The sequence below is a fragment of the Prevotella sp. P5-50 genome (genome assembly GCF_002251295.1).
Taxonomy (GTDB): domain Bacteria; phylum Bacteroidota; class Bacteroidia; order Bacteroidales; family Bacteroidaceae; genus Prevotella.
Window position 1 is genome coordinate 115,343 of sequence record NZ_NPJA01000051.1, and the last position, 115,343, is coordinate 230,685.

The 115,343-nt window shown below is 47.2% G+C and carries 76 protein-coding genes and 1 tRNA gene (1 of these 77 cut by a window edge); 34 read left to right on the forward strand and 43 right to left on the reverse strand.

Going from position 1 to position 115,343, the window contains the following annotated elements; genetic code table 11:
- The 4 genes from rny to CIK88_RS11020 all read right to left on the reverse strand — a co-directional run.
- Positions 1 to 1,537: the 5' portion of a ribonuclease Y gene (gene rny / locus CIK88_RS11005; protein ID WP_094390109.1), read on the reverse strand. 2 nt of this gene lie to the left of the window's left edge; only the first 1,537 of its 1,539 coding nucleotides appear in the window; the start codon lies at positions 1,535 to 1,537; only part of the stop codon is in view: it crosses the left edge, with 1 base visible at position 1.
- 44 nt (positions 1,538 to 1,581) lie between these two features.
- The gene (locus CIK88_RS11010) at positions 1,582 to 1,887 is read right to left on the reverse strand and encodes a cell division protein ZapA (protein ID WP_094390110.1); all 306 of its coding nucleotides are present in this window, start codon (positions 1,885 to 1,887) and stop codon (positions 1,582 to 1,584) included.
- A gap of 13 nt (positions 1,888 to 1,900) precedes the next feature.
- A complete protein-coding gene (locus CIK88_RS11015; protein ID WP_094390111.1) occupies positions 1,901 to 2,200 on the reverse strand; it encodes a hypothetical protein in 300 nt (99 codons plus the stop codon).
- Positions 2,201 to 2,351: 151 nt separating this feature from the next.
- Positions 2,352 to 2,981 (reverse strand): hypothetical protein, encoded by a 630-nt coding sequence (locus CIK88_RS11020; protein WP_094390112.1) that lies wholly within the window; start codon positions 2,979 to 2,981, stop codon positions 2,352 to 2,354.
- A 402-nt stretch (positions 2,982 to 3,383) separates the two neighbouring features.
- Here CIK88_RS11020 and CIK88_RS11025 point away from each other — a divergent pair, with 402 nt between their 5' ends.
- On the forward strand, positions 3,384 to 3,860 hold the full coding sequence (locus tag CIK88_RS11025; protein ID WP_144269609.1) for a DUF6359 domain-containing protein: 477 nt from the start codon (positions 3,384 to 3,386) through the stop codon (positions 3,858 to 3,860).
- Between the two features lie 14 nt (positions 3,861 to 3,874).
- On the opposite strand, the gene CIK88_RS11030 is transcribed toward CIK88_RS11025, so the two are convergent.
- Positions 3,875 to 4,282 carry a PaaI family thioesterase gene (locus CIK88_RS11030; RefSeq protein WP_094390114.1) on the reverse strand — a complete coding sequence of 136 codons (408 nt, stop codon included), beginning with the start codon at positions 4,280 to 4,282 and terminating at the stop codon, positions 3,875 to 3,877.
- A 101-nt stretch (positions 4,283 to 4,383) separates the two neighbouring features.
- Between CIK88_RS11030 and CIK88_RS12830 the strand changes: the two genes are divergently transcribed.
- Both CIK88_RS12830 and CIK88_RS11040 read left to right on the forward strand, forming a co-directional pair.
- A complete protein-coding gene (locus CIK88_RS12830; protein ID WP_094436471.1) occupies positions 4,384 to 9,057 on the forward strand; it encodes a glycoside hydrolase family 88 protein in 4,674 nt (1,557 codons plus the stop codon).
- 1,094 nt (positions 9,058 to 10,151) lie between these two features.
- Entirely contained in the window at positions 10,152 to 11,183 is a 1,032-nt protein-coding gene (locus CIK88_RS11040) for a TerC/Alx family metal homeostasis membrane protein (RefSeq protein WP_094436473.1), read from the forward strand.
- Between the two features lie 157 nt (positions 11,184 to 11,340).
- On the opposite strand, the gene ettA is transcribed toward CIK88_RS11040, so the two are convergent.
- Genes ettA through CIK88_RS11055 form a run of 3 tightly spaced genes read right to left on the reverse strand, consistent with a single transcriptional unit; the run spans position 11,341 to position 15,465 of the window.
- Positions 11,341 to 13,038, reverse strand: a complete 1,698-nt coding sequence (ettA, locus tag CIK88_RS11045; RefSeq protein ID WP_094436475.1) for an energy-dependent translational throttle protein EttA — start codon at positions 13,036 to 13,038, stop codon at positions 11,341 to 11,343.
- A 21-nt stretch (positions 13,039 to 13,059) separates the two neighbouring features.
- Complete coding sequence (gene guaA / locus CIK88_RS11050; RefSeq protein ID WP_094390121.1) at positions 13,060 to 14,700, reverse strand: glutamine-hydrolyzing GMP synthase; 1,641 nt, start codon at positions 14,698 to 14,700, stop codon at positions 13,060 to 13,062.
- A 6-nt stretch (positions 14,701 to 14,706) separates the two neighbouring features.
- Complete coding sequence (locus tag CIK88_RS11055) at positions 14,707 to 15,465, reverse strand: nucleotidyltransferase family protein (protein ID WP_094390122.1); 759 nt, start codon at positions 15,463 to 15,465, stop codon at positions 14,707 to 14,709.
- A 490-nt stretch (positions 15,466 to 15,955) separates the two neighbouring features.
- Here CIK88_RS11055 and CIK88_RS12710 point away from each other — a divergent pair, with 490 nt between their 5' ends.
- Positions 15,956 to 16,090, forward strand: coding sequence for a hypothetical protein (locus CIK88_RS12710; RefSeq protein ID WP_256387695.1), 135 nt, complete (start codon positions 15,956 to 15,958; stop codon positions 16,088 to 16,090).
- Between the two features lie 34 nt (positions 16,091 to 16,124).
- On the opposite strand, the gene xyl3A (CIK88_RS11060) is transcribed toward CIK88_RS12710, so the two are convergent.
- The 8 genes from xyl3A (CIK88_RS11060) to mscL form a co-directional block, all read right to left on the reverse strand.
- A complete protein-coding gene (gene xyl3A, locus CIK88_RS11060; protein ID WP_094436477.1) occupies positions 16,125 to 18,707 on the reverse strand; it encodes a xylan 1,4-beta-xylosidase in 2,583 nt (860 codons plus the stop codon).
- A 222-nt stretch (positions 18,708 to 18,929) separates the two neighbouring features.
- Positions 18,930 to 19,394, reverse strand: a complete 465-nt coding sequence (locus CIK88_RS11065; RefSeq protein ID WP_144007300.1) for a hypothetical protein — start codon at positions 19,392 to 19,394, stop codon at positions 18,930 to 18,932.
- A gap of 26 nt (positions 19,395 to 19,420) precedes the next feature.
- Complete coding sequence (locus CIK88_RS11070; protein ID WP_094436480.1) at positions 19,421 to 21,739, reverse strand: hypothetical protein; 2,319 nt, start codon at positions 21,737 to 21,739, stop codon at positions 19,421 to 19,423.
- Positions 21,740 to 21,778: 39 nt separating this feature from the next.
- Complete coding sequence (locus CIK88_RS11075) at positions 21,779 to 23,911, reverse strand: RagB/SusD family nutrient uptake outer membrane protein (RefSeq protein WP_094436482.1); 2,133 nt, start codon at positions 23,909 to 23,911, stop codon at positions 21,779 to 21,781.
- Between the two features lie 29 nt (positions 23,912 to 23,940).
- A complete protein-coding gene (locus CIK88_RS11080; protein WP_254046371.1) occupies positions 23,941 to 27,237 on the reverse strand; it encodes a TonB-dependent receptor in 3,297 nt (1,098 codons plus the stop codon).
- A 1,586-nt stretch (positions 27,238 to 28,823) separates the two neighbouring features.
- On the reverse strand, positions 28,824 to 30,167 hold the full coding sequence (locus CIK88_RS11085; RefSeq protein ID WP_094436486.1) for a D-alanyl-D-alanine carboxypeptidase: 1,344 nt from the start codon (positions 30,165 to 30,167) through the stop codon (positions 28,824 to 28,826).
- Positions 30,168 to 30,266: 99 nt separating this feature from the next.
- Positions 30,267 to 31,943: a SulP family inorganic anion transporter gene (locus CIK88_RS11090; RefSeq protein ID WP_094436564.1), complete on the reverse strand. Its 1,677-nt coding sequence runs from the start codon at positions 31,941 to 31,943 to the stop codon at positions 30,267 to 30,269.
- An 80-nt stretch (positions 31,944 to 32,023) separates the two neighbouring features.
- Positions 32,024 to 32,407: a large-conductance mechanosensitive channel protein MscL gene (gene mscL, locus CIK88_RS11095; RefSeq protein ID WP_094390130.1), complete on the reverse strand. Its 384-nt coding sequence runs from the start codon at positions 32,405 to 32,407 to the stop codon at positions 32,024 to 32,026.
- Positions 32,408 to 32,678: 271 nt separating this feature from the next.
- On the opposite strand from mscL, the gene gap reads away from it, so the two are divergent.
- From gap to CIK88_RS11110, 3 genes are all read left to right on the forward strand, one after another.
- A complete protein-coding gene (gap, locus tag CIK88_RS11100; RefSeq protein WP_094390131.1) occupies positions 32,679 to 33,707 on the forward strand; it encodes a type I glyceraldehyde-3-phosphate dehydrogenase in 1,029 nt (342 codons plus the stop codon).
- Positions 33,708 to 33,837: 130 nt separating this feature from the next.
- Positions 33,838 to 34,761 carry a tRNA (adenosine(37)-N6)-dimethylallyltransferase MiaA gene (miaA, locus tag CIK88_RS11105; protein WP_094436566.1) on the forward strand — a complete coding sequence of 308 codons (924 nt, stop codon included), beginning with the start codon at positions 33,838 to 33,840 and terminating at the stop codon, positions 34,759 to 34,761.
- A 44-nt stretch (positions 34,762 to 34,805) separates the two neighbouring features.
- Complete coding sequence (locus CIK88_RS11110; protein ID WP_094390132.1) at positions 34,806 to 35,732, forward strand: diacylglycerol kinase family protein; 927 nt, start codon at positions 34,806 to 34,808, stop codon at positions 35,730 to 35,732.
- 37 nt (positions 35,733 to 35,769) lie between these two features.
- Here CIK88_RS11110 and CIK88_RS11115 read toward each other — a convergent pair whose 3' ends face one another.
- Positions 35,770 to 36,477: a Crp/Fnr family transcriptional regulator gene (locus tag CIK88_RS11115; protein WP_371591578.1), complete on the reverse strand. Its 708-nt coding sequence runs from the start codon at positions 36,475 to 36,477 to the stop codon at positions 35,770 to 35,772.
- 270 nt (positions 36,478 to 36,747) lie between these two features.
- Here CIK88_RS11115 and CIK88_RS11120 point away from each other — a divergent pair, with 270 nt between their 5' ends.
- The 3 genes from CIK88_RS11120 to CIK88_RS11130 are packed head-to-tail and all read left to right on the forward strand — an operon-like array spanning position 36,748 to position 41,467.
- Positions 36,748 to 38,697, forward strand: coding sequence for a glycogen debranching enzyme N-terminal domain-containing protein (locus CIK88_RS11120; protein WP_094390133.1), 1,950 nt, complete (start codon positions 36,748 to 36,750; stop codon positions 38,695 to 38,697).
- Between the two features lie 19 nt (positions 38,698 to 38,716).
- Entirely contained in the window at positions 38,717 to 39,985 is a 1,269-nt protein-coding gene (locus CIK88_RS11125) for a glycosyltransferase family 4 protein (protein WP_094436488.1), read from the forward strand.
- A gap of 39 nt (positions 39,986 to 40,024) precedes the next feature.
- Entirely contained in the window at positions 40,025 to 41,467 is a 1,443-nt protein-coding gene (locus CIK88_RS11130; RefSeq protein WP_094436490.1) for a glycoside hydrolase family 57 protein, read from the forward strand.
- A 1,098-nt stretch (positions 41,468 to 42,565) separates the two neighbouring features.
- Here the strand turns inward: CIK88_RS11130 and CIK88_RS11135 are convergent.
- From CIK88_RS11135 to CIK88_RS12430, 7 genes are all read right to left on the reverse strand, one after another.
- Positions 42,566 to 43,531, reverse strand: coding sequence for a YitT family protein (locus tag CIK88_RS11135; protein ID WP_094436492.1), 966 nt, complete (start codon positions 43,529 to 43,531; stop codon positions 42,566 to 42,568).
- A gap of 49 nt (positions 43,532 to 43,580) precedes the next feature.
- Positions 43,581 to 45,113, reverse strand: coding sequence for a phosphotransferase (locus CIK88_RS11140; RefSeq protein ID WP_094436494.1), 1,533 nt, complete (start codon positions 45,111 to 45,113; stop codon positions 43,581 to 43,583).
- A gap of 20 nt (positions 45,114 to 45,133) precedes the next feature.
- A complete protein-coding gene (locus tag CIK88_RS11145; RefSeq protein ID WP_094436570.1) occupies positions 45,134 to 47,983 on the reverse strand; it encodes a DUF4450 domain-containing protein in 2,850 nt (949 codons plus the stop codon).
- On the reverse strand, positions 47,973 to 48,179 hold the full coding sequence (locus CIK88_RS11150; protein WP_094436496.1) for a hypothetical protein: 207 nt from the start codon (positions 48,177 to 48,179) through the stop codon (positions 47,973 to 47,975). Before CIK88_RS11150 ends, CIK88_RS11145 begins: the two co-directional genes overlap by 11 nt.
- Before the next feature lie 346 nt (positions 48,180 to 48,525).
- Positions 48,526 to 50,157: a chaperonin GroEL gene (gene groL / locus CIK88_RS11155; protein ID WP_094436498.1), complete on the reverse strand. Its 1,632-nt coding sequence runs from the start codon at positions 50,155 to 50,157 to the stop codon at positions 48,526 to 48,528.
- A gap of 35 nt (positions 50,158 to 50,192) precedes the next feature.
- Complete coding sequence (locus CIK88_RS11160) at positions 50,193 to 50,465, reverse strand: co-chaperone GroES (RefSeq protein WP_094390191.1); 273 nt, start codon at positions 50,463 to 50,465, stop codon at positions 50,193 to 50,195.
- Positions 50,466 to 50,550: 85 nt separating this feature from the next.
- On the reverse strand, positions 50,551 to 50,712 hold the full coding sequence (locus tag CIK88_RS12430) for a hypothetical protein (protein WP_158214679.1): 162 nt from the start codon (positions 50,710 to 50,712) through the stop codon (positions 50,551 to 50,553).
- 242 nt (positions 50,713 to 50,954) lie between these two features.
- Between CIK88_RS12430 and sppA the strand changes: the two genes are divergently transcribed.
- The 6 genes from sppA (at position 50,955) to coaW (ending at position 57,126) form a co-directional block, all read left to right on the forward strand.
- Positions 50,955 to 52,733 carry a signal peptide peptidase SppA gene (gene sppA, locus CIK88_RS11165; protein ID WP_094436500.1) on the forward strand — a complete coding sequence of 593 codons (1,779 nt, stop codon included), beginning with the start codon at positions 50,955 to 50,957 and terminating at the stop codon, positions 52,731 to 52,733.
- An 18-nt stretch (positions 52,734 to 52,751) separates the two neighbouring features.
- Positions 52,752 to 53,939 carry a tetraacyldisaccharide 4'-kinase gene (lpxK, locus tag CIK88_RS11170; protein WP_094436502.1) on the forward strand — a complete coding sequence of 396 codons (1,188 nt, stop codon included), beginning with the start codon at positions 52,752 to 52,754 and terminating at the stop codon, positions 53,937 to 53,939.
- Positions 53,869 to 54,633, forward strand: coding sequence for a purine-nucleoside phosphorylase (locus tag CIK88_RS11175; protein WP_254046893.1), 765 nt, complete (start codon positions 53,869 to 53,871; stop codon positions 54,631 to 54,633). Before lpxK ends, CIK88_RS11175 begins: the two co-directional genes overlap by 71 nt.
- Positions 54,634 to 54,641: 8 nt before the next feature.
- Positions 54,642 to 55,706 (forward strand): thiamine-phosphate kinase, encoded by a 1,065-nt coding sequence (gene thiL / locus CIK88_RS11180; protein WP_094436506.1) that lies wholly within the window; start codon positions 54,642 to 54,644, stop codon positions 55,704 to 55,706.
- 159 nt (positions 55,707 to 55,865) lie between these two features.
- Positions 55,866 to 55,938 (forward strand) — tRNA-Phe (locus CIK88_RS11185).
- 357 nt (positions 55,939 to 56,295) lie between these two features.
- Complete coding sequence (coaW, locus tag CIK88_RS11190; protein ID WP_094390144.1) at positions 56,296 to 57,126, forward strand: type II pantothenate kinase; 831 nt, start codon at positions 56,296 to 56,298, stop codon at positions 57,124 to 57,126.
- 1,341 nt (positions 57,127 to 58,467) lie between these two features.
- On the opposite strand, the gene CIK88_RS11195 is transcribed toward coaW, so the two are convergent.
- The 3 genes from CIK88_RS11195 to CIK88_RS11205 are packed head-to-tail and all read right to left on the reverse strand — an operon-like array spanning position 58,468 to position 61,713.
- Positions 58,468 to 59,127 (reverse strand): MgtC/SapB family protein, encoded by a 660-nt coding sequence (locus CIK88_RS11195; RefSeq protein WP_094436509.1) that lies wholly within the window; start codon positions 59,125 to 59,127, stop codon positions 58,468 to 58,470.
- A gap of 34 nt (positions 59,128 to 59,161) precedes the next feature.
- Positions 59,162 to 60,499, reverse strand: coding sequence for an MATE family efflux transporter (locus CIK88_RS11200; RefSeq protein WP_094436511.1), 1,338 nt, complete (start codon positions 60,497 to 60,499; stop codon positions 59,162 to 59,164).
- A 38-nt stretch (positions 60,500 to 60,537) separates the two neighbouring features.
- Entirely contained in the window at positions 60,538 to 61,713 is a 1,176-nt protein-coding gene (locus CIK88_RS11205; protein WP_094390192.1) for a dicarboxylate/amino acid:cation symporter, read from the reverse strand.
- 113 nt (positions 61,714 to 61,826) lie between these two features.
- On the opposite strand from CIK88_RS11205, the gene CIK88_RS12310 reads away from it, so the two are divergent.
- From CIK88_RS12310 to CIK88_RS11235, 7 genes are all read left to right on the forward strand, one after another.
- On the forward strand, positions 61,827 to 62,039 hold the full coding sequence (locus CIK88_RS12310; RefSeq protein WP_144269610.1) for a hypothetical protein: 213 nt from the start codon (positions 61,827 to 61,829) through the stop codon (positions 62,037 to 62,039).
- 196 nt (positions 62,040 to 62,235) lie between these two features.
- Positions 62,236 to 62,616, forward strand: a complete 381-nt coding sequence (locus CIK88_RS11210) for a DUF4377 domain-containing protein (protein WP_094390147.1) — start codon at positions 62,236 to 62,238, stop codon at positions 62,614 to 62,616.
- A gap of 22 nt (positions 62,617 to 62,638) precedes the next feature.
- Positions 62,639 to 65,515, forward strand: a complete 2,877-nt coding sequence (locus tag CIK88_RS11215; protein ID WP_094436513.1) for a TonB-dependent siderophore receptor — start codon at positions 62,639 to 62,641, stop codon at positions 65,513 to 65,515.
- Positions 65,516 to 65,517: 2 nt separating this feature from the next.
- The gene (locus CIK88_RS11220; protein WP_094436515.1) at positions 65,518 to 66,699 is read left to right on the forward strand and encodes a DUF4249 family protein; all 1,182 of its coding nucleotides are present in this window, start codon (positions 65,518 to 65,520) and stop codon (positions 66,697 to 66,699) included.
- A 3-nt stretch (positions 66,700 to 66,702) separates the two neighbouring features.
- Positions 66,703 to 68,253, forward strand: a complete 1,551-nt coding sequence (locus CIK88_RS11225; RefSeq protein ID WP_144269611.1) for a hypothetical protein — start codon at positions 66,703 to 66,705, stop codon at positions 68,251 to 68,253.
- Between the two features lie 143 nt (positions 68,254 to 68,396).
- Complete coding sequence (locus tag CIK88_RS11230) at positions 68,397 to 69,536, forward strand: S9 family peptidase (RefSeq protein WP_094436572.1); 1,140 nt, start codon at positions 68,397 to 68,399, stop codon at positions 69,534 to 69,536.
- 48 nt (positions 69,537 to 69,584) lie between these two features.
- Positions 69,585 to 70,685 carry a YeiH family protein gene (locus CIK88_RS11235; protein WP_094390151.1) on the forward strand — a complete coding sequence of 367 codons (1,101 nt, stop codon included), beginning with the start codon at positions 69,585 to 69,587 and terminating at the stop codon, positions 70,683 to 70,685.
- A 129-nt stretch (positions 70,686 to 70,814) separates the two neighbouring features.
- Here the strand turns inward: CIK88_RS11235 and CIK88_RS11240 are convergent, their stop codons facing one another.
- The 12 genes from CIK88_RS11240 to CIK88_RS11295 all read right to left on the reverse strand — a co-directional run bounded on the left by CIK88_RS11240 (position 70,815) and on the right by CIK88_RS11295 (position 92,630).
- Positions 70,815 to 72,758: a glycoside hydrolase family 97 protein gene (locus tag CIK88_RS11240; RefSeq protein ID WP_094390152.1), complete on the reverse strand. Its 1,944-nt coding sequence runs from the start codon at positions 72,756 to 72,758 to the stop codon at positions 70,815 to 70,817.
- A 31-nt stretch (positions 72,759 to 72,789) separates the two neighbouring features.
- Positions 72,790 to 74,151: a glycoside hydrolase family 43 protein gene (locus CIK88_RS11245; RefSeq protein WP_094436574.1), complete on the reverse strand. Its 1,362-nt coding sequence runs from the start codon at positions 74,149 to 74,151 to the stop codon at positions 72,790 to 72,792.
- Between the two features lie 32 nt (positions 74,152 to 74,183).
- Positions 74,184 to 76,568, reverse strand: coding sequence for a beta-L-arabinofuranosidase domain-containing protein (locus tag CIK88_RS11250; RefSeq protein ID WP_254046894.1), 2,385 nt, complete (start codon positions 76,566 to 76,568; stop codon positions 74,184 to 74,186).
- 23 nt (positions 76,569 to 76,591) lie between these two features.
- Positions 76,592 to 77,161: a DUF5110 domain-containing protein gene (locus CIK88_RS11255; protein WP_094436521.1), complete on the reverse strand. Its 570-nt coding sequence runs from the start codon at positions 77,159 to 77,161 to the stop codon at positions 76,592 to 76,594.
- Positions 77,140 to 78,609 (reverse strand): family 43 glycosylhydrolase, encoded by a 1,470-nt coding sequence (locus CIK88_RS11260; protein ID WP_371591582.1) that lies wholly within the window; start codon positions 78,607 to 78,609, stop codon positions 77,140 to 77,142. The genes CIK88_RS11255 and CIK88_RS11260 overlap by 22 nt, the downstream gene beginning before the upstream one ends.
- Positions 78,606 to 79,313: an acetylxylan esterase gene (locus CIK88_RS11265; protein WP_094436525.1), complete on the reverse strand. Its 708-nt coding sequence runs from the start codon at positions 79,311 to 79,313 to the stop codon at positions 78,606 to 78,608. The genes CIK88_RS11260 and CIK88_RS11265 overlap by 4 nt, the downstream gene beginning before the upstream one ends.
- A gap of 13 nt (positions 79,314 to 79,326) precedes the next feature.
- On the reverse strand, positions 79,327 to 81,927 hold the full coding sequence (gene xyl3A / locus CIK88_RS11270; RefSeq protein WP_094436527.1) for a xylan 1,4-beta-xylosidase: 2,601 nt from the start codon (positions 81,925 to 81,927) through the stop codon (positions 79,327 to 79,329).
- An 18-nt stretch (positions 81,928 to 81,945) separates the two neighbouring features.
- Positions 81,946 to 84,474 carry a glycosyl hydrolase family 8 gene (locus CIK88_RS11275; protein WP_094436529.1) on the reverse strand — a complete coding sequence of 843 codons (2,529 nt, stop codon included), beginning with the start codon at positions 84,472 to 84,474 and terminating at the stop codon, positions 81,946 to 81,948.
- Between the two features lie 236 nt (positions 84,475 to 84,710).
- Positions 84,711 to 86,120, reverse strand: a complete 1,410-nt coding sequence (locus CIK88_RS11280) for a PD40 domain-containing protein (RefSeq protein WP_094390159.1) — start codon at positions 86,118 to 86,120, stop codon at positions 84,711 to 84,713.
- Positions 86,117 to 87,268, reverse strand: a complete 1,152-nt coding sequence (locus tag CIK88_RS11285) for a DUF6057 family protein (RefSeq protein ID WP_094390160.1) — start codon at positions 87,266 to 87,268, stop codon at positions 86,117 to 86,119. Before CIK88_RS11285 ends, CIK88_RS11280 begins: the two co-directional genes overlap by 4 nt.
- A 219-nt stretch (positions 87,269 to 87,487) precedes the next feature.
- The gene (locus tag CIK88_RS11290; RefSeq protein WP_094436531.1) at positions 87,488 to 89,398 is read right to left on the reverse strand and encodes a RagB/SusD family nutrient uptake outer membrane protein; all 1,911 of its coding nucleotides are present in this window, start codon (positions 89,396 to 89,398) and stop codon (positions 87,488 to 87,490) included.
- Between the two features lie 22 nt (positions 89,399 to 89,420).
- Positions 89,421 to 92,630, reverse strand: coding sequence for a SusC/RagA family TonB-linked outer membrane protein (locus tag CIK88_RS11295; RefSeq protein WP_371591583.1), 3,210 nt, complete (start codon positions 92,628 to 92,630; stop codon positions 89,421 to 89,423).
- A 616-nt stretch (positions 92,631 to 93,246) separates the two neighbouring features.
- Here CIK88_RS11295 and CIK88_RS12435 point away from each other — a divergent pair.
- From CIK88_RS12435 to CIK88_RS11305, 3 genes are all read left to right on the forward strand, one after another.
- Positions 93,247 to 93,414 (forward strand): hypothetical protein, encoded by a 168-nt coding sequence (locus CIK88_RS12435; protein WP_158214680.1) that lies wholly within the window; start codon positions 93,247 to 93,249, stop codon positions 93,412 to 93,414.
- Positions 93,415 to 93,495: 81 nt separating this feature from the next.
- Positions 93,496 to 95,634, forward strand: coding sequence for an alpha-galactosidase (locus CIK88_RS11300; RefSeq protein WP_371591587.1), 2,139 nt, complete (start codon positions 93,496 to 93,498; stop codon positions 95,632 to 95,634).
- Positions 95,635 to 95,693: 59 nt separating this feature from the next.
- On the forward strand, positions 95,694 to 97,076 hold the full coding sequence (locus tag CIK88_RS11305; protein WP_094436537.1) for an MATE family efflux transporter: 1,383 nt from the start codon (positions 95,694 to 95,696) through the stop codon (positions 97,074 to 97,076).
- A 512-nt stretch (positions 97,077 to 97,588) separates the two neighbouring features.
- Here the strand turns inward: CIK88_RS11305 and rsmA are convergent.
- Together rsmA and CIK88_RS11315 are read right to left on the reverse strand one after the other, a co-directional pair.
- Complete coding sequence (gene rsmA, locus CIK88_RS11310; protein ID WP_094436539.1) at positions 97,589 to 98,395, reverse strand: 16S rRNA (adenine(1518)-N(6)/adenine(1519)-N(6))-dimethyltransferase RsmA; 807 nt, start codon at positions 98,393 to 98,395, stop codon at positions 97,589 to 97,591.
- Positions 98,396 to 98,572: 177 nt separating this feature from the next.
- Positions 98,573 to 99,016 carry a hypothetical protein gene (locus CIK88_RS11315; protein WP_144007293.1) on the reverse strand — a complete coding sequence of 148 codons (444 nt, stop codon included), beginning with the start codon at positions 99,014 to 99,016 and terminating at the stop codon, positions 98,573 to 98,575.
- Between the two features lie 1,060 nt (positions 99,017 to 100,076).
- Between CIK88_RS11315 and CIK88_RS11320 the strand changes: the two genes are divergently transcribed.
- The 5 genes from CIK88_RS11320 (at position 100,077) to typA (ending at position 108,084) form a co-directional block, all read left to right on the forward strand.
- The gene (locus tag CIK88_RS11320; RefSeq protein ID WP_094390167.1) at positions 100,077 to 101,102 is read left to right on the forward strand and encodes a lysylphosphatidylglycerol synthase transmembrane domain-containing protein; all 1,026 of its coding nucleotides are present in this window, start codon (positions 100,077 to 100,079) and stop codon (positions 101,100 to 101,102) included.
- A 13-nt stretch (positions 101,103 to 101,115) separates the two neighbouring features.
- Positions 101,116 to 102,573 (forward strand): aminoacyl-histidine dipeptidase, encoded by a 1,458-nt coding sequence (locus tag CIK88_RS11325; protein ID WP_094436543.1) that lies wholly within the window; start codon positions 101,116 to 101,118, stop codon positions 102,571 to 102,573.
- A 300-nt stretch (positions 102,574 to 102,873) separates the two neighbouring features.
- Positions 102,874 to 103,800: a magnesium transporter CorA family protein gene (locus CIK88_RS11330; protein WP_094390169.1), complete on the forward strand. Its 927-nt coding sequence runs from the start codon at positions 102,874 to 102,876 to the stop codon at positions 103,798 to 103,800.
- Positions 103,801 to 103,911: 111 nt separating this feature from the next.
- On the forward strand, positions 103,912 to 105,714 hold the full coding sequence (locus tag CIK88_RS11335) for a DUF349 domain-containing protein (protein WP_094436576.1): 1,803 nt from the start codon (positions 103,912 to 103,914) through the stop codon (positions 105,712 to 105,714).
- A 567-nt stretch (positions 105,715 to 106,281) separates the two neighbouring features.
- Positions 106,282 to 108,084, forward strand: a complete 1,803-nt coding sequence (gene typA / locus CIK88_RS11340) for a translational GTPase TypA (RefSeq protein ID WP_094436545.1) — start codon at positions 106,282 to 106,284, stop codon at positions 108,082 to 108,084.
- A 71-nt stretch (positions 108,085 to 108,155) separates the two neighbouring features.
- Here typA and CIK88_RS11345 read toward each other — a convergent pair whose 3' ends face one another.
- Entirely contained in the window at positions 108,156 to 108,635 is a 480-nt protein-coding gene (locus CIK88_RS11345) for an S-ribosylhomocysteine lyase (RefSeq protein WP_094390171.1), read from the reverse strand.
- On the reverse strand, positions 108,628 to 109,278 hold the full coding sequence (gene mtnN / locus CIK88_RS11350; RefSeq protein WP_094436547.1) for a 5'-methylthioadenosine/S-adenosylhomocysteine nucleosidase: 651 nt from the start codon (positions 109,276 to 109,278) through the stop codon (positions 108,628 to 108,630). Before mtnN ends, CIK88_RS11345 begins: the two co-directional genes overlap by 8 nt.
- A gap of 89 nt (positions 109,279 to 109,367) precedes the next feature.
- On the opposite strand from mtnN, the gene CIK88_RS11355 reads away from it, so the two are divergent.
- From CIK88_RS11355 to CIK88_RS11365, 3 genes are read left to right on the forward strand one after another with little or no spacing between them, the layout of a single operon-like run.
- Complete coding sequence (locus CIK88_RS11355) at positions 109,368 to 111,941, forward strand: YfhO family protein (protein ID WP_094436578.1); 2,574 nt, start codon at positions 109,368 to 109,370, stop codon at positions 111,939 to 111,941.
- Between the two features lie 39 nt (positions 111,942 to 111,980).
- On the forward strand, positions 111,981 to 112,778 hold the full coding sequence (locus tag CIK88_RS11360) for a GSCFA domain-containing protein (protein ID WP_094436549.1): 798 nt from the start codon (positions 111,981 to 111,983) through the stop codon (positions 112,776 to 112,778).
- Positions 112,775 to 115,264: a bifunctional UDP-N-acetylmuramoyl-tripeptide:D-alanyl-D-alanine ligase/alanine racemase gene (locus CIK88_RS11365; RefSeq protein ID WP_094436552.1), complete on the forward strand. Its 2,490-nt coding sequence runs from the start codon at positions 112,775 to 112,777 to the stop codon at positions 115,262 to 115,264. The genes CIK88_RS11360 and CIK88_RS11365 overlap by 4 nt, the downstream gene beginning before the upstream one ends.
- Positions 115,265 to 115,343 lie beyond the last annotated feature (79 nt).

A 115,343-nucleotide genomic window follows, 5' to 3' on the forward strand; every position in this document is an offset into this window, starting at 1 on the left:
ATTTGGCGTAAGCCACAGAACGAGTTTCACGGATGACAGTAATCTTCACCTGTCCGGGATAGGTCATCTCATTCTGAATCTTGGTAGCAATCTCACCACTGAGTGCCTCGGTCTCTGCGTCATCCATCTTATCTGCACCAACGATGACACGCAGCTCGCGACCAGCTTGAATAGCATAGGTCTTGGTAACACCGGGATAACTCATGGCAATAGCCTCAAGGTCGTTAAGACGCTTGATATATGCTTCTACGATTTCGCGTCGAGCGCCTGGACGTGCGCCACTGATAGCATCACAAATCTGTACGATAGGAGCCAACAAAGTCTGCATCTCCATCTCGTCGTGGTGAGCACCGATAGCATTGCAGATATCGGGTTTCTCTTTATATTTCTCAGCAATCTTTGCGCCATAGAGTGCATGTGGCAATTCACTCTCCTCATCGGGCACCTTACCAATATCATGGAGCAGACCGGCACGTTTAGCTTTCTTAGGATTCAATCCAAGTTCGGAAGCCATAACCGCACAGAGGTTGGCAGTTTCGCGTGCATGCTGCAATAGGTTTTGTCCGTATGATGAGCGATATTTCATCTTACCGATGATACGAATCAACTCTGGGTGTAATCCATGAATACCGAGGTCTATAGCCGTACGTTTACCTGTTTCGATGATTTCGTTCTCCAGTTGTTTTTTCACTTTGGTCACAACCTCTTCAATACGCGCAGGATGGATACGTCCATCGCTGACAAGTTGATGGAGAGCCAAACGGCAAGTTTCACGACGGATAGGATCAAACGCAGAAATAACGATAGCCTCAGGAGTATCATCTACAACGATTTCAACGCCACAGGCAGCTTCAAGTGCACGGATATTACGACCTTCACGTCCGATGATACGTCCTTTCACTTCGTCGTTATCGATATGGAATACAGAAACAGCATTCTCTACAGCAGTTTCTGTTGCCACTCGCTGAATGGTCTGTATCACAATTTTCTTAGCCTGAGCATTGGCATTCAGCTTGGCCTCATCCATAATTTCGTTGATATAGCTAGCAGCATCTGTCTTAGCTTCATCCTTCATGGCTTCAACCAATCGGGCCTTTGCTTCGTCTGCACTCAGTCCAGAGAGTTCTTCCAGCTTAGCACGCTCCTGCAATTGCATCTTCTCAAGTTCTTCGTTTTTCAGGACCAGCAACTTCTTTTCGTTGTCAATGCGCGTTTGCAGGTTGTCGAGTTCATTCTTTCTGCGACCCAGTTCCTCCTGACGTTGGTTGAGCGAGATCTCACGCTGTTTCAGTCTATTTTCGCTTTGCTGGATATGCTGGTTTCGCTGTTGCACTTCCTTTTCCAGTTCGCTTTTCTTATTGAGGAACTTCTCTTTGACCTCGAGCAGTTTCTTCTCTTTGATAACTTCGGCTTCCTTATTGGCAGCCTCTACCATTTCATTATATTTTCCTTTGATGACATGACGGAAAATCATAAAGCCACAGAGTCCGCCAATTAGAAGGGCGGCAATGATAGCAAGGATGACTAATATGTCCATAGATTAAATTTGATATATATTATTAATATTCTCGTTTCAGTATATTACTTTTCTTTCAGTGCATGTTCCACTTCGGCTGTCAACTTATCGAGAATATTCTTGAAAGGCTCTGCGTCATGGTTGGCGCGTTCCTTTTGATAGAGCAGTGCTATATCTATAAGTGTCATCAAAGATATTATGTGTTCGCTTTTACGGGTTTTGTATGCCGCAGCGTATGCATTATATCTTTCAGTGATGAGCTTTGCTGCCGAGCGATAGAACTCCTCATCGTCGCGGTTGATTACCACTTCGATTTCCTCGTCATAGACGTGCAGCTTGATATGTAACTTGTCTCGGTTTGTTTCTGCCATGGTTCGGTCTCCTCTATTCGTTTTCATCGCTAAGGATTCCAATACACTTATTCACTTCTCTGATGAGCTTCGCCAGTCTGTCTTTAGCGCTTTGCAAGTCGCCATCGGTAATACTGATCATGCGTGCCATCTTAAGGGCCTCGTAGTCTTTCTGCTTTTGATCCAACTGTTGTCGCAGCGTTTCCATTTGCTTTTCGTCCTCTTCGATTTGGGCGTATAGGTCATTGTTCTCCTTTTTCAGTTCTTGAAATCGGAGAATCATCTGCCTCATGCGGGTTTCAAACGTTGCTATAGTTTTCTCGTTAGGCGTCATTGATACTTATTTTTGTCTTCTTTGCCTTGAGCTGTTTGGTTATGCCAATCATGACCTTGGCTGCAAAACATTAAAGACACACCCTTAATCTCTACAAAGGTAACATTTTTTATACAAAGTGCAACCTTTTCTGTAATATATTTAACTTTTTTTATTTCGTTTCTTGTTGTGCTGGCTGCTTTTCTTTTTTAGCAAGCATCACTACATGATATACGAAATCGGTTACCCATCGCTGTGAGAAACCAAGTTTCTGGTTGTATTGACGGATTGCCACGATAGACTTCAGAACACCTGCATCACTATAATCGTTTTTATTGAAGATGTCATTGATAGTCTTTTCGGTCATGGTATAAAGAGCCTTTTTGAAGAATCCGGGCAAGCGAAGTTTGAACTTCATCAGGTTTCCGGTAAGCATCATCAAGTCTTGTGAGAACGCAGAAAACTGAATCATATAGGTTTGCACATCCTGCGGTTTCTTGCAGCGACGACGAATGCTTTGGTCTATCTCTTTAGTGAAGTCATCGCTCATGCCATATATCTCTTTCAGCATTTTCTTGCAGCGTGACTTTTCTCCCACACCGAGCTTATTGTTTTGAGTTGGCACGTGGAGTGTTTGTTTAAACACGCGTAAATCGGGCAATGCAGCCAGATTGGTAATGCCCAAGTCTGCTGCCATTACGGCCTGGAAATAAACGCGAATGAGAGTCATGAAGTCTTCCATGCCTCCTGTTTTCTGCTGTTCATCGGTGTTACGTCCGAATATTTTAGATAAAATTCCCATGTTTTATGTATTCTTTTAATAGATATTTACTAATGACTTGCAAATTTACGAATAAAAGTTGAAATGTCAAACTGATTTTGCAAGTTTAACGCTGTCATCATATATTTCCGACTTGTTCAACGGCAACATGAACCACATGATATGCATTGAAGGTTCAACAAAATGGGGTTGGTGCAGGACGCTACCAACCCCTAACTATGAATGATAAGATAGTTCGGCAACAGCCGACATAGGCTTATCGGTGGCAAATATAGCATTTATTTCAGAAAAGAGCAAATTTTCACGTGTTTTTTTCTCATTTTCAAGCATTTTCATTATCTTTGCCCCATGAAGCAGCACTATTTTATATGGTTCTTGGTGGCAATACTGACATGTTCCACCGGATGTGAAAAGCAGTTGGATATGGTAGAAGATCCACCTGCGAAAGAAGACCGTGACACTACAGCAACCGACTCTACCGGTACAATAGTACCAGTAACGGGCATTGATCCCACTATCAAGCAGAACGCATTGACAGTGGCAGAAGCGCAATTGACAGATGTGGACCGTCAAATCTGCGTCAAGGCATACATTGTCGGCACAGCCTACAAGAGTCTAAACAACATACTTCTATGGCCTCCCTTCACTTCGAGCACCTCTATCCTACTGTCAGATACTCCGATTGTAACCGACAGTCAGACAGACGAGACAATTGACAAAAACAGTTTTCTACCTGTCTGCTTGACCGACAGAGCATCAATACGCAAGAAACTCAACCTCAAGGACAACCCCGAACTGTGGAACCATCAAGTATATATAATAGGTACGCGAGATTACTATATGAACGTGTTGGGATTGAAAAAAGTTTTGGAATATGAGATAGTGAAGGCAAAGGAGTAGCTATGGAATAGGGATTATTCCATTACCAGTGCCTCTTTCTTACGATAAGCCACACCTGTCACCACACACAAGAGTTGTCCATTCTGATTCGTAATACGGGCTTCTACGGTTGGAATCTTCGGATGGTCTGCCACCTCTCGGGCTTCTGCACGCAGTCTATCGCCTACACGCGCCGATGCCATAAACATGATATTGTTCTCTATACCGAAGGTCAATTGCCCCCTACTGTTCATCACGGCAGCCAATGCCAAGTCGGCAAGTGTAAACAGTGCACCGCCCTGACAGACTCCGCCGCCATTGAGATGATGGGGTGTAACTGTCATTTCTGCAACAGCCCTTCCCTCTTCCATTTCCACGATACGACACCCTGCGTCTGCAGCAAAGCGGTCGTTCTTGTTTAAAAAATCTGCTATCTTAGTCATAATCTTCACATTTATATCACACAAAAGTAATACATATTTGACTTATTTCCAAATAAAATGCTTATCTTTGCACCGAAAAATCTACTAAAACACTCAAAATAATGAAAAGACTACTACAATTATTGTTCGTAGCCATCATTGTACCCATCGCCGCACAGGCCAAAGCCTGGGACGACAATGAGTATAAGCGCATCGAACAGAGCATTAAGGCTCCGACATTCCCAGAACGTGATTTTGTCATCACCAAATATGGTGCAAAGACAGGAAACACAGCTGCCAAGAACCAGAAAGCCATCAACAAGGCCATTCTGGCTTGTTCTAAGAGAGGCGGTGGCCGCGTCATCGTACCGGCAGGTACCTATCTCACAGGTGCCATCACCCTGTTGTCAAACGTCAATCTCGTAGTGGAGAAAGACGCCAAGTTGCAGTTTGTGTTTGAACCAGACCTCTACCCCGTGGTGCCTACACGTTGGGAAGGTCTCGATTGCCACAACGTCAGTCCATGCATCTATGCCTACAAGCAGCAGAACATTGCTGTGACTGGTGAAGGTACTATCGATGGTGGCGGCTCGAAAGATACATGGTGGCAATGGACGGGCGTACCCTACTTCGGAGGTGCACCCGACAAACTGCCCAACCAGCGCAGTGGCACCCGTGCCCGATTGCTGAAGCAAGCAGAAGACGGTATTGATATGAACGAGCGCATTTTCACCAAGAATGACGGTCTGCGCCCACAGCTCATCAACTTCAACCAGTGTGAGAACATCCTCTTGGAAGACCTCACCCTGCTGCGTTCTCCATTCTGGGTGATTCATCCCCTGCTATCGAAAAACATCACCGTACGTGGTATGAAGATTATCAACGACGGTCCTAACGGCGATGGATGTGACCCTGAGTCGTGCGATGGCGTGCTGATAGAAAACTGTTATTTCAATACTGGCGACGACTGTATTGCCATTAAGAGTGGGCGCAACCGTGACGGACGCCTTTGGGATCGCCCCAGTGAGAACATTATCATCCGCAACTGTGAGATGAAAAACGGTCACGGTGGTGTGGTTATCGGTTCTGAAATATCGGGCGGATGCCGCAACGTCTATGCCGAGAACAACGTGATGGACTCGCCCGAACTGGAGCGTGTGGTACGCATCAAGACCAATACTTGCCGTGGCGGTATCATCGAAAACATCAATGCCCGCAACATCAAAGTGGGTGTCTGCAAGGAAAGCGTACTGAAAATCAACCTCGACTACGAGCACAACGAGATTTGCTGTCGTGGATACATCCCCACCGTACGCAATATCAATATCGAAAACATCACTTGTGAGAAATCACAATACGGTGTGCAGATTATCGCACTCGACACTGCCTGCTATGTATATGACATCAATGTAAAGAACTGCCGTTTCAACGGTGTACGCGATGGAAACAGTATCAAAGGCATGACACGCGACGTGCGCTTCGACAATCTCTTCATCAACGGTTCGCTTGCGCTTCAGGAGAAACCTTTCAAAAACTACAGCCAATGGCTCACTTATTCTGAAATGAAGCGTGTACCCAAATCCTACCTGCTCGATTTTTCCAGCAAACCCAAATGGAGTTATGTAATGGGTATCGAACTGGAAGCCATGCTTGATACATATCTGAAATACGGCGGCGATGACATTCTCGCCTACTGCCGCGAATATACCGACACGATGATTGCCCCAAACGGAGCAATTCGAGGTTTTCGTATGGAAGACTATAACCTCGACAACATACGTACCGGCCATTTCGTAACACGTATGTACCAACTCCAACCAGAGAAAAAGAATCTGCGCGCCATGCAACTCATGATGAAGCAGTTGAAAAAACAACCACGCACCATTGCCGACAAAGTATATTGGCACAAGGCCATCTACAGCTATCAGGTATGGCTCGACGGTATCTTCATGGGATTGCCATTCTACACACTTACCGCTCGCGACCTGCTGAAGCAGAAAGATGCACAGAAGATTTACGACGATGCGGTCAACCAAATCAGCGTAACCTACCAGCGCACATTCGACCCCAAGACCGGACTCAACCGTCATGCTTGGGACGAAACACACGAGATGTTCTGGGCGGACAAGGAAACCGGACTTTCACAGCATTGCTGGGGACGTGCGCAAGGATGGTACACCATGGCACTGATCGAACTGCTTGATGCTCTACCTGAGAACTACAGTCGCCGTGGCGAAGTCATCGAGCTGTTGCGCAAAGACCTCGATGCTGTTATCAAGTGGCAAGACAAAAAGACTGGTGTGTGGTATCAGGTGATGGATTCACCCGAACGTGAAGGCAACTATCTCGAATCTACTTGTTCGTCGATGTTTGCTTATGCACTATTGAAAGCCTACCGCAAGGGGTATCTCGGAGAAAAATACCGTGATGCTGGTATCAAAGCCTATAAGGGCATCATCAACAACTTCATCCGCGTCAATGCCGACAAGACCATTTCGCTGACACAATGCTGTGCGGTAGCGGGCCTCGGTCCGGGCATCAGCGCCAAAGTGTTGAAGGCTGCGCCAAAGGTCAAAGAGAACAAACGACGCGATGGTTCGTTCCAATATTACCTTAGCGAACCAGTCAGAGACAACGATGCCAAGGGTGTAGGACCATTTATATGGGCATCACTTGAAATGGAAATGCTTGGTTTCGATACCGACAATACAACAGCCTCGATTAATCGCGAGGCTGTTCTTTTTCGTAACAACCCCATCATCACCAAAGCCGACAATCTCGCATCGCTCACAGTAGGCAACGGCCATTTTGCCGCCACCGTCGATGTGACCGGACTGCAAAGTTACACCACCGATTATGAGCAAGGCATCCCCCTCACCACCATATCTGATTGGGGTTGGCACTCATTTCCCAACACCGAGAAACTGACACCTGCTGATACTGAAAAATCCTACGACTTAGGACATGGTCATCAGGAAGTGTATGCTGTAGAATACAAACAGAACGGACGCAACAAGCAGGCAACCGAATATTTCCGCGTCAACCCACATCGGCTCAACCTCGGCGCCATCGGTCTTCAACTCACCGACAACCAGTCAAAACCCATCGCCCTCAACCAGCTCACCGATATTCATCAGGAGCTTCACCTCTGGGATGCTCAGATTGATTCTCATTTCCTGGCAGACGGAAAACCGGTTGATGTCATCACTTTCTGCCGTCCAGACCGCGACCAGTTGGTAGCACGAGTCAAGAGTCCACTACTCAAAAACCAGCAAGCAAAGGTTGCCATACGACTCCCCTATCCCACAGGAAAGCATGCCGACCATGCAGCCGACTGGAGCAAAACAGACCGTCACACCTCATCAATCGTCAAACAGGATGCACAATCTGCTCTGATTCAACATCAACTCGACTCCACCACCTATTATATATATGTGAGATGGAACGGCATTGCCGACCTGAAGCCCATGGGCAACCATCAGTATGCCCTATCAACCACCGACGATGTGTTGGAATTTTCTGCAGAATACTGTCTTAAGCCCATCGACCGTCCCGCATCTGAAACCTTTGCCGACCACATGAAGCGCAACCAGAAATTCTGGCACCGCCATTGGTCAGCAGGTGCATTTGTTGATTTCGGACAATGCACCGACCCAAGAGCCAAGGAACTGGAGCGTCGCGTGGTCCTATCACAATATCTCACCTATATCAACTGCGCAGGCAACATGCCCCCACAGGAAACTGGCTTGACCTACAACAGTTGGTTTGGTCGTCCGCATCTGGAGATGACTTGGTGGCACGCAGTAGATTTCTGTCTGTGGAATCAACCCGACGTAGTGGCTCGCATGTTACGCTGGTACGACGATGTGGCAGCTCCCGTTGCACGCAATATAGCTAAGCGTCAAGGATTCAAAGGACTGCGCTGGATGAAGATGACCGACCCTTGGGCTGGCGAAGCACCGTCAAACGTTGGTTCGTTTCTGCTCTGGCAACAACCCCATTACATCTATCTCGCAGAAGAAATGTATCGTGCCAACCCATCAGACCATACGCTCAAGACCTATGCTGAACATGTGGAACAGACTGCTGAATTTATGGCAGACTTTGCCAAAGCCTGCGATCGCGGCGGGCAGTACATTCCACTCACTGGCGCCACTGCCATGCAGGAATGTATGCGCAAGGACTTTTCCTACAACCATCCCTTCGAACTCAGTTACTGGCGCTATGGACTCACAGTAGCACAAAAGTGGCGTGAGCGCATGGGCAAAAGCCGTAATGCTGACTGGGACAACATCATCAAGCGACTTGCACCATTGCCTGAGAAGAACGGCATCTATCAGGCAGGTCTTCCATCAAAGGAAGAACCGCGCTTTGACGAACATTGCTACAGCGACCATCCTGCCGTGCTGGGTGCTTTCGGCCTCATCCCAACTCAGGGTATCGACAGCATCAAGATGAGACACACACTTGACGCCGTGATGCACAACTGGCATTGGGGGACCACTTGGGGATGGGATTATGGCATGATAGCCATGACTGCTGCCCGATTGGGAGAACCCGAAACCGCACTTCAGGCATTGCTGATCGATACACAGAAGAATACTTATCTGCCCAATGGTCACAACTTCCAGACTCCAGACCGTCTGCGACTTTATCTGCCAGGCAACGGATCTTTGCTCACAGCCATTGCCATGATGTGTTGCGGATGGGACGGATGTCAACAGCCGCTCAACCCCGGTTTCCCCAAAAATGGCAAATGGAATGTGCGTTGGGAAGGCTTCAATCGCATGCAATAAGTTGCTATAGATAATTGAAAACGAATGATAGATAGGCAGGGAACAGCCTTTGTGGATTACATCACAAGGATAACACGCGAGAGTCGCATACAGTTATTTTAGTTTTCAGAAAAATTCGACCACTCGACCACAGAAATGTGTATCCCGCTATCCATCAACACATTAAACGGTGGTCGATTATAAAGACATCGACCACCAATCGACCACCAATCGACCACCAAATTGTAAGCGCATCCACGATACTCATATATGATTATCAAAAAATAAAGAATATCGCTCAGAAATAATACTGAGCGATATTTTTTGATAACGTTTTGCCAAGGTTTGTCCAACGATTAGCAAAACTATTGCCTAACGGTTGGCAAAACTATTGACTAACATTTGGCAAAACTATTGTCTGACGCTTGACAAAAGTATTTTCAACGTTTGACAAGAGTATTATTCAACGTTTGATAAGAGTGTTATCCAACGTTTGACAAGAGTATTATCCAACGTTTGACAAGAGTGTTATCCAACGTTTGATAAGAGTATTATCCAACGTTAGATAAGAGTATTATCCAACGTTAGATAAAAATATTATCAAGGTTTGAAAAAGTTGTGATAATCACCACACCCCCATTTAGGCATCGATATAGCTTATTCACATTGCTGTTTCACGTTGATGACATTTAACAATAAGTGTGGTCGAAGTGTGGTCGTAAATTCCAAATCACAGGAATCGACCACACGTGTAAGAGTTTGACTGATAACATGATGCAGACATCTGTGGTCGTGTGGTCGAAATTTTATAAAAACTCAAATAACTATATGCTGATGCGCTAACCGTATTTACTCAATATCCATCAATTTTTCGTTTTTGGAATATTGCACAACTATACACTATTCACAATATGCTACGTAGCGTAGCAGACTATTTCAAGAAAACATGCATTTGAAATAGGTTGATGGCAAAGTGGTGTTCGATAACCTAACGTTCGCGAATACCATTGGTACTTAAAAAACACTAAATATTGAGCATGATAAGCTCTGATGTAACAGGTTTGTAATATGCAATGAGTAACTTTGCGCTTTCTAAATGATAAAATGAGAAACAAATGGTAATGACAGAAACTATGTTCTTGGTAGGATTCGTGGCATTCATAGCCGCTATTCTCCTGCTTGATATGTTTGTAATCGACAGAAAAGCTCATGTGGTGTCTATTCGCGAGGCAACAGTATGGACTTTTGTATGGATTGGTTTGGCACTTTTGTTCGCTGTGTTTTTGTGGTTTCATGGCGACATGGTGCATGGCATAGAGAATTTTAATGACCTACAGACGGTTGCTTCGAAGTATGCATCACACCTGAAACTCCATCCCGACGATTTTGAAATGAGTTTGCAGCAATACCGACATTACATGACGGTATCATACATTTCTGGTTATCTGATAGAAAAGACGCTATCTGTTGACAACCTGTTTGTCATGATGATGATATTCACATCGTTTGGAGTTGGGAAAAATGAGTATCAGCATGTATTAAACTGGGGAATACTCGGTGCCATTGTATTGCGCTTTGTGTTTATCTTCCTCGGTTCTGCCATTATCAGTCGCTTCGACTGGGTATTGCTCGTCTTTGGCGTAGTGCTTGTGTATAGTGGTGTGAAGATGTATCTCAATCGGAACGACAAGGCGGAAATGAACGTGGAAAAGCATCCGCTCGTACGTCTGCTGTCAAAGACCGGACGCATACATACTCAGTTTGAAGGAGATAAGTTCTTTGTGCGACGAGCAGGACGACTCTTGCTCACTCCGCTGTTTGTCACGGTACTCGTTATTGAGTTTAGCGACTTGATATTTGCTTTCGACAGCATTCCTGCTATATTCTCTGTATCGCTTGATCCCTACGTGGTGTTCTTCTCTAATATTTTTGCTATACTTGGATTGCGTGCCATGTTTTTCCTACTGGCAGCCATATCCGACAAATTCAGATACCTGAAATTGGGAGTATGTGTGCTCTTGGTGTTTATTGGTGTAAAAATGCTTATCCATGAGTATGTGGAGATAGATGCCGTGGCATCTCTTGTGTTCATACTGGGAGTATTGGGAATAAGCATAGGTGCTTCACTTTTTGCGAAGAAGTCATAGTAGGCCCCATAGACGTCAGGTATAAATCGTCTGATTATAAAGATTCAGCCCGACCGTTGATACTGCATCTATAGGCAGGACAACGGTCGGGCTGGATATTGTTACGTTACTGAATAACGCCTGTGGACTTGTCAGAATGTTGTTGACAACGGGCTGTTTACTCTTCCATCAACTTGCGGTAACGGCCTTTCTTGATTTCGGTGTCACCCAAGCGGCGGGCTTTGTTGATTTCGTATTCCGAATAACTGCCCTCAAAGAAGAATACTTCGCCATTGCCCTCAAAGGCCAAAATGTGTGTACAGATACGGTCCAGGAACCAACGGTCGTGGCTGATAACTACGGCACAACCTGCAAATGTCTCCAAACCTTCCTCCAAAGCACGGAGTGTGTTCACGTCGATATCGTTGGTAGGCTCGTCGAGCAACAGCACGTTACCCTCTTGTTTCAATGCCAAAGCCAATTGCAGACGGTTGCGTTCACCACCAGACAATACGCTACACAGCTTGCTCTGGTCAGTACCAGAGAAGTTGAAACGGGAAATATAAGCTCGTGCATTCACATCGCGACCGCCCAGACGCAACGTTTCGTTGCCTTGCGAGATAACCTCATAGACGGTCTTTTTCGGATCGATGTCCTTGTGTTGCTGGTCAACGTAAGCCAACTTCACGGTATCGCCCACTTCAAAGGTGCCGCCATCTGCTTGGTCGAGCCCCATAATCAAACGGAACAAGGTAGTCTTGCCGGCGCCGTTAGGACCGATGACACCCACAATGCCATTGGGAGGCAACATGAAATTGAGGTCGTTGAAGAGCACTTTCTCACCGAAAGCCTTCTTCACATGCACAGCCTCTATCACCTTATTGCCCAAACGGGGACCATTGGGAATGAATATCTCCAACTTGTCTTCACGCTCTTTCTGCTCTTGGTTCAGCATCTGCTCATAAGAGTTCAGACGCGCCTTACCTTTAGCCTGTCGTGCCTTCGGGGCCATACGCACCCATTCCAATTCGCGTTCCAGAGTCTTGCGACGCTTGGAAGCTGTCTTTTCTTCCTGCTCCATGCGCTTAGTCTTCTGGTCAAGCCATGAAGAATAGTTACCCTTCCAGGGAATACCTTCGCCACGGTCAAGTTCAAGAATCCATTCGCTCACGTCGTCAAGGAAGTAGCGGTCGTGGGTTACTGCTATCACAGTACCCTCATATTGCTGCAAATGCTGTTCGAGCCAATCGATGCTCTCGGCGTCAAGATGGTTGGTAGGCTCGTCGAGCAACAACACATCGGGTTTTTGGAGTAGCAAACGGCAGAGCGCCACACGGCGACGCTCACCACCAGAGAGGTTGGTAACAGCCCAATCGCCCGGCGGACAATGTAAAGCATCCATAGCGCGTTCCAGTTTGGAGTCGATGTTCCAAGCATCTGTAGAGTCGATGATGTCCTGCACCTCGGCTTGTCGTTGCATCAGCTGGTCCATCTTGTCGGGGTCGCCATAGTACTCTTCCAGCCCGAACTTATTGTTGATATCCTCATATTCAGCGAGCGCATCATAGATGTGCTGTACACCTTCCATCACATTTTCCTTCACCGTCTTCTGTTCGTCAAGGGGAGGATCCTGTGGCAGATAGCCTACCGAATAACCAGGACTCCATACCACTTCACCACGTGAAGGCTGTTCGAGTCCGGCAATGATTTTCATCAGCGTAGATTTACCAGCACCATTCAGACCGATGATGCCAATCTTTGCGCCATAGAAGAACGATAAGTAGATGTCCTTCAGTATTTGTTTTTGGTTTTGTGGGATGATTTTCGACACTCCCACCATCGAAAAGATTATCTTCTTGTCGTCAACTGTTGCCATATTGATGTCGTGTTATTAGGGTTATTCCCACTCGATTGTTGCAGGTGGTTTTGACGAGATATCGTAGCAAACGCGGTTTACGCCCTTCACCTTATTGATAATCTCGGTAGATACTTTAGCCATGAAGTCGTAAGGCAGATGTGCCCAGTCGGCGGTCATGGCATCGGTAGATGTCACGGCACGCAGAGCAACAGGATGCTCATAGGTGCGCTCATCGCCCATTACTCCTACGGAACGAACCGTGGCAAGGAGAACGGCACCTGCCTGCCATACTTGGTCGTAGAGTGATACTTCTATCTCGCCATCGGTCATTTCTGCAGGTACTCCTGCTGCAAGCACACGGCGTGCTTCATCACCAGAGAGTTTGACCTTATAGTCGCGCAGACCGCGGATGAAGATATCGTCGGCATCTTGCAAGACGCGTACACGTTCGGGAGTGATGTCACCCAGTATGCGCACAGCCAGTCCGGGACCAGGGAAAGGATGTCGGGTGATCAGGTGTTCGGGCATTCCCAACGAGCGTCCGACACGGCGTACTTCGTCCTTGAAGAGCCATTTCAGCGGTTCGCAGAGTGAGAGGTGCATCTCTTCGGGCAGTCCACCCACGTTATGGTGACTCTTGATGACCTTACCGGTGATGTTGAGCGATTCGATGCGGTCGGGATAGATAGTGCCTTGTGCAAGCCATTTGGCATCGGTAATCTTCTTAGCTTCGGCATTGAACACCTCAACGAAGTCGCGACCGATGATTTTGCGCTTTTGTTCGGGATCGGTAACGCCTGCCAAATCAGCAAAGAACTTCTCGCTGGCATCTACACCAATCACATTCAAGCCAAGCACCTTGTAGTCTTCCATCACCTGAGAGAACTCATTTTTGCGGAGCATACCATGATCAACAAAGATACAGGTCAGCTGATTGCCAATGGCACGATTGAGAAGTACGGCAGCAACGGATGAATCAACACCGCCAGAGAGACCGAGGATGACACGGTCGTTGCCAATCTGCTCTTTCAGTTCCTTAACTGTTGTCTCGATGTAGTTGTCGGCACTCCAGTCCTGACGGCCACCGCAAATATCAACCACGAAGTTTTTGAGCAACTGGGTGCCCTGAACCGAATGGAATACTTCGGGGTGGAACTGCACACCCATCACAGGCTGATGACCATCGTATGATCCCATCAATGTGGCATCGGGACAGTAATATGCTGCATTCTCTACAGTTTCGGTAGAGGCAACTACCTCTGAACCTGTTGGGATGGCGGTAATGGTATCGCCATGACTCATCCATACCTGAGAGTTGTTGTCGAAGCCTCGGAAGAGCGGACACTCCTTGTTGATGGTGGTAAGATTCTGTCGGCCATACTCGCGACTTCCTGCAGGCTCTACATTTCCGCCGTTGTTGTAGGAAATGAACTGTGCACCATAGCAGATGCCGAGCACCGGAAGGCGTCCCAGGAACTGTGTGAGATCGACCTTGAAAGCTTCGGGATCGTACACGCTGTAGGGGCTGCCGGCAAGAATCACTCCGATGACTTCTTTGTCATCCTGTGGAAACTTGTTGTATGGCAAAATCTCACAGAACGTGTCGAGTTCGCGCAGACGGCGAGCGATGAGCTGTGTCGTCTGACTTCCGAAGTCGAGGATAATGATTTTCTGTTGCATACAGTATTATTTATTATTGTTTAGAAATTTCTCTGCTTCATCCAGCGCATTGAGTTTGCCTACGTCGAGCACTTTCAAGTCAGACTTGACGCATCCGTATATATGTGCACGGTGGCATATGCTGAGATAGAAATCGATAATGCTGAATTTATCGGGGAAGCGTTCCATCAATCGGAACAGTCTGGGAGAGAAAGAATGAATGCCAGAGAAGGCATACATATTGAGCGGTTCGCCATGCTGTGAGAGTCCTGTGCGACGGATATATTCGTAGGGACTTTTGATTTCGCCAGTCTCTATATTCTTCCATCCCATCAGGCGCATGGCATTGTCGAAGAGCAGGTAACGCTTGGTTTTGCGTTCACTTACCAGCAATACTGCATCGTCTTCGTCGTTGTGTTGCCGGGCAAACCAGTCGTAACAGACATTGTCAAGGATATCTACGTTATGAATAAGGATGGGCGATTGCTCATCGTCGAAACATGTAGCAGCCTTTTTCAGTCCGCCTCCTGTATCGAGCAACATGTCGCTTTCATCGCTGATGCGAACCAGCGGAGCATAGTCCTGTTGCGCCACATGATCTATGATCATTTGTGCAAAATGATGCACGTTGACCACAAAGCGTTCGTAGCCTTGGGTCATCAGTCGGCGGATAATAAGATCGAGTAAAGGCACACCATTTACTGGCACCAATGCCTTAGGCATCGTGTCGGTCAAGGGCTTCAGTCGGGTTCCCAGTCCCGCTGCAAATATCATAGCCTGCTTCATTCTGCCTACAAAGGTACGAATAAGCGAGCGTAATACAAAGAAAAAACTCGATTTTTCTTTTATTACCGAGCGCAAGTACCTTCGACGCAAAGCGTCAGAGGTACGAATAAGCGAGTGTAATACAAAGAAAAAATGCTTTCGGGCATGCTCGATCTCTTTATCTATGAAAGCAATGGCATCTAAGTATCGGTGTTCACGCAGGTGGTAAAGTGCTTTATTTGTCATGGTCTGGTAGTAGATGTTGGTCATGCCGTATTCTTCTGCTTCGCCAAGAGTGGTTTCATTTGCTTTTCCACGTTGGCAAAAATCCAATACATGTTTTTCATATAGTATTCATTCGGGATGCATTCGGGATGTCTTCGGGATGCATTCGGGATGTCTTCGAATTATGATCAACGTAATATGTGCATTATATTTTCCAAATAAATCCCAAGAAACTCCCAAGTAAGTCCCAACTAACTCCCAAAAACGAACAGACAATAATGGGAATATGATGGGAGGTCGAAAGACGGAATGGGGAGGCAAGAAGATATTTGTCTATTTTGACAGCTGTGTATTTATACAAAAGACGCTGAAACATCCAGCCCATCAGCAGATGGCAGACCGCATGTTTCAGCATCTTTAAATAGAAGGTAGGGAATACTGTTTCCCTTTTTCATTTATTTCATATTGACCTTAATGGTCTTCAGATCTTTATCAGCACTTGACGTACCTACCATCAATTCGTATTGACCAGGTACTACACGCATACTATTGCTCTTCGCATCCCAACCTTCAAACTGATCACGGGGCAACGGAATGCTGACCTTTTGACTCTGACCAGCCTTGACCGATATTCGGCTATAAGCACGCAACGTTTTGAGCGGACCTTCTGTGTCGGCAGTACGGCGCAAATAAACCTGAACCACTTCCGTTCCATCCATCTTGCCGGTATTCTTTACATTTACCGTTACCACGCCGTTCTTATATTGTGGTTTGCCCACTTCAAAAGACGTATAACTCAGTCCATAGCCGAAGGGATAGAGCACTTCACCTTTGAAATAGCGGTAAGTACGACCAGTCATACGATAGTCGAGGAAGTCGGGCAGATCATCGGTACTGCGGTAGAACGTTATGGGCAGTTTTCCTGAAGGGTTCACTTCGCCCATCAGAATCTCTGCCATGGCTTCACCACCACGTTCTCCACCATACCATCCTTGAACAATCGCATCGCAGAGTGGCGCTTCTTCTGTTAGAGCGATGGCACCGCCCGAACAGTTGATAAAGACCACACGTTTACCAGCTTTGTGCAACAGTTGCAATATCTGGCGCTGAACGGTAGGCAGATTGATGTCTGTACGGTCGCCACCCTTGAAACCTGGGTCGCTCACTTTCATCTCTTCGCCTTCAACTCGCGGAGAGATTCCACCAACGAAGACGACCGTTTCAGCATCGCCCACCTGTGCCAGAATCTCGTCAGCAGTAGGTGTTTGCTTTTTACAGATGTCAAACTGCATGGCTGCCATTCCGCCTTCCTGCACATAGTCTATCTGTATGCGATAGTGGTGTCCGGCTTTGACTTCAAGTTGTGGGGCAGCTTCCTGAATACGTTGACGCACCTTCCAAATATTGACCAGCGTATCGCCATTGACCATGACGCGCACTTTATCATCTGCTCCGACACGCAGCGTAAGCGTTTCATCGGTATCAGCAACAAACTGTCCGTCGTAACGAGCAGAGAACTGCTCCAGATTGACACCTGGCGCAAAGACCGTATTGCCGCCATTGCTCAGATTGATGGGTGTAGTAATCGTTACGGTATTGACGGGTGTACCTTCCATCTCGGTATTATTCCAATATGTGGCTTGCATTCCCTTATTGCCCAATGGAGCCTTCATGTGGTCGAAACGACTCTCATAGATTTCTCCACGAGTCAGACCGCAACCTTGCACATAACGCACATCGCCCAACTTTTGGCGCAGTCCCTGCAGCATGGTGACGGTCTTTGTGGCGCAACCACTATAGTTTCCCCACATCATGATAGAGTCGTTAGCATTCGGTCCCATGACTACGATGCGTTTAGCATTCTCTTTCTTCAAGGGCAGAATACCGTTGTTCTTCAGCAGAATAGTTCCTTCACGTGCCATTTGCAAAGCGAGTTGCTTATGTTCTTTCGAGGCAATAACGCTTGAAGGAATCTTGGTCCAACTCACCAAAGAGTCGGCATCAAAGTCTCCCAATCTGAAACGTGCCACCAACAGTCGGCGCAAACTGGTATTGATACGCTCTTCGCTAATGTCTCCTCGTTGTACGGCTTCAGGCAGATTGCGGTATTCAGAACCACATTCCAAGTCGGTACCAGACTCAACAGCCTGTGCTACAGCAGCCGGACGGTCGGCTGATACACCATGAAATCCTGGCAGGAAGTCGCGGATGGCACCACAGTCGCTGGTGATGAGACCATCGAATCCCCATTCGTCGCGAAGGATTTGTCGCTCATAACGGGCATTACCACAACAAGGCTGACCGTCGATACGTTGGTAGGCACACATCACTTCAGCCACCTTACCTTTCTGTACCAAAGCCTTGAAAGCTGGGAGATAGGTTTCCCAGAGGTCACGTTCTGGCAACTGCTGAATATCGAACGTGTGTCGATTCCATTCCGGACCACTATGCACAGCAAAGTGTTTGGCACATGCCAACAGTTTTGCATAACGTTCTTTCGATGGTTTTCCGTCGAAGCTTTGACCTTGCAGTCCATTCACAACAGCAAGTCCCATACGTTCTGTCAGGTATGGATCCTCACCATAGGTTTCCTGTCCACGTCCCCAACGAGGGTCGCGATAAATATTAATATTGGGAGTCCAGAATGACAATCCTTGATAACGCGACACTTTACCGCTGTGTTTCGCTTCTTGATTTTTAGCACGTGCTTCGTCGCTCACAGCAGTAAAAACTTGGTAGAGCAATGCATCATCCCATGACGCAGCCATCATGGTGGTGATTGGAAATACCGTAACAAAGCCGTTACGGCCTATGCCATGAAGTGCTTCGTTCCACCATTGGAACGCCGGAATGCCCAATCGCGCAATAGCAGGTGACGTGTCCATCATTAGTTTAGCCTTCTCTTCAAGAGTCAGGCGTCCTAACAAATCATCGGCACGAACTTCTGCAGTAAGTGCAGGATTCTGATATGGTAAAGTCTGTGCTGTTGCATGCAGACTCAGCATTGCTGTTAGTGTCAGTAATGTCTTTTTCATCATGTTGTTATGTTTTTAGTTTAAGGTCTGTTACCAGCCCCTCATGAGTAATGTTGTTGAACCTATGTTAATTTTCTGTTTGTTAGTATTTGCTATAATCTATGTTCGTCCTTGTTGTTGTATAATCCTATTATATGCTGTTGCTTAGACGATAGCGTCTTAATGAAAAAACAGGGGCAGACCTTTCGACCTGCCCCTGTGGCATAGAGATATTAAGTATGTCTGTTATTTCAAGTCAGAAGCCTTGTAGATGACAGACTTCAGCTCTTTCACGGTTTTCACCTCTTCGCCCTCAGCATTTTTACTGGTGATTTGCTCTTCGAAAGCAAACTTCACGGTGAAGTCGCTCACGCCCTGAGAGGCAACAACAGGAGCGATAATCTTGGTAAAGATTTCGTTCTTATCGTTAGACAGAGCTACAGTTGCGTTGTAGTTACTCTCCATATAAGCCTTGGTGCAATGAGAGAAATAGTGTGTTGCACCATGCTCCAGACCATAGGCTGCGTTGACAGCATCTTCGAATGCTGCAACACCTTCCTCGCTCAGGCTACCCTGGTTGTCGAGGGTTACCTCGCAACGATACCAGCCCATTGAGTCAACATCTGGATCAAGGTCTCTTGAACAGCTGCTGAAAGAGAGAGTCATAGCTACGGCAGCGAATGCTGCGGCTACATATTTCATAATTTTCATAGTCGTATGTATGTTTTAATGCTTTATTATTTCTTACCGTTTCTCAGACGAGGTGCACCAGCGCCGCTCTTATAGATAGCTGAGTTGAGCACTTTCTCAGTCTGCTGATAGTAGAGACCGTCGATACCCTTATCGGTATGGTGGTCAAGGTGACTTGGCTTAGCGCCTACGAAGTGCTGTGGGTTTGGCGATACCATCAAGTCTGTGGCCTTCAGTTCGGGATCGCAGTGAACCTTCAGCTCGTCAAGTCCTGCAGGATAGTAGGTGTCGAGTTCGTCCTTCCAAGTCTTCTGCCACTTACCTGGTGAGTTAGAAGTAGCGTTGAAGGCATTGTTGTTGAATGGCTGTCCGCCCTTCAGATAAGGATCGTTTGTGGTCCAGTTGTTGTAGATGTTGAATACGACCTTACCACTTCCGTCACCACCCTGAATGTTACGAGCATCCCAACCGAGTGCATTCATAGCACGGTTCACGTCGTCAGCATCCTTGGTGTTAATCCAGATGTTGTCGTGAATGCTGGCTTCAGAGCCTCCAGGGATATAGCGAGTATTCATCCAAGCAGCCTTTGTAGAACGAGTCATGAAGTTCACGAAGGTGTTGTGGTGGATGTTGAGATTCCAACGTACAGAAGCATCCCATTTCAGGTTGCGGTTAGAGTCAGTAATCAAGCTACCCTTTGGACTATCGTAGAATACGTTGCCGCTGATTTCAACATTCTCCAGAATGTTTGACTTCGGCTTACCGTTGTGGTCAGCATGGATGTAGTTGTAACCACCACCGTTGTTGTCGTAGAATCCACTGTTATAGTGGCTGCAGTCAATCATCTTCAGGTTGTGGATATAGAAGTCGTTAGAACCCTGAATACGGAAGAATCCGCGGATAAGTCCCTGGAATGTACAGTTGTTCCATTCGAGCAGGGTTACATTGATACCCATACCGTTAGAGTACATGTTCATGAAGTAGTTACCTACAGCTTTTCCGTTTCCTTCCTGAGCATGACCATAGTTGGTAGCCATAGGAACGTCAAAGTCGAGATCCATGAAACGAATAGAGTCGATGTCAAGGGTAATGGTACTGTTCTCACCAGCATTAGGCTGACGACCCAACATGAAGTTACAGGTATTGACATTAGCACCAGTCTTGGTCATACCGCCGAGATATACTTTAGCGCGCTTACCCTGTGCAACATCCTCTGGGTTGGTGCGGAGTGTCATACCCTTATAGATGTTGGGGTTATCGGTAAAGTGGTAAGTCTTTCCACCTTCCAGATAGAATACCTGGTTCTCAGCTACAGTTACATCACTATTGTAGTTAGAGATGATATCGTCGAGCTTCATGGAGTTGTATGACGAGATGTCATAGATGTTCATGTTCTCGCCAGTACCGATAGTATCCTTAGCAGTAGGCACGTGCTTGATGAGGATAGGAGCGCCTGGAGTACCCTTGGTACTCTTCATTACAGAGTTGTAGCAAGCGTCAACCTTTGCCTCGATCGAGCTATCCCATGCGTCGATGTTATAAACCGAGTTCTCAGACAGACCGTCGATAGTAAACTCAGCTACGTCGTTTACCCATGCTGACTCAGGAATATCGAAGTGCAGATAAGTGGGGTTGGTTGTAGCATTAGGAGTTGACTTCGAAGCGGTGAAGGTCAGATAGTCAATCTTCAGAACATTCTGGTCAGCATCTACAAAGTTGAAATGATCACGGAAGATTTTCTTCTTATCATCAGAATACTTGCTGATGTTGCGGTCCAGACGTACCACCATAGAAGTCTTGGTGATGTTTAATGTCTGGATAACGAAAGGTACATCATAACGGACACCAGTCTGCATGCCGAAGTAATCAGCCCATTCTGTACCGTGACCATAACCATACCAGTCAGAGTTTTTAGGGTCAGTCTTCCAACTGTCGTTGTTAGCATCGTATGAGTGGAGTGCACGGATAGCGAAACGGTAGTCGGTCTGGTAGCTCAGGTTCTTGATCACCAAATCAAACTGCTTAGGATCAGTCACTACCACGTGACCTGCCAGTTCCTTGCCGTCAACACCAGCCTCGGTGTCGATCCATGCCTGTTCACCATTTGCCACATAGTTCTGAATCGCCCATTTGATTTCATAGGCCACAGCATCATCTACGGTGTACCAGTAGAGGTGTGCTGTGTTCAAATCGGTAATCGCGCAGTTGTAGGGATCGGTAGAACCCTTACCGGTGTTGTTGTCCGTGCGGAATGCCGGACGGAACAGCTTATCACGGTTTGCCGATTCGCTGATGTCATCGTCCTTACAAGAGAATATGGACAGCGTAGCCATCAGCATCATTGAATATATGAATAATTTTTTCATTGTCTTTTAGTCTTTCTTATGTTAATAAGGAATTACTGCTTAGAAACCGTAATAGTTCTTGTAGCGTCCGTCAGAGCGAGCAATGGCTTCCTGTGGATAAGGGAGCAAGTAGCGTACTGCGGGCAACTGCTGTACGGTAGCCTCAGGATTCTGGGTATCAATATCGAAGTTGACTACGGCACCGTTGTTCACAATCTTGATGCTTCCATCCTCATCGCCACGGATGTAACCGAAGAGGGAGTAGAGTACTTCGTTCTTGAGCACACCGTCTTTCGACCAGATGTTTTCGCTGTTACCCCAAGCCACATCTTTGGCTGATGAAGTCTGACCCGTGATAGCTCTTGCCGAAACAGGCTCGTAAGGCAGACCGAGGTTTGCGAAATAGTCTTCAGGTTTGCTGCTGGGCTGTACGTCTGGCGTCCAAGGATTGACGATGTACAGCATGTAGAGGTTGCTGTTGGGGAAGTTGGCGTCGCCAGTATTCTTCACATATACATAATAGATGTTGGTCATAGCCGAGATATTGGCATAGTCAATACCATCGTGCTCGCTGATCATATCAATGTAAGGTGAACCTGTTGACTGGTCTTCTGCTACACCGTAGTAAGCCAAGAAGGTGTAGAAAATCTGCTCTGAGTAGAGGTTGTTGCGGACAAGATCCTTCCAACGCATGTTCTCACCAGCAAACTCAAACTTACGCTCGTCGAGCACAGCCTTGAGGAAGTCTTCCTTGGTAGCAGTCTGAGCAGAGGTCAGTTCATAGTTAACACCATTGTATGCACGACGGCGAACCTGGTTTACAGCGTCGATAGCTTCCTGTGTAGGAGCTCCGTTCACTTCGTTGTCAGCCTCAGCAAACATCAGCAACACGTCAGCATAGCGGATGTAGGCAAAGTTGATACCGGTGTTTCCGGTAGAAGCCTTACCGAGACCTACAGTGTTCCACAGCTTAGACCACTTGTTGTTATACATGGTGTAGCTGAAGTTGATAGCGGGCAGACCCTGGTTTGAGTAACCCCATGTACCGCAAACATAGTCGCGACGGGCGTCACCCTCTTTGAACATGTGGCGATAGAAACGAGTGGTGCGAACGTTACCGCTTGTAGAACCCCATGCTTGGTTAGAAAAGTCGGTTTCGTTGTTAGCGTCAACTTCGCTCTTTGGACCTTGAGCATAACCCCAAGCACCAGAGTAGTCCTTACCGAAGGGAATTTCGAAGATTGCATCGTCACCCTTAGTTGCAATGTGGTTGCACTCGTCAACGAATACATCGCGGAAGCTCTTGTTGAGTGAGTGACCGCCGGCATCAATAACCTTCTTGGCATAGTCGCGTGCAATCTGATAGTATTCCTTATAGTTAGAAGGACGAGTCATCTTGTAACCATTCACGTCGTTGGCATCGTGGTTCAATGAGTAACCACCAGCCTGCAAGGCGAGACGTGCAATCATGGCATAGGCAGCTTCCTTCGAGATGCGCTCGGGAGCGTCGAGGGTTGCGTCCTTGTCAGACTGCATCCATTCTGCAGCGTGACGGAGGTCGGCAATCAGCGAATCGCTGACAACCTGACGGTCTGTTACTTCAGGATAGAGATTGTTGGTCTCATAGGTAGCCTTGAAGGTGAAGGGGATATCGCCCCAGTAGGAGAGCAGTTCGTGATAGAACATTGCACGCATAACCTTGGCTTCACCCATCATCTGGGTCAGTTTGGTCACGTTGGGTACTTCCTCGGTTACCACACCGCCATTATCTTCGCCATCGGCAATTTCAGTTTTCATCTTCTCTTCATAGAGCTTGCTGTTCTTCAGGTTGAAGATGAATTCGTTGGCAGTTTCTACGCCTTTGTAAAGTGCATTCCAGAGGCTGTTGATGTTGCCGGCATCCGAACGCGTATCGAAACGTGCGGGTTTGTTGCCCGATGCAGTTTCGCTGGTGTTGGTAGAGAAGTCAACATCGCTGTTCAGCTGGAAATCCTTGTACAGATTATTACCGAAGGTGTTTCCAGAGAGAATCTGTGCATAAACACCATTCAGTGCAGTAGAAATCTCGCCTTCGTTGTTGTAGATGAACTCAGTGTTTGCTGATGTTGAGTCTGGATCTACATCAAGGAAATCGTCGCATGCTGTCAGCGACAACATGGCCATTCCACTGATAAATATCTTATTGAGTTTCATATTGATTTCAGTTTCTTAGGTTTGTATCTTTAGAATGTTACGTTGAGACCGAAAGAGAAGGTGCGTGAACGTGGGTAGCGGTTGTAGTCCATAGAAGGAGTCAGACCAGACTGCACGTCAACCTCGGGGTCGTAACCAGAGTAGCTGGTGAGGATGAAGAGGTTTGAAGCAGAAACGTAAGCACGGACTTTCTCGATACCAAACTTCTTGGTGATGAGGTTCGGCAGGGTGTAACCTACGGTAACGTCGGTGCAACGGAGGAATGAACCATCTTCTACGAAGTATGAGAACATCACGTTGTTGACTACGTCTGCAGGGTTCCACAGGCTTGCATTAGCATTCAGATTCTTGTAGAGTCCCAGTGCACCGTTGATATAGACGTTTTTGTAGAGTGTCTCACCGGTGATGTTGTGACCATCGTTGTTAACAAATCCCTCTGGGGCGGTATAACGCCAACGCTTGTCAGCAAACTTAGAATCTACGTTGAAGAAGTTGTACTGGCTTGATGATGATGATGACATAGCGAATGCTGTGGCATTATATACATCAAAGTCGAGCATGTAAGTGAAGTTGGCTGTGAAGTCGAAGCTCTTCCACTGACCTGACAAACCGAAACCACCTTGCCATTTGGGGTTGGTGTTACCGATTACGGTCATATCCTTCTGGTCGATCTGACCGTCACCATTGAGGTCTTTCAGCTTGATCTTACCGGGCAGAGTAGAGTAACCTGAGTTAGATGAGCTGAAGATACCGTTACCGGTGTTATTCTCGTAACCGTCGGTAACAGTACCGCCGATGAGCATGCCGTTGAGTGTAGCTTTGTTGTTAGGAGTGGCCTCGTAAGAGGCTGTTTCAGGATAGGTAAATTCATCCCAGTTGTAGAGTCCGTCATATACGAAACCGTAGAACAGACCGAGTTCACCACCTACCTGCATCACGTAGTCATTTTCGATAGATGACTTCCATTTACCAGCAGTATTATAAAGCGGAGTGTTACCGTCAGAAGCATTCAGCTTCTTGATGGTCATCTTGTTGTGACCGAGAGTGAAGTTACCGCTTACCACATAGTCTTTACCACGTACGATGTCGCCGTTGACGGTGAGTTCCCAACCGTTGTTGGCTACCTTACCGATGTTCTGCATCTGCTTCTGGTATCCTGATACGCCAGGAATAGTAGAATTGTAGAGCAGGTCACGTGTGGTATTCCAATAGATTTCAGGAGTGATGCTCAGACGTCCACCGAAGAGTGAGATGTCCATAGCAAGGTTGCGGGTGATCGTAGTTTCCCACTTGATGTCCTTGTTAGGATAGTTACCTGGAGCACCATAGTAGAGTTCACCACCTACAGTAGCCTCACCGAAAGCGGGACCGCCAGTAGCATTGGTGGTGTAGAGATAGCGCCAGAGGTCGTCAGCGATATTGTTGTTACCGGCGAGACCGAAGGCAGCGCGGAGTTTCAACTGATCAATCCATTTCACATCTTTCAGGAATTTCTCCTTATTGATCACCCATGCACCAGAGATAGAGGGGAAGTAGCCCCACTGGTTGCCGGGAGCAAACTTGGTAGAACCGTCAGCACGGAAGGTACCTGAGATCAGATATTTGTGCTGGTAGTTGTATGAAACCTGACCGAAGAACGATGCTGTGCGGTTGGCAGTAGAACGCTTGGTGTAGGTCTGTTCAGCATAGGGCTGACCGAGTGCCATATTGTTGAGGGCTGTTTCTGCATCGATGTTTTGATCGAAGAGGTGGGCAGCCTGCTGGTTTGCCTTATACTGTGAGTGATAGATCTCCTGACCCAAGAGGAACGACAAGTTGTGCTTATCCTGGAGAGTCAAGTCGTAAGAAGCGGTATTGGTCCAAGTGTATGACTCAGAGTTTCTCTTGTAGAGCATGGCAACAGGCTTATTGTTGTTGATGGCAGCTTTTGCCATACCGGTCTGCCAGCCATAGAAACGTTCAGTATCGCTGAATCCGAGTGTGTAGTTACCCTCACTGCGCAGAACGAGACCCTTGATGGGAGACCACTTCAGTGCAAACTGGTTGGTGATGGTGTAACCATGCTTCTTCTGGGTGTTGGTTTGGATATCGTTGACAGGGTTTGTCAGACGGAAGTTGCTGGCATCAGCCTCATTTTCCATCTCTTCGTATGAACCCCACTCACGCAGACCTGCTGTAGGACGGTAGCGCAATACGTCGATCAGACCACCTGAACCGATGTTGTCACCACCTGCACCTTCGTCACGACGATAGCTGATCTTAGGATTGTAGGTGAACTCAAGGTTCTTGGTAATCTTGGTATTGAGCTTGAGGTTGATGTTGGTACGACGTACGCCTGAACCGAGGATGATACCCTTATCTTCTGACTGAGTCAGTGAGAGGTTGAAACGTGTAGTCTCGTTACCACCACCGATGGTCACGTTGCTGGAGTAGTTGACGGGGTGGTTGCCCAAAACCTCATCCTGCCAGTCGCGTGTAGCCTCGTTGCGATAGAGAGAAATGTCCTTAGGGTTACCGAAGTTGCCACGGAAAGGCTTAGCCCATGAAGAGCGGTTGCCGTTAGCAGCAGCACGGTCATACTGATAGTCAACAAATTCGAAGGTGTTCATCTGGCTCATAGAGCGTGCCAATGAAGATACGCTGAGACGTCCGTTGAACGACACCTGAACCTTACCAGTCTTAGCAGATTTAGTAGTAACTACAACAACACCGTTACCACCTTTCGCACCATAGATAGCGGTCAGAGAAGCATCTTTCAATACGTCGATTGAAGCGATATCCGTGGGAGGAATATCATTGATGTTGTCAACCTGGAAACCATCGACGATGAACAGTGGCTGGTTGCTCTGAGTTACAGACGTGGCTCCACGAACGCGGATGTTGATGTCGGCACCTGGCTGACCATCGACTGTTGTAATCTGCACACCGGCAATCTTACCCTGAAGGGCTTCGGCTGCTGATGATACAGGAACCACTGCCAGTTTCGCACCGCTTACCGAACCGACCGAACCGGTCAGGTCTTTACGTGCTTTACTGGTGTAACCCACAACGACCACCTCATCAAGGGCGGCGTTGTCGTCCTGGAGGACGATTTTCAGATTGCTACCTGCTGCAACTTCCTGAGTCACCATACCGATGTATGAGATGACCAGCTTCTTCGAGGCAGGCACCTTGATGGTGAAGTTACCGTCGAAGTCAGTTACGGCTGCATTCTTAGGATTTCCCTTTTCTACTACGGTTGCACCAATAACGGCTTCGCCATTGGAGTCTGTGACTGTACCCTTAGCGACGGTCTGTGCATAAGCATTACCGACGATCAAGAGCATACACAGAACAAGTACCGTGCGTGAAATACTCTTAAAATAAACAGACATAAAATTAGTAGTTTTGAAAATTAGTAATATTTTTGATGTTGTTTGTTTGCAAAGTTACTTAAAATTTATTAAAACCCACCTAAAAAAGGTAAAATGTTCCACGTAAACGTTTACATTGGAATTGTTGTTTCCAATGATATTAGGTGGAAGTCGGTTTCCGTATTGATCCCCCATCAGCACTCTGGAGCGATGAGTTTCGCTCCAGAGACTTGATGGGATTTGAGGGCAAAAGGATTTTCCCATAGATGCTGTTGATGTGTATATAATTGTCAGTAGTTTGATGATGCAAAGATACTACTTTCTTTTCGTTGCTGATAAATATTCATCGCATTATTACACGTAAACGTTTTCGCTAATTGTTGCAGGTACAGGCTGTGCTTGAAGTAGTTTTATAGGAGGTGTTACAAAAAGGATCATTCGTGTTCTTTATATATATTATAATGTATACGCACGCACACGCGCACACGCGAATCTCTTAAATTGTTAACACCGAACACCAATATGGCACCATCCTACAGTTATTTTAGTTTTCAAGAAAATTTCGACCACACGACCACAGATATCCGCATCACGTTATCCTTCAACATCTTACAGGTGTGGTCAATTCCTAAAAATCGGGATTTTCGACCACACTTCGACCACCAGTGCAACGATGTGATGTACACGAATCAGCCTAAAGAATGATGCTTTTCAATGTGGAATTACTATTGTTTTCGGCAAAAGAGCAGAGCTGAGTTACTTTTGTCCTTTCAGGACGTGGTTGATTATGTGCATTCATATCCGCAGGGCGATGCCCTGGGCTAAGGAAACCATTGGGCTTTCAGCCCGCCTTTGCTTGTTTGGTTATTAACACATCTTTAGTTGTTGGGTATTAGCCCGTCTTTAGTTGTTGGGTATTAGCCCGTCTTTAGTCGCTGGGTTACTAACGCCCCGAATGGGGCAAAATCTTCATAGCCCAGGGTAACACCCTGGGGTGTATGATTTTATTTAGCCTACGTCCTGTAAGGACAAAAGTAAAGCGTGATCCTATTTTCCTTATAAAATACTATCGTTTATCAGCACTTTGACAAGCCTTGATAACACCTTTATCAAATATTGGATAACACCTTTATCAAATATTAGATAACACTTTCATCAAACGTTGGATAATACTCTTATCAAACGTTGGATAATATCTTTATCAAACGTTGAAAACACTTTTACCAAACGTTGGGCAACACTTTTGCCAAACGTTGGGTAACACTTTTGCCAAACGTTGGGCAACACTTTTGCCAAACGTTGGGTAACACTTTTGCCAACCATCTAACAACACCTTGACAAAACACTTTCTCCAAAATATCGATCAGTTTATGATAAGCATTTTCGTTAAGCCAAATAACGCAAGTTGGTGGTCGATTGATGGTCGACACTTCAGTTTCGACCACAGTATAAAGCACTGACCGACAACATGATACACTCATCTGTGGTCGTGTGGTCGAAATTTTCTTAAAACTATATTTTATGTTTGCCATCCGAGAATTGTGTTGTAGCAAACTGAATTATTCTTTCATCATCATCTTACAAATACGATCTTGGAAGAGGCGAGACTCGGCTACTGGAGAGTCAACATTGATGATGGAGAAAATGTACCAATGGTCATCAGCAGCAAGAAGATAACCGCAAAGTGACGATGCACCATAGGTGGTCATAGTGCCTGTTTTACAAAACAAACGACCTTTGTAGTCGGGATGGCTCATACGGGTAAGAAGCGAACCGCGTCGCTCGCCACCTACAGTGGATGCCAAAGCCTCATCAATAAAGAAATCCTTCAACTGCTTGTCACCATAAGCATAGCGCAGCATATCAACAAGAACAGAGGCTGACAGACGATTTTCGGGCGACAGTCCTGAACCGTCGTGAAAGACAAGACGCGTTGAAACACTATCGAGCACTTGTGTTTTCTCTCTCCAGAAAGTTTCGGCATAATGTTTTGCATCCCAATTCATACGACGGTTGGGCATCAATCCCTGCTTCCAGTCAAGATGATAGAACACAGCATCTGCCTTAATATTGCTGCTATGGATGAGCATGGGAGTGATGACATCGCGAAGCAGATGGGATGAGGTGGCAACATAATGATACTTGCCACCACCGAAACGACCCTTTGAACGTCTTGCATTGACCGTTTTATCATTGCGTACGGTCACTCCATTCATACGCATAGAGGCTCGGAAGGTGCGATCCACATAGCGCTTGCCACGGAGAAGAAGTGGAGTCCGGTTGTAAGGTATATCCCATGCTTTCGCCGTAGGATGCGGACGCAGCGTATCTTCTCGTGCCAAAGTGATATACACATTGCCACGAACATGACGGATTCCCCTACTCTGCATCTTCTTGATGAGTGGATCAAAACTCTCCATGAGTGGGTCATCATCGGCCATCAGAAGGAGATTGCCCACAAGGGTGTCACGCTTCATCTCTCCCATGACGAGGATGTGTTCACGATATTGGTGGTTCATGCCTAAAGTCTTGAGCGCAGCAATAGCGGTGGAAATCTTCATACATGAGGCAGGTATAAAGCTTTCCGTATCATGATATCTATAGACATAGCGTTGGGTGGTGGCGTCAAAAACAGAGACGGCAATCTTGTTGGTGTCGAGTCGCAACGGTTTGTGCATCAGACTGTCCAAACGGTGTTGCATCCTTTCGTCACATGCAAGCATCTCTGGTGTCACATGCAGCGTAGGCTTCTCTTCCTGTACTGGCTCGTCTGCACTTAACCAACTAAAGAATGCAACAAGCGCTACTATGATATAATAAATGACTGTGATAACCGCAGCAAGGAAGAGCAACAACAATGCTACCCTTCCTTTGCGAATGCGTCTTCTACGTTTTTTTTCCATCTTGTATAAGCCCCACCTAAGTGCGGTCTTTAGCTATGATTCCCCCACCCCACAGGGGTAAAGGGGAATCGTTCATTCATTTCAATATAATTCTGGTGTTCAAGAAATAATCTCGTTGGCACGAGTAAGTGCCAAGTCGATATGGCTGCAGATATTCTCCTTGCCCAACAATTTCTCAAAATTGTTGCGGCGCAACACGGCTTCAACCTTGGGATTGACGCCCGACAACACGACAGTGATACCTTCCTTCTGGCTCATCAAACACATGTTCTCCAAGTTGTGAAGACCGGTAGAGTCGATAAACGGCACCTTACGCATGCGGATGATGCGCACTTTGGGTCGGTCGTTATAACTCGACATGATATCCTCGAAGCGGTTACCTGCACCGAAGAAGTAGGGACCGTTAATCTCATACACCTCCACTCCTTCAGGAATAGTCAGGTGGATAAGGTCGCCACGCTCCATGTCTGCATCCTCGTTGAGGTCGATTTCATCGTAGATAGCTGTCACATCGGTAGCTTCTGATACACGTTTCATAAAGAGCAGACATGCACAGATAAGGCCAAATTCAATAGCAACGGTAAGATCGAATATGATGGTAAGGAAGAATGTGAGCAACAATACGGTAACATCGCTCTTCGGATTGCGCAACATGGCAAGGAAGGAACGCCAACCGCTCATATTATAGGATACCACCACCAATACTCCTGCCAAACAAGCCATCGGAATGTATTGTGCCAAGGGCATGAGGAAAAGGAAGATGAGCAACAACACTACGGCATGTACAATACCGGCTACGGGGGTACGTCCACCGTTGTTGATGTTGGTCATCGTGCGTGCAATGGCACCAGTAGCGGGAATACCGCCAAAGAGTGGCGATGCAATATTAGCCAATCCCTGACCTATCAATTCGGTATTGGAGTTATGATGATCACCTATCACACCATCTGCCACTGTAGCAGACAGCAACGATTCGATGGCTCCCAACACAGCGATTGTCACTGCCGGACCTACCAATCCCTTAATGGTTTCCCATGAAAGGGCGGGCAACGTGGCTTCGGGCAGTTCGGAATGGATGCTAAAGCGGTCGCCAATAGTTTCTATGGTGGTCACACCGGCATACTGTTTGAGCAACAAGGCTGCCACAGTGATGATAATAATTGCCACCAACGAACCCGGCACCTTCTTGCTCACACGCGGCGTGAGTGCGATGATAATGACACTTGCCACACCCATCACGGTGCTCCAAAGGTCGATATTCGCTATATTATTAATATATGCCACCCATTTTTCCATGAAGTCGGCAGGTACAGTAGTCATCTGCATACCCAACAAATCCTTTACCTGAGTGGTGAAAATGGTAACGGCGATACCACTGGTGAAGCCCACAACAATAGGATAAGGTATATATTTGATGATGGTTCCCAATCGCAATACACCGAGAAGTATCAGAAACACACCTGCCATCAGTGTGGCAATGGTCAGACCCTGCATACCATATTGCTGAATGATGCCATAGACGATGATGATGAACGCACCTGTAGGACCGCCAATCTGAACCTTGCTACCACCGAAAAGCGAGCAGAACAGTCCGGCAACAATGGCAGTGATGATACCCTTCTCTGGTGAGACACCACTGGCTATACCAAAAGCAATCGCCAATGGCAAAGCTACTATACCAACTATTAGTCCCGCCATAACGTCGGCGACAAACGTCTTTTTGTCGTAATGTGCAATAGCCGAAAAGAACTTCGGCTTAAAATCCAATGTTTTTATCATTATTATACTGAAAACAAAAATAATAAGGTGACGCCGTGACGGGTGTCACCTTATTAATAAATAAGTGATACTTAAAGTTACTTGTTTTTGAGCAAATCACGTATCTCAGCAAGAAGTTCTTCCTGAGTAGGACCAGCAGGAGCTGCAGGCTGTTCGGGCTCTGCCTTTTTGCGGTTGAACTTATTGATACCTTTAAGCATCAGGAAGATACAGAAAGCAATAATCAAGAAGTCAATGACATTCTGTACAAACATGCCATACTTCACCTCAGCATCAACAACCTTAATCGACAGTGCAGAGAAATCAACACCACCAGTGAGCACACCAATGATAGGCATCAACACATTGTCAACCAGACTTGAAACGATCTTTCCGAATGCACCGCCGATGATAACGCCGACAGCCATGTCCAACACGTTACCCTTCATGGCAAACTCTTTGAATTCACTAATAAAACTCATAACTGTTTCCTTTTTTTAATTATATGTTACACGAGTGATTTAAATATTCATTCTGCAAACTCCAAGTGGCAAACACCACACTTTTGTCACCTGTAATTGTGTTAAAGTCTCATCTTTTAACTTTATTAAAAGAATTAACTTCCATTTCTTCTGCAAAATTAGATATTTTTTTGTAACTTTGTGCCCGAAAACAGGAAAAAGTGACTTTTGTGCCACATTTTTCAATATTAATGGGACAAATTATAACAAACCTTTTAAATATTTTAAGAAAATGACAAAAGTAGCAATTAACGGTTTTGGCCGTATTGGTCGTCTGGCTTTCCGTCAGATGTTTGAAGCAGATGGTTACGAGGTTGTTGCCATCAACGACCTGACAAGTCCTAAAATGTTGGCTCACCTTCTGAAGTATGACACTGCTCAGGGTGGTTTCGCTGGAAAGTACGGCGAAGGCAAACACACCGTAGAGGCTGGTGAAGACTACATCGTTGTTGACGGTAAGAAAATCACCATCTACGCTAAACCAAACGCAGCTGAGCTTCCTTGGGGTGAGCTGGGTGTTGACGTAGTTCTCGAGTGCACAGGTTTCTACACTTCAAAGGAGAAAGCTTCTGCACACATCAAGGCTGGTGCCCGCAAGTGCGTTATCTCTGCTCCTGCAGGTAACGACCTTCCCACTATCGTTTACAATGTAAACCACACCACTCTGACCAAGGACGACAACGTTATCAGCGCTGCTTCTTGCACCACTAACTGCTTGGCTCCTATGGCTGCTGCTCTGAACAAGTACGCTCCTATCGCCAGCGGTATCATGTCAACCATCCACGCTTACACTGGCGACCAGATGATTCTTGACGGTCCTCAGCGCAAGGGCGACCTCCGTCGTTCACGTGCAGGTGCTCAGAACATCGTTCCTAACTCAACTGGTGCTGCTAAGGCTATCGGTCTCGTTATCCCAGAGCTGAACGGCAAACTGATTGGTTCTGCTCAGCGCGTTCCAACTCCTACTGGTTCAACCACTATCTTGGTTGCTGTCGTTAAGGGTAAGGACGTTACCGTTGAGGGCATCAACGCTGCTATGAAGGCTGCTCAGACTGAGAGCTTCGGTTACAACGAGGATCAGATTGTATCAAGCGATATCATCGGTATGAAGTTCGGTTCTCTCTTCGACGCTACCCAGACCATGGTTAGCAAGATCGACGACGACACCTATCAGGTACAGGTTGTTTCTTGGTACGACAACGAGAACAGCTACACCTCTCAGATGGTTCGTACTATCAAGTACTTCTCAGAGAACTGCTAATTAGCATTGTCCCCAAAAAGGCAACATTGATAAAAGCCGCCCTTGGCATGTGCCTTGGGCGGCTATTTTTCTAATTTGACAAAATTATAGCTATCCTTCAATACACTTCTAACCGCTTATGCCATTCGATATGATAACCATTCTTGGTCCTACTGCATCGGGAAAGACCGACCTTGCCGCCCATTTGGCAGTAAGCTTGGGAAACTGTGAAATCATCAGTGCAGATAGCCGACAGGTTTATAAACACATGGACATCGGAACCGGAAAAGACTTGAAGGACTATGTGGTTAATGGTACGGCAGTGCCTTATCACTTGATAGACATCTGCGAACCTGGCACGAAATATAACCTTTTCCAATATCAGCAGGATTTCCAACAGGCATACAACGATATCAAGAACAGAGGCAAGATGCCCATCCTATGTGGTGGCACTGGACTTTATATCGAAGCTGTATTGAAAGGATATTCCCTATCACCCGTTCCACAAAACGAGCAACTGCGCAAAGACCTTGAAGGCAAGTCGCTGGAACAACTTACGGCTATGCTTCAAGAATTGAAAGCACAAAACGGCTCTGTCATGCACAACACGACCGATGTTGATTCTGCACAACGTGCCATACGTGCTATAGAAATAGAGACCTACAATCTCCACACACCGACAGAACTGCGACAGGTGCCGCCCGTCCATTCACTTATCATCGGAGTAGATATCGACCGCGAAGCACGACGCAACAAGATCACCGAAAGACTCAAATCGCGTCTTGAAGAAGGCATGACTGATGAGGTGAAAGCCCTACTTGACAGGGGAATCCCTGCAGAAGACCTGATTTATTACGGACTGGAATACAAGTTTGTGACTGAATATCTTATAGGTAAACTCAGTTACGAAGAGATGTTCAAACGGTTGGAGATAGCCATTCACCAGTTTGCCAAGCGACAGATGACATGGTTTCGAGGCATGGAACGTCGCGGATTTACCATACATTGGATTGACGCTCTCCTACCAATGGATAAAAAAGTGGAGGAGATTCTGCGCATTTCCAAATCGGAATAATCACAACCAATTATCAGTATTCAACATTAAAAGAAATATATAAGGTGGCAGTAGATGATAAGAAGTGGGGCATCCTATATTGCCCCAAGCACCGTTCGGGCAAGCAGCGCGAACGTATTCAGCGTGCACTCAATGAGCATGGTGTGGATTACGACTTTGTGCAAAGCGAGACTGCAGGCAGCGTAGAACGCTTGATAAATATGTTGATTCACAACGGCTACAAGACCATTATCATTGCCGGTGGTGACTCGGCACTCAATGATGCGGTAAACTGTCTGATGAAAGTAGAGAAACAAATGCGCGACACCATTGCCTTGGGACTCATTCCCAACGGTTTGATGAACGATTTTGCACGCTATTGGAACTTTCGTGAAGGCAATCTTGACCAGACTATCAGTTGGCTGAAAAAGTATCGTGTACGCCCCATCGACCTTGGTTGCGTGCGCTACACCAATAAGAAAGGCGAACAATGCCATCGCTATTTCCTCAACTGCATCAATATCGGCATGGTGGCAGACGTGATGAACCTGCGTCAGCAAACGCGCGCCATATTGGGTTCTCGCTTTCTTTCTATTATTCTGTCCGCCATATTACTCATCTTCCACCGCATGGATTATAAGATGAGCATCAAAATCAATGCCGAAACCATACAACGCCGAGTGATGACGCTATGTATAGGTAGTGGCCCTGGTTACGGATTGACACCTAACGCTGTGCCTTACAATGGACTTTTGGATGTATCGCTGGTATATCAAGCCAAAATAGTACAGATATTCCACGGACTATGGATGATGCTGACAGGTCGTCTGCTCAACCATCGCATGGTGCACCCCTATCGCACACAAGAAATCGTTATAGAAGATGGTGGTAAAGCCTTGGTATCTGTTGACGGACGTCCGATGGGAACTCCTGTAGGTTCCTATCGCATCAATGTAGAGCAGGAAGTGATACGTTTCCTTATTCCAGATTAAACTTCTATCTATTATAAGTCAAAGGAAAAGACGCATCTTATCCACAAACCGAAATGCTTTTCAGCTTTTCCTCATCATTGATGGCAATACGGCGACCATCAAGAATCACCAATTCCTCCTCTGCAAAAGCAGACAAAGTACGGATGGCATTACATGTTGCCATACTTGACATACTGGCAAGATCTTCTCGACTCACCCGGATATTGAGGGTTTTCCCGTCGCTCTCTGTACCGTATTTTTCCTTTAGGCGCAATAATGCTTCAGCCAATCTGCCACGTATATGCTTTTGTGTCAAGTTGACAGTCTGTTCATCGGCACGTCCTAAGAGATTGGCCAGATGTTTGATAAAACATATCGCCAACTGATTATTTTCCGTAATAAGATATTTGACAACGGATATAGGAATAAGACCAAGTTGCGAAGCTTCGATAGCTGATGCCGATGTGGTATAGGCTTCATCCATAAATCCAGCACGATAACCGAAATAACTATGCGGTTTCACCATGCGAACTATCTGATGACGTCCACCAATTCCCTCTTTGAATATCTTCACTTTTCCTTTGATGAGACAAAACAAAGACGTTGGATTCTCACCTTCGGTATAGATCATTTCGTTTCGCTTGTAGTCCTTCAACGTGATATGATCTATGAGATACTGACGTTGTTCATCAGTAAGTGGTGCCCAAAGATCCGTGAGGACTTTGGCTATAACAGAGTCATCTATATTTTTTCCCTCTATAATCATGTTAGTGTTGTTTATCGTGATCGAAACATTGTCCTTTGCATGCAAAGTTAATTGAAATCATGGAAAAAACAAAAAGAATATAAAGAAAAACGAATACTAATAGGTACTTTTACCGATGATATGGGTTAAAATTCTATGAATTTGCAAAAAAAACTATCTTTTATTTTGTAGAGACAACTAAATTCAGTAACTTTGGAGAAATAAAACTCCATCGCATATATGATGGACGCCTATATAACATACAAAACTAACAAAACCTAAATAGGAACTATGAGTTATTTACGATTTGAAAAAGCAGTAATGACAAACCTGCAGGAGTCACTGCACCGTGAATTGCTGCGAACTAACCGTTCGGGTGCCTATAGCAGTTCGACTATTGCCGACTGCAATACGCGCAAATACCACGGTCTGCTCGTTGTTCCCGTACCAGAACTTGACGATGAGAACCATGTGTTGCTCTCTTCATTCGACTGTACGGTAATCCAGCACGGTGCTGAGTTCAATCTCGGACTCCACAAGTATCAGGGAAACAATTACAGCCCCAACGGTCACAAGTACATCCGCGAATTTACTTGTGATGTAGTGCCTACCATGATCTACCGCGTAGGCGGTGTGATTCTGAAGCGCGAAACTATTTTCCAGTGTTACGAAGACCGCATCCTCATCCGCTATACGCTTGTTGATGCCCACAGTGCCACTACTTTGCGCTTCCGCCCATTCCTTGCGTTCCGCTCGGTACGCCAGTTTACTCACGAGAACTCTGTTGCAAGCAGAGCTTATCAAGAGGTGGAGAATGGCATCAGCACCTGTATGTATGCCGGATACCCCGACCTTTACATGCAGTTTGATAAGAAAAACGAGTTTATCTTCAAGCCCGACTGGTATCGCGGTGTAGAATATCCGAAGGAACAGGAGCGCGGTTACGCTTCCAACGAAGACCTCTACGTGCCTGGCTATTTTGAGTTACCCATCAAGAAAGGCGAGAGCATTGTGTTCTCTGCATCTACATCGGCCATTAAGACCAGCAAACTGAAGAGCCTTTTTGAAAAGGAAATAGCTATCCGCCAACCTCGCGACAACTTCTACCATTGCCTCGTGGCATCAGCCCATCAGTTCCGCAATCGCCAGCCCAATGATGACCGTTACCTGCTGGCAGGTTATCCTTGGTTTAAGGCACGTGCACGCGATACATTTATAGCGCTGCCGGGACTCACCCTTGCCATAGGCGAACGCGACTATTTTGAGTTGGTGATGAAGACTTCAGAAAAAGGACTTCGCGAATATATGGAGGGCAAACCACTGACAGTGAAGCTCTACGAGATAGAACATCCCGATGTCCCCCTATGGTGTGTATGGACCATCCAGCAGTATGCCAAGGATGCCGGCCGCGAACAAGGCTATAAGATGTATGGCAAACTGGTACATGACATTGTAAAATATGTGATGGAAGACGGTCATGAGAATATGCACCTCGATGACAACGGACTGCTGTTCGCCAACGGACGTGACAAGGCCATCACCTGGATGAACTCTACCGCCAACGGTCGCCCAGTAGTGCCACGCTCTGGATATATTGTTGAGTTCAACGCGCTGTGGTACAACGCGCTCCGCTTCTGCGCTTCACTCGAAGCCGAATTTGGCGATGCTAAATTTGCCGAACAGCTCGAAGAATTGGCAGAACGCTGCAAAAAATCATTCGTTGACACATTCCTCAACGAATATGGCTATCTGCTCGACTATGTTGATGGCAATATGATGGACTGGAGCGTACGCCCGAATATGATCTTCCCTGTAGCTTTCGACTACTCTCCGCTTGATCAGAATCAGAAGAAGAATGTGCTCGACATATGCACTCGCGAACTGCTCACTCCAAAGGGACTGCGCTCGCTATCGCCCAAAAGCGGTGGATACAACCCCATGTATGTTGGTCCACAGGCACAACGCGACTATGCTTACCACCAGGGCACAGCATGGCCATGGCTTGAAGGATTCTATATGGAAGCCTGTTTGAAAATCTACAAGCGTAGCCGTCTCAGTTTCATTGAGCGACAGATGGTAAGCTATGAAGACGAAATGAACTATCATGCCGTCGGCACCATCAGCGAACTCTTCGACGGCAACCCACCTTTCAGTGGACGTGGCGCTATGGCTTTTGCCATGAATGTGGCTGAAATTCTGCGCACACTCAAGTTGTTGGAGAAATACACATACCAAAAGTAACTAACAGGAGGACAGAACTATGAAAGTATTAATGTTTGGATGGGAGTATCCTCCTCACGTGTATGGTGGACTCGCCACTGCCAACTATGGCATATCGCAAGGCTTGCATGCTCAGGGCGATATGGACATCACACTATGTTTGCCAAAACCTTTCGGCGATGAAGACCGCTCGGCATGCAACATTGTAGCTATGAATGCTGTGCCTATTGCATGGCGCGACGTCAATCGCGACTATGTAAGCCAGCGTGTAGGCAATATCATGGATCCCGATCTCTACTATCGTTTCCGTGACCATCTGTATGCCGACTTCAACTATATGCACGTCAACGACCTCGGTGCAATGGAGTTTGCAGGAGGCTATCCCGGCAATCTGCACGAGGAAATCAATAACTACTCGATTATTGCCGGTGTAGTGGCACGCACACTCGATTACGATATCATACATGCACACGACTGGCTGACTTATCCTGCCGGCATACATGCCAAGCAAGTGAGCGGTAAACCTTTGTGCATTCACGTACATGCCACTGACTTTGACCGATCACGCGGAAAAGTGAACCCCACCGTCTATTCTATCGAAAAGAACGGTATGGATCAGGCAGACTGCATCATGTGTGTATCAGAACTGACTCGTCAGACTGTCATCAACCAGTATCATCAGGATCCACGCAAGTGCTTCACGGTGCACAATGCCGTATATCCTCTGCCACAAGAATACGATGCCATCCCCCGTCCCGACCATACTGGTTGCGACAAGGTGGTAACCTTCTTGGGACGTATCACCATGCAAAAGGGTCCGGAATACTTCGTTGAAGCTGCCAACATGGTCATTCAACGCACCCGCAACGTGCGCTTCTGTATGGCAGGATCTGGCGACATGATGGATGCCATGATTCAATTGGCTGCCGAACGCGGCATCGCCGACCGTTTCCACTTCCCTGGTTTCATGCGCGGTAAACAGGTTTATGAGTGTCTGAAAGACTCCGACGTATATGTCATGCCTTCTGTTTCCGAGCCGTTTGGCATATCGCCACTCGAAGCCATGCAGTGTGGCACTCCGACTATCATCAGTAAGCAGTCGGGCTGTGCAGAGATTCTCGACAACTGTATCAAAGTTGATTACTGGGACATCCACGCTCTGGCAGATGCCATCTATAGCATCTGTGCCAACGATTCACTCTTCAACTACCTCAAAGAGGAAGGCAAGAAGGAAGTTGACCAAATCACCTGGGAGAAGGTTGGCGCATGGATCCGCACCCTCTACCTCCGCACTTTAGGCTGGGAATAGTTACTTATCAATAACACAACAACAAACGATGAATAGATTATGAAAACCATTTGTTTATATTTTGAAATACATCAGATCACACATCTGAAACGTTACCGTTTCTTTGATATCGGTACCGACCACTATTATTATGATGACTACGAGAACGAGCGTACCATCTGCGACATTGCAGAGCGCAGTTACATGCCCGCCCTCAATACCATTGGCGAGATGATTCGCGACAACGGACAGATGTTTAAAGTGGCATTCTCCCTCTCTGGAGTCGGCATGGAGCAATTGGAAATGCACGCCCCACAGGTATTGGAGAAACTACAGGAACTGAACAACACAGGATGTGTAGAGTTTCTCGCTGAGCCTTATTCACACGGATTGTCATCACTTGCCAACGAAGAGACATTTGCCCTCGACGTCAAGAAGCAGTGCCAGAAAATTGAAGAATACTTCGGCAAACGCCCAACCGTATTGCGCAATTCATCACTCATCTACAGCGACGATATCGGTGCACAGGCTGCTGCTATGGGATTCAAAGGTATGCTCACCGAAGGTGCTAAGCACGTGCTCGGATGGAAATCGCCACACTACGTATATCATTGCGCCATGGCCCCCAACCTCAAATTGCTGCTGCGCGACGTGGAACTCTCTGACGATATTTCACTGCGTTTCAACAATTCTGACTGGGAAGGATATCCGCTCTTTGCCGATTCATATATAGACCGCATTGCTCGTTTCCCAGAAGAGGAACAAATCATCAATATCTTCATGGAACTCTCGGCACTTGGCATCGCACAACCACTGTCAAGCAACATTCTGGAGTTCATCAAGGCATTGCCCGCCTGTGCGAAAGACAAAGGCATCACCTTCTCTACACCTACAGAAATCTGCATGAAGGTGAAGAGTGTTGGTGCACTCGATGTACCCGATACGCTCTCATGGGTAGATGAAGAGCGCGATGTAAGCTCATGGCTTGGCAACGCTTTGCAGCGCGAAGCCTTCAATAAGCTCTATAGCGTGGCAGACCGTCTGCGCATTGCCGACGATCCAGGCATCAATCAGGACTGGGACTACCTCCAGGCAAGCAACAACTTCCGTTTCATGACCACCAAACCATCCAACGTTGGACTGGACCGTGGTTTCTATAGCGGACCATTTGATGCTTTCACCAACTACATGAACATACTTGGCGACTTCATCAACCGCGTCAATGCACTCTATCCTGCCGAAATCGACAATGAGGAATTGAATGCTTTGTTGACCACCATCCGCAATCAGGGAGATGAAATCGTATATAAAGACAAGGAGATTGCACGCTTGCACACACTGCTTGCAAAGTATGAGGATGGTAGCGAAAAGCCTGCTGCTAAGCCAGCTGCCAAAAAGGCACCAGCTAAAAAGCCGGCTGCTAAGACTACTGCAAAGAAGACTTCTAAAGCAAAAACCGCTACCGCTAAAAAGGCAGCCACAAAGACTACATCAAAGAAGTAATAGCGTGAGGGATTATATTTCCCACATAGTTGGTGTATTCTAACTCATAAAAAGCCAAACTCGTTGCACGTACAGATCGTGATGTGCAACGAGTTTTTCTTGTTGCTATAGATAAACACAAATCGGTCATTAGCATTTGCTTCATCCTTCGTAAGGCACAACGCTTTCATACGCACTTTTCAAGCATCACCACTGACAGTTCGTGTTTCGTTAGCTCCATTACATGGCAACTTTTCTCGCCTTGGGATAAATCAACCGAAGTCTGCCATTCGCATCAGGTCTGGCAGTTTCTCGTCGTGACTTCGATAGTTTCCCGTCGGCTACTCGATCGACGTTCGTTGCTCTTTCGTTCGTTTTTTGCTTGTTCCTCGTTCGGTCCTCGTTCGGTCTTCGATAGACTAACGAATAAGCAACGAGAGACGAACGAGAGACGAACGAGGACCTAACGAGAACCGAACGAGAAGTTAACGAGAACCGAACGATAACGGGTCGGGTATCAAATGAAGACTCATGATCCTTCTGTTGTAACCAGTTGGGGTTGTTGAACGTACTGTTTGTAAACATAAATGCGCAGTTTTGGTTATTCGTTAAATGGTTTGTTGCAAAGCTACCATCTTGTTTGGGAAATCATCCTCAGGTAGGGCTGCAAAGATACAACATCACAAAACCCAAATGTCCATCTTTGTCACTCTTTGTCACTCTTTGAGCTATTTTTTAATTTTATTTAACTCATCTATATACTTTTTATACAAATTCTGTACGCAGTCACACTAAATACTTTTGATGAGAAATCAATAATCGATCAATAAGACAACATATCTTTTGCCGTTAATAAGGCAGAATCTATTATCGAATGGTCTGTAAGTATCATTTACCGCGGTTTAAGTCTTTATTTTTGATCAGTCAAAATTTTCTGCGTTTCAAATCGCCATAGTCCATGATGTTTCATTCAAAGTATTACAAATCCAGTTTTATAAGAAATACCAAATACAAATCCAAATTCCACCCAAACCTTAATAATCGATTTGGGTTAAGTATGTTCTTTGAACCATCTCTTTAGTAAGTCCCCACCTGTTCTATCAAGCAACCAACCGGAAATTAATGTCCAGACGAAGTAGTTTCTGGATTTAATTCACGCTCTTTAGCCAACTTCTCACGAAGTTCCGTGAGATTGATTTTATGGTGTGCTTTCACTCGGTCAAAGCCCTGACCATATACACCAACCACAGCCGATTGAGCTACAAAGGCATTGGGATCTATCTCATCGATGAGGTCGAAAATGAAGCGCGACTCGCTCTTTTTAGCGATACAAAAAATCACCTTGATGTCTTTCTTCGTAAAGAAACCACTACCGTTGAGCACCGAGCATCCGCGGTCGGCTATCTGATTGATAGCCTCACCAATCTCTTGATACTTGTCGGAAATGATGAAAAACTGCACACTCTGACGTAGTGAGTTGACCATGTGGTCAACAACAAACGATATGACAAAGAGTAATACATAGCCATAGAGTACCTTTTCCCAGTCTTGCAACACCACATAGGAAGATGTGATGATGGTGAGGTCGCAGAACAAGATGATTTGTCCAAGCGACACATCACGATACTTATGTATCATGGCGGCTATCACATCCGATCCTCCAGTAGAACCTCCGGCAGAAAGTCCCAATCCCACACATGTGCCAAGGAATACGGCTCCCACCATACATGCCATAAACTTCTGATCGGCAAGCAGATGAAAATCGGGTGGCATAATATTTTGCAATACCGTAGAGGCTACGGTAAAGATCACAACACCATAGATGGTTTTAGCACAGAAACGCCATCCCAAGACCTTCAGCGCCACAACGAGCAACAAGGCATTAAGCACAAAGAATGTTTCGTGGGCTGGAATACCCGTCCCCCAATAAACAATCGATGCTACACCAATGATACCACCTGTTGTGATTTCATTAGGCAACAGAAAGAGTTCCACACCAACGGCTCCCAATATCATAGCAAGGGTGAGCACACAATAGTCGCGCAGTTGGCGCAAGAATTTCCCTTTATTACTTTTAGAATACATAAGCAATAGCAGTTTTTTAGATTGGTTATGCTTTTTTTACTCGTATGCCTCAACGCGCTGGCAAGGTTTGCGTGATGTGCTGCTCACGATGACAGATGCGCACCTCTATGCCAAACTTGTCGTGAAGATGCTCAGCCAGATGTTGGGCAGAATATACACTACGGTGCTGTCCACCTGTACAACCGAAACAAAACATCAATGATGTGAAGCCACGCTGCATGTAACGGCGCACATGGGCATCGGCAAGTCGATAGACGGAGTCGAGGAATGTCAGTATCTCACCATCGTCTTCCAAGAAACGGATGACCGGTTCGTCGAGTCCTGTCAACTGTTTGTAGGGTTCATAGCGACCGGGATTGTGAGTACTTCTACAGTCAAACACATAGCCGCCACCATTGCCACTCTCGTCTTCTGGTATGCCTTTGCGGTAAGAGAAACTATAGACCTTGACCACCAACGGTCCCTGAGAATCGTATTTAGAGAAAGTGGCAGGACCGTCTTGTGGATGCTGGCGGTAAGGGTTATGCGCAGTAGTCTTGTAGCCATCGGCTCTACTGGCTGTAAGTTCTATCTGCTGGAACTGCGGCAATTCTGTCAGGCGCTGAAGCAGGTCGATGAGATAGGGATAGGGGAAATGTGCCACTTCCAACAGTTCTCGAAGATTCTGTATAGCGGGCGGTATGCTACTGATGAAATGCTGTTTGCGCTCAAAATAGCCGCGGAATCCATAGGCTCCCAACACTTGCAGAATGCGGAACAGCACGAAGAGAGAGAGTCGCTCTACAAAGTGGTGAGGTGTGGGCACCTCGGTAAACTGCTTCAGCGCGTTGTAGTATTCATAGACCATTTCGCGGCGCAGCTTATAGGGATATTTGGCTGACGCCTGCCACAGAAACGATGCCAAATCATAATAATACGGTCCACGACGTCCGCCCTGGAAATCAATAAAATAAGGATTGCCCTCGCTGTCGAGCATCACGTTGCGTGCCTGGAAATCACGATAAAGGAAGGCATCACAACGCTCAGCTGTCAGGTCTTTGGCAAGCAGACGGAAGTCAGCCTCAAGCTTTAACTCATGAAAATCCAGTTCGGTAGCCTTGAGAAAACAATACTTGAAATAATTGAGATCAAACAACACACTATCCACATTGAATTCTGCCTGAGGATAACAATTGGTGAAATCGAGTCCTCTGGCACCCCGCATTTGGATGTTGGGCAACTGTCGAATGGTACGTTTCAGCAGTTCCTGCTCCTTCAACGTATATCTGCCACCAGCCTCACGTCCGCCACGAACGGCATCGAAAAGCGACACACTACCTAAGTCGGACTGCAAGTATCGGAGTTCGTCATCGCTAACTGCCAGAAGTTTAGGTACTGGCAATTGGCGCTGGGTAAAGTGTTGACAAAGATAAACGAAGGCATGATTCTCATCGCGACTGGTGCCGATGCATCCCACCACCGATGTGCCGTCGGCAGCTGTCATACGGTAATACTCGCGATTGCTGCCTGCACCGGGCAGTTTTTCCACCTGTGCGGGTTCTTCTCCGCACCATTTACTATAGAGTGATATGAGTTGTTGCATGATGATTCAATGAGATAATATTATTGCAAGGTGAGGCCCATCAGTCCGACAACCACATCATTAGAACAAGTGCGGAGCGTGATGGAAGCCAGCGGTTTGTGGTATTTCAGCGGCATGCAGAGCATTTGGGCAGCCCCTCCGGGAATGTTACGTTGGGCGGGACCTCCGAGATGTAGAGCCTTGCCCAGGTTGCGACTCACAGTACCTGTGGCAAGTGAAACGCGATATGGTCGCGGCATGGGAGCACGGAAGGCCTTACCGTCGATATAATAGTCCTGATCTATAGGACACCAGTTGTCGGGATTGACCAGCGGCAGCGTGTCGGTCGTACCGTCAGCATAATGCACCACTATCTCTGCATTGGTGATATGGGATTGCATGTGATTGGTCGAACCAGCCATCAGCAACCATGCTTTGGCTGCACGTCCCTTCAACGGAATGGTGACACTATCAGGATAGTTGTCCCAAAGCGAAGTAAACACGATATTCTGTCCTTCGGCAGGAGTGGCAAAAGGTACGCCCATCATCACAAATTCGTCATTAACAATACTTGCCCGGAAAGCGGTATCTACTATTTCCGGACAATAATCTGGATGACACCACTCTCCCACTCCCTGCACAGGTATCTGCAAGGTAGTATATGGCGGACGAGGTGTGCGATACTCCTGACGGAATATGTCTGTGACATTGGCATTATAATATGGAGTCAGCCGCTGCTTGACAAACTTACGGTCAAAGGTTGGCTCGTCGATGGGTGTTGCATCGGGAATTGTGACTGCTTCATGAAGTTCTACATCGGGCAACCGAACCGGTTCTTCCACGGTCAGCACCTGATGCTGTTCGGTAGTGCCCTCTACATCGCGATAGAGCCCCCCACCCATATTCACTCGCAGCACAATCTTCAAGGGTTTGCTGAAATGCTGATCAACCTCTATCATCACTTTTCTACCCATACGGCGGTAGGTATAGGAGAGATAAGGTGTATTGACCGAAGCATGATCCCACGATGAGGGAAAGCCCGGACGGATGATACATTTTCCGAAGAGAGCTTGTGGCTGTATGCCGAAAAGTCCCTGTAACAGCGTGCGCGAGGAAATACCGATACAATCGCCGAAATCGCGGTAACACTCACCTCGTGCAGCATCATATTTACTGATTTGTCCGAAGTTGGCAGGACTTTGTCCCTCGTACATTTGGTCGATAATATTGCCCATCATCAGTCGATAGGCAGCATCTGTCCTGCCGGCTTGATAGTAGGCCAACGCCGTATGCATCACCTCGGCAGCCGCTACATTATTTATACTCCAGTCGTAAGGTTGCCAGTTGGTGGTGGCAATGGTAGCATAATCACCACGTACAGGAATATGTGGAATGGCATGATCCACATAGCGAGTGGCCCGATAGGCTTGTTCTGGCAAGCATGCGCCACAGTCGATAGGTGTATAGATGGACCATACGGCAGCACTCTCATGCTTGCGCTTCAGTCCCATCAAGTCTTCATATTCAGCCCAATGTCCTTTGTCTTCAAGCCAAAGGCGACTGTTCATGGCATCGAGAATGGCAGCCGCTTCCTGCTGATACGGTTTTGGATCGCGCCCTATGAGTTCTGCCATACGGGCAGCCAATAGGTTGGCGCGATAGTTATAGGCCGAGGAATGGGTGACTGCACCACCATTATAATATAAGGCATCTGAAGCCCAGATGCAGCAATAGGCATCATAGAGGTGGTCTCCGTTGGGGTCAAAGTTGCGTTTCTCCCATTCGAGATGTCGTTCCACCACAGGCCACATCTTTCGTATATAGGCTATATCGGCATTATATTGGAAGTGCCAAAGCAGTTCGTCGATATAGTTAAGATTCATGTCATAATGGTGCATCTGATCGTTGCGATTCGGATTCCGACAGATGTAACCATTGCTATACATGGGTGTTCCCCATCGTTTTTCTGCACGTGCAAGATGTTGCTTCTCATCTTGTGCAGGGTGCGATTGCGTTGCTGATACTTTGTTAACCTGACTACGGGCATAAGCATCAAAATGTGAGCGTGCGCGATCATTCCATCCCAGCACGTCGCCGAGGTATCCGGCACGCCATCCTGCCAGCGGCATTCGCCAGCCTACACAGCCATGCAACCATGTTTGTCCATCCCAATCACCATCGGCAGCCATCACAAGTGCGCCACCCAAAGTATTGATATAAGGATCAGGAGTGTCGAACGTCACACGCGAAGCCATCTTCTGATTATAAGCTACGGCTTCGGCAAAGAGTTGTACTTGTTGGTCGGGCGACATGTTGACCACTTTGTCAAGCATCACCACAACATATACGGGAGAGGAATTGGGACATTTCACCACCTGTCGGTCGGCATCATTCTGGGCTGCATCGAAGCAGTCACGACTATCCACACCCAGGTCGCCGTTACGATGCAACTTCGGTTGTTTCACGCCGCTCAGCGTACAAGTCACATCAAGAGAATTGTCGCCAGACATCAGTCGCCACACGGCACCCTCTCGGTTGTGTAGCGCCACAACATCCACCAGCACATCAGTTTTTCCTAACCTCTTGTCGCGCAAGCGATAACTGCGCATACCATCAACATACCATGCTTTGCAATAAGCAGCATTTTCAAGGTCGATACCATTGACTTTGAAAGCCACATGGCGATGATGCCCCTTCTTGGCAATAGCAAAGACAGGGCGATCGCTGGTCTCTATGCGATAGTCGGTAGGGCCACCATATAGGGCACGAGTATAACGGTTGTTGCCATTCTCGCAGACAAAGGCACGTCCTTCGGGCCGATAGTTTTGTTGGGCAACCATCGGCAACAGGCACAACCAAGATGCGACAAGCGCCAACCATCTATTCCTCATCTTCTTTCTCTTTACGTTCACGACGACGCTCCACCCATTGTTCTACGGCATATTCCGCAAACACCAGCAATATCATAATGCCAAGCGACATGCAGAAAGCCGACAGACGTGAAGTGGTCTGTCCATACACTATGAGATATATACCATAGGCTACTATAGCCTTGAGTATCCATATTAGCCAATTACTCTTATTCATATTGGGTACAAAGATACTATGAAGTGGGCGAAAAACAAAATAAAAGCCGTTTTATTTTCAACCCCACCTGATGACATTAAAAAACCGGCTGTCATCACGACAGCCGGTTTCAAAACAAACTACTTAAAAACTAATCTACTAAAACAAATCAAAAAAATATCTTTTATTTTCTAATAATCATATCATTTTGCGTTGATTTTAACTTTCAACGTTGCAAAGGTAAGAGTTTTATAAACACAATGCAAATTATTTAGATAAAAAAACACTTTAAATTGATATAAATCAAATCGGGAGACTGAAACGACATTCAATCTCCCGATTTTTGATATGTTTGGTTTACAAATTATTACATCATTCCGCCCATTCCTGGGTTGCCGCCCATTGGCATAGCAGGATGCTCTTCTGGTTTGTCAACGATAAGACACTCAGTAGTCAGGAACATGCCAGCGATAGAGGCTGCATTCTCCAAAGCTACGCGAGCAACCTTGGCTGGGTCAACAATACCGGCAGCACGCAGGTCTTCATAGTTGTCAGTACGGGCATTGTAACCGAAGTCGCCCTTGCCTTCGCGTACTTTCTGAACTACCACAGCACCTTCACCACCTGCATTGCGTACAATCTGGCGAAGTGGTTCTTCGATGGCACGCTCTACAATATTGATACCGGTCTGCTCGTCGGCATTCACACCCTTCACGTCTTTCAGTACGTCGAGTGCACGGATGTAGGTAGTACCGCCACCCACTACAACGCCTTCCTCAATGGCAGCACGTGTAGCGCAGAGTGCATCGTCAACACGGTCTTTCTTCTCTTTCATCTCAACTTCACTATTAGCGCCGACGTAAAGAACGGCTACGCCACCTGCCAATTTGGCCAGACGCTCCTGCAGTTTCTCTTTATCGTAGCTGCTGGTAGTGAGTTCGATTTCTTTTTTGATCTGTGCAATACGATCCTTGATATTCTCTTTGTCGCCAGCACCATTGACAATAGTTGTATTGTCTTTAGATACGGTAACCTTATCGCAAGTACCCAGCATTTCGAGGGTAGCCTGCTCCAGTTTCAAACCTTTCTCTTCGCTGATAACGACACCACCTGTCAGAATGGCAATATCTTCGAGCATAGCCTTACGACGGTCGCCAAAGCCAGGAGCCTTGACAGCGCATATCTTCAAGCCACCACGCAGACGGTTTACAACCAATGTGGTCAAAGCCTCTGAATCGACATCCTCGGCAATAACGAGCAAGGGTCGTCCGCTTTCAGCAGCAGGCTGCAGGATGGGCAAGAAATCCTTGATATTGCTGATCTTCTTATCGTAGATGAGCACGTAAGGATTCTCCATGATACACTCCATCTTGTCTGAATCGGTTACGAAATAGCCTGAGAGGTAACCGCGGTCGAACTGCATTCCCTCTACAACACCGATGTGGGTATCGCGACTCTTAGACTCTTCAATGGTGATGACACCATCTTTAGATACTTTGCGCATAGCGTCGGCAAGGAGTTTACCGATTTCCTCATCGTTGTTAGCACTTACTGTGGCAACCTGTTCAATCTTGTCGTAGTTGTCGCCAACCTGCTCAGCGCTCTCCTTGATGTGGTCAACCACGGCTTTCACAGCCTTGTCAATACCGCGTTTCAAATCCATAGGATTGGCACCTGCGGTCACGTTTTTCAGACCTTCGGTCACAATAGCCTGAGTGAGAATGGTGGCAGTAGTTGTTCCATCACCGGCATCGTCACCAGTCTTAGAAGCAACACTCTTTACCAGCTGAGCACCTGTGTTCTCAAATTTATCTTCGAGTTCGATTTCCTTAGCTACCGTAACACCGTCCTTGGTGATCTGTGGAGCGCCAAACTTCTTCTCGATAACCACGTTGCGTCCTTTAGGACCGAGGGTTACCTTTACTGCATTAGCCAACTGATCGACACCGTTTTTCAACAGGTCACGAGCTTCAATATTGAATTTAATATCTTTTGCCATAATGTTTATTCCTTATTCTTTTATTTGTCAATTGCTTATTTTTCGATAATGGCGAGCACATCGCTCTGGCGCATCATCAGATATTTTTCACCTTCAAACTCAAGTTCGGTACCGCTATATTTGCCATAAAGCACTTCGTCGCCGGCTTTCAGAATCATCTCTTCGTCCTTAGTGCCTTGTCCAGCAGCAACAATTTTACCGTGGAGAGGTTTCTCTTTAGCTGTATCAGGAATGATAATTCCACCAATCTTTTCTTCTGCGGGTGCGGGCAATACCAGCACGCGGTCACCTAATGGTTTAATGTTCATCATAATCTTTATCTGTTTTAAAGTTAAATTTCTTCTGTCAGTCAATATGCCAAAAGTGTGCCATTCGCCAAAGACTGACACATTGTCACACTTCCACTCCGTGTATGACTGCCACAAAGAAGCGGGGAATCATATATAAATAAGGTGTAAGACTGATGTGAGCACAACTTCTGCCACGATTTTTAATGATGCTTATGACATTTTTGATGTTCGGGATGCGTTCGGGATGCGTTCGGGATGTTGCCATCTTTATATGTAGCGAGATTATTAAGTAAGTCCGATGTAAGTCCCAAGTAAGTCTCAAGTGAGTCCCAAGTAAGTCCCCAGAACTGACAGACAATAATGGGAAGTAGATGGAGAGCAAAAGGGGAAATAAAAGAAAAACGGGGTTTTTCTTTGTATTTCGCTCGGTTTGCACTACCTTTGCAACGAAATGTGTACTATCGGATTTTATTCAAAAGACAACAAACCATATCAAAACAATAAATTATGAAAGATTTTATTAAATACGTAGGCGCAACCATAACCGGAATCGTCATGCTTTCTGTTATCGTAGGCATATTGGGTGTTATCTCGCTGGTCGGCCTTGCCGCAAGCACCGCATCAACCGTTCAGGTGAAAGACGGTTCAGTATTCACCCTTGTTCTCAAGAACAACATTGATGAACGCGGCACAGACAATCCGATAGGATTTCTGAATGGCAGCGATACCACTATCGACGGACTCAACGACATTATAAGTGCTATCCATAAAGCAAAAGACAACGAGAACATCAAAGGTATCTACATTCAGGCAGACGGAATGGCAACAGACTCGCCAGCATCACTCCATGCCATTCGCGAGGCATTACTCGACTTCAAGAAGAGTGGTAAATGGATCATCAGTTACTCCGACGGATACAGCCAGAGCGAATACTACCTCTGCTCGGTGGCTGACCAGATTCTGCTCAACCCACAAGGTCAGATTGGTTGGCACGGACTGGCTGCCGAACCTGTATTCTACAAAGATTTGCTCGCTAAGTTTGGCGTTAAGTTTGAACTCTGCAAAGTAGGTAAATACAAGAGCGCACCAGAGCAAGTGACTGCCGACGGCATGAGCGAAGCTAACCGCGAACAGGTGACTGCCTATCTGACAGGCATATGGAAGGTAATGCTCAAAGACGTATCTGCCAGCCGTAAGATTTCTACCGACTCGCTCAACGCATACGCCGATCGTTTCATGGATTTGGCCGATGCACAGGAGCTCATCAAACTGCGCCTCATCGACAAGACCATGTATGCTGATGAAGTGAAAAACGTCATCAAGAAACGCCTCGACATCGATACCGACACCGACATTCCACAACTCAGTCTGGGCGATATGCTCAATGTGGAGGATAAGAAAACTCGTGGTGACAAGGTTGCTGTCTATTATGCTTATGGAGATATTGTAGATGAAGACAACAGCAATCCCATGAATCCACAAACCTGTATCGTGGGAAAAGATATGTGTAAGGACTTGGAAGAACTGGCCGACGACGACGATGTGAAAGCAGTAGTGCTCCGCGTCAACTCACCTGGTGGTTCTGCCTATGCTTCAGAACAAATCTGGCACGCAGTTACCAAGTTGAAAGCCAAGAAACCCGTAGTGGTTTCCATGGGCGGATACGCAGCATCGGGAGGCTATTACATCAGTTGTGCAGCCAACTATATCTACTCCGATCCCACTACCATTACCGGCTCTATCGGTATCTTCGGCATGTTCCTCAACTATAGCGAACTGATGAAAGACAAGCTCGGCATCAAGTTTGACGAGGTAAAAACCAACAAACATGCCAACTTCGGCACACGTTCACGATTCTTTAACGCAGAAGAGATGGCTATCCTCGACAAATATATCGGCAAAGGCTACGAACTCTTCCGCAAACGTGTGGCTGACGGACGCAAGATGTCCGTAGCCCAAGTGGAGCAGATTGCACAAGGCCGTGTATGGCTGGGCAACGACGCCCTGAAGATTCATCTCGTAGATGGAATCGGTTCACTCGACGACGCTGTCAAGAAAGCCGCCCAACTGGCAAAGCTCGACGAATATTACGCCAGCGAGTATCAGACTCCAAGCAGTTGGTATGAAACCCTTCTGGCATCGGCAAGTGGCAATAGCGGCAGCTATCTCGACGAACAAATGCAAGCCACTTTCGGCGAACTCTACGAGCCGCTCCGCTACATCAAGCAGGTGGAAAACATGAGTAAGATACAGGCTCGCCTGCCCTATTTCCTTACTATTCGATAATTACACCTTATATAATATATGAACGCAAGAGGGAATTTCATCCGCATCAACAAATGGCTACTTCCGCTGAGCTGGCTTTACGGACTCGGTGTGAAGCTTCGCAACATGGCCTTTGAGATGAATCTGCTGAAAAGCCGATCGTTTGACATACCCGTCATCTCGGTGGGCAATATCACAGTTGGCGGTACAGGAAAAACCCCTCACGTGGAATATCTTATCGAACTGCTGAAAGACCATTGCAAGGTGGCAGTACTCAGTCGTGGCTATAAGCGTAAGAGCAAAGGATTTGTCTTGGCAGACAACGACACACCGATGAAGCGCATCGGCGACGAACCGTTTCAGATGAAAAGGAAATATCCCGACATCACCGTGGCAGTTGACAAAAAGCGTTGCCACGGCATCGACCAACTGACAGAACTCAACAAGGCTGATGTCATCCTGCTCGACGATGCGTTCCAGCACCGTTACGTGCAGCCAGGCATCAATATCCTCTTGGTGGATTACCATCGTCTGATTATCGACGACTGCCTCTTGCCAGCAGGCAGACTGCGCGAACCGTTGTCTGCCAAAGACCGCGCAGATGTTGTCATCGTGACAAAATGTCCTAAAGACATGAAACCGATGGAGTATCGCGTGACCAACAAGATGATGCAGCTCTATGCCTACCAGTCGCTCTATTTCACCTCGTTGAAATACGGATCGCTACGCCCCATGTTCGGCGGACAGGACAAACAGAATCAGGGCAAACGACCACTCGAAAGCATCAAAGCCGACGAACACATTCTGTTGCTCACCGGTATTGCATCGCCCAAACAGATGATACAGGACTTAAAGCCCTACACCACGCACCTGACTCCGCTGACCTACAGCGACCACCATCAGTTCAAAAGCAAAGACATTCAGCACATCAACAACACCTTCGAACAACTGCCGAAACCACGTCTGCTCATCACGACAGAGAAAGACGCAGCCCGTCTGTACGACGTCGAAGGACTAAGCGAAGAAGTAAAAAACAATATGTATATACTCCCTGTAACCATCAGCTTCATGCTGGACCAGGGCGAAATGTTTAACAAATACATCATCAGCTATGTACGAAAAAATTCGAGAAACAGCATCCTGGATCAAAGAAAGGATGACCACAAATCCCACAACAGCGATCATTCTGGGAACAGGACTCGGACAATTAGCTTCCGAAATAACTGATAAATACGAATTCCCATACAGCGAAATCCCCAATTTCCCCATTTCTACCGTAGAAGGCCACTCTGGCAAACTCATCTTCGGCAAACTGGGCAACAAGGACATCATGGCCATGCAAGGACGCTTCCACTTCTACGAAGGCTATTCGATGAAGGAAGTAACGTTCCCCGTACGCGTCATGTACGAACTGGGCATCAAGACGCTTTTCGTGTCAAATGCAGCCGGAGGCATGAACCCACAGTTCAATATCGGTGACCTCATGATCATCACCGACCACATCAACCTGTTCCCCGAACACCCCTTGCGCGGAAAAAACTTCCCCACCGGACCTCGCTTCCCAGACATGCACGAGCCATACGACCTGCAACTGGTGGCAGAAGCCGATAAAGTGGCAGCAGAAAAAGGCATCAAAGTGCAGCATGGTGTATATATCGGCGTACAGGGTCCTACTTTTGAAACACCAGCCGAATACCGCATGTTTGCCAAGATGGGCGGCGACGCCATCGGCATGAGTACCGTCCCCGAAGTAATTGTAGCCCACCATTGCGGCATCAAGACCTTCGGTGTGAGCGTCATTACCGACCTTGGCGGCTTCGACGATCCCGTTGAAGTAAGTCACGAAGAAGTACAGGAAGCAGCCAACAAGGCACAGCCTTTGATGACTGAGATCATGCGTGAAATGATTAACAGAGCATAAACAAATACATGGAAATAGCAAAACTGGGTGAATTTGGACTGATCGACAGACTGACCAAAGACATCAAACCACAGAATGAATCAACAAAGTACGGCGTAGGCGATGACTGCGCCGTACTCAGTTACCCCAACAGCGAAGTACTCGTCACCACCGACATGCTGATGGAAGGCGTACACTTCGACCTCACCTATATAGATTTAGAGCACCTTGGCTACAAGTCTGCCATGGTCAACATCAGCGACATCTTCGCCATGAACGGCACCCCACGCCAACTGACCGTCAGTCTGGCAGTAAGCAAGCGCTTCACCGTGGAAGATATGGAACAGTTCTACAACGGACTGCGCCTGGCATGCGACAAATGGCATGTGGATATCGTAGGAGGCGACACCACCTCATCTTATACGGGCCTCGCCATCTCCATCACCTGTATCGGCGAAGCCAAGAAAGAGGATATCGTCTATCGCAACGGAGCCAAAGAGACCGACCTGATATGTGTCAGCGGAGACCTCGGCGCTGCCTATATGGGACTGCAACTCTTAGAACGTGAGAAATCTGTTTACTATTCACAAGTTGACGAAGCCAAGCGCAAAGGCGATAAAAAGGCATTGGAGAGTCTGGCTCAGTTCCAGCCCGACTTTGCCGGCAAAGAATATCTGCTCCAGCGCCAACTGCGCACCGAGGCACGCGGCGATATTATCGAAAAGCTCCGTACTGCCGGCATACGCCCCACAGCTATGATGGATATCAGCGATGGACTGTCGAGTGAACTGATGCACATCTGCAAGCAAAGCCATGTGGGATGCCGTATCTTCGAGAAGCAGATCCCCATCGACTATCAGACTGCGGTAATGGCAGAAGAACTCAACATGAACGTGACCACCTGCGCACTCAACGGCGGCGAAGACTATGAATTGCTGTTCACCATTCCTATTGGTGACCATGAGAAAATCCAGGCCATCGACGATGTTCGCCTCATCGGACACATCACAAAGGATAGCCTCGGACAGGTGCTTGTGACACGCGACGACCAAGAATTTCCACTAAAAGCGCAAGGTTGGAATCCACTGCAATAATGGCTAAATAAGCGCAAAAACAAAGGTAAATGGAGGTAAAAAGGGCGAAAGTTCTTAAAATTCGTTAACAAATAGCACTTTTTCATGCGGTTTGTTTGGTATATCAAAATTATGTAGTACCTTTGCAACCGCAAACGAAAGGATTGCAAAACCGAATATGGTGCCTTAGCTCAGTTGGTAGAGCATCGGACTGAAAATCCGTGTGTCCCCGGTTCGATTCCTGGAGGTACCACTCCTCCTTTCATTTAAGCCCCTGTTCAACATTTAGTTGGCAGGGGTTTTACTTTTCTACATATCGTACTCGCGCTCGAGAATAAAAAGAAATTTGGGCATTTCTTTTCTATTCTGCTCGCTTATTCGTACTTTGGCGCTAAAGCGTCCAAGGTACTCGCGCTCGAGAATAAAAAAAGAAATTTGGGCATTTCTTTTTTATTCTGCTCGCTTATTCGTACTTTGGCGCTAAAGCGTCCAAGGTACTCGCGCTCGAGAATAAAAAGAAATTTGGGCATTTCTTTTTTATTCTGCTCGCTTATTCGTACCTTTGTCGGCGGATAAACGAACTAACAAACAAAAAAGAAAGTAAAAACCAATGGGAATCATCATCGGCATTGACGTGGGCATATCGACCACCAAGATTGTTGGACTGCACGAACAACATGTTCTTTCACCCATCCGCATTACTGCGGTCGATCCCGTCACATCACTCTACGGAGCTTTCGGAAAGTATCTTCACGACAACAACATCAGCCTCAGCGACGTTGAACAAGTCATGGTGACTGGTGTGGGATCGGCATATATCGACGGACCCGTCTATGGATTGCCAACAGGCAAGACCGACGAATTCATTGCAGATGGCTTGGGCGCACGCTTTGAAAGCGGTCTCTCGAAAGCCATTGTAGTATCAATGGGCACAGGAACCAGCTTTGTGCAATGTGATGGCGATGAGATCCGACACATCGGAGGTATTGGTATCGGAGGTGGAACCGTACAGGGGCTATCGCGTGTGATGCTCAACACAAGCGATCCGAAACAGATTTCGAGTCTGGCACTCCGTGGCGACATCCGCAACATCAACTTGCTCATCGGCGACATCTCTAGTCGTCCTTTGCCCGGCCTCCCCATGAATGCCACCGCATCGCTATTCAGCAAGGCACAGTATGACGCGCCACGCGAAGATATTGCCCTTGGCATTATCACCATGGTATTGCAGAGCATCGGTTCTGCGAGCATTCTTTCCGCCCTCAACACGGGCATCAAAGACTTTGTACTGATAGGCAATCTGACGCTCTACCCCCAATGCAAAGAGATTTATCCTATGCTGGAAAAGCTCTACAACGTGCGTTTCCACATACCGAAATACTCTGAATTTTGTACTGCCATCGGTGCTGCGCTCAACTTCAGACAGCAACTCGGCAAATAGAAACTATTATATATCAGTATTTTAAGTTCTATTCTGCCATTTGACAAGCGACTGTGGTGCTGCAGAAAGGAGCACCTGAAGTGCTTACATAAAATTCAGTTTTCAGAAAAATTTCGACCACTCGACCACCAATCCGTGTATCGCGCTGTCATTCAGCGCAATATGCGGTGGTCGATTGCTTGAAATTCAGGATTATCGACCACCTATCGACCACCAGTGCAACGATGTGATGTGCACGAATCAGCCTAAAGAATGATGCTTTTCAATGTGGAATTACTATTGTTTTCGGCAAAAGAGCAGAGCTGAGTTACTTTTGTCCTTTCAGGACGTGGTTGATTATGTGCATTCATATCCGCAGGGCGATGCCCTGGGCTAAGGAAACCATTGGGCTTTCAGCCCGCCTTTGCTTGTTTGGTTATTAACACATCTTTAGTTGTTGGGTATTAGCCCGTCGTTAGTTGTTGGGTTACTAACGCCCCGAATGGGGCAAAATCTTCATAGCCCAGGGTAACACCCTGGGGTGTATGATTTTGTTTAGCCTACGTCCTGTAAGGACAAAAGTAAAGCGTGATCCTATTTCCCTTATAATTAACACATCTTTAGGTGTTGGGTATTAGCCCGTCTTTAGTAGCTGGGTTACTAACGCCCCGAATGGGGCAAAATCTTCATAGCCCAGGGTAACACCCTGGGGTGTATGATTTTATTTAGCCTACGTCCTGTAAGGACAAAAGTAAAGCATGATCCTATTTTCCTTATAAAATACTATCGTTTATCAGCACTTTGACAAGCCTTGATAACACCTTTATCAAATATAGAATAACACCTTTATCAAATATTAGATAACACTTTTATCAAACGTTGGATAACACCTTTATCAAATATTAGATAACACTTTTATCAAACGTTGAAAAGACCTTTATCAAACGTTTGAAAACACTCTTGCCAAACGTTGGGAAATACTTTTGCCAAACGTTGGGAAATACTTTTGCCAAAGGTTGGGAAATACTTTTGCCAAAGGTTGGGAAATGTCTGACAATACGTATATTGGGCTGAGATGTAAAAATTCGACAAATTTTGACGGTGGTCGATAGATGTTCGAATGGTGGTCGAAAACACCCTATGAAACGATATTCGACCACCAGCTAAACCGTTGTACCACATAGTTTTACACAGACATGGTGGTCGAGTGGTCGATTTTTGCGAAAGACGCGCGTGCGCGTACGTAAGAGAAACGAGGTTTTTTCGACAGCGTCAAACAAACCTCGTCGTTGTGTCACGGTTTCGGAAAGGCGAAAAAAAACTTCCATGCGCTCTGGCCGCCGACCTCCTATGGCCATGATGCTATTCCAGATTGTCGATGGTGATTCCATCAAACTCAGTCATAAACGACATGATGCGCGACTGATAATGGTTGCGCTTCACCTTCAAGCGAACGGTGGCGGTATATGTTTCAGCATCTTGTGAGCGATGAGTTTTCATTTCATAAGCCAACACCTCAGCGTGTTCGCGACCGATAGAATCGAGCACTCCGCGTATTCCCTCACGTGTAGGAGCAGAGAAGGTCAGCGAAATTTGCTTCGCACCGAATCGGTTGTGCAAGATGCTGACACCTTCCAAACACAACAATACGAGAACCGTAGAAACCGTTGCCAGCAGATAGAGTCCCGATCCGCAAGCCAATCCGATGGCAGAGGTCACCCACAGCCCAGCCGCTGTAGTCAGTCCGCGCACCACATGGCGCTGGAAGATGATACATCCTGCACCTATAAAACCGATACCGCTGACCACCTGTGAGGCAATGCGCGAAGGGTCGAGGCGCACCACTCCGCCCACCACATCTTCGTAACCATATTTAGACAGTATCATGAAGATGGCAGCACCAAGCCCTACAAGGAAGTGGGTTCTGAATCCAGCTTCCTTTGCCCGGTATTCACGTTCTATACCGATGGCACCACCCAGCAGGGCTGCCAACAAAATGCGGATGATAAATGCTTCGTTCATAGTTTTATGATTTAGAGTTCTATCGTTTAGTTCTTCAATTCACAAACGACTTGTTTGCCCATTTAAAGGCATTCCATCGTCTGACAAACAGTATGCCGCGGATATTCTCGTCGAGCACAAAGGCAAACCACATGCCCACCAGTCCGAAGCCAAGCGTGATGCCCAGCAGATATCCGAACAGCACCCCCACAGCCCATTGCACCACAAGACCGAGGTAGAAGGGATAGAGGATGTCGCCAGTAGCCCTGAGCGTATTGGTCGCCCAGATGTTGACACACTTACCCACTTCGAGCAGCACATCGACCCAGAAGCAGGTGCATACCAGTTTGGCGATAGTGGGATTGTCGGTCAGACAGTCGGCAATAAACGGTCCGCAGAGCGCACAGAGCACCGAGAACGACAGTGTGACGAGTACTCCCCTACGCCAGGAGAAGCGTCCCACTTGGTATGCCGCCTGTGTTTTTCCCAATCCTGTCAGATGTCCCACTATGATGCTGCTTGCCTGGGCAATGCAGATGGCATACATATAGACAAACATCACCACATTGACAATATAGGTGCGGGCAGTCAGTTCGTCATTGCCCAGCATATTGATGAAATACAGCAAGGTGAGCTGCTGCAGGTTGTAGGATATGTTTTCGCCAGCCGATGGCATGCCAATCTTCAGCAGATTGCGCAACTCGTGTGTGGGGAAATGAGCAAAGAGTTTTTGAGGCACATAGGTAAACAAGCGCCAACGCAGTATGACCACCAACAACACCATAGCCACTACTCGCGATATGCTTGTAGAGATGGCGGCACCCTCGGCACCCATTTCGGGCATGCCAAACTTACCGAATATCAATATATAGTTGCCCATGATGTTGAGCACATTGACCACCCCCACCACCATCATTGGCGGAACGGGCATCTTGGCAGATCGCAGAATGGTGCTCACCGTGGTGGAAATCGCCTGTGTGAAAGCCATTCCGCCCACTATCTGCATATACGGGCGACCATACACCATCAGTTCGGGACGCAGTCCCATAAGTGTCAATATCGAGTCGGCACCGAGAAACAGCGTCAGGCTGACAGCTATTCCCACCACCAGATTGAGTGCCAAAGCCACTATGCCAACTCTGATAAACTTCTCTTCGCGTCCTGCTCCGAGATACTGTGCACACAGCACAGAAGTGCCGGCATTGATAATAGTGAAGAGCAGAAACACCAACGAGAGTATCTGGTTATCTACTCCTACTGCTGCTACAGCCGCATCGCTATACTGGCTGAGCATGAAAGTATCGACGCCTCCCAAGAGAAAAGTCAGTAGGGTTTCCAGCAGAATGGGTCCCACGAGGTGGTTGACGTCACGTTTGAAATGGTAGTGTATCATGTGTATTTGTTATCCAAATTAAAGTCATGCGGTTGCTATCAACCCGTCACAGCGACTTTTCTGCCAAACCATCGGTCGATAATCAGCGCCAAGGCACCGTCGCCCGTCACATTGCAGGCAGTGCCGAAACTATCCATAGCGATATAAAGGGCTATCATCAGTGCCAACGACTGCTGGTCGAATCCCAGCATAGACTGTAGGATTCCCAATGCTGCCATAATGGCTCCACCCGGCACACCCGGTGCGGCAACCATCGTAATGCCCAGCATCAGTATGAATCCTATCATGCCTTGCATGTCGTAGTCTATATGCTGCATCATCATCAGCGCCATGGCACATGCCACAATCTTCAATGTGCTACCCGACAAATGTATCGTGGCACAAAGGGGCACCACAAAGCCGGCAATACCCTCACCCACCCCATTGGCTATGGTCTGCCGGAGTGTCACAGGAATGGTTGCTGCCGACGATTGTGTGCCGAGTGCGGTAAAATAGGCAGGCATCATGCGCATCAGCAGCCGCAACGGATTCCTATGGGTCAGCAGTCCTGCTACGGCATATTGCAAGAGCAGCAATACGACGTGCATCACGAATATCACGCCGATAATCTTCACAAAGACTGACAGCACCCGGAACACTTCGCCCGAATGGGTCATGTTGAAGAATATGCCGAATATATAAATAGGTAGCAGCGGCAATACCACCACCTGTATGGTCTTGGTGATAATCTGTCTGAATTCGGTGAAAACATTCTTCAGCGTTGCCGTGCCCTGATAGGCTATGCCCAAGCCGAGTGTAAACGCCATGACCAATGAGGTCATCACAGCCATCGGCGGTGTGATGCTCACGGTGAAATAAGGTTCCTGCTGTTTCGCCTCGTTGATCGATGTCCATTCTATCTGATCGGAGATGAGCGAAGGGAATACCGCCTCGCTAACGCCATACGATAACAGTCCGGAACATACCGTTGCGCCATAGGCGAGCAATGCCGTGACCACCAGCAAGCGACCAGCCTCCCGTCCGATATCGGCAATGGCAGGTGTCACCAGTCCCACAATGATCAGGGGAATGAGGAATCCCAAAAACTCGCTAAACAAGCCATTGAAAGTCACAAAAACGCGTACTGGCATTTCTGGCGACACCATACCGCCAGCAATACCCAGTGCCATGGCTATCAATATCCGTGGCAGCAATCCAATCTTCATCTTTTTCATAGTCGAAAAGCTAAAGGTCATATATCTGTCATGAGGTTATCTGTGTTATTCTTGCAAAAATACGCAAACTTATTGAAACTGCCAAAGAAATGGTTAATAATCTCCGTAGATCTATGACTTTGACGGACCATGACGTTGCTGTGCTGTGGTGTGGCTGGCAGCGTGTGGCTTTGTCTCATGCATCACCATCATACTGCACCATTCTTCTCTATGCCAACGTTATCACAATAGTCATGCAACATCATTGGCCGCTGTCAGCATCTATTGTGTATCATAATTCATCTGTCTATCCAAGACAAAATTACAGACTTATTACCATTTTCTAACAGTTTACCCCGAGAAACCGTTAAAATAGTATAATATTAAGCCATATATCGCAGTGTTAGTATAAATAGTGTAAAAAAAAACAAAAGTTTTCCAGTCTATTTGACAAACCTATCAATAATTATCTTAAATTTGTAGCCACAAAATAAACTTAAATACAATAACCAAAAACATATCACTCACTAACACATTACAATTATGAAAAGAACTCATTTTTATTTTATCACAAGTATTCTACTTGCCCTCTTTACCTTTGCCATATCGTCATGTAGTGATGACGACAAGATAGAGGTCGTTAATATGATAGTAGAAATAGACTCAGAACCTGTTATTTTTTACGACATCGTTACAAAAGAGGAACCTGGCATGTGGGTAAGAGAGGAAGGCAAAAAGAATTGGAACAAGTGGCCTCAAGATCGTATTAAAGGTTTTTCGTTTGAGGAAGGTTATTACACTAAATTACAAATAATCAAGAAGATTGACCATAACTACGATGGCTATGACGGTGGATCTTCAACCAGCTATCAGCTGCAAAAGATACTCGAAAAGATACCATCGGAATCGATAAGAAACAAATAGTCACTCATAAAAGAACAGCACCATGGTCTGTGATACACAGGCAACCTTTATCATTTCTGCCTATATGGGAGCCGCTGGCGATTGCGCGGCTCTCTATCAGGGGCAGGTTGAAACTTCGATTTCACATGCGACCTGGACTACCCATCCTTACTGGAATAGTGACTCATTTCAACTAGGAAACATCTGCTATGATGGTAATGTCTATACCTTTGTACCTATGCGCTACAATATCATGGACAACCAACTTGCTGTTGTTGCACCAGACAGCAAACTCTCTATAGTTCCTAATCAGGACAAAATCAAATGGTTTGAACTTGATGGCAACCACTTTGAAAGAGAGCATGAATGGTTCATGCAGGTTGTGTATCAGGGCAGTCATGCTTCGCTATTGCTCAACAAAACCAAGCAAAACTATGGTGATGTAGAAATCGATCGGCGTTCCTATCATCAGATAAAGACCATTGACAGATATTACCTGCGATTGGCAGACGGATCCTTACACGAGGTAAAAGGGTATAAATCGCTGCGCCGGGCAGTACCGGCATACCGCAATGAGTTGCGACAGTATAAGCGCAAACACAATATAGGATTCTGGCAGAGCGTCAGACTGGAAAGTCTGAAGAGCTGTACGGAGTTTTTGGATGGCCTGATGGCAAGCCGTGAACCCAAGGCGCACCCCGAAGATACGACCTATACCGTCTCGGTAAATCCTACAGCGCCATGGGACAGCATGTCCATCAGTATGGCTGATGCAGCAGCGGTGCCAGTCTTTCAGGCATACGCTTCGGGCAGCACCCACCGTTTGAATTACAGCGATGAGAAACAGATAAAGCCGGGAACCGCAGGCATCACACCTCTTAATACCCAGCGAGAATACGAAATGCTCAAAGAGGTAGAGGTGTTAGGCATGCGCAAGAAGCAGTCGCAACAGTATAGCGGTGTAGAGTCGTTCCACCCCTCGCTACTTCGCAATGTCCCATTAGTCATGGGAGAAACTGACGTCTTGAAACTAGCATTGAAGTTGCCGGGAGTTGCCTCAACAGGCGAGGCTGGCAGCGGAATCAATGTGCGCGGCGGTGCTACGGAGCACACCCAGATACTCTACAACGGCAACACCATATTCAACCCGATGCACATGTTCGGACTCTTCTCGGTCATAGATCCCGATTTGGTGGGTGAGACCGATCTGTACAAGGGAGGCATCCCCAGTCAGTATGGCGGTCGTCTGTCGTCGGTCATGAATATAAAAGGGAAGACTCCCGATCGCAACAGCTTCCATGGATCAGCCAGTATCGGTCTTGTGACATCAAGAGCAGCAGTTGAAATACCTATCGTGAAAGACCGCATGTCGCTACTGTTAGGCGGTCGTGCCACCTATTCTGACTGGATGCTCAAACTAATCAACAAGAAGAACCACGATTCAGATTCGTGGAACGAAGGAGGCAACACCTACGGATACCGCGATGGCAAAGCCGGCTATTGGGATGTGGGTGGCACACTGAACACCCTCTTGTCGAGCAACCATACACTACTCATCAATGGTTATTACAGCCGCGATCGCTTCTCGCTCACCAAAGAGAAGAAATATAACTATAGCAACACGAACCTATCGGCAGAGCTGCGCAGTCGCTATGGCGACCGACTCTCTACGACGCTCATCGCAGGTTATGACCATTATGACTATGCCAACAGAGACTCCGAATATCCCACATCTGCCGCAACGCTCTCGTTCAACCTGAACAACTATTTTGTAAAGGGCAACGCCAACTATGCACTCCATAAAGACCACCAGTTGAATATGGGCATACAGGGACAGTACTATCGGATTATGCCCGGCAGTTATCAGCCTTGGGGAGAGAACTCGTACATTGTGGGACGGAAACTCAATACCGACCATGCCGTAGAGAGCGCCTTGTGGATGGAAGACACCTGGACTTTGTCGCCAGCGCTGAATATCGTTGGAGGCGTCCGGCTGAACCTGTTCAAATCTTTCAAAGAAGGATTAGAGACCTTCTATCTGCGTCCCGACATCCGCCTTTCTGCCAACTATAAACTCAACGACAACGCATCTGTCAAAGCAGGATTCAACACCCTGCACCAGTTTATCCATAAGGTTTCCAATACCGTCATCATGTCGCCAACAGACATCTGGATGCTCAGCAACGCTAAGGTAAAGCCACAGTCGGGCTGGCAAGCAACAACCGGCTACTACCTGCAGTTTGGCAAAGGCTGCTATGAATTTTCGGCTGAAGCCTACTACAAAGGGATGAAAGACTATCTGACCTACCGCAATGCTGCCATCCTCGTCATGAATGATCATCTATACGAAGATGTGGTGGGAACAAGCGGACGTGCCTACGGCATCGAACTACAGATTCGCAAGTTCTATGGCAAGCTGAACGGATGGTTGAACTATACCTATTCACGCACTGAACTGAAGCAAAAGAACGCTATGGGGCAAACGCCGATCAACCAAGGCCGATGGTTTGCGGCAGACTATGACAGTCCCCATAATCTGAAGTTGGTCTGCAACTATAAATTCACACGCAGATATAGCACATCGCTCAATGCAGAATACAGCACCGGCAGACCCTATACAGCTCCCATCGGCATCATGCCCTCGGAGACAACGGGCGATTACTCGGTGCCTGTCTATTCCGACCGTAACAAACTGCGCATGCCAGACTATTTCCGACTTGACTGGTCTTTCAATATCGAGCCAAGCCATCACCTGACCGCATCCACACACAGTTGGTTTACCATTGGTGTTTACAACCTGCTTGGACGTCGTAATGCCTACTCCATCTACTTTGAGGGTGACGGGAATAATGTTCGAGGTTACAAGTTGTCCGTATTCGGTGCACCTATTCCATATATTAACTACAACATCAAGTTCTAACCATGCTACATGATATCCATCACATAAAACGCGCCTTCATCTTTTGCATGACACTGCTGACAACCGTGGCATGCACCTACGACTACGAGATACCCGACTCCGAGACAGAACCCATGGTCGTCATCTTTGGGCAGATTGTGAGCGAGAGCGAGTGTGTGTTCTCACTGCATAGCACAGCAAGACCTACTGGCGAACTGGAGGAGATTTATTCCAATATAGACAATGCAACAGTTGTTGTAAAAGGTACAGACGGACAGGTCTTTGAAGGACACGGAGTCGGCAATTTCACTGGACGCTTCATCGTAAATGTCGGTAAGCTGTCGTCAGACCAGAAGTATTACGTTGAGGTATCAACCCCATACGGAAATTTCGCCAGCGAACCCATGCAACCGCTTGACGCTCCTGAGCTCACCGATATCTGTTACGAACAGTCAGAGGTCAATAAGTCGATCAATGTAATGGTCACAACCGAAGATCCCCATGCACTGGTATATCTCTTATGGCAGGTAGATGACTATTATGAGATTTACACACCGCTTACCACACAATGGAAATATTGTATGGGACAGAACGAAGGCGACTCGGATGGTCAAAACGGCACATTTGAGAAGATTTCTCCCGAAGCATATACCAACCACGGTTGGCGTCACGCCATAGCACTTGCCAATTTCGCCACCAATGAGGATTATGGCTGTGGAGCCATCACCAAGCGCAGTATCTACACACGCACTATTAGTGACCATCGGTTGCAAACACGCTGTTGCACACGCATCAAACAGATGGCTATCACCCGTCAGGAATATGAATACCGCCGGTTGATGCTCAATCAAACATACAATATGGGAGGTTTGTTCACTCCCATGCCCTCCGAACTCCCCACCAACATCAAGTCTGTCGGTGAGCGGAAAGCCATCGGATATATCGGAGTAAGAGGCCGCACGAGTATGAAGGAGATGTATATCAACGGTTCGGATGTCGGCTATAAGAGCCAAGTCAATCCTCAGACATTTCCACAGGATGGGCTATCGCCCTCTGCATTGGTGAACAGGGGGTATAGTGTCTATACCCACACTCCCAACACCGGCGACACCATGTGGACCTTTACCTGGTGTGTAGATTATCGTGATAAGTATTGGGGTGGAGACGCCATAGACCGCCCCGATTTCTGGCAAAACAAACAATAGTTTATGATTAGACATTTAGCTCTTATACTATCCTTACTGATAGGATGTTCTGCTTTCGCTCAGTCAAAGGTGGAAGTAGTATCTGCCTATACCGACAAAGACTGTTATCTGGTCGGAGAACGGCTTTGCGTGCGTGTTGATGCCAGCATTGACGGCAAACCCTCTGCCAGTCGTGTGGCTTACGTAGAGATTTCCGATACACTCAGCATGTATGCTCAATGTATGGTTGCCTTAAGAGATGGACATGGTTGGGCAGAGATTCCACTGCCTACCACGATGCACAGCGGTTGCTACCAACTGTCAGCTTACACACGCGTCTCGCAACGACTCGGCTCAGATGCCATCTGCCGTTCCATCATCGGTGTAATCAATGCAGATAGACTCTCACGGCTGGACGACATCACCATCATCCCGTCAGACAGTTGTCAGACTTCCCATGCTCTGTTCCGATACAAAGCAGGCGATACGGTATGTATCCCCTTGCCGGAAACCGATGCATCGGGCTGCTGCGTCTCTATCACGAAAGGAGGAATATCTGCCAACCTCTCTGTCTGCAAGCCATCGGTCCAACCTACGACCGAAGGAGGCATGACAGCGTATTGCCCCGAAGTAGAGGGACATATTGTCAGAGCCAGAGTGGCATCGGGCACTTCTGCCAAGGTCATGACAACCCGTCTGTCGCTGATAGGCAAGACCGCCCTGCTATATGACGGCAAGCGTCAGCCAGACGGTTCTTACCTCTACTTCACATCGGGCATCAGTGGCAACCAACCCGTATTGGTCACTGCCTACGACAGCTTAGGCCGATCCATCCCGATGGAATTGGCATCTCCCTATCAATCAGTGCTGCCCAAGCACCTGCCGAAACTCATGGTCTATTGTCAGGAGAAAGCATTGCGAGAGCGTGCCGCTATCGCCCGTCAACAAGCATCAAGCGATGCGAACGCCCCTGACGCCTCGTTGGTTCACTCCATCAAGTTGATGTCTGCCACACCCGACTATTTCTATGATCTGGACGAATACACCCAGATGAAAGATGTGCGAGAAATGCTCCTTGAATTTATAAAAGGAATAAGAAAGGAGAAACAGCATGGTGTCAGTCTCCTATATACGTACAATCCAGAAACGAGAAGCTATGCCAAGATGCCGGCATTGATCTTACTCGACGGAATGCCTATCTACGATGCAGACGACCTGTTAAACTACGACGCACACCTCATCAAGTATGTTCAGATTTACTCCGGAACATTCCATTTCGGCAGCAGCAGCTGTTGCGGTGTCATCTCGTTTATCACCCGCAAAGGGCGATTGGCTAATTATAAGTTGAAAGATGGCGAACAACTCATGTCTTACGCCTTCCCTCAAGACCATCCAAACCCTGCGAACGGATTAGCATCAAAATACCATACGACGACGTGGTATCCTATGGTCAAAGCGAAAACCCTGACAATTACCATGCCATCTGCAGAAGGTCTATACCAGATGACCGTTCAGGGGAAAGACCCAACAGGCCATATCCTTCGCACAGCGTATGCTATCAAGGTGGTGAAATAGCTTCGACCAACGGTTTTGGCAGAAAATGTTTGGTAGTGTGGCAGAAATAAAGTACCTTTGCCCCACACTTCACTACTATGACATACAAGACAAAACAAATCATCGGATGCATTATCACGCTGATGTTTCCTGCACTCAACACCATGTGGCAGACTGCCGCAGCTCAGCAGTCAAAACAGCAAGCCCACATCCAACAGCGCGAAAACTATGAGTTCGATAACGACATACCACGCTATGTAGAACAACTGAAACAAGAACTTACCTACCCCATGGCATGGGGCAACAGTCCCATACGCAATTTCAAAAAGTGGAAGAAGGCAGCCCGACAAACTGTTTTCCAGTGCATGATGACTCCACCGCGCAGGGCAACGGCATGGAACATGGAGGTATTGGGTGAAGAGCAGCGCGATGGCTATCGTGCACAGAAGATTGCTTTCAATATCAACGCCTATTCACGCATCACCGCCTATCTGCTTATCCCAAATGGCAAAGGCCCGTTTCCTGCCATCAATGCACTCCACGACCATGGCGGCCACCTCTTTATCGGCAAGGAGAAGATGATACGTCCCTTCATGGTCACACGAGAGGTTACCGACGATGCCGATACCTGGGCAAAACAGCTCTACGATGGTCAATACATGGGCGACTATCTCGCTCGCCACGGCTATGTGGTATTCTCCATGGATGCACCGATGTGGGGCGAGCGCGGCAGACGAGAAGGTGTGGATCGCAACCGCTACGACATCATTGCCGGCAATATGATGATGCTCGGACGCGACCTGTCAGCCTTTATGACCTACGACGATTTGGCAGCCACAGACTTCCTGGCGCAACTGCCCTGTGTCGATGCCGAGCGCATAGGCTGTGTCGGATGCTCCATGGGTGGCTACCGTGCCTGGATGCTCTCTGCCCTGAGCGACCATATCAAAGCGGGCGCCTCCATCTGTTGGATGATCAATACCGATGCCCAACTCACCAAGCGCTACGGCCGCCGCGAATATGGTGGCTTTGCCAACTGCATCCCCGCCCTGCGCCAATATCTCGACTATCCGCATATCGCATCGTTGGCATGTCCCAAAGCCATGCTGTTCATCAACGGCAGAAAGGATCATCTCTTTCCCCTACCGGGTGTAGAGCAGGCATTCGACGAGATGCACCGCGTTTGGAAAAGCCAACATGCTGACAGCAATCTCGTCACCGAGCTATGGGACATACCCCACTCCTGCGGCATACCGGTGCAAGAGCGCACCTTGACATTTTTCGACACCACCCTCAAGAAATAGCCCCGTAATAGGATAACCCAATCAATATACCACACACATATCACGATTATGAAACATAACACACCACAATGGAATAGCAGCGAGATCTGCTACATCCTAATAGTAGGCATCATAGCCGCATCACTGCTGATAGGCTTCATCTGCGAAGCAACAGGATGGTCGTTGGCATCGATGCAATGGATCACCCGATGGGTATCGTCACCAGTAGCCTTGGCACTCGGCATCGCCTTTGCCCTGCTGTTCGGCAAGGCATTCCCCGAATTCAACAAAACCATGTCGAAGAAGCTTCTGCAGTATTCCGTCATAGGATTAGGTTTCGGCATGAACGTCAACCAAGCCTTAGCCTCAGGAGCAGAAGGCATGGCATTCACCATCGTCAGCGTCTTCGGCACCCTGGCATTGGGTTGGCTCTTTGGCAGACACCTGCTGAAAGTGGATGCACAGACAAGTTATCTGATCAGTTCGGGCACAGCCATTTGTGGCGGTTCAGCCATCGCAGCAGTAGGATCAGTGCTGAAAGCCAAAGCCGAGAGCATGTCGGTGGCGCTCGGCGTAGTATTCGTACTCAACGGCATAGCCCTCTTCATCTTCCCCTACTTCGGCGATGCCTTGGGCATGACGATGAAGCAGTTTGGCATGTGGGCAGCTATTGCCATCCACGACACATCGTCTGTGGTAGGTGCAGGTGCTGCCTACGACCAGATGCACCCCGACTGGCTGGCATCACAGGGCGTCAGCGCCCTCGAAGTGGCAACTACCGTAAAGCTGACCCGCGCCCTGTGGATCGTCATACTGACGCTGGTCACCCCCTTCTTCTTCCGCTCCACCATGGCGTCGGTAACCGCCAGCAAACCCTGGTATCGCAACATTCCCACCTTCATCATCTGGTTCATCGTAGCCATTGTGCTCAATACCTACGTGCTCGCCAACCCGTCGCTCCTGGGCGATGCTGCCTCGACCGTCGGCAGTCGTATAGGCACCACCATCAACCTGCTTGCCAAACATGCGATTACGCTGTCGCTCTTCTTCATCGGTGCCTCGCTCACCAGGGACACACTCCGTGCTGTCGGCCTGCGTCCACTTCTGCAGGGTGTACTGCTATGGGTGAGTATCAGCCTCATCAGTCTGGCGTATATCTGCACAGTATAAAATCGGTGTCAGAGCACTCGCTTTGCCACACAGTTCAATACTTATACAACAAAATATCCCCAAAGGGAAAAGGCGACTTACATCGTGTCATCGCCCATCCCGTTGGGGATATTTGCTACAGTAGAATGATTATTCGCACACCACCAGTCCACCATTACACGGAATGGTAACATCAAGCAGTTGCTTCTTCGACAGCTTCACCGTCTTCACCGCGCCTTCAAGAGCTGCATTGTCGGCATAGACCTTAAGCGCTGATCCTGCGGCAAACATCGGCACGGCAAGTTTGAGTTTCAGCGGTTCACGTTGCGCATTGATGCCAGCCACCATCCATCTGTCTCCACAGCGCCGAGCCACGACGATATATTTTCCAGGGTAGCCCGCTATGAATTTCACATCGTCCCATGTGGTAGGCACATTCTTCATAAACTCCACCGCCCATGCTGGAGCATCGGTCATATTGTTGGGAGCAAGGGCAAAATGTTGCACCGCACTCTGAAAGAGCACCGCTGTAGCAAGGGCAAACACATCAGATGTACGGCGTTTCGTACCATGTTTGTTGTCGGCGCCATAGAACTTATTGAGGGCGCTGCCACCAAAATCCATAGAACCTACCGCGTTGCGGAGGAAGGGATGGAGGGTCGCATTGCGAGCCTCATTGTCACACATATACTGCGAGAAGTGGAGATTCTCACTTGCCAACACCGCTTCAGCAGCCACAAAGTTAGGATACATGCGTTCCCAACCACGGGGCAAGGTGCAGCCGTGGAAGATACACTCAATGCCGAAATCGTTGGCATCGGTCAAGATATCTTCATAGAGTTGCATCATCTCCTGCTTATCGCCACCGAAGAAATCGACTTTGATTCCACGAATGCCAATCTTCTGCATCCATGCCATCTCCTTGCGACGAATGCCTGATTTAGCCATTTTTCCATGAGGCCCTTGTGGTGCATCGTTCCAATAACCATTAGAGTTGTACCACAAGAAGAGGTCAACACCCTTTGTTTTGCCGTAGCGCGCCAGATCTTCAATCTTCTCATAACCGATCTGGCTGTCCCAATGGGCATCTACCAATACCGTCTGCCATCCCATAGCAGCAGAGAAATCGATATATTCTTTCTGCTCATCGTAGTTGCAAGAATTGTCCATACGGATAATCCATGACCATGATCCCTTGCTGCCTTCATAGGTTTTTGATGCGGGATATTTCTCTTCAACAACATCGAAGGGGATAGTTGTCTCGACAATGGGAGCCAGTGTGCTACCCAAAGTGATGGTGCGCCAAGGTGTTTTGCCCGGCAAGGTGATACCAGCAAAGGTAGAGCCGAGACCGTTCATCTCGCCCTCCTGTGGAAATCCTATCTGATAGGAGCCATCGTCATGCCCCATCAAGCGACAAGCACAATAGTCGCCATCGGTGCCAGTCTCTGAGATAAGCAACCATCCGTCATTGCCATTGCGAAACAGACAAGGAAAGGTATATCCCGTTTTGCTCAGTCGAGTGCCTACAGGAACATCAAGATCATAGTTGGTTTCATAGCTGGGAGCAGTACGCGCAAAACCTGTCATTGGAGCCATCTGCGGACAGAGAAACGATGTAGCTCCTTGTGGCATAGCAAACGAAGTAGCTTCTTGTTTAATCACACAGCAACGAGTGTCGCCATGGCTTTGCAACAAGTAGCGAAAAGCTACATCGTTGTTTCCCACATGGAACTCTACATCAAATACGGCCTTTTCGTTTTTTGAGAAGGTAAAAACCTGGCGATGGGCATCAACATCGACTTTGCTTTTTTTGATGCGAGACAGCGAATAACTCTCCTTGATGGTTGTCACATCAGAAGCATTAGTCATAGTCAGACCATGAGTATAATCACCAACATTGGTATTGAGACCAAGTGCCGATGGTTGTAAAAACACCTTGCCATCATAGTTAATTTGATAACTGGGACAGCCTTGTTTATCGGATACGGTAACAACCAAACGTCCATCAGGACTGGTCAACTGCTTTTCTTCTGCTTGTGCTGAAAGGGCAATGAGCGAAAATGCCATCATGCCCAAAATATACTGTTTCATTGTTGTTAATTAGTTTTAATGATATGAATTGTTATTTATCGAACTTCCACCAGTCAAAGTTAAAGAGATTTTTCTTCTGAATGGATGTGCTCTTAAATACGAAATAGACATCGCGTACACCATTACACTGAGTCACATCAGTGATAAACTCCCGATACTTAAACTTGGTATTGGGAATATCTATGGCTCCTGCCAATGAACCATCTACTGCATCGAGACGAATTTCCATTCTGCCACCATACAACTGCGACGAGCAAGAAGCATGAAACTTGAGGGCACCCTTCTTGCCGAAATCAATACCGCGCACGAGGATATACTCGCCATCATCGATATCGGTAACGAAAAGCGTCTCATTCCATGGTCCTGAAGGATTCTCACGTGTAGTTTTCAATCCATAGCCCCACGCCATGGTTTCAGCCTCAACACGACAATAAGGATTAAAGGTGCCTATCTGTTCCAACTTACAATCTTGGAAATAAGGCAGTTCCTTGATAGTACCGTCGGCATTATAGGTCATCTCGGCTGCCGATACAGAACGGCGCTCAGCATGTCGAGAACTCTCAAGGCGGAATAGGTCATACGTCAGACCAAAACAATACGACTTGCCTTTATAGTCGATAATACCTGGATGATTGCCACGTGTACGTGGAGTATGATCCATAATATGTCCCATATGTTTCCAAGGTCCAGTAGGCGATTTACTCATGGCATAGCCGATACCTTCAGGGCAACAGGTAGATGCAAAAGCGAGATAATACCATTTCTCTCCCTTATCATTCTTTCTTGCCCAAAACCACGGTCCTTCTTGGTAATCATCAATACGATCCATAGTCATAATATCACCATCGATGGAAATCATGTCCTCTTTGAGTTTCACACAATAGGTATAGGGATTGCCCCAATACATATAAGCCTGTCCGTCATCGTCGATATAAACCGACGGATCAATGTCGTACCAATGTTCCTGACGCCAAACCAGAGGATGACCCAATGGATCTTTAAATGGTCCATAGGGTGAATCGGACACAAGTACACCGATACCATGTCCATGAATGGGACAGTACATATACCATTTGCCATTGCGTTCTACCACACATTCGGCCCATGCACCATTGTCCCCCTTATACCAAGGAAAATCTTTCAACGATGCTACAACACCATGATCTTGCCAATTAACCATATCTGTAGAGGTATAGAGCAACCAGTCTTTCATCATAAATCCCTCTGAATAATCTTCATCGTGGGTGGTGTATAGATAAACGGTATCACCATGAACATACGGTGCAGGGTCTGCCGTATACTTGGTCTGGATGATTGGCATATTGATGGATTGTGCCCACAAAGACACTCCAGACATACCAGACAGTAAGGCTGTCAACAAAAGATGTTTCATCATGTTCTTCAATTTATAGTTATTGTCTCGTATTATTTTAACAGTCGGACACCATAAATCTGTCCTATCTGACGGTCTTTATGCGCCACAAAGCGAATACGAATCTCATTCTTTCCTTGCAACATAGCAGAGGGGATGGCATAGTCAACCGTCTTAAACTGGCTAGTACGCCAACGATGGCTGTTGTTTACACTACAGAGAAGTTGGTCATCAACATAGATATCAAACTCGCTGGTACGCCATTCATCCTGTCCCCAGAAGGTGAGTTGCAAACTCAGAGACGACTCACCGCCAGTCTGCATCAGATAACTGAATGAGTGTCCGTTACGAGCATCACGGAAGAACACTCCTTCGGTATTGCCACGTTCACTGCCATCAGTTTCCATGCGATGATCAGTTTCTGGTTGCTGTTCTCCAGGACTCACCTTGTCAACAGTGCGTGTCTCAAGCGCCTGACGGGCTTGTTCCTTATCGGCAAGATCTTGCATATAAGCCTTATATTCGTGTTCTCCAAGCGCCAACCAATACATCATATAGCGTGAATCGTGAATTTCAAAGAATGGTTGTAATTCGCCATCAATAGCATTCTCCATACGGGTGGCCAATTTGAAATGTAGGGGTTTGCCTGCTACTGGACGCAAATCAGCAACAATATCCTCTACTTTTTTAGGCAAAAGGATAGGTGCTTTATCAAGCGGAAGCTTACGTCCACCAGCATACTGACCGAAACGGCTATCGTCGGCAAGTAGTGAAGCAAGATCTTCTGTGCCAGTCTTCATTCCTAATAGAATAGGACCATACATGATTGCCACATACTGTGGCACATTTGGCATGGCCTTGATACTAGCATGCATGGGCATGGATATCTCAATACGGTCACCTTTTTTCCACTTGCGTTGGATACATACAAAACCATTTTCCTCCTTACTATTAATAGTAAATCCTACTCCTCTCACCTCAAAACGGTCGCACCATTCAGGTTTGCGAATCTTCATAGTGAATACACCTTTGCCTTTCTCTACTACAATTTGCGACGTTTCACTATAAGGGAAAGCGGTTTCCTGTCGGATAACGAAACTACGCTCACGCCAGTTCAACCGCGAATGAAGGAAAAGATTGACATAAAGGGCATCGTCGGCAGGCTTGGCTCCTTTGGTATGAGTCCATGCAAATTGTCCATACTTACCATGATTCTCCATACCTGTTCCCACACAACACCACATGGCCATATTAGCAACAGAATAGTTACGATAATGACGAGGACGAGCCGATGTAAAATATACATAACCTCCATGTTCTGGATGCTGGGTGGAAAGAATATGATTGTACATGGCCAATTCATAGAAGTCACCATAGGCAGCATTGGGGTTAGCACGGTTCAAGAACTCGGTCAACTTCAACATATTATATGTATTGCACGACTCAGGACCATCAATGTCGTTGACATAATCGATGCAAGTTTCTTTGGTGGGGAAATGTTCACGACGGCTATTACCACCCAATGCTAACGAGCGCTGCTTGGTAACAATATCCCAAAAATACTGGCTGGCATCATGATAAGACAAATTGCCATCCAGTTCGGCAATACGCTGAAAACCTACAACCTTTGGTATCTGAGTATTGGCATGCAGATTATCGAGACAGTCGTGATGTTGCGCCATAGGTGTCAACAACTGTTTATGGGCGAAACGACGAGCACAGTTCAAATACTTCTGTTGATGGGTTATTGCAAAAGCATCAGCCAGCACCTCATCCATTCCTCCATGCTCATTGCCCAACATACGCTCCATCTGTTCATCACTTAAACCTGACGTGATATCAACAGCCCAGTCACAAAACTTCAAAAATAGAGTCTTGGCCTGTTCGTTTCCACAATAAAGCCAGGCATCGCGGAGTCCGGCAAACATCTTATGAAGATTATAGAAAGGTGCCCACGAACCGAAATACACACTGAAGTCACCCTTGCGAAAAGTGGACCATAGTTTCGCACTATTGGGAAATCCACCCACATAGTTACGACTCCAATCCTCACCGCGACGATTGTTGGCATCTAAACACAACTGTAACTCGCCAATCATATACTCCATACGTTTCTTACATTCCTCACTACCTGTAGCGGCATTGATAGCAAGAGCAGAGAGATAATGTCCTCCCACATGTCCATCAAGACCATCCCAGTTAGGATAGGTTGGTTTACGAGGTGCCAGTCCTGCTTCTTTACGATAGGGAGCAAGCATTCTGTCACAGTCGTATTTCAGAAGATTCGCAATATTCAAATCACGTGCATGTTTCAGCGGTCCATCAAGCAAGACAATATCGCCTAATGGAAATTCATCTTGGTAGAGTTTGTCTTGCGCCATAGTTTCAAGAGACATGGCTAAACCTACCAAAGTAATAAAAGAAGTTAGTATTTTCATATTTTTCTTTTCAAGTTGTGTTATCAATTGTTTGCCGTTAGTGTTACTATCGCTTTCTTTCCATCATAAACCACCGTTTGCTGATAGCCATCAGGCATTACAAAAGTCAGCTGACGACGCTTTACCATTTTCTTGTAACTACCTTTCCGTGCAGATATTGATAGTTGGTGATGGCTGTCGTCCCAATGTAATGTATAGGTGCCATAGCCTTTGCGCTCACAGTCATAACCGTCACCAGCATCTTCATAGATGGTAAATGTAGCATCCGCACCAGGATACACCTTTATAATATAAGGAGCATCGGGGTGTTCATCGGCATATTGCTGTGGAGCGGAGGTCAGCGACAACGTCCGTTTCCGATGCGCCACACAGACGTCAGTACCATTGCCTGTCAACTGTCCATCGGGCTGATACTGCACACGAACAATATCTGCACGCACAAACTCTACACGCAGGCGTGACGGTCCGTTTGCCACTTCCAATCTGCGGCTGAGAGCAACTGGCAATGCTACCTTTGTCGGTTGAAAGGCTATGACCGTCAGTGGGGCGGCAAGCGCCATAAGCAACACGGCTATTGTTTTCTGAAATTCCATTTAGAATTATCGCTACTGAAATCAAAGGGTGCGAGAGCGGGGGTGCAGTCGCCAAGCGAGACGAGGGCAAGGGGCTCGGAAGTGCCCGGTACTGCTTTCGGCATGATGCGATAGGTGCCGTCGGTCAACTGGTCGATGCGCCAGAGTTGGGCGTCGTCGCCAGTATATGCCATCGTTGCCACTACATCGCCATCGGCGGTTGCCGTGAGGCAGCGAGTGGTACCCGCTATACATATCTTATAATAAGGAGTTCCCAGACTGCCGCCTTTGCCCTCGGCTACGCTGACGGTCCACTGCTGATGAGGACGGAACATATAATCGTTCATACGCACTGGCACTTCTGTTTGGGGCCAACTTGCTTCTACATCAGCAAGTGTCTGTGGTGAAAGTGGCTTCAATGGTTGCTGTGGTTTAATCCAGAAAGGCACTCGCTCGGCATCCATACGTATGAAATCTACAGCCATCTCAAGCGCATAGCCACGGCGTTCAGATTCAATCTCATAGGTTCCATCGAGCAAATCGTCACCTGCAACGGGCCAGCCGTTGCGCCACAATAATGGGCGAATGGCTAATACACTACGACCACCTTGACGGAAGTCGGCCTCGTAGTGGAACGACATTTTTTCTACACCATCGGCTATCACGAAACGACCGAAATGCCCTGGGCCAGTCTTGAGATTATTGGCAGCAATCACCATCTTACCGCCACCCTGCAACATGTCGCGTCCTACGTTGTCAAGATACGGACCGGTCACGCTGCGTGAACGTCCTACCACGATGTTGTAGGTGGAGTTGGGACCGTCGCAACAGGTGCCATGGGTGCCCAACAGGTAATACCATCCGTCGCGATAGATGAGGTCGGTAGCTTCACAGTCGATGGCGATATTGACGGGCTCGTTGCCTGACATGCGCTTGCCAGTCTGCGGATCGAGTTCTACCAAACGGATAAAACCGAAATAGGTGCCGTAGCTGAGCCAGAGGCGTCCCGTGGTGGGATCAAGTAGCAGTCCGGCATCAATGGCATCACAGTCTTCATCGTCGAGCGACGATGCCACGACGACGGGGTCGGTATATTGGAAGTCGGGAGAGGTAAAATCCAGCGTTTTGTTCCACATGGTCAGCACATCGCCACGATGACTGCCGCCAAGACCTCCGCCCGTAGCACTATATGCCACAAGATAGCGATCGCCAATTTTTACAACATCGGGGGCTGCACCGCGTCCAGGACGTATGGCACCGCCTTGCCACACCCAACCATCTGCCGACCACAGGCCGCCTTCGCCTGTTCCGAAAGTGTAATATTTGCCATCACACTCGGCTATGGTCGATGGATCGTGAATAAAAGGTTCGCCCACTTGTGCGCTCGCTTGCAGAGAAGCACATGACAACAGGGCACACAAAGCACCCACAGAAATGGTTTTATTGAATATTCTTGACTTCATCGTCATTTCACATTAAGTTTAATATTACGTATTGGATTGCCTTGCGCATCAAGGAAGCGTACGCAGAAATCGCTCATGCCAGGACCATTGATGACGGCACCTACCAGATAGTTGCGGCCTTTCTTCAGTGTCAGTTTCGGTGAGACGACATCGTCGCGCACCATGCGACGGTCGCCAGAGAGCATGACTGCCTCCTTGCCACCATTGAGCCACCATATGGAAGCGCCATTAGAACCGATGGCCAGGCGCACATCGGTCATCTCTTCAGGACTGTCAATGGCTGTCACTGCCCAAAACACTACACCGTATTTCTGCTTTTCAAAAGAGGTGGCGAAACGGAAGAGTTTTACATTGAAGAGTTTGCTGTCGAGTGCATGCCATCTGAGGGTTTCCTTTCCTACCTGCTGTGTACTGCCATCTTTAGGCAGACGGAGCATGACGGTGGGAAGATAGTCGTTGTAGAACTTCTCGCGTAGATAACTATCCGTAAAGACAGTGTTAGTGCGGACTGGAGCACTGATGGGCTCTAACAACATCCACCGCTGAAGGAATCCGTCTTCGGTAGGTGCTGAAGGTGTTGCCGTGGGTAGCGTGAAGTATGGGGTAGCTGCTTCTGGCAAGACTTTCTTTTTCTGTGCCGTTACAGTACTTACGGTGAGCACGAAAGCGCAAATGCAAATCGCCCACCTACGCATATAGCTTTTCTTCATACAAATCCGTTTTTTAGATATTAACAGTTACATTGACTTTCTTCAAGTCTTTATCTGCAGAGCTATTACCATAATATACTTCATACTTGCCACCCTTAGTCCGAACGGTATTGGTGGCTGCATCAAAAAGTTCGAAGCTCTTGCTGTCAAGTGTGATTACAGCATTGGTGGTTTGGCCAGCCTTCACTGTCACACGCTGATAGGCTTTGAGCGACTTCAACGGACCATCTGCATCTGTTGGATCCTTGATATAGACCTGAATGGTCTCGGTGCCGTCTTTCTTACCCACATTGTTCACAGGAATAGTCAGCGTGACTTTTCCGTCTTTTCCGAATGAGGTAGCAGAAAGTTGCGCACTGCCGATGGTGAAGGTGGTATAGCTCAGTCCGTAGCCGAAGGGGAAGAGGGCGTCGTTCATATAACGATAGGTGCGACCCTTCATAGAATAGTCTTTGAAGTCGGGCAACTGCTTGGTGTCGCGATAGAAGGTGACGGGGAGTTTGCCACCGGGATTGTATTCACCGAAAAGTACGCGTGCAACAGCTTCACCACCTTCTTGTCCCGGATACCATGCCTGTAGGATAGCATCACAACTCTGTGACTCTGGAGTGAGTGCAATAGCCGAACCTGAGCAGTTTACAAATACTACTTTCTTTCCAGCTGCCTTCAATGCTTTCAGAAAATTGCGTTGTACGGCAGGCAGTTCGATATCGGTACGGTCACCGCCCTTGAATCCTGGTACATGGATGGGCATTTCCTCGCCTTCAAGTTGTGAAGAGATACCTCCTACAAAGACTACCGTCTGGCAGTCGTTCAACTGATTGATGGCGTCTTGATAGTCGATCGGTGTCTCATGGCCGATATTGATTTTGAGGTCGGCATTATATGTTGGCATCTCATGATAACGGATTTCTATCTTGTAAGATTTGCCTTTCTCTCCGTCAAATTCAATGCGCGACTCGGTGGTGCGCCATGTAGATTGTTGGGCTTTAAGCTCTCCGTCGAGATATACCTCATAGTGTCCGCAACCATCCACATCGAGCAATACCTTGGCGTGCTGTTGCGGGCGGAATACGGTTTCATAGACTGCAGAAAAACCGGTCAGACTGACATTGGGAGCAAAGGTATGCTGGCCGTGGGTGGTGACCTGTACGGGATTCTTCTCGTAGGTGACAGTAACGGGTTTGCCCTCACGCTCACGATTGTTCCAGAAGGTAGCCTTGAAACCTGTTTTGCCATCCATACTACACTGATTGTAATAGGATTCAAGCGTCTGGTCGTTGACCAAGTCGCAGCCCTTGAATGTTATGATTTGGCTTTTCTTTAATCGGCTCTTGATACCGTCGAGGATGGTTATGGTCTGTCGGGGTGTGCCATTGTAGTTGCCCCACATCATGGGTTCGTTGTTGGCATTAGGACCGATGACGGCTATCTTCTTCTCGTGTCTGCTGAGAGGGAGCACATTGTTGTTGTTTTGCAACAAGGTCATGGTCTGGAGCGACATTTGGAGGGAAAGGTTGCGATGTTCCTTGCTACACAATACTGAAGCAGGAATATTTGACCACGACACGATGCTGTTGTCGTCCATCTCACCCAGGTCGAAGCGACCTTCCAACAGGCGCACAACGTGTTTATCAACTTCTGCTTCGGTCAGTGCGCCATATTTCACTGCTTCTGGCACTGACTTGTACATATACTGGAAGCCACACTCTACATCGGTACCTGCCAATACTCCCTTAGCGGCAGCATTCTTTGGATTGCTCGATACCTTATGGTTATTCCAGAAGTCAGTCACGGCACCACAGTCGGACACAACGAGGTATTTGAATCCCCACTCATCGCGCAGAATGGTTTGAAGCAAACGAGTGCTTCCACAACAGGGTTCGTCGTCCCAACGCTGATAAGCGCACATCACCTCGCGCACCTTAGCATCCTGCACGAGCGACTTAAAGGCAGGCATATATGTTTCCCATAGGTCGCGCGGTGTCACATCGGTGATATTATCGGTGTGGCGAGACCACTCTGGACCGCTATGGATGGCATAGTGCTTGGCACAAGCCCATAACTTTCGGTATTTAGTATCTTCAGGACCTTGCAAGCCACGCACCACGGCGCACCCCATCATACTGGTCAGATAGGGATCTTCACCATAGGTCTCCTGACCGCGCCCCCAACGTGGATCACGGAAGATATTAACATTGGGAGTCCATACCGACAGGGCGTGAAAGCGCGTGACCTCGCCTCCCTGTTGCTGGAGTTGATTCCATTTGGCACGCATCTCGGTAGAGGTGGCATCAAACACCTTATATACCAAACCATCGTTGAACGAAGCTGCCATACCAATAGGTTCTGGGAATACGGTGACATCGCCCATGTTGGCAACGCCGTGGAGGGCTTCACTCCACCACTGGAAGCGCTTGATGCCCAAACGGGGTATGGCGGGAGAATCGTCCAGCATCAGTTGGGCTTTCTCTTCCAAAGTAAGGCGACTACACAAATCCACTGCACGCTCATGGGCAGAGAGTGACGGATTCTGATAAGGCAATTGCTGTGCCTGCAATGCTACCGGCATACTCAGTATTGCAAGGCTTAGGAGTAATGTTCTGTGGGTCATAATGTCATTTATTAGTTGTTATTTATTTTGGGGTTCTATAATTCTGTAGTTTCCGCTCAGATGCATAAAGGCGAAGAGGCGGAGCAAGCCATCATAGTAGGCATCGAAGAATCCATCGGAATATGGTTTGTTTTCCAGATTCCACAGCCGTTCTACAAATTCACGGCTTTTATTATGGGTACATACCAGCGACACTGCTGCTGCAGTTGCCACCAATCCTGTGGAATGGCGTAGTGCCTTATACTCGGTGCCTGCCTGAAGGGTGTCTTTCACCGCAGTACCATCGATGTTGTACTGATCGACATAACGGTCTATGCCTTGCGAATAGAGGAAGTTTTGGATACGATTGCCATATTGCTGTTGCCACTGGCGATCCTTGCATGCCCAACTATAATCCAAGGCTATATTCATCGGCACACGCCATGAGTCGAAACGGAAAGCATCGCCGATAATGCCACGACCGCCCATCAGTGTTCCATCGTAGTTACAATAGTCGGGATTCAGTCCGGTCACTGGATGGATGGCTTTATGGAGAAACTCACGACTCTTCTGTGCACATTCGTTCCAGAACTGCGAACGACCATCGTTAGCCCACTTTGCCCATACCTCATAGAATGCTGGCAGATGATAGGATGGGTCAGTGAAGCGTCCGCCAAACTTATCGGGTGTGAATGTGATGAGTTGGTGTTCGAGGTTGATGAGCGGTGCACTCTGATCCATACCAGCCTTTTGCATCGAACAGTTGAGGATGTACTGAGCCTCCTTCAGATAGTTGATGCCTGTATCATTGCCCCATCTGTTAGAGGCAAAAATCAGTGCAGTGACATAATAGAGTTCGCCATCGGAAGCAGGACCTTGGGCATTGCGCGTACCATCGGTTTTACAGCTCCATGCAAAATATCCCTCCAACGGGCCATGCTGATGTTGCATATATGTCTTTCCCCAACGCCAAAGGCGGTCGAAGATGTCTTTTCTATCAAACTGCACGGCAATCATCAAGCCATACGACATGCCTTCGGTACGCACATCATGATTTTTGATATCGCTGATATATGCCATCGAGTCGCCTACTTCAAAATATACTTTATCGGGACCTTCAAACACATCATGGAAGATGCTTTTGAGTTTGCGGTCTATCTCGCTCTGCGGATAACCAAGTTCAGCAAAGAGGTTACGATACTGGTGGGTGTCGAATGCGCCTTGGGTCCACGGCAGTGCGTCGAATCCTACCCAGTCAACTTCTACTGTTCCTGCGGTCTGCACGGTGAAGTGCAGGTCGTGGATGCCCAACGGAGGTGTCACTACTGGGGTAGAGGCTTGTGTCCATTGATTGCTCTTGGGCAGTTTCATCTTGGCAATGACAGTGCCTTTGGCACCATCAGCCCTAACGGTCATGGTGCCACCTTTAGGTGAACGCACACGGACGGTAAAGCGTTCTACCTTCTCTTGAGCAAAATCCACCTTATTATATATAAGGGCATTCTGCTTTCCAGAGAAGAGTGTCTTCCATCCTTTGAAGCAGTCTGTGGTGTCAAGATAGTCGATGGACACCCCTTTACTGCTGACAGACGAGTAGCGGTCTATGTCTATTCGATTGCGGGCATTGGCGATTCCTACACCACGGAGTGTGGGAACAACCTTTCGGATAGTACCATCGGCATTGAAACAGAGCGAATCGATACGCACCGAGCGGTTTTTATCAAAGCGTGGAGAATAGTCGTTATGGTGATAGAACAGATACCATTGGTTCTGATATTGTACGATAGAATGGTGGTTGGTCCAGCATCCCGTGGGCGATTCATCCATGATAATGCCCTTAAATGTAAATGGTCCCATGGGATGATCAGCCATGGCATAGGCTAAAGTCTCTGTGCCGTTTTTCTTTCTCACCCAAGGGAAGGTGAGGTAATATTTGCCATTGCGTTCAAAGGCAAAGGGTCCTTCCTTGAATCCTTCAGGCAGTCCATCTATCCGAACAGGGTCAGAAGCCAGTTCGGTCATATTGTCTTTGAGTCGTGCCATCCACAGAGCACCACCTGCATAATAGATGTAAGCCTGTCCGTCGTGGTCAATCAGCACACAGGGGTCTATGCCATGCACACCCTTGATAGGTTTCCACATCGGCATGAAAGGACCTGTGGGATGGTCTGCCACAGCCACACCGATACCGAAACCGCGTTCTTCTCCTTTGGGTGCTGCGGGAAAATAGAAGTAGTAGCGACCGTTTTTCTCTACACAGTCAGGCGCCCACATGGTATAAGAGCCATCCTGCACCCAGGGCACTTTATCTTGCGACACGATCACGCCATGGTCTTCCCAGTCGGTGAGATTGGAGGATGAGAATACGTGATAGTCTGCCATACAGAACCAATCCTTCAGTTTTTCTATTGGACTGGGAATGTCGTGCGAGGGGTAGAGATACACTCTACCATTGAAGACCCTGGCTGTGGGGTCTGCTGTGAATTGTCCTTTGATAACGGGATTTTGTGCACATACCACGGAAGCGGTTGCAACAGCCATGCCAAGCAGTAGTTTTCTACAGTTCATACAGAATAATTGTTTAGTTATTGCTGTTGCAAAATTAGGCATTTCATCGGACATTATATGTATTCTCGTGTTTCATATTGTTTTCAAATAGTATCAGATTCATGCGATATTGCGGCTTCGCGAGTTTTTCATCCTTATCGGTCAAGAATATCAAAATATTCGACCACACATCGACCAACAGTGCATATCGTGTCACCCCAAACTGCTATACATCATAGGAGAAACGGTGATGACAATCAGATACCGTCAAGCGTAACATTTACTTTACCACGCGTAAACTCCGGAATGTTATAGGATTTCATGGTTCGGAGATAATAGGCAGCATCGGATTGCGGCAAGAGAAACGGTTTGGAAACCTTGCCATCAGCATCTATATGCACGATATATGGTCGGGTATAGAGTCCGTCATCCTGTCGGCTTGCCATCACCATCCATCGTGAATTACTACTCCACGAATGGTATGACGCACGAAAATCGGGCAATATCGATACCATTTCTAATGCGGTAGTGGCATTGGCAGGTATCATCATGAGGCGTGCTTCTTTGTGCCAGATAGAGAAATTGCCATAATCGGAAAGTGTAAACACCAAGTGGCGACCATCGGGAGAGCATCGGGGAAATGATACACTCTTCTGTGTCTGACGGGCATCATAGATGACATGTACGCTATCAGCAAACTGTTTCTTCTCTGCATCAAACCCTATACTACAGAGCGAATAGTGCACCTGGTCGTAGTCATCAGGGATTTTCACGCTGTCAGCACTGCAAAAATACAAGGTTCTACCATCGGCACTCCATGACGGGAAAGTTTCAAACTTGGTTTTCGACATCAACAGCGGTGTAGTGATCAACGTATCGGCTTCAAGGTCATAGACCATGACATCGGAGGAGAAATCAAACACCTCTATTCTGTTTCGGTCAGTAGTATGAAACATCTGCTTGGTATCGTTCTGCGAAAAAGCAATAAAGCGACCGCTTTGATGCCATGAAGGATAGACCAACGACTTCGGCGTGACGAGTTTGCGCAATCGTGCCTTACCGTTTTTCATATAGGTTCCAGCATGGTTAAGGCGCAGATGAAACATGAGTTGTTCAGGATTGTAATTACAGAACGAGTGGCAGTTCATGCAACCTTTATCCGTTTGGCGGTTGGTTATGATAGCTTCCTCGTCATAGTTTTCCACACTACGCTGGTATATGCCCATCTCATTCCATACTTCATAACCAGGTTCGATGAGTCTATAAACCAATGTGTTGTCGATGGAATCGGGCGAAATATTCATCTTAAAGGCATCATACTCCACCCATTTACCATTTTTCTCTCCCTGAATGGTCACTGTTATCACATGTGAGGCTTCCACCAATTTATGCCAATCGGCTTCCGATATGCAGATGCCATCAGTGTCATCGCTGCCCACGATTATCGTTTCTGAACCTGAACTAAATACGGCTTGCACAGACTCCAAGGCATTCGCACTGTCGTTCAGAGCAAAGGTTGGAGCGGAGATATTCACCGGAAGCAGCACATCGGCGTAGTCAGGGAACAGTGGTGCAGACTGACGCAACGGTTCTGCCTCTTGTCTGTGGAGCGTACAAGCAGCCAGAACAAATGCCAACAGCATAACAAACAATATTTTCTTGATCATTTTCGGTTTCCTCCTTTCAGTTTTTTATAGGCATCGGCAAAGTATTTCTGTTGCGTCAACCGATATTCAGGAAATTCATCACAAAGGCTCACAAATTGTTGATTGTAGTGTGCAAGCAGATAGAGCGCACCCAAATACTGGAGCGTGGTGCGACATTGCACCGTTCCACGTGTCTGTCGAGCCACATGCAACAGATCGTCGTCAAGGCCTTTAATACCGGAAAAACGATTATCGGTAATCAGGCATCGGCGCTTCACGCCATATTCCGCATCCTTCGCTACGGCATCATCATGATAGAGGAATCGCCTTTGCGACATAGCCCATGTCTTATAATAAACAGTCTTTTCTAACCATCGGATGTATTTCTCTGCCACAGCATATTGCCCATAGATGATGTTGGTCTGTACCAGTCGCATCAGCAGGCGCGGTGAGAAATCATTCTTTTTCTCATTCAGTTCGAAGGCATAACGCTGCGATTGGGCGATATGTCCCATAGAGTAATAGATGTCGCTGAGCAAGACTGCGAAGTCTTCGTTCTGTATGGCATCGATATAAACAGATCGGATATCAATACATGGTTCGTCGTAGAGACACTGACCGAGCAATCCTTTCTCGGCAAGTGCCATATTCAGAAAGTTCTGTGTCAACAGATTGGTCACTCTCCCACCCTCATCACAACGGGCAATGATGCCATCCCAATCCTGCTTTCGCACCATATTACTCATTTCAATATATTGGGTTTGCTGCTGGCCTGCTGGGGTAAAACGGGCTGTTAGTGCCGACAAGCCATTGGGGCTTATCAACGCCAACAAGCCCATGCTCGCAAGCCATGAGGGTACAAGTGACAGGTACAGCCATCCAGACTTTTTGCAGAATAGGCGGATAATGACCATTGCCAATACAGCCACCAACAATGCTACAATCATTGTCATAAGGATGCCGATGATAGAATGAGCAAAATATTGCAGGAAGAATTGGCGCACCACCTCTCCCACTCCATATTGATAGAGTGCATACGACAGATAGTGACTGTCCCAATAGAACGTAGTCCACCCCTCTGCATAGTTCAGTATCGGAACACACAGAGCAAAGAGCGACACATGAAGTGCCACGTTCAGCACCAATATCAACAGTACGGTTTTCTTCATTTATAGTTTCTAACCCACAAAGTTACATATTTTTCCACACATACCCAAACTATTACGGCAAAATATTCGCATCATCATCCTGACCGTTTAATCCATATCTTTCGGCAGACCACGGGTGATGGATGTGATAGACAAAAGGCTCATAGCAGTCAGATAGATATTAAAGAAATCGCCACGCCCCATGATGGAGCGTGGCGAGATATGAGAAGAATGTTTTATTTATTCTTTGTTTTCCTTACCAGCGTAAGCAGGATTCTGCTTCAGAGCCGGGTTCTTCATGAGTTCTGTAGCAGGAATTGGCATATCCATCTTGTTGATATCAAAGTCGAATGTACGCTTTGTCCAAGGATAGTTAGCATAGTCATCACCACCATCATCCTTTGGATAGTTGTAATTGACGTGATCCTCAATATAGCCAGACTTGATCATATCTGGGCAGAGGCTCCACTCTGAGTTGAACTCTTTACGACGCTCCTCATTGACAGCAACCTTCCATACTGGAGAAGTGTGCTTGTAGCCAACGCGGTTAGGCTTAGCCTGAAGTGCTGTATAGTAAGCCTTAGCATCAGGAACGGAAACTCTTGCTGTCAGCACGCCAACAGGATAGCTGGTCATAGTGAGGTTCTTCCCGTTGCCAGCATACACATTGTTATAGTGTCCATAGTATGCACTGTAGTCCTTACCGATAGTTTCGTTACCCCATGCACGGTCACGAATCTTATCGATTGCAGCCCATCCAGCAGGAGAATTTTCACCTTCTGTACGGAAGCAGCACTCTGCATAGTCGAGCAATACGTTAGCATAACGCTTACCATAGATAATCACAGGAGCCCACATCTGAGTACCCCATGAGTTACCATCAGCATAGGCAGAACGCCAGATCTTGGTCGTCCAGATAGCAGGAGCAAACTCACCATTGGTGAAGTGGAACTGACGAGTCTTGGTACCAGACTGTACACCTTCAGCATTAATGAATGGTGCAACGACATGACCACTGGCATCCTTAACACCCAGAGAGTCCTTCAGATAAGGGTTGTAGCCCCATACATTATTAGATTTTTGAATACCATATTCAGCCAATTTATCTTCTGGAATAGCACCTGTAGCACATGAAGCGTCACGACGTGTGTCACCTGGTTCATAGCATGCATACCATTCCCATGAGAGGTATTCAGCACCCCATCCACCATTCTCAGGACAAGCGCAGAACCACTTAAACATGTTTGGATTACAGAAAGTGATAGTACGGTCACTACCCCAGCTACTCCATTCGTTACCTTCGTCTGAACACATCGCCCAGATACATTCCTTATTCCAGAATCCTGCAGGATCCCAGTTGGTAGCGAAGTTAGAAGACAGTTCGTAAGTATTGCTGTCGATAATATCTTTCAGCGCTTGCTTAGCTTTGGCATAGCAATCAGCAGCCTGATCGGGGCAACGGAATGCTTTCCACATGTATGCATCAGCGAGGTATGCCTTGGCCATACCCTTGGTGCAACGGCCATACTGATTGTTGTATGGAGTCCAATCCAGCAGTTCTGCAGCCTTAGAGAAGTCTTCGATGATGAAGTCCCACATTTCTTCGTAGGTCTCTGCAGCAGCCTTGACAGGAGTATTATTGAAGTCTTCACCGGTGGCGAGCATAGGAACACGACCGAATGTAGTAGCCAACCAAGTGTAGAAATATCCACGGAGTGCGCGAGCCTCACCTTCGCAAAGCTTCTTAGCTTCTGGGGTTACTTTCTCTGCATTCTCAAGTCCAGCCAGATAGAGGTTAGCACGTGCGATGGCAGCATAAGCGTGTGACCATCCTTGACCCAGTTCACCAACGTTGGCATCCCATGTCTGGTCGAGGAATTTTACGTCCCAACCGGTACACTGTGTATCCATTGTTGGGTGGCTTCCAGTAAACAGATTTGGTTTAAAGCCCCAGCTATCATCTTGTTTGCTGACGTTGTTATAGGCATAGATACCGTTCAATCCAAGGCGGGCATTATCATCATTCTCAAACTGAGATTCTATGTCCAGAATGTCATACTTTGGTACGTCAAGGAATTTATCGTTGTCGCATGAAGAGAAAGCGACGCATCCTAAACCTGCCAATGCAAAATATTTAATTATATTTTTCATAATTGTCTTTCTTTATAGTTAATTAGAAGGTAATGTTAAGACCGCACATGTAAGTACGTGGAGTTGCATAACGGCCAGTGTCAAGACCTGAGTAGATGACGCTACCCTGACCAACTTCAGGATCACCATACTTGCTGTATGGAGAGATTGTGCAGAGGTTCTGAACAGCTACGTAAGCACGTACTGCAGTGAGACCGAATGAGCTGAGGAACTTCTTAGGAACGTTGTAACCTACCTGAATATTGCTAATCTTGAGGAAATTACCGTTCTCTACCCATGCATCGCTAATGCGGCTGTTCTTGTTGTTGTCAAGGCGAGTCAGGCGTGGGAGTGTTCCGTTAGGATTGGTTTCAGCGTTGTACATGTTATTGTAGCTATCCTTAAGCAGAGCAGGAGTCCAAGAGTCATCCGACGGGTTCATGATAGAAAGACGCATCTTTGAATAAGAAAGGATGTCCATACCCAGTACACCGTATGTGTAAAGACTGAAGTCCCAATCCTTATATGTAGCGCTGAGGTTCAAACCGAAGTTAAACTTAGGCAGACCATTGCCGAGGATTACGCGGTCATTATCATCGAGTGTGCCGTTCTTATCAGTATCAACGAAGAGGAAGTCACCGATCTGTGCATCCTGTCCCTGAGCCTTAGCTTTGTCGAGTTGCTCCTGAGTTTTGATGATACCTGCAACTTTATATCCATAGTATGAACCTACGGCTTCGCCTTCGCGACAGATAGAGTGGTTGTTCCAGTTGAAACCTGTACCACTGACAGCACCAAGGTTTGAACCGTCGATATCGTCGGCAGAATATGTGCTGTTGCCACCGGTACATGTTGCAGTGTAGTCCGCACCCATCTTCTTAATCTTATTCTTCAAGGTAGATCCGTTGAATGCCACGTTGATAGCCCAGTCCTTATTGAGTTTCTTGTTGTAGTTTACAGAGAATTCGAAACCGGTATTATCAATCTGACCGTAGTTGGTATAGATAGAAGTATTACCTGCTGATGGACGAATCTGACGCTCAAGGAGCAAGTCCTTAGTCTTACGAGTGAAGAAGTCCATGGTAACAGTCAAGTCATTGTTGAGGAATCCGAGGTCAAGACCGAAGTTAGTCTGTTCGTTGGTTTCCCATTTCAAGTTGGTATCAACCAGTGGTGCATAGAATCCAACAACACGATCGAACGAACCGGTAGTACCACCACCAAGACCAGGAGCGTAGAAGTTGTACTTGGTATCGGCAGAAGACAGGGCATAAGTAGAACGTCCTGCGATACCACCGGCATTACCAGTCTGACCCCAACCGATACGAACCTTAGCATTGCTGATAGCCTTCACGTCCTTCAGGAAAGACTCTTCCTTCACGCGCCAAGCGATGGCAGCTGATGGGAAAGTACCCCAACGGTTTCCTTCAGAGAAGTTAGAAGAACCGTCGCGACGTACGGTAGCAGTCACCACGTAGCGGTCGAAGAGACTGTAAATCAAACGTCCATAGTATGAGATAGTACGTACTTCAGCGTTGAAACCACCATTACCATTGATACTTTTAGCATCATTGGTGAGAGAGATCACACGGTTGTTGGGAGAGAGGAAGCCGTGCGCACTTGCGCTAACCCATGAACCTTCATACTTGCTTACAGAGTTACCAGCCATCAAGGTCAGGTTATTGAAATCAGTCTTCCAGTTATAGGTCATGTAAGTTTCAATGCTCTTGCTCAGACCCTTGCTCAGGCTGAGTCCGAAGTCATAGTAAGCCTGGTTACGACCTTCGTACTTCACTTCAGTCATAGTACCGCCGATATTGTTGTAACGCTTGTACATACCAGAGAACTCGTCATTGTCAGAGTTGGTCTGTGTCCAAGAAGCGATAGCGTGGATGTTGAGCTTATGCTCCTTCAGGTTGAGAAGTGTAATGTCGATGTAGGGGTTGATAGAAATACGTGAGTTGCGAGTTACGCGACCGATTTCCATCTGTGAAGCATAGGGGTTCTGAGCCTGAGCGGTCATACCTTCCCATCCGTCAGGCGTAGGAGCCTTACCTGCTCCATAGGTACCATCGGGGTTCACCACATTAACATTAACCAACTGACCAGTTACGTCATCGATATAGTCGAGTGATGGAGCCATCTGCGCGATATCACGCTGTGATGACAGGTTACCATTGTTACCCAAACCGATGTTGTTACCTTTAACGGTAGAGTACATGTAGTTCATATCACCACCAAACTCAATGTAGTCATTGACCTTAGTCTTAACGCTGGCGCGTGAGGTGAGTCGGTCATACTTGGTGTTAACGATGATACCCTTGTTCTGCAAGTAACCAAGAGAGAAGTTGTACTGAGTCTTTTCAGTACCACCATTAGCAGAGATACCATACTGTTGACGGAGTGAAGTGCGATACATCTGATCCTGCCAGTCGATGAGGTTGCGCTTACCATCGTAAGCCTCAGCCCAGATCTGGTTGTTCAGCGTAGCGCCGTCATTAGCTTTAGACTCGCGGATAGAACGAGCATAATCGTTACCAGTGAGGGTTTTCAGTTTGTAAGGAAGAGTCTGAATACCAAGGTCAGCAGTGATCTTGATGTTCATCTTGCCTTTCTGACCGTGCTTAGTGGTAATCATGATAACACCATTCGCACCGGCAGAACCGTAAATTGCAGTAGCAGAAGCGTCCTTCAAGACTTCAATACTCTCGATATCAGCAGGGTTAACGAAGTCGGCATTGGTACCAACCTGCACACCATCTACTACATAGAGAGGCTGCGCATCACCGTTGATAGTACCGATACCACGGATACGGATGGCAGACTTAGAACCAGGAGCACCGTCCTGATTGGTAACCATCACACCAGCAGCTGCACCTTGGAGGGCCTGAGCGATGTTAACAGGCACCTTGCGCTCCATTTGCTCCTTATTAATAGTAGCCACAGAACCAGAGATGTCTGACTTCTTCATTGTACCATAACCTACTACAACGAGGTCGTTAAGTACTGTTTCATCGCCCTTGAGGACAACTTTAAGATTGGTTTTGCCGTTGACAGCCACCTTTTCAGTAGCATATCCCACGTAAGAGATACTCAACTGTGCGTTGGCTTTCACGTTCAACTGGAAGCGACCATCGAAATCAGTCACGGTACCGTCGTTTGTGCCCAGCACTTTAACGGTTGCGCCGATAATCGGTTCGCCACTTTCATCACTTACTGTTCCTTTTACAAGGCTCTGTGCCGAAATCCCCAAGGGGAATAAACAGAGCAGCAACAGTAAAAACAACGGCTTTTCAATCTTTCTTAAGTTAGTTGAATTTGACATAAATAGAACAGATTAAAATTAGTTATTGATTGGTTAATATTGTTGTTGGTTTGTTTAGGTTGCCTCACGCATTTGTTGCGGTAAGGCGATGCAAATATAATTTATTATTCCTTAACATCTGTTCATAATCGGCAAAAAAAACTTTGTTTCTTGTTACATTTTGAATTTTGTTACACAGGATGATGGTATATTTTACACCACACAAAGTTTTCTGTCGACCAAGAAAACGCGTCAGAGCAAAAAAGTAGAGATTCAACCCCTATAGTGTGCAATATAAATACTTTTTGAAACATGCAGAGCTGTTAAAACATGCTATAAAACACACCGTGACTGTTCGTATATACCTTATATATTATGCGCGCGTGCGCACGATCACACTCACGTGGTACCACAAAGGATGATAGTTTATATAGCAACTAAAAATAGTAAGAATATGCAAAACAGAGTTTTTTCAGTGATACTATTCTATCAGAATATATGCAAAAAAGATACAGAGCTTGATGGTTTGAAAAAAAATGTGTAACTTTGGCAACGGAAACAGAAAATGGATGCTCGCAGATACAAGAAAACAAGGAACGGCTATCTTTCGAGCTTCTGGAGAGGAAGTAGCAACGGGAGCGAGAAGCAACCTAAGGCAGCTGGAGATGCAGCAGCAACGGGAGCGGGAACTGACCTAAAGCGCCAGGGAACGCCGCAGAAACAGGAGCAATAACCTAAACAAATATTTTTAAAAAACAATAATACAATGAAGAGAAATGTAATTCTGACCGTAATCGGTTGCCTCATGAGCGTTATGGCATGGGGCGAACAGGTGGTTGTGGAGACTAAAAACATGACCATGGTACTCGATGTAGAGCAAGGCAAGCATCCACAATACGTGTATTTCGGCAGTAAACTCAATGCCGAAGAACTTGCCCATCTGCAAAAACCCGTGGAAGGACGCATGGATGCCTATCCTGCCTATGGTCTCAACACACCGGCAGAAGCAGCTTTTGCCATGCGCCATGCAGACGGTAACCTATCGTCAGCACTTTATGCCGATGGTGTAAGTCGCAATGGCGACGTGACCACCATCCGCCTGAAAGACCCTGTTTATCCCATCACCGTCAATCTGAAATATAAAGCATACCGCGATGTAGATATGATTGAAGCATGGAGCGAGGTGACCAACGGCGAGAAACAGACCGTCACCCTCACCACTTTTGCCTCTGCCATGCTACCCATTCGCCGTGGCGATGTATGGATGAGCCACCTCTATGGATCGTGGGCAAACGAGGGGCGCCTGGTGGAAGAACCACTCCATGCCGGTCAGCGTGTGATTGTCAACAAGGACGGCACGCGCAATTCGCATACCTCTCACGCCGAAGTGATGTTCTCCTTGGATGGCAAAGCCCGCGAGAATAGCGGTCAGGTGATAGGTGCAGCCCTGTGCTACAGTGGCAACTACCGTCTGAAAGTCAATACCGACGACACCGAATACCATTATTTCTTTGCAGGCATCAACGAAGACAATTCAGAGTATCACCTTAAGAAAGGAGAGACCTTTGTGACGCCAGCTCTTGCCCTAACCTTCAGCAACGAAGGTCTTTCAGGCGCCAGTCGCAATTTCCACAAATGGGGTCGCAATTACAAACTGATGCACGGCAATGTGGAGCGCAAAATCCTTTTGAACTCTTGGGAAGGTGTATATTTCGACATCAACCAGCAGGGCATGGATCAGATGATGGCTGATATCGCCTCAATGGGAGGTGAATTGTTTGTAATGGACGATGGCTGGTTTGGCGACAAATATCCCCGCAAGACCGACAACTCATCACTTGGCGACTGGACCGTAGATAAAAACAAGTTGCCCGATGGCATCGAAGGTCTGTTGCGCGACGCAAAGAAGAACGGAGTAAAATTCGGCATTTGGTTGGAACCAGAGATGACCAATACCGTCAGCGAACTCTATGAAAAGCATCCCGACTGGATCATCAAGGCCCCTAAGCGCGACGCCGTGCTGGGTCGCGGCGGCACGCAGTTGGTGCTTGACCTGTCTAATCCCAAGGTGCAAAACTTTATTTTCAGCATTGTAGATAATCTCCTGACGAAATATCCAGAGATTGATTATATCAAATGGGACGCTAACATGGCGATTATGAACCACGGCTCACAGTATCTCAACATGGCAGACCAGAGCCATCTGTATATAGCCTACCACCGTGGGTTCGATGCCGTATGCAAGCGCATCCGCGCCAAATATCCCGATATCACCATCCAGGCATGCGCTTCAGGAGGCGGTCGTGCCAACTGGGGCATACTCCCCTACTTCGATGAGTTCTGGGTTTCCGACAATACCGATGCGCTCCAGCGCATCTACATGCAGTGGGGGACCAGCTATTTCTTCCCCGCAATCGCCATGGCAAGCCATATTTCCGCAACTCCCAACCATACTGTGTTCCGCACCACGTCGTTGAAATACCGTATCGACGTAGCCATGAGCGGTCGTTTGGGCATGGAGATTCAGCCGAAAAACATGACCGATGCCGAGAAAGAACTGTGTCGCAAAGCCATTGCCGAATACAAGCAGATACGTCCCATCGTACAGTTTGGCGACATCTACCGCCTTGTTTCGCCCTACGACAAGAAGGGTCTTGCCTCGATGATGTATGTCACCGAAGCCAAAGATAAGGCAGTGTTCTACTGGTGGAAGACCGAATCGTTCCAAAACGAGCACTTGCCACGTGTCCACATGGCAGGTCTTGACGCCACTAAGATGTATCGCGTGAAGGAGTTGAACCGCATCGACGTAGAGCCACTCGCCATTGAGGGCAAGCTGTTCAGCGGTGCATACCTGATGAACCACGGTCTCGACGTGCCTTACCGCAACAATACGGAGTGGAACGCACGCACTGATTGGTCGAGCCGCGTATTGCTCCTTGAAGCCCAATAATCGTCAGCAGGTGCACATGGTGCGCACCTATTTATAATGAAAGACACACATCGTAACAGATGACAACAAGAAAGAAAGAAAAGTCAGACCTGCTCGCTTACATCCGCGAGGGCCGTACGATGACACGGAGGGAAAAGCTCAATCTGATTATTCAGTTGAGTATTCCCTCCATGCTCGCACAGCTCTCCACCATCGTTATGTTTTTCATTGACGCCTCGATGGTGGCACATCTGGGTGCCAAGGCATCCGCATCTATCGGATTGATAGAGAGCACTTCATGGCTCTTTGGCGGACTTGCCTCCGCTTGTTCCATGGGTTTTTCCGTCCAAGTGGCACACGCCATCGGTGCCAACGACTTCGATCGTGCACGCCACATTCTTCGTCAAGGCATCACCTGCTGCCTCATTTTCAGCGCATGTTTAGCCACTACGGGCATTATCATCCATCGCGCCCTCCCCTATTGGTTGGGTGGAACAGCCGATATTGCCTCCGATTCATCGCTTTACTTTCTGATATTTTCCTGCGCTGCCCCTTTGTTCCAACTCGAACACCTGTTTGGTTCGATGCTCAAATGCTCAGGTAATATGAAGGTGCCCAGTATGCTCAACATCATGATGTGTTTTCTCGATGTAATTTTCAACAGCATTTTCATCTTCATCTTAGGCTTCGGCGTAGTCGGTGCAGCCATGGGCACCAGTTGTGCCTACCTTGTCATCACATCGCTGATGGGATATTTTCTCATCTTCCGTTCCGACATTCTGCATCTGAAAGGACGGCGCGGTTCGTTCCGTCCCACCATCTCCACAGTGAAGGCCGCCTTTGGCATCGGCGCCCCCATGGGTTTGCAACACCTATTGATGGGTGGCGCACAGATTGTGAGTACGATGATTGTAGCGCCTTTGGGCACTATCGCCATTGCCGCCCACTCGTTGGCCATCACGGTAGAGAGCCTGTGTTACATGCCGGGCTACGGCATTGCCGAGGCAGCCACAACGCTTGTTGGTCAAGGTATCGGCGCCGGACAGCGCCTGTTGACCCGTTCTTTTGCCTATCTGTCTGTAGGACTTGGAGTTTTGGTGATGACGTTTATGGGTGGTATGATGTATCTCTTTGCCCCCCAACTCATGGTGTTGATGACTCCCGTCGAGCTCATTCAGGAGGTCGGCACAGTATGTTTACGCATCGAAGCCTTTGCCGAACCCATGTTTGCAGCAGCCATTGTGTGTAACGGAGTATTTATCGGTGCAGGCGACACACTGCGCCCTGCCATGATGAGTCTGGCATCCATGTGGGGTGTGCGTCTCACGTTGGCAGCCTTGCTCGCTGTGAGCCACGGTCTGCCAGGCGTTTGGACCGCCATGGCCATCGAACTGACGTTCCGCGGTTTGATATTCCTTCCCCGTCTGTGGCATGGCGGTTGGGCAAATCGCATGCGCACCTGACCCGCCACTGGGTATAAAGAATACAGCCCCGACTTCATACAAGTCGAGGCTGTTTCTTTCTTTTCCTATTAATAACTAAAAAACCTTCTTTCTCTTAAACTTGTGGATTGTCGTTGTTTCTCACCCACAAACCTGTTGCAGCTAATGCTGCACACAGGGTAATCCATGTCATGTTAATCATCTCTTTACCTTTTTAATACCTAAAATTAAACATTAACCTAACAATCAAACTACTACTGCCTTCTCTATTATCCTCATTCTTTCACCTATTTACCTATTGTGCTATCCTGTTTCCTGATGTGTTATCCTAATCTTTTCCTTTTAAGCTTTTTCTGTGTTATCCTATCTTCTTACCTATTCTACCTATTTACCTTTCTTACTAACAATCTTATGTTATCCTATTGAATGTGTTCTCTCTTGATCACGTTGCAAAGTTAAGCAGATTCTGCGAACCTGCCACAGAATCTGCTTACAAAACTTTGAAAATGGGTATATAATTGACCTTAATCAATTTATTGTGTTCGCACACACAACTCTTTTTCCACTAAATTAGTCAATTCGACAAACTGTGGAATGGTGAGTTGCTCAGGTCGTTTGGTCATCATTTCATGCTGTGTGAGTGGGCTGTCAATAGTCGAAAGGTTAGGCAGCAACTGGCGTAGCGACACGCGCAACATCTTGCGGCGCTGGTTGAAAACGGTTTTCACCACGCGCTTAAACAGCAGTTCGTCGCATCCGAGGTGTTCCACGGAGTTGCGTGTCATGCGTATGACCGCACTTTTCACCTTGGGCGGTGGGTTAAACACGGTTTCATCCACGGTGAAGAGATAGTCCACGTCATACCACGCCTGTGTCAGTACCGAGAGAATGCCGTATGCCTTGTTACCCGGTTCACTCGCCATTCTGAGTGCCACTTCACGTTGTATCATGCCCGTGCAACAAGGAATGAGGTTGCGATTGTCGAGCATTTTGAAGAATATCTGCGATGAAATATCGTAGGGATAATTGCCCGTCAATACAAACTGCTTGCCATCGAACACCTTGGTAAGATCCATTCTGAGGAAATCCTCACCGAGTATATTCTCTCTGAGTTTAGGAAAATGTTCGTTCAGATACGCCACACTCTCGCGGTCTATCTCTACCACTTTCAGTGGGCGGGGCTTTTCCACGAGATATTGAGTCATCACTCCCATGCCGGGTCCCACTTCGAGGACGGGCAAATCTGGGCATGCATCAACAGTATCGGCTATGCGTTTGGCAATGCCGAGGTCGGTCAGAAAGTGCTGACCGAGGTTTTTCTTGGGTCTTACTTGTTTCATTCTTGCGCCTTAAAGGTACTTTGCAAAGGTAAAACAATTATTCAATATTCACAAATTTTGCGAACACTTATTATATATAGGTCTATTATTTTGCCTCATCATCCCACCCTCATGTCCATACGCCCTATCGCCTTGGGCGCCTCTGAGCAGATGTCATTGTGGATGATGGATTATCGGTCAGATGCCCAACGACCGTTGTGTAGCTTTCCGGTCGTGTACCGCCTTACACCCTTGCGTCAGCAGTCTTTTGATGTTGCCTTTCATGCCTTCCTGCTGCATGCGGTGTCCACAGGGGATGTATTTGCACTTAATTCCGGTGATGTGCTTATCTACGCGGAAGTCTTGCGGTCGTTCCACGGGTTTACTGGTCACTGAGAGATAGAGTTTTCCCAAGTCGCCAAGGTTGACCACTTGTCCTTCACTCAATGCCAATCGAATGGTGGAAAAGAGTTCTGCCATGACCATCCGCACATCGGAAACCTTTGCCGAGCAGTTGGCTTGTATCCGTTCTTCTATCTGTTCGAGCGTCAATTCTGCACCACGTATGGTGTGGGCATAGTACATGCCATAATGATTGCGAGACTTAATTTCTCCCTTTACCAACATAAATTTTACTGCCATAATCTTCGTGTTTTTTAATGATATGAGTTAATTGTGACTGCAAAATTAGCAAAAAACGATAGCGAAAGCAAATCTATTCATACCCCATTACTACCCTATCAATATTGTTTGGGGCAGCAAATCAATTTGTTTTCCTCAGCAAATCAATTTATTTTGCTGAGCAAATCAATTTGATTTCCTCGGCAAATCAATTTGATTTGCTCACCCATACTCCGTCTAAAGCGCAACAACATGCTATATTTCTGCAAGTTACACGCGTTTCACGATCTATTGACAAATATCACTTATCATCGTCATGATACCACAACACACTAAAAAGGGGAAGTCGCCCTTAGGCAACTTCCCCATTATCATCATGTTTGTTGATTTTCGATTTGTACTGCGACAAAGATGTCGCGCGTACGTTTTTAGATTTTGTTCTGCAACTTCATATCGATTACTACACCTGTTGCAACAGCTGCAGCGCAGAGAACAGTGGCAATTGCCATAATTTCAAATACTACCATAATAGTTATCCTTTCTTTGTGTTTTGTTATTACTTTGAGGTCTGCCCGAAGGCTCGCCTCGTTTTTTTCATCTCTTAAATGAGTTACTTACCAAGATTAACCTTGTTGTTCACTCTGACTGCCTCAGCAATCGTAATGGCTACAACAGCCACAATTAACAATACTAAAGTCATGTTCTTCCTTTCTTTTTAATTTGTGTTATCCTGTAATTGTTATCCTGTGCATTTCTCTTAATGCGATGCAAAGGTACGCACTAAATATCAATCTTGCAAGCATTGTGTGCGCAAACAACACAAAAATACCCTATTCTTTGACCCATATCAAAGATTTGACATGTATCAATACATCTTCACGGAAATGTAACTATATAGCTGGGGAATATCGGATTCATAGTGTTTCATACGGCAGTATATTGCATATAATAAGGTATAGGGAGGGAGGAGAAACAGACTTTGGCGCTACGCGCCCAAGGTACTCACGCTCAAGAATAAAAAAGAAAATTGCTTTTTTCTTTTTTATTCTGCTCGCTTATTCGTACCTTTGCCTACGGAAACATGAAGACAACAAACATCATCATCAAGATACTGATGCCTCTTGTGCTGGGCGGAGCGATACTCTATTGGATGTATCGTGGGGAAAACTGGCAAGAGATGCAACACGTTATGACCGACGAAATGGACTGGACGTGGATGCTTCTCTCCTTTCCTTTCGGCATACTCGCACAGATGTTCAGAGGGTGGAGATGGCGTCAAACGCTCGAACCAATGGGCGAGCACCCTCGCCACTCCGTCAGCATTCATGCCGTTTTTCTATCCTATGCCGCCTCACTCATCGTGCCGCGCGTGGGCGAGTTTACTCGCTGCGGCGTGTTGAAGCGCTACGACAACATCTCGTTTCCTAAGGCATTGGGGACGGTGGTCACCGAGCGCGCCATCGACTCACTACTCGTCATGGGCATAACCGCTGTGGTTTTGCTCTTCGAAATGAGCACTTTCGGCATGTTTTTCCATAAGACAGGCACCAACCTCAGCACCATTCTCCACCATTTCTCATGGACAGGCTACTTCGTGGTGGCTATCTGTCTGCTGGCACTGATGGTGTTGCTCCACTTTCTGCTGCGCAAACTCTCGTTCTACGATAAGGTGAAAGCCACGCTGAAAGGCATTTGGCAAGGAGTCATCTCGCTCAAAGACGTAGCCAATGTGCCACTGTTCATCGTCTTTACCGCTGCCATTTGGCTGAGCTACTTCCTACACTATTACCTCACATTCTTCTGTTTCGACTTCACAGCAAACCTCGGCATAGGATGTGCCATGGTCACTTTCATCGTAGGAAGCATTGCAGTTATCGTACCGACACCCAACGGAGCCGGGCCCTGGCACTTTGCCGTAAAGACCATGCTGATACTCTACGGCGTGGCAGACACGCAGGCACTCTGCTTCGTGTTTATCGTACACACCATACAGACACTACTCGTGGTGGCACTCGGCATCTATGCCTGCATCGCGCTTGCCTTTACCCATCGCCACAACAGCATCGGGGAAAAAACATCAGAAACAACATTGTTCAACAAATTATAAAATTTCAAAGACTATGAACGAAATCACAAAACTGGATCCACAGTGCATCTGGAAAAACTTCTACGCCCTGACACAAGTACCACGCCCAAGCGGACATCTGGAGAAAATTCAGCAGTTCTTACTCGACTTCGGCAAACAGGTTGGGGTCGAAGCATTCAAGGACCCAGCAGAAAATATCGTTTTCCGCAAACCTGCCACACCGGGCATGGAAAACAGAAAAGGCGTCATCCTACAGGCTCACATGGACATGGTGCCACAAAAAACACCAGACTCACCACACAATTTCGAGACCGATGCCATCCAACCATGGATTGACGGAGAATGGGTGAAAGCCACAAACACCACACTCGGAGCTGACAACGGACTCGGCGTAGCAGCTATCATGGCGGTAATGGAAGACAAATCGCTCGTGCACGGACCTGTGGAAGCACTCATCACTGCCGATGAGGAGACCCACATGGTGGGTGTCAACAACCTGCCCAGTGGCGAACTCCATGGCGATATCCTGCTCAATCTCGATACCGAGCTATGGGGCGAATTTGTCATTGGTTCGGCTGGTGGAGTGGATGTTACTGCCACGCTCGACTATCAGGAAGTGGATACCGACCCCACAGATGCTGCCGTTAAGGTGACACTGCAGGGACTCCGCGGCGGACACAGCGGCCTGGAAATCCAAGAAGGACGCGGCAACGCCAACAAGATGATGGTGCGCTTTGTGCGCGAAGCCATCGAAGAGACCGAAGCACGGCTGGCTTCATGGCACGGCGGAAACATGCGCAATGCTATTCCATTCAAGGCTGAAGTGGTGCTCACCCTGCCGAAAGAGAATGTAGAGGCACTCAAAGAACTGGCTGCCGACTGGCTCGCCGACTTCCAAGAGGAGTATGCTCCCATTGAAAAGAACATCCAGTTGACCGTAGAAGAAGTGGCAACACCAGCCAAACAGGTGCCCGTAGAACTGCAAGACAATCTCATCAACGTCATCTACGCTTGCCACAATGGTGTGTTCCGCATGATTCCCCACTATCTCGACGTAGTAGAGACATCGAGCAACCTTGCCATCATCGACATTGCGGAGGGTAAGACTGCCATGAAGATTCTCGTACGCTCAAGCCGCGAAGACATGAAAGAGAATCTCGTGAAGACCCTCGAAAGCTGCTTCAACATGGCTGGCATGAAGGTAGAAACTACTGGCGATTATGCCGGTTGGGACCCCAACCCCGACTCAGAAATCCTCGGTCTGCTGCTCAAAGAGTATAAGGAGCTGTTTGGAAAAGACGGTGTCGTACAGGTAGTACACGCCGGACTGGAGTGCTCCGTCATACTCGGCAAATACCCACACCTCGATGTGGTGAGCCTCGGCCCGACGCTCGAATCACCTCACACCACGACCGAACGCGCACTCATCAGCACCGTGGAACCCTTCTGGCAACTGCTCAAGAAAACACTGGCTGATATTCCTGAGAAATAACGACCAACGGTCGGTGCATGCAAACAAACAGCACCGAAAGACCGTATCATACCCGTCAATGGCAGACACCTGATGTGTCTGCCATTGACTTTTTTGTTGCCTAAAGAGAAAGAAAAAACGAAAAAACCTTTGCATTTTCAACTGATTATTGTAATTTTGCAAGCAATAAAACCAAAGTAACAACATAAAATGGACGACTACCCGGCGGATAATTACAATTCGTAAGGCGTGAGGAGCAGCATGGCAAGACAGCTAATCCTCTTGCCACAAAGTCATTTGCACCAAAAAAGGATTAGCACAATGAAGACATTCTGGAACACTAACAACGGACTGACCCAAATCAAAGAGTGGCAGCCCAACTGTTGGATACAGGTTACATGCCCAACAGAGGAAGACAGTCAACTGCTCGAAGAACAGTATAACATTCCCGATTATTTCCTATCCGACATCAGCGATACCGATGAGCGGGCACGTTATGAGTACGACGATGGTTGGATGCTCATCATCCTGCGTATCCCCTACGTCAAAGAGGTACGCTCACGTACGCCATATACCACCGTGCCACTGGGTATCATCCATAAGCGCGATGTCACCATCACCGTATGCTACTACGAAACCAATATGATGATCGACTTCGTTTCGTTCCAGCAAAAAAGAGCTGAGGGATTCACCGACCATGTCGATATGATTTTCCGACTCTTCCTGTCGTCGGCTGTTTGGTATCTGAAACGACTCAAGCAAATCTCTATGCTCATCGACAAAGCCAAACGAAACCTCGACCGCGAAGTAAACAACGAGAGTCTTATCGGACTGTCAAGACTGCAAGACTCACTCACTTACTTCAACACATCTATCCGTGGCAACGAGGTGCTGCTCTCCAAACTGAAATTTAAACTGCAGATTGACGAACTCGACGCCGACCTCATCGAAGATGTAAACATCGAGATGACACAGGCACGGGAAACTACCAATATCTATTCCAACATTCTCGAATCAACAATGGATACCTATCAGAGCATTATCAACAACAACATGAACACCATCATGCGTACGCTCACATCGGTAACCATCATACTCATGCTACCCACACTCATATCAAGTTTCTTCGGTATGAACCTCATCAACGGCATGGAGACAAGTCCCATAGGCTTCGCCATCGCCATCATTCTGTCACTCATTATATCAGTGGCATCATGGGCAGTTTTCAGACATAAACGACTCATTTAAGGGAAAAAATATCAATTTTCTGACATAAAATTAGGCTGTTTCAGATATTTTGCGTACTTTTGAAGCCTATTATGTGTACTCTAACCCATTTTCATGAACTCAAACATTAAGATGATGGACTCTCAAGAACAAACGCTCGAACAAGAGCGCAACATCCAGCAGCCAACGGCTGAAACAGAGCAAAATGCACTGCAACAGCACGAGCGTAAGCAGTATCAGAACAAACAGGAAGTGCTCGAACGCGTGCGCGAAATAGCACAAAGCGATGAAGCACCACAGAAAGACGAAGTGGATTACCTCAAAACGGTATTCTACAAACTGCACACTGCCGAACGCGAAGCTAAGCTCAAAGATTATATTGCCAATGGAGGAAACCCCGACACCTACCAAATCGTACCCGACGAAACAGAGGAGGCCTTCAAAGCAGAGATGAGCATCATCAAGGAAAGAAGACAGAAACTATTCCTCGAGCAGGAGCAGGAAAAACAAGACAACCTGCAGAAGAAACTCGATATCATAGAGAAAATCAAAGCGATGATTACATCGCCTGAAGAGGCAAACAAGTCGTATAAAGACTTCAAAGCACTGCAAGAGGAATGGAAAGAAATAAAAAATGTGCCCGTAGAAAAAGCCAACGAACTGTGGCGAAACTACCAGCTCTATGTGGAACAGTTCTACGATCTGCTCAAACTCAACAGTGAAGCACGCGAATACGACTTCAAGAAGAACCTTGAAAAGAAAACACGTCTATGCGAAGCTGCGGAGAAACTCGCTGAAACACCCGATGCTATCAGTGCATTCCATCAACTACAACAGCTTCATCAAGAGTATCGCGAAACTGGCCCTGTGGCTAAAGAGCTACGCGAAGAAATATGGGCACGATTCAAAGCTGCATCTACCGTTATCAACAAGAAGCACCAGCAGTATTTCGATGAACGAAAGGCACAAGAGGAAGAAAACCTCACCCGCAAGACTGCACTCTGTGAAAAAATAGAGGCAGTCGTTAAGGAAGACAATAAAAACAGCAACGATTGGGATAAACATACCAAGGCTATTATGGAGTTGCAAGCCGAGTGGAAAACCATTGGCTTTGCACCACAGAAGATGAACGTCAAAATCTTCGAGCGCTTCCGTAAGGCCTGCGACGAATTCTTCAAAAACAAAGCTGAATATTTCAGAAACAGAAAGGAAGAATATAAGAACAATGCCGATAAGAAACGTGCACTGATAGAAAAAGCGAAAGCCTTGCAGGATTCTACCGATTGGAAATCGACAAGCGATAAGTTTATCAATCTGCAAAAAGAGTGGAAAACTATCGGTACTGTGCCCAAGAAAATGGGCGACCAAATGTGGCAGGAGTTCAACGGCATCTGCAACAAGTTCTTCGAAGCGGCTAATGCTGCTGGAGCGGGCACACGAAGCGCGGAGCACCAGAACCTCAACAAGAAGCGCGAAATTGTGGAGCAACTCAAAGCGCTCACCGAACAAGCTGGCGACGACCTTCAGGCTAAGGTGCAGAAACTCGTGGCAGAATATCAAGCCGTAGGTCATGTACCCTACAAAGAGAAGGACAAGATCTATGAAGAATATCATGCCATACTGGATAAACTCTACAAGACACTGAACATCAATTCTGCCAAACGCCGACTCAACAATTTCAAAGACAACCTCAAACAGGTGGCTGGACGTGGTGAAAACGCCCTCGACAACGAGCGGGCACGATTGATGAGACAGTATGAGCAGTTGAAAAACGAGGTGCAGACCTACGAAAACAATCTCGGTTTCCTCAATGCGTCATCTAAGAAAGGAAATTCACTCATTGACGAAATGAACAGAAAAGTACAGAAATTGAAAGACCAAGTGCAGTTGGTGCGCGAAAAGATCAAAGCCATCGATAGCAATAAACAACAGTAAACAGCATCGTCATACCAGATACAGACAAAGGGAAAGGTCAACAACCTTTCCCTTTGTTGTTATTCTCGATGCCCCAACTGCCGGTTGCTTAATTGTTCTAACGATGGTCGAACGGTGGTCAATCGGTGGTCAATTGCCCAACATCGACCACACCATATACTTTTGAATCTCTGCATATTAGAACAAAAGGTGGTCGATGGTAACAAAATGATGACGCCGCGTGCGCGTGTGCGTGCGCATACACACGCGAGATATATAAGAGGAGAAATATCGATAAAAGAAACAGAAAAGAATAGGCAATATTGAGATATTTTAACGTCAAACAACCACATATTGATAGAACTTTGAACGCTATAAAACGGAGGTAGGCGCTGCACGACGAAGGTACTCTCGTTCGGAAAAGCGAAAGAAAATTTCCGTTTTCTTTTGTTTTTCACTCACTTATTCGTACCTTTGACGCTATGCGACGAAGGTACTCTCGTTCGGAAAAGCGAAAGAAAATTTCCGTTTTCTTTTGCTTTTCACTCACTTATTCGTACCTTTGCAGTCGATTTTAAAATTAAGAGAATGCAGGATATCCGTAACATTGCGATTATCGCACACGTGGACCACGGCAAAACTACGCTCGTGGACAAGATGATGCTGGCAGGAAACTTATTCCGTGAGGGACAAGACCTAAGTAGCCAAGTATTGGACTCCAATGACTTGGAACGCGAAAGAGGCATCACGATTCTTTCCAAAAACGTAAGTATTAACTGGAAAGGTACAAAAATCAACATCATAGACACTCCAGGACACTCCGACTTCGGAGGCGAAGTGGAACGCGTACTCAACATGGCAGACGGTTGTCTGCTGCTGGTCGATGCGTTTGAAGGGCCTATGCCACAGACTCGCTTCGTGCTGCAAAAGGCATTGGAAATCGGTCTGAAACCTATCGTGGTGGTGAACAAAGTAGATAAACCCAACTGCCGACCAGAGGAAGTATATGAAATGGTGTTCGACTTGATGTTCTCTCTCGATGCTACAGAAGACCAACTCGACTTCCCTGTAGTATATGGTTCAGCTAAAAACGGATGGATGGGCGAAGACTATAACAAGCCTACCACCGATATCACTTATCTGCTCGACAAGATTGTTGAGGTGATTCCAGCACCAAAACAGATTGAGGGCACTCCACAGATGCTTATTACAAGTTTGGACTACAGCAGCTATACCGGACGTATCGCTGTGGGACGTGTACACCGTGGACATCTGAAAGACGGACAGCAAGTGACCATCTGCCACCGCGATGGTTCGCAGGAGAAAACAAAGATAAAAGAGTTGCACGTGTTCAATGGTATGGGTCACCAGCGCACAGAACAAGTAGATTGCGGCGACATCTGTGCCGTAATCGGATTGGAGAAATTTGAAATCGGTGATACCATCTGCGATGCAGAAAATCCCGAAGCAATGCCTCCTATCGCTATCGACGAACCTACCATGTCGATGCTCTTCACTATCAACGACTCACCATTCTTCGGTAAAGAGGGTAAGTTTGTGACTTCAAGACATATCAGCGAGCGACTGAACAAGGAACTGGAGAAGAACCTTGCGCTGCGCGTAAGGCAAGTGGAAGACGCTAACGACCGCTGGATAGTAAGCGGACGTGGTGTGCTGCACCTCTCGGTACTCATCGAGACCATGCGTCGTGAGGGCTATGAACTGCAGGTGGGACAGCCTCAGGTAATCTATAAAGAGATTGACGGAGTGAAATGCGAACCTATCGAAGAACTCACCATCAATGTCCCTGAGGAATTTGCCTCTAAGATGATTGACATGGTGACACGACGCAAAGGCGACATGACCTCGATGATCAATCTCGGAGAACGTGTGGATATCGAATTTAATATCCCTTCACGAGGCATTATCGGACTGCGTACCAATGTATTGACAGCATCGCAAGGTGAGGCTATCATGGCACACCGCTTCAAAGAATATCAACCTTACAAGGGCGATATAGAGCGCCGTTCCAACGGTTCGATGATTGCCATGGAAACTGGAACTGCTTTCGCCTACTCTATCGACAAGTTGCAAGACCGTGGTAAGTTCTTCATCGATCCAGGCGAAGATGTATATTACGGTGAGGTAGTCGGCGAACATGTTCACGACAACGACCTTGTGGTGAATGTGACAAAAGCCAAACAGCTGACCAACGTACGTGCTTCAGGTTCGGACGATAAGGCTCGCATCATACCGAAAACAGTGATGTCGCTCGAAGAGTGCTTGGAGTATATCAAGGAAGACGAACTCGTAGAGGTTACTCCTAAGTCAATGCGTATGCGTAAAATTATCCTCGACCACGACCAGCGCAAAAAGGCTAATAAGTCGTAACCGAGGATATATGAATCGGATATATCCCACATCGGCAAACAGACCGATGGAGGATAAATAATAAGTCTGGGTTATTCCGGATAGTGGAGGTTCTCATCAGTAGCATGATCGAGAACCTCTTCTACATAGCGGCGGGCTTCAAGACGTGCCATGGGAAGGTCGTGGAGCAACCAGTTGCCGCAATCGCGAGGTGCAGCACCGGGTATCTCGCCTTCATAATCTGCAACGAAACGGAAGGTGCGGCGCATGAGATCGAGGATGTCACGACTCTCGTAATCACCACGAATCAAAAGGTAATTACCAGTCAGACAGCCCATCGGTCCCCAATAGATGATGCGATCTTTCCATTCAGCATCGTTGCGCAGATAGGTAGCAGCAAGATGTTCGATAGTATGGATGGCACCGTTGTGGAGCACGGGTTCACGGTTGGGTTCCTTCATACGGATATCAAAAGTGGTAACGGTCTCACCACCTACTTGGTCTTTGCGACTCACATAGATGCCACGGAGCAAACGCTCATGGTCTATCGTAAAACTGGGTATCTTATTCATATAGCGATTCTACAAATGTCTTGGTTACTTGAAAAGAGTTTTCGGCAATGGTATTCCAAAAGTCATGATACATGGAAGCATCGGTATCGCGAAGGGGAATATCACTCACCACACGAAACGAGATGAAGGGTACTCCATACTTATAGCACGTTTGGGCAATGGCTGCCGACTCCATATCAACGGCTTTGGCTTCGGGGAAATGGCTGATGATGTCACGCATCTTGTCTTTGGAATCAACAAACCAATCGCCAGTGACAATCAATCCGGGATGGACAGAAAAGCCTTCACACTTCACTCGACAGGCTTTCGCCAATAATTGTCCATCGGCTTTATAACGGGCAGGCATTCCCTGCACCTGACCATAAACAGTGGTTTGATCGATTGAACTACCGCAATACACATCATGATAACTCACTTCTGCACCTACCACAACATCCTGAACATGGATATCATCGCCGTTGCCACCAGCACATCCACTCGACACAATGACATCGGGATGGTGCCTGCGAATCATTTCGGCAGCACCTAAAGCTGCATTGACCTTACCAATGCCACACTTCTCAACAACCACGTTGCCATCGGTGAAGAGGTGTTGTAATTGTTGCAATTCTTTGTCCATTGCAACGATAATTCCTATTTTCATGTTTTGTTTCTATTGATTTATGCATGCAAAGTTACGAAAATTTGTGTAAAATGGTTATCTTTGCACTCAGAAACAAAAACAAAACGGTTATGAAAAGTTTGAAACAGTGGCTACCAGACATCTTGGTAGTGATTTTGTTTGCGGCAATATCGTTTGCCTATTTCTTCCCTGCAGATATTGAAGGACGTATCCTATACCGGCACGACTCATCGGCAGGACGCGGCGCCGGACAGGAAGCATCAGAGTATTATCAACGTACAGGAGAACGCACAAGATGGACCAATTCGCTCTTCGGAGGTATGCCTACCTATCAGACGTCGCCATCATATCATAGTACCGACACCATTGCACAAGTGGGCAATGCCTACCATCTATGGCTGCCGGAAAACGTATGGTATGTGTTTGCCTATCTATTGGGATTTTATATTCTGTTGAGAGCATTCGATTTCAGATGGTATCTTGCTACACTGGGCGCTGTTGTATGGGCATTCTCCAGCTACTTCTTTATCATCATTGCCGCTGGACACATTTGGAAAGTCATTGCACTGGCTTATCTACCACCGATGATTGCCGGTGTAGTATTGGCTTATAGGCGAAAATATATGCTGGGACTCCTGGTCACTGCACTCTTCTCTGCACTGGAGGTATTGGCAAATCATGTGCAGATGACCTACTATTACCTGTTTGTTGTAGTAGCAATGGCTATTGCCTTCATCATAGAAGGTGCGATGAAGAAAGACTGGAAACATCTGGCTAAAGCTACTGGTGTATGTATAGCGGGTGCTACAATCGGTATTTGCATCAACATGTCGAACCTCTACCATACATGGCAGTATGGCAAGGAGACGATGCGTGGACAAAGCGAACTGGTGAAGAAGAATACCGCTAACCAAACATCAAGCGGACTGGATCGTGACTATATCACACAATGGAGCTACGGAATAGACGAGACTTGGACCCTGTTGGTGCCCAATACTAAAGGTGGTGCCAGCGTGAGCATTGCCTCTGATCCCACTGCCATGAAAAAAGCAGATGCAGAGGTGAGCGACTTCTTCCAGAATACATTCAACATGAATATCTACGGCAGTTTCTCGGAATACTGGGGTACACAGCCTATGACTGCAGGACCTGTATATGTCGGTGCCTTTGTATTGATGCTGTTTATCCTCGGACTGTTTATCGTCAAAGGCCCCATGAAGTGGGCATTACTGGCAGTCACTATTCTTTCTATCCTCCTATCATGGGGTAGAAACTTCATGCCGTTTACCGATTTCTTCCTCGATTATGTGCCGATGTATGCTAAGTTCCGAACGGTGGCATCTATTCTTGTCATTGCTGAATTTACCATTCCACTGCTTGCCATGTTGGCACTGAAAAAAATAGTGGATGAACCCGAAATACTGAAAACACAGAAGAAGTGGTTTTATCTTTCATTCGGACTTACCGGTGGACTGGCACTATTGTTTGCGATACTGCCAGACGTATTCTTTGACTTCAATTCCATACACGATGCAGATGCCATCAATGGACTCAATGCACAATTGACAAATGTGTTGGGCAACTATCCCGATATGCTTGCCAACTATCAGCAGAATATATATCCGCGCATCTTGCCAAGTCTGGCCGCCATGCACAAAGCCGTATTCACTGCCGACTGCATTCGATCATTTGTAATCATTGCTATCGGTACTGCACTACTGCTTCTATTCAGCATGAAGAAAATACGCAAGGAATGGCTCGTGGGAGCATTGGTTGTGCTCTGTCTGGCGGACATGTGGCAAGTGAACAAACGATACCTCAACGATGAAATGTTTGTTTCAAAGACGGTACGTGAAGAACCCGTACAGAAGTCGGCTGCCATTGACCATATCCTACAGGACAAGACACTCGACTTCCGTGTGCTCAATCTGGCAGGCGACACCTTCAACGAAAACGAGACAAGTTTCTACCTGAAGAGTATCGGTGGATACCATGCTGCTAAGTTGCGCCGTTATCAGGAGCTCATTGACGAACATATCAAAAAGGAGATTCAAGGTCTCGCAACAGCTTTCAACAAGGCACAGGGTGATATGACCAAAGTAAATGGCGACTCGATTTATCCAGTGCTCAACATGCTCAACACCAAATATTTCATTCTGCCACTGCAAGCCAACCAAACGGTACCGATAGAAAACCCATACCGCTATGGCAATGCTTGGTTTGTGGACCAAGTGGATTATGTGGAGAATGCCAATGCCGAGATTGACGCACTCGATAAGATTGACCTGCGTCATCATGCAGTTGCTGACAGCAAGTTCAAGGATATATTGGGCAACAGCACACAGCAAGATGCTGTTAGCCTTGTCACACTCAAGAACTATCAACCCAACGAACTGACCTACGAAGTGCAGTCGGGCAAAGGCGGAGTGGTGGTATTCTCTGAAATATACTATCCAGGATGGACTGCCACAGTAGATGGCGAGCAACAAGAGCTGGGACGTGTCAACTATGTGCTCCGTGCCTTGAACGTGAAACCCGGACACCATCAGGTGGTGCTCACCTTCAAACCGAAGAGCATCACACATACTGAAACCATCGCCTATATTGCTATGGGCATCATGCTCTTGCTGATTGTGGTATTGATTGCTGAATATATTCGTCGCCAGCGACAAGCCAAGTCATAGAAACTAAGAACGTATTCATAAAATAATAGAAACTGATATATGGATTTCAGAACACCTGTCACTATCACGGAACCATCATTCCGCATAGAGCCCTTAGAACAGATACTGTTTGTAGGCTCTTGCTTTGCCGACAATATCGGTCAGCGGTTTGTGGAAAATAAGTTTCGTGCGACGGTCAATCCCTATGGTGTGATGTATAATCCAGTATCCATTCTCCATACGGTGATGCGAACCAGCGATACTTTCCCCGTGGCCTTCTTCACACTCGGCACCAACCATGTGTATCGGTTGAAGGAAACTGGCGAAATTGTAGATAACTGCGAGAAACGCCCACACCACCTCTTTCAAGAGGAAACATTGACGGTCAGTCAGTGTGCCGACTATCTGCGACAAGCCATAGCACTATTGCAAAGTCGCAGTGCCGATGTGGAAGTGGTGCTAACAGTCAGTCCTATCCGCTATAGAAAATACGGTTACCATGGCAGCCAACTGTCGAAAGCCACTCTATTACTGGCAGCCGACGAAGTGGCGAAAATGCCAAATGTGCACTATTTCCCTGCCTACGAGATTGTCAACGATGAGTTGCGCGACTACCGTTTCTATGCCGCAGACATGCTCCATCCCTCTGAGCAAGCAGTGGATTATATTTGGGAACGGCTCTGTGAAACATATCTCAGTGATCGTGCCCGACAGTTTCTAAGCGAATGGCAACCTGTGAGACAGGCACTAGGACATAAGCCTTTTGCGCCAGAATCAGAAGCTTATCGCACTTTTATGAATAAAACTATGTTAAAAGTAGAAGAACTAAGAAAAAAATATGGTAATTTTGCGTTATGATTTACTCTATTGAAAAGATTACCACGCTTATTGGCGCGCGTCGTATCGGTAATACCGATGCTCAGATAGGATGGTTGCTTACCGACAGCCGTTCGTTGTGTTTCCCCGAAGAATCGCTGTTCTTTGCACTGCAATCACAGCGCAACGACGGACATCGCTATATCAAAGACCTCTACCGACGAGGTGTTCGTAACTTTGTTGTGGAAAAGTTGCAAGTGGAAGGTGAAGACCTTACAACATATACCGATGCAAACATTCTGATTGTACCCTCTACCCTTTCTGCCTTGCAGCGCTTGGCAGAACGCCATCGTGATGAGTTTAATATCCCCATTGTGGGCATCACCGGTTCGAACGGAAAGACCATGGTCAAGGAATGGCTGTACCAACTGCTTTCCCCACAAATGACAGTAACCCGTTCACCACGTAGCTATAATTCGCAGATTGGCGTGCCCCTGTCGGTATGGTTGCTGTCGGAACAAACAGACATTGGTGTGTTTGAGGCAGGCATCAGCCAACCAGGAGAGATGGAAAGTCTGCGCGATATCATCCAGCCCACCATTGGCATCTTGACATCCCTTGGTGATGCACATCAGGAGAATTTCCGCTCGATGGATGAGAAATGTACAGAGAAACTCCATCTGTTCCACGGAGCAAAGGTGATTTTCTATAATAGCGACGACAACACCGTGAGCCGTTGTATACGCCGTTCCGGCTATGACGGTGAGAAAATAGGATGGAGCCGTGAGAACGAATCGGCACCTTTCTATGTGGCAAGCGTTAAGCCTTCTAACGAAAAACCCGGTTTGACAGAAGTGGCTTATATATATAAAGGAGAACGCGGAATATATCATCTGCCATTTATCGATGAAGCATCGGTGGAATGTTCCATAGCCTGTGCTGCAGCAGCACGCTATCTCGGTGTGACAAACGAAGACCTTGACTTGCGTATGCAGGCAATCGAACCAGTAGCGATGCGCCTTGAAGTGAAGGAAGGTCGCCATGGCTGTACCCTCATCAACGATTCCTACAACTCAGATGTGAACTCGCTTGATATCGCACTCGACTTCATGAACCGGCGTCCAGACCATCAGGGCCGTAAGCGCACACTCATACTGAGCGACATACAACAGAGTGGAAAAAGTGATTTCGAGCTGTATAACGAAGTCAACAACCTCTGTCAGCAACGCGGTGTGGCACGCTTTATCGGCATTGGTCCGATGCTTATGAAATGTGCTGATTGTATCACCATTGCTGATAAGGCTTTCTTTACCGATGCCAATCAGTTTGTACAGAGTGAAACATTCCATTCGTTACACGATGAAGTGATACTGCTGAAAGGCGCACGAGCCTTTGGTTTCGACCAATTGACCGAACTGCTGGAACAGAAAGTTCATGAGACCATACTCGAAGTGAATCTCAATGCGGTAGTTGAAAACTTGAACTACTATCGTTCGTTCCTCAAACCTGAGACAAAACTGGTATGTATGGTTAAAGCCGATGCCTACGGCGCAGGAGCTGTAGAAGTGGCAAAAACCCTACAAGACCATTGCGTGGATTATCTTGCTGTGGCAGTTGCCGATGAAGGTGTTACCCTACGTCGCAACGGAATCACACAGAATATCATCATCATGAACCCCGAAATGACTGCATTCAAGGCCATGTTTGACTATGATCTTGAGCCTGAAGTATATTCATTCCGCTTGATGGATGCACTTATCCATGCCGCAGAAAAAGAAGGTATTACCGGCTGGCCTGTACATATCAAGCTCGATACAGGTATGCATCGACTTGGATTCGATCCTGAAAAAGATATCGATGAGTTGATAGCCCGACTGAAACAACAGAGTGCCATCATCCCCCGTTCGGTGTTCTCGCATTTCGTAGGTAGCGACAGCGATGACTTTGATGCTTTCTCAGCAGAGCAGTTCCGTAAATTTGATGCAGGAAGCAGTAAGTTGCAAGCAGCCTTCTCTCACAAGATACTGCGTCATATAGACAACTCTGCAGGTATCGAACACTTTCCAGAACGCCAACTCGACATGTGCCGACTGGGACTTGGACTCTACGGCATCGATCCTCGCGACAATAGAATACTACATACCGTCAGCACGCTGAAGACCACCATACTACAAATGCACCATGTGCCGAAGGACGAAACCGTAGGCTACAGCCGCCGTGGTATATTGGAGCGTGACTCCATCATAGCCGCTATCCCCATCGGTTATGCCGACGGACTGAACCGACACTTAGGTCGTGGCGCCTGCTATTGTTTGGTGAATGGACAGAAAGCACCTTATGTTGGTAATATCTGCATGGACGTAGCTATGATTGATGTGACTGATATTGACTGTAAGGAAGGCGACAGCGTAGAGATATTCGGCGAACATTTGCCGGTAACAGTACTGAGCGATGTGCTCGACACCATACCTTATGAAGTACTGACTGGTGTGAGCAATCGCGTAAAGAAAGTCTATTTCCAAGACTAACATACAACACAATCGGGTGTGTGGACAATCTTCTAAACGTTATCGTTTACGTGAAAAAGGTCCACACACTCGTTTTTTT

Bases quoted from the DNA above. Each gene is read 5' to 3' on its own strand.
- miaA (WP_094436566.1), top strand. From the start codon at position 33,838: ATGATAACCATTCTTGGTCCTACTGCATCGGGAAAGACCGACCTTGCC.
- CIK88_RS12435 (WP_158214680.1), top strand. From the start codon at position 93,247: ATGGATGCTCGCAGATACAAGAAAACAAGGAACGGCTATCTTTCGAGC.
- CIK88_RS11325 (WP_094436543.1), top strand. From the start codon at position 101,116: ATGAACGAAATCACAAAACTGGATCCACAGTGCATCTGGAAAAACTTC.
- CIK88_RS11280 (WP_094390159.1), bottom strand. From the start codon at position 86,120: ATGATCAAGAAAATATTGTTTGTTATGCTGTTGGCATTTGTTCTGGCT.
- CIK88_RS11300 (WP_371591587.1), top strand. From the start codon at position 93,496: ATGGCATGGGGCGAACAGGTGGTTGTGGAGACTAAAAACATGACCATG.
- CIK88_RS11085 (WP_094436486.1), bottom strand. From the start codon at position 30,167: ATGGAAAAAAAACGTAGAAGACGCATTCGCAAAGGAAGGGTAGCATTG.
- CIK88_RS11210 (WP_094390147.1), top strand. From the start codon at position 62,236: ATGAAAAGAACTCATTTTTATTTTATCACAAGTATTCTACTTGCCCTC.
- xyl3A (WP_094436477.1), bottom strand. From the start codon at position 18,707: ATGATGAAAAAGACATTACTGACACTAACAGCAATGCTGAGTCTGCAT.
- CIK88_RS11055 (WP_094390122.1), bottom strand. From the start codon at position 15,465: ATGAAGCAGGCTATGATATTTGCAGCGGGACTGGGAACCCGACTGAAG.
- CIK88_RS11160 (WP_094390191.1), bottom strand. From the start codon at position 50,465: ATGAACATTAAACCATTAGGTGACCGCGTGCTGGTATTGCCCGCACCC.
- CIK88_RS11115 (WP_371591578.1), bottom strand. From the start codon at position 36,477: ATGATTATAGAGGGAAAAAATATAGATGACTCTGTTATAGCCAAAGTC.
- CIK88_RS11230 (WP_094436572.1), top strand. From the start codon at position 68,397: ATGTGGCAGACTGCCGCAGCTCAGCAGTCAAAACAGCAAGCCCACATC.
- CIK88_RS11365 (WP_094436552.1), top strand. From the start codon at position 112,775: ATGATTTACTCTATTGAAAAGATTACCACGCTTATTGGCGCGCGTCGT.
- rsmA (WP_094436539.1), bottom strand. From the start codon at position 98,395: ATGAAACAAGTAAGACCCAAGAAAAACCTCGGTCAGCACTTTCTGACC.
- CIK88_RS11220 (WP_094436515.1), top strand. From the start codon at position 65,518: ATGCTACATGATATCCATCACATAAAACGCGCCTTCATCTTTTGCATG.
- CIK88_RS11355 (WP_094436578.1), top strand. From the start codon at position 109,368: ATGAAAAGTTTGAAACAGTGGCTACCAGACATCTTGGTAGTGATTTTG.
- CIK88_RS11065 (WP_144007300.1), bottom strand. From the start codon at position 19,394: ATGAAAATTATGAAATATGTAGCCGCAGCATTCGCTGCCGTAGCTATG.
- guaA (WP_094390121.1), bottom strand. From the start codon at position 14,700: ATGCAACAGAAAATCATTATCCTCGACTTCGGAAGTCAGACGACACAG.
- CIK88_RS11255 (WP_094436521.1), bottom strand. From the start codon at position 77,161: ATGGAATTTCAGAAAACAATAGCCGTGTTGCTTATGGCGCTTGCCGCC.
- CIK88_RS11010 (WP_094390110.1), bottom strand. From the start codon at position 1,887: ATGGCAGAAACAAACCGAGACAAGTTACATATCAAGCTGCACGTCTAT.
- CIK88_RS11200 (WP_094436511.1), bottom strand. From the start codon at position 60,499: ATGATACACTACCATTTCAAACGTGACGTCAACCACCTCGTGGGACCC.
- xyl3A (WP_094436527.1), bottom strand. From the start codon at position 81,927: ATGACCCACAGAACATTACTCCTAAGCCTTGCAATACTGAGTATGCCG.
- CIK88_RS11240 (WP_094390152.1), bottom strand. From the start codon at position 72,758: ATGAAACAGTATATTTTGGGCATGATGGCATTTTCGCTCATTGCCCTT.
- CIK88_RS12310 (WP_144269610.1), top strand. From the start codon at position 61,827: ATGACTTTGACGGACCATGACGTTGCTGTGCTGTGGTGTGGCTGGCAG.
- CIK88_RS11250 (WP_254046894.1), bottom strand. From the start codon at position 76,568: ATGAAAATACTAACTTCTTTTATTACTTTGGTAGGTTTAGCCATGTCT.
- CIK88_RS12430 (WP_158214679.1), bottom strand. From the start codon at position 50,712: ATGGCAACATCCCGAACGCATCCCGAACGCATCCCGAACATCAAAAAT.
- typA (WP_094436545.1), top strand. From the start codon at position 106,282: ATGCAGGATATCCGTAACATTGCGATTATCGCACACGTGGACCACGGC.
- CIK88_RS11290 (WP_094436531.1), bottom strand. From the start codon at position 89,398: ATGAAAAATATAATTAAATATTTTGCATTGGCAGGTTTAGGATGCGTC.
- lpxK (WP_094436502.1), top strand. From the start codon at position 52,752: ATGAACGCAAGAGGGAATTTCATCCGCATCAACAAATGGCTACTTCCG.
- CIK88_RS11320 (WP_094390167.1), top strand. From the start codon at position 100,077: ATGAAGACAACAAACATCATCATCAAGATACTGATGCCTCTTGTGCTG.
- ettA (WP_094436475.1), bottom strand. From the start codon at position 13,038: ATGGCAACAGTTGACGACAAGAAGATAATCTTTTCGATGGTGGGAGTG.
- CIK88_RS11020 (WP_094390112.1), bottom strand. From the start codon at position 2,981: ATGGGAATTTTATCTAAAATATTCGGACGTAACACCGATGAACAGCAG.
- CIK88_RS11030 (WP_094390114.1), bottom strand. From the start codon at position 4,282: ATGACTAAGATAGCAGATTTTTTAAACAAGAACGACCGCTTTGCTGCA.
- coaW (WP_094390144.1), top strand. From the start codon at position 56,296: ATGGGAATCATCATCGGCATTGACGTGGGCATATCGACCACCAAGATT.
- CIK88_RS11215 (WP_094436513.1), top strand. From the start codon at position 62,639: ATGGTCTGTGATACACAGGCAACCTTTATCATTTCTGCCTATATGGGA.
- mtnN (WP_094436547.1), bottom strand. From the start codon at position 109,278: ATGAAAATAGGAATTATCGTTGCAATGGACAAAGAATTGCAACAATTA.
- CIK88_RS11140 (WP_094436494.1), bottom strand. From the start codon at position 45,113: ATGCAACAACTCATATCACTCTATAGTAAATGGTGCGGAGAAGAACCC.
- CIK88_RS11265 (WP_094436525.1), bottom strand. From the start codon at position 79,313: ATGAAGAAAAGCTATATGCGTAGGTGGGCGATTTGCATTTGCGCTTTC.
- CIK88_RS11205 (WP_094390192.1), bottom strand. From the start codon at position 61,713: ATGAAAAAGATGAAGATTGGATTGCTGCCACGGATATTGATAGCCATG.
- CIK88_RS11235 (WP_094390151.1), top strand. From the start codon at position 69,585: ATGAAACATAACACACCACAATGGAATAGCAGCGAGATCTGCTACATC.
- CIK88_RS11070 (WP_094436480.1), bottom strand. From the start codon at position 21,739: ATGAAAAAATTATTCATATATTCAATGATGCTGATGGCTACGCTGTCC.
- CIK88_RS11345 (WP_094390171.1), bottom strand. From the start codon at position 108,635: ATGAATAAGATACCCAGTTTTACGATAGACCATGAGCGTTTGCTCCGT.
- thiL (WP_094436506.1), top strand. From the start codon at position 54,642: ATGGAAATAGCAAAACTGGGTGAATTTGGACTGATCGACAGACTGACC.
- CIK88_RS11330 (WP_094390169.1), top strand. From the start codon at position 102,874: ATGAAGACATTCTGGAACACTAACAACGGACTGACCCAAATCAAAGAG.
- CIK88_RS11145 (WP_094436570.1), bottom strand. From the start codon at position 47,983: ATGAGGAATAGATGGTTGGCGCTTGTCGCATCTTGGTTGTGCCTGTTG.
- CIK88_RS11175 (WP_254046893.1), top strand. From the start codon at position 53,869: ATGACCACAAATCCCACAACAGCGATCATTCTGGGAACAGGACTCGGA.
- CIK88_RS11025 (WP_144269609.1), top strand. From the start codon at position 3,384: ATGGTAGAAGATCCACCTGCGAAAGAAGACCGTGACACTACAGCAACC.
- CIK88_RS11150 (WP_094436496.1), bottom strand. From the start codon at position 48,179: ATGAATAAGAGTAATTGGCTAATATGGATACTCAAGGCTATAGTAGCC.
- CIK88_RS11080 (WP_254046371.1), bottom strand. From the start codon at position 27,237: ATGCTCTTGATCGTCGGTAATGCTTATGCACAGACCGTCGCTAAGGGT.
- CIK88_RS11305 (WP_094436537.1), top strand. From the start codon at position 95,694: ATGACAACAAGAAAGAAAGAAAAGTCAGACCTGCTCGCTTACATCCGC.
- CIK88_RS11275 (WP_094436529.1), bottom strand. From the start codon at position 84,474: ATGAACTGTAGAAAACTACTGCTTGGCATGGCTGTTGCAACCGCTTCC.
- CIK88_RS11285 (WP_094390160.1), bottom strand. From the start codon at position 87,268: ATGAAGAAAACCGTACTGTTGATATTGGTGCTGAACGTGGCACTTCAT.
- sppA (WP_094436500.1), top strand. From the start codon at position 50,955: ATGAAAGATTTTATTAAATACGTAGGCGCAACCATAACCGGAATCGTC.
- gap (WP_094390131.1), top strand. From the start codon at position 32,679: ATGACAAAAGTAGCAATTAACGGTTTTGGCCGTATTGGTCGTCTGGCT.
- CIK88_RS11130 (WP_094436490.1), top strand. From the start codon at position 40,025: ATGAAAACCATTTGTTTATATTTTGAAATACATCAGATCACACATCTG.
- CIK88_RS12830 (WP_094436471.1), top strand. From the start codon at position 4,384: ATGAAAAGACTACTACAATTATTGTTCGTAGCCATCATTGTACCCATC.
- CIK88_RS11135 (WP_094436492.1), bottom strand. From the start codon at position 43,531: ATGTATTCTAAAAGTAATAAAGGGAAATTCTTGCGCCAACTGCGCGAC.
- CIK88_RS11360 (WP_094436549.1), top strand. From the start codon at position 111,981: ATGGATTTCAGAACACCTGTCACTATCACGGAACCATCATTCCGCATA.
- CIK88_RS11195 (WP_094436509.1), bottom strand. From the start codon at position 59,127: ATGAACGAAGCATTTATCATCCGCATTTTGTTGGCAGCCCTGCTGGGT.
- CIK88_RS11315 (WP_144007293.1), bottom strand. From the start codon at position 99,016: ATGGCAGTAAAATTTATGTTGGTAAAGGGAGAAATTAAGTCTCGCAAT.
- CIK88_RS12710 (WP_256387695.1), top strand. From the start codon at position 15,956: ATGATGGGAGGTCGAAAGACGGAATGGGGAGGCAAGAAGATATTTGTC.
- CIK88_RS11245 (WP_094436574.1), bottom strand. From the start codon at position 74,151: ATGAAACATCTTTTGTTGACAGCCTTACTGTCTGGTATGTCTGGAGTG.
- CIK88_RS11015 (WP_094390111.1), bottom strand. From the start codon at position 2,200: ATGACGCCTAACGAGAAAACTATAGCAACGTTTGAAACCCGCATGAGG.
- CIK88_RS11125 (WP_094436488.1), top strand. From the start codon at position 38,717: ATGAAAGTATTAATGTTTGGATGGGAGTATCCTCCTCACGTGTATGGT.
- mscL (WP_094390130.1), bottom strand. From the start codon at position 32,407: ATGAGTTTTATTAGTGAATTCAAAGAGTTTGCCATGAAGGGTAACGTG.
- CIK88_RS11040 (WP_094436473.1), top strand. From the start codon at position 10,152: ATGGTAATGACAGAAACTATGTTCTTGGTAGGATTCGTGGCATTCATA.
- CIK88_RS11335 (WP_094436576.1), top strand. From the start codon at position 103,912: ATGATGGACTCTCAAGAACAAACGCTCGAACAAGAGCGCAACATCCAG.
- CIK88_RS11075 (WP_094436482.1), bottom strand. From the start codon at position 23,911: ATGAAACTCAATAAGATATTTATCAGTGGAATGGCCATGTTGTCGCTG.
- groL (WP_094436498.1), bottom strand. From the start codon at position 50,157: ATGGCAAAAGATATTAAATTCAATATTGAAGCTCGTGACCTGTTGAAA.
- CIK88_RS11225 (WP_144269611.1), top strand. From the start codon at position 66,703: ATGATTAGACATTTAGCTCTTATACTATCCTTACTGATAGGATGTTCT.
- CIK88_RS11260 (WP_371591582.1), bottom strand. From the start codon at position 78,609: ATGACGATGAAGTCAAGAATATTCAATAAAACCATTTCTGTGGGTGCT.
- CIK88_RS11120 (WP_094390133.1), top strand. From the start codon at position 36,748: ATGAGTTATTTACGATTTGAAAAAGCAGTAATGACAAACCTGCAGGAG.